Below are 115343 nucleotides of genomic sequence, written 5' to 3' on the forward strand. Positions count from 1 at the left end.
TCACTAAGTTTTAGCTTAAATGAAAACTTAGTAAGGATCTGGAAAATAGAGAATAAAAGTCCTTAAAGCATTTTTGAGTTTTGTTCTGCAATTGCCCAATCAATATGAACTTGCACAATCGCGTCATGTTTTTCGCGAGAATTTTTTAATGATTGAACAATATTTGAACTGTATGGTGCATTGCCTAAGCCTATCGCGATATTTCGCATAAAGCTTTGATAGCCTGTTCGTCGGATAGGACTGCCTTCAGTACAGCTTAAAAAAGTGGCTTCATCCCATTGCCAAAGATCTAATAAACTCACTTGGTCGAGGCCATGACGTGGATAAAAGTCCTCAATTTGAGTTTTATGCGCAAAGCTATTCCATGGACAGATGAGCTGACAGTCATCACAACCAAACACACGGTTGCCAATGCCACGGCGTAATTCTTCAGGAATGATGCCTTTGTATTCGATGGTTAAGTAGGCAATGCATTTACGTGCATCTAACATATAGGGTTCAACGATGGCCTGAGTTGGACAGATATCAATACAGGCTGTGCATGAACCACAATGTTTGGTTGTCGGAGAATCAAAAGGCAAATCGAGTGATGTAAACAGCTCACCTAATACAAAAAATGAGCCTGATTTTTTATGGATCAGTAAGGTGTGTTTGCCTGTCCAGCCCATGCCTGCATTTTCAGCTAAGGATTTTTCAAACACTGGTGCAGAGTCGGTAAAGGGTCTAGATTCAAAATCTCCGATTTTTTCACGGATGATATTCGACAAGGTTTTTAAACGACCACGCATGACTTTGTGGTAGTCACGACCTCGTGCATAGCGTGCAATGATGGCTGCATTTGGCTCATTAGGAACATAACGTGGTTTTGGGGTTTCGACCAAATAATCCATGCGGACACAAATGATACTGCGTGTGCCGGGGACTAAAAGTGCAGGATTGGCACGTTTTTCAAGGTTTTCCTCTAGGAATTTCATATCGCCATGATAACCACGTTCTAAATATTCTTTAAAACGAGGGAGTTCCTCTTGAGCATCTGGCTTTGCGATGACACAATCAGAAAAACCTAAATTTAAGGCTTGCGCTTTAATCCATGCTTTTAGGGTTTCTGGATCATATTGATCGACAGGAATTTTTTGTGCAGGAGTTGAAGCGGCCATAATCATAACAAGGAAAAACAATGCGTCTGCAAGTTTACCATAGCCCTGTTTATCTTAGCCAAAGTATTCAAGCTTGGGAGCAGCGTTGGTTTGCTCAGCACAATAGCAGTTATGGTCTGATGCAGCAGGTCGCATGGTCGATTGCTCAGCAACTTATTCCAATGTTAAAGCAGCAAAATTTAAAAAATATTGCAGTGTGTTGTGGGCAGGGTAACAACGCAGGCGACGGCTATCTTACAGCGCAATATCTACAGCAAGCAGGCTTTCAAGTCGATATCTATGCCGCTGAAATAGGGGCATCGAAAGATTTGCATTCTGCGGTACAGGAAACGATAGATCACAAGCTCAAGATCTATACACATTTTGATTTTCAGCGTGACTATGACGTCTATATCGACGCATTATTTGGTATAGGGCTCAATCGTGAACTTTCTCACGAGTGGCAAGCCATTATTCAACGATTGAATGCATGCACGGGACTCAAAGTTGCGATTGATATTCCAAGCGGTTTACATGCCAATACAGGACAGCCTTTACCCATCGCATTTCAAGCCGATTATACCTTTACGGCATTGGGTTTAAAAGCAGGGTTATTTACAGGCCAAGCGAAGGAATATGCAGGTGAAGTTTCGGTGATAGCATGCATACCGACTGATATTAAGCTTGAGCCACTTGCGTATTTGTCACCGCAGAAAATCACTTTACCTGAGCGACAAGCTTTTGGTCATAAAGGCAGTTATGGACATGTTTTAGTTGTTGGTGGACATGCTGAAATGGGTGGGGCGGTGATTATGGCTGCTGAGGCTGCATTCCATGCAGGTGCAGGTAAGGTCACGGTTGTTTGTGATGCACGACATCACACCGCAATTTTGGCGCGCGCACCGAATATTATGCTACGCGATATCAATGCTTTAAATACAGAAGCGATTCGGCAACTGATCGATCATGTCGATGCGATTAGCTTTGGCATGGGGCTTGGTCGTGACAATTGGGCACAACAGCAGTTTCAGTCATGGTTTCCATTGATTCAGCAGTCAACCTTGGAAATTGTTTTGGATGCAGATGCCTTGTGGTTTCTAGCTGAAACACCTGAAAAATTGAATACACGCACCTATGCAACGCCACATCCGGGTGAGGCTGCAAAATTATTGGGTCTATCTACTGCAGAAGTTGAAGCGGATCGTGTACAAGCAATTCAGTATTTAAAAGAAAAATTTCAAGGTCAATGGGTGCTTAAAGGGGCAGGCAGCTTAATACTTGAAGATCAGCTTTGGATTTGCACCGCAGGTAATGCAGGAATGGGTACAGGCGGTATGGGAGATGTGCTTGCAGGGATGATTGCAAGTTTAAAAGCACAATTCCATCAGCAAATTCATCTGCACGAAATCGTAAGCCTGCATGCTTTAGCAGGTGATGTATTGGCGAAGCCGGGGATGCGTGGTTTGCAAGCGCAGGATATGGCCCAAGCGGTTTATCATGTGGTCAATCATTCAGGAGTTGAAGACTAAAATGCATGCAGTTAAATTGCGAATTCAAGGTAAAGTGCAGGGCGTTGGCTATCGTCGTTGGTTTGAACAGCAAGCGATTGCACTTGGTTTAAATGGCTATGTGAAAAATCTAGCGACGGGCGAAGTTGAAGCACTGATTATTGGAACTGAAGACGCCATTCATAAAATACTGAAACACAGTCTGGTGGGGCCTTTACGAGCAGACGTAACTAAAATCGATCAGCAAGAAATTCCAATGCATGAATTAGACTATAGCAATTTTAAAATGATCCGCTAAATTTGATCACTAGATTGAGTGGGCTTTTGAAAACAATCTGAATTACTGAGCTATATGTTTTGACGATTATTTATCGACGTCGAGTGCTTACACGACTTCGACCACGAGCCATACCACCTAAGGCATTCAGTACAGCCATTTTACTCATACTACCAGACGCATGCGCATGACAAATTGCGGCAGCCAAAGCATCGGCTGCATCCTGCTGTGGTTTGATGCTTAGGTTCAGAATGCGCATAACCATCATTTGGACTTGTTCTTTGTCTGCCGCACCATAGCCGACCACTGATTGTTTGATTTGACGTGCTGTATATTCAGCGACTTGTAAATCTAAATTGGTTAAAGCGGCAATGGCAGCACCGCGTGCTTGACCCAGTTTTAAGGCAGAGTCAGGGTTTTGAGCCATAAAGACTTGCTCAACCGCGGCTTCAGTAGGTCCGTGAAACTTTACGATACGATCAATACCAGCAAAGATACGTTTTAAGCGTTCAGGCATTTCTGTCGTTTCGGTACGAATGGTGCCAGCATCGACAAAACGTAGTTTAGAACCATCCTTTTCGATGATGCCGTAACCAGTTAAGCGCGACCCAGGGTCAATACCGATAATTAATGACATGTTTGCCTATTTGCCCTTTAAAAATAAAAATATGCCCATATTGTTACATAAGCGTGTCAAAAAAGCTTGATAGTGATTGAGCAGTTGAACGCAACACCTTAAATTAATTTACTTAGATTTGTTTAATTTTCATGAAATTATTTCTTCTGATTTTAGCAGGCTTGATCCTGGAAGTGTTTGTCTGGATCGGTGTGGGCGACCTCGTCGGCAGCATGTGGTATGTCTTTTTCTGGTTCGTGGCGGCCTTCTTTATAGGGATGAATATTATCCGTAAATATTCATCAGGTCTGATGCCTCAAATGCAGCAAATGCAAGCAGGTCAAATGAGTAATGATCCAGCTTTAACTGGAAATTTACCAAAAATTTTGGCTGGTTTCTTATTGCTGTTACCGGGTCTAATCTCAGATATTATGGCATTACTTATTTTGATTCCACCTGTACAAAATGCCATGAAAGCAGTCATGATGAAAACAATGATGAAGCGTCAGCAAGCTATGATGGAAAAAATGATGGGTGGCATGATGGGCGATATGGGAGGCATGGGCGGTGCTCAAGGTCAGAACCCATTTGCAGATATGATGCGTCAAATGCAAGATATGCAAAATCAGCAATCAGGTCGTGATTCATCCGTTATTGATGGTGAAGCTCGTGAAGTGACGCCAGAAGCGAAACAAATTGAACTGAAAGATGTCAATAAAAAATAAGTAACTCAGTATGAAAGGCCGAATGTGTATTCGGCTTTTTTTGCGTAAATTTTGATACGGCCTAAAAATAAACCTTGTGTTGCCAACAAAAAAATTGAACAAGCGATATAATCTTCACGTTTTAATTCAAATGAATCAGCTTGCATGTCACTGTTATTCACCATCTGTGCGCTTCATTTTGTTGCGCAGTTGAGTCCCGGTCCAGATGTATTATTAATTGCTAAATGTGCAGTATCAACAACCCGTGCAAATACCTTAAAAATTATTGCGGGGATCTCTGTCGGGATTGTGGTGTGGGTCGTTTTAACCTTATTGGGCTTTACGGTTCTGGTTGAGCAATTTCCATGGATACAACAAGTTTTAATGGCTGTTGGTGGATTTTTCTTGGCGAAAATGGGTTGGGCGATGTTTAGTGGTGGGCTTAAAAGTTTAAATCAAACAGCCAATTTAGAAGATGGGCAGGCCTTAAGTCAGCAGAATACTGAAAATTATTTTTTATTAGGTTTATTTACAAATTTAGCCAATCCGAAAACACTGATCTATTTTAGTAGTGTGTTCTCACTGGCGTTGAGTTCATCAGCCAGTAGTAACCTAAAAGCACAGCTTGCTGTCATCATTCCGATTCAAACTTTTATTGTGTTTAGTCTGTTTATGATGATTATGTCTTTGCCTAAAATTAAAGCACTCTACCAACGTTCGGGTAGTTATATTGATGTGGTTTCAGGGGCGTTATTTTTAATTTTTGCGATTTGGCTGTGGTTCGACGCAATTAGAATGTTCAATCTTCAATAGCTGCAAACATATTGCTGTCAGCAAAGCGAAAGCCAAGTATTAGAACTTGGCTTTTTTTATGTGCCAATTTTATTGCTCTGGATTGGTTTGATCTTGGTCTTTAGATGGTGCTGTATTTGATGGATCTTGTGCAACATCGGTGGTTTCAGCATGATCACGATAACGGTTTGGCTTGAGGGTAGTTTCGGTATTTTCAGAGCCATTGTATGATCGGCTACGATTGGCGCGCTCACGTAAACCGCCTTTTTTGATTAACTGCACCATCGTCTAGAACCTCATTGCTATTGCCATAGTTTAAAGAATTTTCCTTGTGAAGATAAGTAAGCAGGGCAATGCAAGCGCATAAAAAAGCCTGAAATCATTCAGGCTTTCATCATTTTAATTTCTCGCTTTGAATGACTTTAACGCGACCTGATAACGGTGCTTAAATTCACTTGGCTATAATTTTACACATTGCCAGCTTGTTCATAGGGCTATGTTTGGCTGTTGTAAAAAAAGCTTAATTTTTACCATCCTGCTTGAGTACTTCAAAGATGTTGAGTTGGGTTGTCGCTTCAGTATCGTGCTGTTGCAAATACACTTGGACACTCTTAAATAGAATGGCAACAGCCAAACAACTGAGTATGCAAAATATCCAAAAGCCATATGGGCTACGGATATTATGCGAGCCACATTCGGAACATTCTTTATCGCTTGAAGCCAATACTTTATTGCAACAAGCACAGTGATATTGATAGTGCATTGCGTTTCTCCATTTAGTCGAATTTGACCAACATTCTTGTTGTTATTGTCAACCATCAATCCGTGATGATTGTTTTATCTTAATGTGCAAATAAGCTGCTGTACAAGTTTTAAACGGTTTGTTTTGCTCATTATTGTGTAAGTGAAAAGTGTCAGAGAGTTAAATATTTGTTTTATAAGTAATTTATAAATAAAACAAGACATGAATTTTCAGTCATAAAAAAAGCCAGTTCGAAAACTGGCTTTTGCTGTTCTGTCTAAACTGAATTATTGACCAGAACGGATGATGTAATCAAAAGCAGACAATGATGCTTTCGCGCCTTCACCTGTTGCAATGATGATTTGTTTGTACGGTACTGTTGTACAGTCACCGGCAGCAAATACACCTTTCACATTGGTTTCGTTACGCTCGTTAATTACGATCTCACCACGGTTTGAAAGTTCAACTGCTGTTTCTTTTAAGAAATCAGTGTTTGGTAACAAACCGATTTGTACAAAGATACCTGCCAATTCAATCGTTTTGATTTCATCAGTTGCACGGTCTTTGTAGTTTAGTGCAGTCACTTGTGAACCATCACCGACCACTTCTGTAGACAATGCATTCATGATCACAGTGGTATTCGGTAAGCTGTTTAACTTGTCTTGAAGGACTTGGTCAGCACGAAGCTTAGTATCAAACTCAACAAGTGTTACATGTTCTACAATACCAGCTAGGTCAATCGCCGCTTCTACACCTGAGTTACCACCACCAATCACTGCAACACGTTTACCTTTAAACAATGGACCGTCACAGTGTGGGCAGTATGCAACACCACGAGTACGATATTCTTGTTCACCCGGAACGTTCATTTCTCTCCAGCGTGCACCTGTTGAAAGAATCACTGCTTTAGATTCAAGTTTTGCACCATTCTCTAAAGTTACTTCAACTAGACCATTGGCTGTTTGATCTGCACCTTTGATGTTAGATACACGTTGCAAGTTCATGATGTCCACACCGTACTCACGTACATGTGCTTCCATTTCAGCAGCAAACTTAGGACCTTGTGTCTTTTGAATCGACGTGAAGTTTTCAATGTCCATGGTATCCATGACCTGACCGCCCATGCGTTCAGCCACGATACCGGTTTTGATACCTTTACGTGCAGCATAGATTGCAGAAGTATTACCTGCAGGGCCACCACCAATCACAAGGACATCAAATGCTTCTTTGGCATTTAGCTTTTCAGCATCTTTTGCAGCAGAGTTGGTGTCTAATTTAGCAATGATTTCTTCCAAAGTCATACGACCTTGACCGATGTGGTTGCCGTCTTGGAATACCATTGGTACAGCCATGATTTTGCGTTCTTCCACTTCGTCTTGGAAGAATGCACCATCAATCATGGTTGCAGTTGTACCCGGGTTGTAAATTGCGATCAAGTTAAGTGCTTGAACCACGTCAGGACAGTTATGGCAGCTTAAAGATACAAACACATCAAAGTCAGTTTTAAGACCTAGACCTTTAATGGTATTCAGTACTTCGTCAGAGACTTTCGGTGCATAACCAGAGGTTTGTAACAATGCCAAGATCAAAGACGTGAACTCGTGGCCCATCGGTAGACCTGCGAAGAATACGCGTGGAGTTTCACCTGCTTTTGCAATACCAAAGCTTGGCGCGCGGCTGTTGTTACCGTCAAAACGTGCAGTCACTAAATCAGATAAAGCCGCAACTTCAGTTACCAATTCTTTAATTTTGTCTGATTTGTCAGTACCGTTTAAGGTCGCGACGATTTCAATCGGGCCTTCAAGGCGTTCAAGTAAGGTTTTTAATTGAGCAGAAGTATTTTGATCTAACATTGCTAACGTCTCCAGAGGAGTAAATTTATTTGATGAGAGAATGATAGAACAAACCATTAAATAGGTGAAACGGTTTGTTTTTATAAAATTAATCGGTTTTATAAATCAAATGATTAAATTTCTTTCTAAATCATAAGAATATACCGATGTGAATGCAGTCAATATTGGGCCATTATCGAGAAATGCAAGTTAAATAGTGGAAAAATAAATGAATTCATCGCGCTTTAAGCAAGACAATGCTAGAGTCAACCCTATTGTATTGAGAACTTTTTAGGGAAATGGCATGCAGGTCAAGCAAGGGATTTATCAGCATTATAAAGGTCAGTTGTATCAAGTCTTTCATGTTGCAACACATAGTGAAACGCGTGAAAAAGTTGTGATCTATCAGTGCTTGTATGACGACTATTCAATGTGGGTCAGACCCTTAGAGATGTTTATGGAAACCGTTGAAATTGATGGTGAAGTAATTCCACGTTTTAAGCTGATCCAAGAAACCCACTGAGCAGATATTTAGCCCTTCAATTTATAAATATGAATGAAATAGTAAAAGGACAGAATCATGAGCATGGATGCAAATTTTAAAAACTATATGCAACAACTCTATGCAGACTTTAGCGCTCACGATGCTGCGCAAAATCACCGACTTGCGCGTTACCGAAATATTGAGCCTGAGTCTGCACTGTTTTTAGCTATGCAAATTCGCTTAAAACAAGCCAAACAGATCTTGGAAATTGGAACATCTACAGGCTATTCCACGCTGTGGTTAGCAGATGCTGCGCAGTCTACACAAGGGCGGGTCGAAACCATTGAAATTGATGCAGCGCGCATTGAGAAAGCTAAACAGCATGCGGAAAATTTAGCTTTATCCGAATACATCGAATTTCATCATGGCGATGCACTGCATTTTTTACAGCATTCAAATCGTCGTTATGACTTCATTTTATTAGATGCAGAACGTGATGCGTATGTGGCGTATTGGTCATATTTAGCTGAATTGATACAAGTTCAAAATGGCGTGTTGATCGTGGATAATGTGCTATCACATGCCAATGAGGTCGCTGAATTTATCCAACGTGTTGAAGCGGATGATCGTTTTATCAGTACGACCTTAAATGTGGGCGCAGGGCTCTTTATGGTGACTTGGCGCAACTAAAAATCAGGGCATTCAGCCCTGATTTGATCGAATTTTTTTTAATTAGTAAAAATACTGTTGCTATAGCGCTGAGCTTGTAGCGGTTTAACCCTGTAAGCTTACTCGTGAAAAATGTAGATCATATTCTAAATATTTGTGGACAAATGCCGTTTTATCACTACATCGAAGTAAATTATCATAAATAAAAGGTGAAACTGGATAAAAGAGATCCCCAGAACCATTCGCATAAAATATTTTTAAGTAACGTGAAGAAGAACTGTATTTCCAAGAAGTTACAACAGTTGTTGTCATAAGCCACCCCCTTATTGCGTTGTTATAGTCATACTGCAGTTAAAGGTTTATCTCATTTGAAATTAAGACAAATTTAGGGCGTGAAGTATTGCAGAATTGTTAAAAAATAATGTTTTATCTCACATTTTTTTCATTTCTTTATCAACTAATTTGATAAAAATAATGCCAGTTCAAAGAAATGCCATAAGCGTCATTCTCACTTGTTGGTGTCGGGGGAGTTAAAAACTACGGCATTGTTCTGATTTATTGCCTTTGACTTGGTTGTTGCTGCCATTAATTGAAAAAGCATTTTCAAGACAAATCAAATTACCTGCGATTTCATTATTATTTAGAACAATATTGCCGTTATTTTTCTTTAATTTCAGGTCGCCTGAAATTTGGTTATTGAGGAGTTGGATGTTTTTCCCTGTCGTAAAATCGACATTGCCACTGATATTGTTATGATTGGCAATGATCTTGGTAAAATTTTTATTAGACTCAATATTGCCTTTTATATGATTGTCATGCAGTTCAACACTAGCGCCATTTTCTAAAATCACATTGCCATGAACAATTAAACCTTCAAGCTGACAATTTTTTTTGACTTTAATATCTTCACGAATACTTTGGTTTTTAATTTCACCTTCGCAGTTCACGGCAGCAAAAGTCGTAAACGAACATAAAATTAAACTGATCGAGACGAAATATTTTTTCATGGGCTTACATCTTCCTGAAATAAGCAATTGACCTAAAATTCAAGTTAAAAATACTGAAATACCGACAAAGATGTAAGTCTAAACCATCAGGTATGAGGCGCATTTTTATTATATTTGTGTAAGTGCTAAGTTGATGAATATCTATAGATAGATGGAAAGTGCTAGGGCGTTATAGCTGTATGAATAAAGTGTGAACTGCGTAGGGTGTATAGAGGTACATACTCGCCAATAATAGGCATAAAAAAACCACGCTAAAAGCGTGGTTTTTGAATCAGTTCAATCTAATACAGATTAGATTTTACCAACTAGGTCGATTGAAGGAGCAAGAGTTGCGTCGCCTTCTTTCCATTTAGCTGGGCAAACTTCGCCTGGGTGAGCGTGTACGTATTGAGCTGCTTTAACTTTACGAAGAAGTTCTTGAGCATCACGACCGATACCACCAGCGTTGATTTCAACGATTTGGATTTTACCTTCTGGATCGATAACGAAAGTACCACGATCAGCAAGACCGTCAGCTTCGATTAATACGTCAAAGTTTTTAGCAAGAGTCCAGTTCGCATCACCAACCATTACGTATTGGATTTTTTTGATTTCTTCTGAAGAATCGTGCCAAGCTTTGTGAGTGAAATGAGTGTCAGTAGAAACTGAGTAGATTTCAACACCTAGTTTTTGGAATTCTGCATAGTTGTCAGCAAGGTCACCAAGTTCAGTTGGGCAAACGAAAGTGAAGTCAGCTGGGTAGAAGAATACAACAGACCATTTACCTTTAAGATCAGCTTCAGTTACTTCGATGAATTGACCATTTTGGAATGCTTGTGCTTTAAACGGTTTAACTTCAGTATTAATTAAGCTCATCATTGTCTCCATGATTGAGGTTTGTTTTTGATTTCCAATAGGGTACAGAAATTTTTCTTATTGCTGAAATAGTATTTTTACATAACTAATATCGGAAAATCCGAATTAGTACACTCCAGAACTATTTCAGCAATAACGATTATTTATCATTATTTCATTCGATATAAGCCATATCAATGCCATATAAAGTTGAAAGTAAAATGACAAAATCATCTTTTCAAAGTCTGTAACCAACATGATGCTTGTGGCATAAGATTTCAAGGGTGATCTCTAAAAAAGTTATAAAAAATATTTCAAATTATAGAATTTGTTCATATAAGATGGCATGAACATAAAATGATTCCAGATTTGATCAAGTGCTTAGTCAATTTTTTCGTATCATTGCCATTCTCAGTCTTGCACTTGCATCACTATGTATTCTTAAAGTTGAAGATATAGGTACAAATTTATGTATCTATGAATACTTGCAACCTCAAAAAGCGACCTATTTTAATGAACTATTTGGAACTTCGTCAGATGATCCTACGCTATTGAGTACCATGGGAATCGTTGGAATCTTCTTTTTTTTCATACTGTTGTTATCATTTAGACGTGCTTGGTATGTGGTTATATTATGGCTATATGCGATTTTTCAATTCATCATCATTTTAATGATAGAAACTGCTTCAATTTCAAAAATTATCTATGACAGTATTGTTTATTGTCATAATGGTTGGTTGTTCGCATGGGTGATCGGGCAGAGTATATTTATTGTTTTTAGTATCATTTATATTTTCTATGGGACTGAAACCTAATGGATAAAGCATCCAAATGGATAAGCTTGAGTTGCGTATTCTAGTCAGCATGTGGGTTTATTTTTCTGTACTGGATGAATCAAGAATGTGCTTTCAATTCAAGGTGCTAGCCCGAATCAAATTATTTATTAAGCTGAAATGAATGGTTTTTCATCGGATGAACCTCTTTTATTTATTTTTATTGCGTTGATTTGCTTTTTATTCTCAATTCTTTTTGTGCTTAGCAAAATCTGTTCATCATTTTTTGATCATCTCTTTCATTTTATTGATGTTTTTAATTATGCCGTTGAGTATGTCTTATACAGTGCCATTTTATCAGCTATTACATGACAGTATAGAAGCATGTGGCAATTATTGGTTATTGGCCGCAATTTTAGTTTTTTATCATTTTATTCTGTTCGGCTTCATCTATTGGTTTCAGGCACGCAAAAAATAGATTCATCTTTCACTATTTTTACATACAGCGTAAAATATTCGGTTCTATTTTAATTATTAGGATAATGCATCTGTGCCAAGTCAGTTAAATGTCGATCAATTGGTCATGGTTCGTGATCGCCATCGCTTAAGTCGGCTGAAAAAAGGCAAAGAAGCCAATCCTGAAAAATTTCAAGATTTGTTTGAAAAGTCGAATGCGAAAGTGCGCGAACGGATTGCCCGCATTCCCAATATTAAATTAAATCAAGACTTACCTGTTACGCAGTATGCAGACAAACTGATTGACGCGATTCAAAAGCATCAAGTGATTATTGTGGCAGGTGAAACCGGTTCGGGTAAAACCACGCAGTTACCGCAAATTGCCATGCTTGCAGGTCGTGGTTTAACGGGTTTGATTGGACATACGCAACCTCGTCGACTGGCCGCACGTAGCGTTTCGCAGCGTATTGCCGAAGAAGTGGGCGAAAAGCTGGGGGAGTCGATCTCCTTTAAAGTTCGTTTCAATGAACAAGGTTCACAAGATTCAATCGTTCGTTTGATGACCGACGGTATTTTATTGGCTGAACTGGCCAATGACCGATTCTTAAATAAATACGACACGATTATTATCGATGAAGCGCATGAACGTTCGCTAAATATCGACTTCATCATGGGCTATCTCAAACAGCTCTTGCCACTTCGTAAAGATCTCAAAGTCATTATTACTTCAGCAACTTTAGACGTAAATCGATTCTCGAATTACTTTAATGGGGCACCTATTTTTGAGGTGGAAGGTCGAAGCTTTCCGGTAGAACTCCGTTATCGTCCGATTTCAGAGCTGAGCATTGTCGGCAGTGATGATGATGAATTTGACGATTTTGAAGAAAATTTACCCCGTGCCGTGGTTTCGGCCGTAGAAGAATGTTTTCAAGATGCGCAGGAAAAAGGTCATCCTGAACATGCCGACATTTTGATTTTTGCCAGCACTGAACAAGAAATTCGTGAGTTACAGGAAACACTGCAAAAGTTTGGGCCACGTCATACCGAAGTTTTACCTTTATATGCTCGATTGGCTTTGGCAGAACAGCAAAAGATCTTTAATCCATCAGGCGGTGGGCGACGTATTATTATTGCCACCAACGTGGCAGAAACGGCTTTAACCGTACCGAATATTCGCTATGTGATTGATAGTGGCTTTGCACGGATATCCCGTTATAACTATCGCTCACGTGTACAGCGTCTACCGATTGAGGCTGTATCACAGGCGGCAGCAAATCAGCGTAAAGGTCGTTGTGGTCGTATCGCACCGGGTGTGTGTATTCGACTGTATTCAGAAGAAGACTTTATGAGTCGTCCTGAATTTACCGAGCCTGAGATTAAACGAACCAACTTGGCCTCGGTTATTTTGCAAATGCAAAGTTTGGGCTTTGGTGAATTAGAAGACTTTGATTTTATTGAGCCGCCAGATCATCGTTTGGTGAATGATGGTCGTAAGCTATTAATTGAATTAGGTGCTTTAAAAGAAAAATCGGCGTATGCACCGCAAGTTGCTTCGGAAAACCAAGCAAAACAAGGCACAAAACATGCGAATAATAAAAATGGTGCTTTAACCAAAATTGGTCAGCAAATGGCGAAAATGCCAATCGACCCGCGTCTTGCACGGATGATTTTGGGCGGAGCGCATTTTGGCGTATTAAATGAAGTTTTGATTATTGTCGCTGCTTTAGCGGTACAAGATCCACGTGAACGTCCTTCGGATAAACAAATGCAGGCCGATCAGAAACATGCTTTGTTCCGTGAGGCTGACTCAGATTTCTTGTTCTATATCAAGTTATGGGAAGCTTTAGTCGCTAACCGTGACATGAGTGAAAATAAGCGTCGAACCTTTGCACGCAACCATTTCCTTAGTTGGTTACGCCTCCGTGAGTGGAAAAAAACCCATGAGCAATTGGTGGATTTGGCTCAGGGCTTAAAACTGTCCTTTAATGAAAAGAAGGCCAATTATGAAAATCTGCACCGTGCGTTATTAACGGGTTTACTTTCATTTATTGCCAACAAAACCGATGAACGTAATGTGTTCATGGCAGTGCGTCAGCAAAAGGCACGTATTTTCCCTGCATCAACTTTGCATAAAACAAATACACCTTGGGTCATGGCTTTTGAGATGGTGGAAACCTCTCAGGTATATCTTCGTACATTGGCGAAAATTGAACCTGAATGGATTTTATTGGCTGCAGGCGATTTATTGAAGCATCATTATTTTGAGCCGCATTGGTCGAAAAAAGCTGGTGTGGTGAATGCTTATGATCAAATTTCTTTATTTGGTTTGATTATTGAGCCACGTCGTCAGATTAATTATGAAAAAGTGGATCATCCGGCGGCGCATGAAATTTTCCTACGCGATGCGTTGACGACGGGACATTTGGGTATTACGCCGCCGTTCTTAAAACACAATTTATTAAAACTCGAAGAAGTTGAGCGTGTTGAAGATAAACTGCGTCGTCGTGATTTGGTGGTGGATGAAGAAACCATCTACCAATTTTATGCTGCAAAAGTGCCTGAAGAGGTGGCAAGTCGTCGTAGTTTTGAAGACTGGCGTGCAACTGTAGAACCGAAAAATCCACGGCATTTATTTATCGATGATGATGCGCTTTGGATGAATGACCGTCCAACGACCCAGCAATTTCCAGACTACCTACGAAATGGTGAACTGCGTTTGGCTGCAAGTTATCGTTTTGACCCAAGTCATGATGAAGATGGTGCAACGGTCAAAATTCCAGTTCAAGCTTTGCCGCAAGTGGATGAAAATATTTGGTCATGGGGTATACCTGGTTGGCGACAAGACCTGATTGAAGCCTTGCTTAAAGCATTGCCTAAGGATAAACGCCGTCACTTGGTGCCAATCCCAGATACAGCGCGTAAATTGATGGATCGTGTCGATGCCGTGCATTTGCGCGAGCATATTTTTAGTTTCTTGGCGTTCCAACTACGTGGTGAGCAAATCACAGATAAGGACTTTTCTTGGGAGCGCGTTGAGCAATATCTGCTGCCTTTAATCAAAGTCATTGATGAAAAAGGCCGTGTGATTGAGCAAGGTCGTGACCTAGATGAACTCAAAGCACGCTGTCGTACGGAAACTCATAGCCCAGTCAAACAGTTAAAAGGTGAGTTTAAAACCTTCCCTGATAATTTTGTGTTCGAAGCATCACAAAAAGTCACGGGTGTGGTGGTAAAACAATACCAAGCGCTTGTTCCAGTCAAAGGCTTTGCGGAGTTGGATGCCAAAGATGAATCGGGTGTGGTGATTCAGACCTTCAATGACCAATTTGAAGCAGTCAAACAACATCGCGAAGGGATCATTCGTTTGGTTCATATGCAGTTGGGGGATTTAGTTCGTCAGTTGAAAAAACAGATTTCTAAACCCTTGGCATTGGCTTATTCACCGCTAGGTGACAAAGCAAAACTAGAGCAAATGTTAGTTTATGCCACACTTCAGCTTGCAATAAATGAGCTACCTGTCAATATGCAGGAGTACCAAAACCTGATTTTAAATGTAAAGAAATCTTTCTTGACCCATGGGCAACAAGCGTTAGCTGTTTTAACTGAAACCTATATTCAATGGCAGGATATACGTCGGAAATTATTGGTTTTAGATGATTCTGTGTTTGGAAAGAATATTGATGACATTGAAGATCAGCTCGATTTGATGCAACTTTCAGATTTTGTTTATGGCAAAACTTCCGATGTGTGGCTCGAATTTCCAAGATATTTGAAGGCATTAGTCTTGCGTTTAGACCGCTTGCCAAATAACCTACAAAGGGACAATTCTGCCATTGATCAAGTTGACCCATGGATGGAAAAATTATTTAAGTTTAAAAATGACACTCGCCTTAAAGAATTGTATTTCATGGTTGAGGAGTTACGCATCTCTATTTTCTCTCAACCAATGAAGACCAAGATGCCAATTTCTCCATCCCGCTTGCAAAAAGTATGGGATAAGCTCGGAATCAGTTAAGATATAGGTAATTTCTAAAAGGAGTTTTACATGGGCATCCGCATTACGGGTACAGGTCTTTATCATCCAGAAGACGTAATTACTAACGAAGAGTTAGTTGAAGCTTTAAATGCTTATGTGGAACAGTACAACAGCGACAATGCTGAAAAAATTGAAGCCGGTGAGCTAGAAGCGCGCCGTGGTTCAAGTGCAGAATTTATCGAAAAAGCGTCTGGCGTGAAAGCACGTTATGTTGCTGAAAAAAGCGGTATTTTAGATCCAAAACGTTTACGCCCAGTGCTACATGAACGTCCAAATGATGAAATTTCGCTACAAGCGGAATGGGGTGTCGCTGCGGCTAAACAAGCGATGGAAAATGCAGGCGTGACTGCAGAAGACATCGATGTAGTGATTTTGTCTTGTTCAAATATTCAACGTGCTTATCCTGCTGTAGCGATTGAGATCCAAACTGCATTGGGTATTCAGGGCTATGCATATGACATGAACGTTGCATGTTCAGCTGCAACTTTTGGTATCAAGCAAGCCTATGACGCGATCAAATCAGGCGCTCGTCGCGTGTTATTGGTAAACGTTGAGATTACATCTGGGCATACAGATTTCCGTATGCGTGACTGTCACTTCATCTTTGGTGACGTTGCAACGGCTTCGATCATTGAAGAAACTGAAACCAAAGCTGGTTTTGAAGTGTTGGATATTGACCTGTTTACACAGTTCTCAAACAACATTCGTAACAACTTCGGTTACTTAAATATGAGTGAAGTCGATGCTGACATCGACAACAACCGTTTCCGTCAAGACGGTCGTAAAGTATTTAAAGAAGTGTGTCCATTAGTGGCGAAAATGATCACTAAGCAATTGGATGACAATAAAATTGCGGCAACAGATGTAAAACGCTTCTGGTTACACCAAGCGAATGCCAGCATGAATGAATTGATTCTGAAACTGGTTGTGGGTAAAGAACATGCTCAGCCAGACCTTGTGCCAATCATTCTTGATGAATTTGCCAATACTTCATCAGCAGGTGTCATTATTGCATTGCACCGTACAGCAAATGAAGTAAACCATGGCGAATATGGCGTACTTTGCTCATTTGGTGCAGGCTACTCAGTAGGTTCTGTACTTGTTCAAAAACATGATGCTGCCTAAGGTCAGCACATTTGCAGGTTGAACATGATGCAAAATGGATAAAGCGTTTAAGCGCTTTATCCCGCATGTATTTCACGCCGACCTTTTTTGGCGCTGAATATATTGATGCATCAAAACCTGCAATGTATGTGGGGAATCATACAATTTATGGTGTATTCGATTCACCTGTAATTATTGATTATCTCTACAATGAACATAAAGTGGCTGTGGTCAGTATCGCTGATCATAGCCATTTTTATTTGCCCGGTTGGCGTGGCATGGTCAAAAAGTTCGGTGCAGTCCAAGGCATTCAGGACTATGTCAGAACAGTGATGCAACAAGGTTATTCCATTTTAGTTTTTCCCGGTGGTGGTCGAGAGGTTTTGAAGCGAAAAGGCGAAGCCTATCAACTGATTTGGAAGCAACGTTATGGCTTTTTAAAACTGGCGCAAGAATTTAATTATGATATCGTGCCTTTTGCCACTTTAGGTGGAGATGAAGTCTTTGAACTGGGTTTTGATGCCAGTGTGATTGTTGAACATCGTTGGTTTAAACAACTATTAAAAATACAAAAACTCGATAAATTATTACGTCATGGTGATGTGATTCCGTCTTTACCCAAACGGATTATCCCCAAGCGCATTCCATTCTATTTTCAATTTTTACCCCCTCAAAGTTTGAGTCATATTCAGAGTGTGGAAGATTTAAAGCTCTATCGAGAGGCACTACAACAAGATATTTACACTGCGATAGAACAGCTTAAAAAAATCCGTTCAGAACAACATTCTACAGATCAATAATAGTGACTACTCTTCAACTTCATCCATTTTTTATTCGTCACAGCTCAAAATCATGGTGAATTTTGTCACAACAATAGCCTTTAGATTATTTTATTTAACGCCTTCGTATTGACCTTTTGTACAACTATTTGGCCGATTAATGGCAGTAGTCGGAGCATTAAACTTTGACTATAGTGAAGGTTGAAAAATAATCAACGATCGTTAGGGCGGAAGATGGAACAGAACAGCTTGACCCCGCAGCTTGAGCATATTGCTCGGCAACTTATTCGAATATCACCAAGTTTAAAGCAGTTGTATCAAGAGCAAATGGAGTTTGCTACGGCACTCAATTCACAAAATATATTTAAAATTGAACAAGAGCAGCACCGCATTCAACTATGTAATGGACTATGGACCTTACAGCTACAAAGTCGTGAATCAATTGGCTATCAGTTTCCTAGAAATCCGTTTAGACCCATCAAAATTGCTGAATTGCATTGGACAGCGCCTTGTATTGAGGCAATAGAAGATTTCTTATTTCATGAATTGTATTTTTTTACTGGGGACTTAAAGCCGCAACATTCACTCTTGCTCAGAGAAAAAGCACAGCAATTTAGACAATTGATCTTACAGTCGGTTTTTCAACATCTAAATGGGCCAGCGCGTGTTCAACAGTTTTTAGCACAGATGACAGCAGTTGAAGCGCAAATTTTTGATCAGCTGATGCAAGAGCAGCAGATTTATCAGACACCGCTATTACAAACGTATATCGAATGCCAAATCTGTCTACCACATTGGTTGGTGCAAAAGATTGAGCAGATGTTTGCGCTTAATTCACTTACAGAAGCTGAAATATTGCCGATACAGCTCTTGATAGATAGTTTGGACGAGATTTGTTTTGCTACAGCACAATTTTTAGATCCGACAATATACAGGATCATGAGTTTGAGTTATGAAGATCGGTTTAATTTACAAGAATTAAATGAACATATAGAAGATATTATTTTGTTGCTCGAGCATGCATATGAGCGTCCCACTTTGTTGGGTTTTATTCGTTTGATGCATCGGGATGTTTGGGCAGAGCAGGACATATTAAGCCACAGTAATTTTGTGCAAGCCACAGCAATTTGGCAAAAAAAATGTGGAAAACTCCCTTTGCTCGATAACAATCGTGCAGTGCGATGGATGTTCAAGCAGTCAGCCGAAGTATTGGATTGGCTGAGTCGTAATTTTCAACACAGTAATGTACGAGTGGCTGTGACGGCATTAAGTTTTGTCGATACGCAGCATATTCATCCCGCATTGATTCTTGAGACCTTACAACATTTTCAATTTGTTGCAGCGCGCTTATTTATTCAAAATTGCCATACGATTGCGCATGAACATGATTGGTTTAATCATGAAAAAAATCTGCAGTTTGTTTTACAGCGAAAATATCAGCAGCATGATGACCATCGTGTAGTGATCAGCCCATCGATTTTGTATTTAGATGAGTGGTTGATCTTAATGCGACAGGTGTTAGGCGCGGAGGATCAGGCCATAAAAAAAGTCTATCTACCTTTGAGCCGTATTATGCAGGCCTATCTGCAACATTTAGTACGTTGTACGCAGCATTTACCTCAGGCTTTGATGGATTATATCCGTCCAGAAACCCAAGAAAATCGCCAGTTTTTAAGTATGTTACGACAGCATAAAATTCAACTGCACGATTTTCGAAATTTATTTTATTTAAAGCATGCTAATTTAAGAGTATCTGTATTTGATGCATATGTGCGTGACTATGTTAGTACGACTTATTCTACAGGTGATACAGTCCCTAAAAATATTACTTGGAATGGGGTCTTTCATCAGGCGGTGCATTGGCATGCCAAGCAACAAAAGCAAGAAGTGTTAACTCAATTAAAGCGTAAATTTGAGACAACAGTCTGGCAGCCATTTACAACAGAAGACAAAATATATTTTCAAGAGTGGGTCTTTGAAGAATTAAAAACCATCGATCGAATTATTGATGAATCTATTCACTTTAAACATTGTTTGGCATCAAGTTATAGCGCCAGTATCATTGCAAGAGTATATGTAGCTTTTCATATGTACCATCCCATTTTGCATGTATCGATGACTTTGGGCTGTCATGTGCAAAACCACATTTTGGTTTTTGATCAACTTGAGTATTCAAATAATACCCAAGCAGAAATAGAAAAAGTAAATATCGCCAAAGAATTTTTAAATAGGTTCAATAGCTTAAAGTAAGATTGGCGAAATACGGATTTAGGAAACTGTGTTGTGCGCTTAACTTTTGAGTCAAAAATCGTTAGGCTATAGCCGTTCTTTTACGGTATAGGTCTTATGAAACAAGAAACTGCACTCAAGCTGCTCAAAGCAGGCGAAAATGTGTTTTTAACAGGTTCGGCTGGTGCAGGTAAAACTTATACTTTAAATCAATACATCAATTATCTGAAAGCGCGCAAAGTGCCGGTGGCAATTACGGCTTCTACAGGGATTGCTGCAACCCATATGAATGGCATGACAATTCATACATGGGCAGGGATTGGGATTAAAGATGCGATTTCCGAAGATGAGTTAAAGCGCTTAAAAGAACGTAAATATTTAAAAGAGCATTTGGAAAATGCCCAAGTTTTAATCATCGATGAAATTTCGATGTTGCATGCCAAGCAATTAAACTTGGTGAATAAAGTTTTAAAATTTTTTAAAGACAGTGAAGATGCTTTTGGGGGGATTCAAGTCATTGTTGCAGGTGACTTCTTCCAGTTACCCCCTGTGGGACGCAAAGGTGAATTAAACCGTGACAAGTTTTGCTTTATGTCTGAGGCATGGGTAGAAGCGAAGTTTCGCGTGTGTTATTTGACCGAACAACATCGTCAGGGTAATGACTATCTCAATGATATTCTAAATGCGATTCGTGCTCAGCAAATTACGGGCGATCATTTGCATGCTTTAAGGCAGACAAGTTCACAAAATATAGGTGAAACCTTTACGCGCTTGTATACCCATAATATGGATGTAGATAGTATTAACTATAAACATCTAAATGAAATTGAGCAAGAATCTCGCCAGTTTGATGCCCAATGTGATGGTAATGATAAACTGATCGAAACCTTAAAATCTTCAGTGCGTGCGCCGGAAACTTTGACCTTAAAGAAAAATGCCAAAGTGATGTTTGTAAAAAACAACTTTGACGTGGGCTATATCAATGGCAGCCTCGGTGAAGTGATAGGTTTTGAAGAAGATGATGAATATGGTATCTTGCCTAAAGTAAAACTCACTGATGGCACGACCTTAGTGGTCGAACCTGAAACATGGTCTGTCGATAATGATGATGGTAAAACCATTGCCAGTTTCCAACAAATTCCACTGCGTTTGGCTTGGGCGATCACCATTCACAAATCTCAAGGGATGACCCTTGCAGCGGCTGAAATTAACTTGACCCATACTTTTGAGAAAGGTCAGGGTTATGTGGCATTGTCGCGTTTAAAAACATTAGATGGTTTGCGTTTACTTGGTTTTAATGAACAAGCCTTAGAACTCGACAGTTTGGCCATTAAAGCCGATCGACGCTTTCAGGAACTCTCTGATGAAGCGGAAACCAATTTTGCAGAGGCTGATTTAACCGTCCAACATAAAGCCTTTATTCGTCATTGTGGTGGAACGCTGAATGAAGTGGAAATCGAGCGCAATGAAAAGAAAATAGCCAAAACTGGTGCAAAACAAAGCTTTGCCACAGCGACTTTAGATCAAACTCGGGAGTTGTTTGAGGAAGGTTATGAAATTCAGGATATTGCTGTGGAGCGTGGTTTAACACCAGCTACGATTATTAACCATTTGGCTCGTCTGCAAAAAGAGCAAGGTTTAGATATCTCGGTGGCACATCCGGGAGAAGAAGTGGTTGAGCAGGTGCGTAAAATCTATAAACGTTTGGCGAAACGACAAGACCCAGCACATTATAATGATGATGGCACGGTTAAGTTGCGTCCAATTGTGGAGTTAACCAGTCCACGCATGGGATATGACCAAGTTCGTTTGGCTTTATTATTTGTGGAATAATGGATATATGGTGCATACGAAAAATACTGATGAATAAAGTGTGGTTAATATCGTTCAATAGATTTAACAGTAGACTGTCTAAAGGATTCGTATTTTTCCTAAGCGATGGTTTACACTGTAGCAAGTTAATTTGCTAACGATTTGAATTATGACTTTTAGTGCATGGTATTCACTGCGTAAATTTGTCTATAACAATTTACATAATGATGATTATGAAACTAAATTTAGTCATTTTCTCAACTATGCTTTGATATTGCTGATTTTAGGTAATGCTGCTGCGGTTTTACTCGAATCGGTCAATGATATTTATTTGTCTTATCAAGTTTACTTTGATTTTTTTGAAAATTTTTCAATCATTGTATTTAGTGTTGAATACGTATTGAGGCTTTGGTCGATTGCAGATAAAGACCCATTTTACTCCGCTTGGCGTAATCGTTTGAATTGGGTAAAAAGTGGTGGCGCAATTATTGATTTATTGGCAATTTTACCTGCATATCTAAATTTCTTTGTCCATTTTGATTTGCGTTTTTTACGTATTTTACGATTACTGCGTTTATTAAAATTAACTCGATATTTTGTGTCGTTGCAAATTTTGTTACGTGTCATTGAACGTGAAAAAGGTTCATTTCAAGCTGTTGTTTTTATTTTATTTATTATGATTATTATGGCCGCAGCTGGGGTGTATTTAGTTGAGAGTAAAGCACAGCCAGAGGTCTTTAGTTCTATTCCTGCGTCCATGTGGTGGGCTGTTGTTACTTTAACGACGGTCGGTTATGGCGATGTAACACCGATAACCCCTGTTGGGCGGATATTAGGTGCAATGATTACGATATTAGGGGTTGGCTTGGCAGCATTGCCAGCAGGTATTTTAGCCAATGGTTTGGCACATGAATTGGAGCAACGCAAACAACAATTAGAACTCAGTTTTCGTGAGTTGATTCAAAATCGTGAAATTGATTTTGTACTTGAGCCTGAAAAAATCGAAGAAATCCGAAAAACAGTGGGTTTAACCCGTGAGCAAACACAGGATATTATTTGGCAATTGTTACGTGAGCAAAAAGAGGAATCATTAAAGCAGGAGCGTGAGCAGTATGCATATTGCCCGCATTGTGGAAAAAAATTACCTGATTTGTAATGTGAAAAAAACACATTAGCTAAAGATGATTCAGTAAAACTTGATGAAGTATATTCATGTGAATAAAAAATAGTTAAATAAAATTTATGATGAATATGATTCATAAATATCATGATATGATAAATATAATTTAAAAATACTGATTTTCAGCTCATTCAGTATGTCGTTTGTGGAACTCATTATGTTGGAATTACGCCATCTCAAAACATTATTGGCACTCAGAGAACATGGTTCTTTGGTCGCTGCATCTAATGATCTGTGTTTAACGCCTTCTGCGCTTTCACATCAGTTGAAAGAGCTTGATCATTGGTATGGGGTAGAGGTGGTGAACCGACGGACACGTCCTGTGACCTTTTCGAATGTTGGGCAACGTTTACTACGCCTTGCCGATGACATTTTGCCGCAAGTTCAAATTGCGCAATCGGACATTACACGTATTGTGCATGGTCAAACCGGCCGAATTATTTTTTCTTCTGAATGTCATAGTTGCTTTGACTGGCTCATGCCGTTATTGAATGTCTACCGTCAACAATACCCCGATGTAGATTTAGACTTTGCCTCTGGCTTTGAAGCCAATCCGCATGAACTATTACAAACGGGCGAGTTTGATCTTCTGATTACGGCAGATCCGATCAATTTAAAAGGTGTGGAATATTTCCCTATCTTTGAATATGAGTCTCGTTTGGTACTGTCAAATACGCATCCCTTGGTTCGTGCAACAAATGTGACTGTTCAAGAATTAGCAGAAGAAACGCTTATTACCTATCCGGTCGATAAACATCGTTTAGATATCATGGCGAAATTATTTTTACCGGCCAATATTCAGCCTAAACACGTCCGTACCACAGATTTGACCCAGATGCTGATTCAGTTGGTTGCAAGTGGTCGTGGTATCGCGGCATTACCTGATTGGGTGGTAAATGAATATGAACAAAAAGGTTGGGTGACCTCTCGACGCTTAGATTGTGTTTCACCTGAAGGTTTAAGACGGACATTGTACGCCGGTTATCGTACCGAAGAGGCTGAAAAAAGCTATTTTGAAGGCTTCCTAAAACAGTTGGCGAAATTCTCACAAAAGCGCAATCAATATTATGCCAACTAAGGAGGATCTATGACTCAGAGTCTTTTTGTATACGGGACATTACGTCTAGGTCAGCCCAATGCTAATGTGATGGAGCGTATTGGTGGCGAGTGGAAGAAAGGTGTGGTATGGGGTGAGTTAGAACATAAAGGCTGGGGTGGTGGGTAGTCCTGGCATTCGTTTATCAAAGGCAGGTCTAGCGATTGAAGGCTATGTTTTTATCTCTGAAAACTTAGCAGCACATTGGGCAGCTTTAGATGAATTTGAAGGGGCTGAATACCAACGTGTGGCTGTAGATGTGCAATTGGAAGGCGGAGAATGGATGCAGAGTGAAATTTACGCTTTGAAATAATATTGAGGGGAGAGTCGTAAAATACGTGGGTCATCCATACATTACGTGGGTCATCCATACATTATGACTTTCCCCAACCTGCGAAATATGTATCGATGATTCTGCTTGCTCTGTTGTTTCCTTGAGTGCATTTTCTTTCGAAGAGCCGTATCTGAAAGAGTTGTATCTAAAGTGCTTGAATGCACAGAAATCACTTTAAGATTGCTATACAAGTGGATGAATAATTTTTAGAATTGAGCTGTATCTCACATTGAACCCTGTTTGAACTCAATCATGCCCAATTCTATAGAACCCTCACCAACTCAACTCATGTCTGTGATTCAAACGCAGACAGCTATTGCCAAACTGGGTTTAGATCTAAATGCAGTGATGACCGTAGTGGCAGAACAGGCGCAGCAGATTACACATGCTAAAGGTGCAGTTGTAGAGTTGGCTGAAGATGGTGATATGGTCTATCGTGCAGTGTCTGGCGGGGCGAGCCATTTACTGGGTTTAAGACTTCATATTGAAAACAGCTTATCAGGTCTATGTATTGCACAAAAACAAACACTGTATTGCCAAGATTCGGAAACAGATGCACGGGTAGATCGCGTGGCATGTCAACGTGTTGGATTGCGTTCGATGGCAGTAGTGCCATTGATTCATTGTGATGAAGGTGTCGGTGTTTTAAAGATTTACTCTGACCAAGTCGATGCCTTTCAGGAAGCCGATTTACATATATTAAGTTTGATGTCTGAGTTGATCGCTGCGGCGATGTACCATGCGACACGTTTCGGTGCGACAGAGCTATATAAATTGGCGACGCAAGATAGCTTAACCGGCTTAGCTAATCGGGCTTTGTTTGTCGACTTTTTACGCCAAGGTATAGAAAAAGCTCGCGCGCAGAAAAAAGTACTGGGTATCTTGATGATTGATATGGATGGTCTGAAGCCGATTAATGATCAGTTTGGACATCGCATTGGGGATGCTGCACTGAAAGAAATTGCACAGCGCATTTTGCGTGAAACACGTCAAGATGACTTGGTTGCACGCTTGGGCGGTGATGAATTTGCTGTGATTTTAACCAATATTGCCAAATGACTTGGTTGCACGCTTGGGCGGTGATGAATTTGCTGTGATTTTAACCAATATTGCCAACTTAGAGCGTGCGCAAACGGCGATGAATCGAATCGCAGAAAGTTGCGGACTGCCATTTGCATTCGAGCAAATGAGCTTGAAAATTGGTGCCAGTATTGGCATGGCTTTATTTCCAGAGGATGCCGAATCCATCGATCAATTGGTCGAAATGGCAGACTTGAAAATGTACGCCAATAAGCGTGAACGGAAACAAGTAAATATTGAATAACTCACTGCTTAAATAATTCACTAATTGTTATGCAGGTGAATTCCTTCACTACCGCCAAATTATTGAAAGTATCAGAAAAAACATTTTTGATGGGAATACGTGTTGTCTCAAACAATTGCAGATGACATCACGGAATATCATTGTTTAATTTAAATCAAAGTGCGCTTAGCATGTGACGGTGCAAGATGATTAAATAATTGAAAAATCATCTAAGGTCATTTGTTTTTTGACTCAAAATAATATTTTGAATTGTTAAGCTGTGCACTATTGCATGGCGAAAAGAGCATGACAATTCAATGAAAGGGATGTCAAAAGATTTATTCATTATTGCGGCAGGTTTTGTTGCTGCAATGCATATCGGGAAATTACCGCCCGCAATACCTGTATTACAACAGCAACTTGGTATTAGCTTTATTCAGTCTGGTTTATTGCTCTCACTAGTACAGGGTGCAGGAATGTGCTTTGCATTGTTGATTGGTAGTTATATCCAAAAAATTGGATTTAAACTGTGTATCTTATTGGGCTTAAGTCTATTGACGATAGCAAGTGCATGGGGGAGCTTTGCACAAAGCTTTGATGTCTTGTTGCTACTGCGTGTCATAGAAGGATTTGGCTTCTTATTGGTGACACTCACAGGGCCTGCATTTATCCGTCAGCTTGTACCGCTACAGCACATCAGCGCAAAGATGGGACTGTGGAGTGCTTATATGGGCGGAGGTATGGGGATAGCATTATTGGTTGCGCCATTTCTAATTGCTCAATATGGTTGGAGTGTGGTTTGGCTCAGTTTTGCTATGATCACTGCTGCATTACTGCTCTGTATCGCCATGTTTATTCCTCAGCCTAAAGCGGCGCTTAATACAACACCTGTTATTGGTCTCATTCGGGATACTCTTAAACATCCAGCAGCATGGCTTTTGGCGCTCATTTTTGGGACATATGCAGGGCAGTGGTTTGCATTGGTGGGATTCTTACCGATGATTTATGCACAAAACCAAATTTCAGCAGAACTGGCAGGTGCTTTAACAGCCAGCGTTGCCGTTGCCAATGCGGTGGGTACATGGGGGTGTGGACTGTTATTACAGCGTGGTTTTCAAGCTAAAACTTTAGTCCAACTGGGTTTTGCTGTTTTGATCATTTGCTCCTTAGGATTTTATCTCTTTAAAGATGCGTTACCTTTTTTACTGCAATATTTTACGGTGTTCAGTTTTTCGCTATTTGGTGGCTTAGTTGCTGCGACCGTCTTTGCGCAAGCACTACATTTTGCACCTTATCCTGCGGCAATTAGTACGACGATCGGCATGATTTTACAATGTTCTGCCATATCACAATTTGTTCTGCCACCTGTGATTGCCACCGTAGTTTCACAGACTGGAGCGTGGTTCTGGGCAGGTATCTTGATGTCAGCGTTGTCATTCGTTGGAATCATGCTTAGTCGACGTTTATTTCAAATGCAGCATGGCTCAAATTAACATTTTGTTAAACCGCTATGTCAGCAACGGCTTTATTGTTTAATCCCAATCAGTAGCGACAAGATGCCTGCTGCAATGAGTGGGCCGACAGGTACACCGCGCAGCATCGCAACACCTGCGACTGTCCCAATTAATAGTCCGGCAACTACATCTGGCTGATTGGACATCAGTTTGACACCACGTCCGCCTAGCCATGCGACAAAGATGCCAATGGCGATTGCGACGAGGGATTTCCAACTTAAAAAGGATTTTAAAATCGAATCACCAGGAATTTTTCCGCTAGCGATCGGCGTGAGTACGCCAATGGTTAAAATAATAATGCCAATGTTTAAGCCATATTGTTGCAGATAGGGGAAAAATTCACTTAAAGGCGTGATGCGGAAAATAATCAAGACACCTGCTGCTATGGTGATCGCTGTATTGTGGCTAAAGATGCCACAAGCCAATAACACCAATAACACGATCAGATTTAAATCCAACTGAGACATAGGATATTCGTGAGAAACTTCAATAAATAATCAATAGTGTAGCGCAGAAACATTAAAAACTGGCGTTCAAGATTATTTCCGCTATTTTTCCTGCAAGTTGGCTCGTGGTTCAGTATAAAATAGCAATATATGGTGTTTATTAGGTTGTTCTATGTTTTTGGAAAAAATGCTGCAATCACAAGGTTTTGGTTCGCGTAAATATTGCCAACAGTTGATTAAAAATGGTGCGGTCGAAATACACGGTGAGATTGTAGATAATCCAAAGCAAAAGCTGGACTTGAATGATTTAACTTACAGTGTGCATGGACAGGACTATACCTATCGTGAGCATGTTTATATCGCGTTAAATAAACCTCAAGGTTATGAATGTTCGCATCAGGCAACCCATCATTTTAGTGTTTTTGAATTATTTGATGATGTGCTGTTAAATCGTGGTTTGCAATGCGTCGGTCGACTGGATCAAGACACCACTGGACTGTTGCTGCTCACGGATGATGGTCAATATCTGCAAGCGCTGACACACCCTAAAAAGCATGTTGCCAAAGTATATTCGATGCATACCGCAGATCCTGTGACACCTGAGCAAATACAACAATTAGAACAAGGCGTGGAGCTGCGAAACGAAAAAGGCATTTTCGCTGCAACCGATGTGCAGCTATTGGCTTCACAGCAATTACAAATGACTGTTCATCAAGGGGTATATCATCAAGTGAAACGGATGTTGGCGGCTGTGGGCAATAAAGTTGAAACATTACATCGTGCTCAAATAGGACAATTAAAGCTTGAAGATATTGCTGAGGGTGAATGGATCTATTTGAATGCAGAGCAAATTGAACAATCGAAATTTCGTGAAAATCTAAATTCACAGTAATAGGTACAGGGCTTTGATACGTCATCATTTGAAGGATGAATGTGCGGTATTAAAGCCCTTTAATATGTCTGCTGTCTGCTGTCTGCTGTCTGCTGTCTGCTGTCTGCTGTCTGCTGTCTGCTGTCTGCTGATCTAAAGATGCGTTTTTCAACATGCTTTGTTGATGTATTTTAAAGCTGAGCAATGCATTAGCGAATAAAGTAATGATAGGTTTGAAATTCATCATCTTTAATGAAGCCCATCGATTCATAGAGTTGATGTGAGTGATAGTTATTTTTTTGAGTTTCGAGGCTGATTCGAAGCGCGCCTTCATGTTGAGCAAAGAGAACCGCAGTATCGATCAATTGTTTGGCTGAACCTTGACGACGATATATAGGGCTGACATAGACATCATCTAAAATATAGTAGGTTGAACAAGCCACAGATGAAAAGCCCAAATATAGTAAGATAAACCCAGTAATCACATCATCTTTTAAGCAAATAAAAATTACGCTTTCATTATTTTCAAAACGTTGTCTTAGAAATTTATATGAGATATCAAGATTAGAAGAGGTGCCATAAAATTGGCGATATTCATCAAATAAAACAGCAAGTGGATGAAGGTCTGCTTCTGTTGCGCGTCGAACGATCATTTTTTTCTATACTCCATGCTATTTTTTATCAGTCTTGCATGAAGCATATCGAATTTTCGAAATTGGTTGATTTATAAATTGTTTATAAATGCGACAGTGTTAAGTTTTGTCACCTTCACCCAAAATTGCATTGAGCTCTTCAAACAAGTCGAGATGATCATCATCTAATAATGGATCATTATTTAAAATTTCTAATTCCGCAGGGCTAATTTCAGTGGTTGAAATGGCTTGAGCTTCTTGTTGTTTTAATTTACGTAACTTAATCAATTGTTCAATATTGATATTTTGGTTTTCAATAGAGAAGGGGATCGATTTGGTTAAAACAACTTGTTTAAAGAATAGACGTACAGCCTGTGCAGGTGTAATGCCTAATTGCTTAAACACGGCAAAGGCCTGTTTCTTTTCCTGTGAATCGAGGCGGATTTGGTAGACTTCAGTTTTTCTCATATTCTTAGAAAGCTTTAAAATACTTAACTTTTCGCATTTATTCTAATCAAAACTGTTATAAATTCAAGAAAGTTTGGCAGTATTTTATCAATTTAATGTAATGACAATCGATTTACAGTGTCAATTCATAGGCAGAACTGAATTGAAAAGCCTGCTCTGTCACAGGATCGATAAACTCAAGCTGTTTCGCAAGTAGTTGTAAAGGTTGGCTGAAATCGTCATCTGCCTTATGTTGTACTACTGGATAAAAGGGGTCATTTTGAATTGGAATGCCCAAAGCATTTAAATGTACACGAAGTTGGTGTTGCTTGCCGGTATGGGGATTTAATTCATACTTAGCGCGGTTTCCATGCTGCTGGATCAGCTGAATGAAGGTTTCGCTGTTAGGTTCACCATCTACTATTTGCATTGTATAAAAAGGTTGACCTTTTTCCATGCGATAGCGAGTTGTCATTGGGAAATTTAACTCATCTCGATAAGCTGCAATGGCATGATAGGTTTTTTGAACTTGCCGCTTGGCAAACATCTGTTGATATAGCCCACGGCTTTCAACACATTTGGAGAAGAGCACCACGCCGGCAGTTTCACGATCTAAACGATGAATCGGTGTTAGGTGTTCAAGCTGCGTTTGTTTTTTGAGTCGAACCAACAAGGTTTCTTGTACATACTGACCGGTCGGACTCATGGTGAGAAAATGCGGTTTATCGACCACGATGAAATGATCATTTTCAAATAAAATCTGATGCTCAAAGGGAACATGAATTTCATGCGCTAAGAATCGATAATAATAAACATGACGATTTGTTTCAAAAGGACTGTCTATCGTTAAAGCGTCACCATCTGCAGCATAGACCAATCCATCCTTAAATCGTTGTTGCCACTCTGCTGCTTGGATATGAGGAAATTGCTCACACAAATATGCATAGACCGTTGTGGCTTGTGTGTGTTGACCGTCAAGGAAGACTTTACTGGCACTAACACCATTGATCATTGGGGGAGTAAATTCAAAACTGTGCATGAAGAAAGATCTAAAAACTGAGCAAATAAAGCAGAGAACACATCATGAAAAATGCTCAATCTATAGTGTGAACATATCCATTTTAGCCAGTGCGATGCTATCATATTTAATTCTTATGTACATGTTGTGAGTAATATGCAGTATTCATTCAGTCTGGAACTTAATAGTGAAGTCGATACCCAAAACTTAGCTACCGTACTGGCGACGCATTTTACGACGGGTGTAGCGTATTTAATTGGTGACTTGGGTGCAGGAAAGACCACGTTAACACGTTATTTTTTACAACACTTGGGTCATCAAGGTGCGGTAAAAAGTCCAACCTATACATTGGTTGAACCTTACAATATTCAAGGACAAGATATTTTTCATTTTGATTTATATCGTCTGAATGACCCTTATGAGCTTGAACTTATGGGTATCCGTGATTATTTAGAAACGCCGAACGCCCTATTTTTATTTGAATGGCCATCTAAAGGGGGCGACGAAATCCCTGAGGCTGATTTAATTATTAATATTGAAAAGTCTGCGGATGAAACCACCCGTACAGCGACTTTAAGCTCTTCTTCAAAAACTTTGCAAAACGCTTTGGAGCAAAAATTTAACCATGCTGAATGAAATCAGTGCCCGCCGCATTCGAACGCTTGATCCTGCCTTAGCCAACCAAATTGCCGCAGGGGAAGTGATTGAACGTCCTGCTTCTGTGGTCAAAGAATTACTGGAAAATTCCATTGATGCAGGGGCGACTGAGCTGATTGTTCGTATTGAACAAGGCGGCAGTACACTGATTGAAATTATAGACAATGGTCGGGGTATTCACCCTGAAGATTTACCTTTGGCGGTCATGCGCCATGCCACAAGTAAAATCCAAACTGCTGAGGATTTACATGCCATTGTAAGTCTGGGCTTTCGTGGGGAAGCCTTGGCTTCGATCGCTGCGGTGTCTCGTTTGACATTGACCAGTAGCCAAAATGATGACGGTGTAGGCTATCAGGTCGAAGTAAATGGCACTGCATTTGATTCACAAGAAATTCAGCCTGTGGCAGCGACGCAAGGCACCACCATTCGTGTGCAAGATTTATTTTTTAATGTACCTGCACGGCGTAAGTTCCTCAAAAAACCGGGGACTGAGTTTGGACATATCGAAGAAATTGTCCGTCGTTTAGCACTGACCCATTTTGATATACGTTTTGTCCTTGAGCATAACAATAGCATTAAGCTGAACTTGCCTATTGCAGATAGTGGTGCGCTGCGTTTTCAGCGGGTGCAACAATTATTAGGCCGTCAATTTACTGAAAATGCGTACTGGATGGATGCTGATAGCGTCAATATGCGTCTCAGTGGGTGGTTAGGTCATCCTTCAGATGCACGTGCGCAAGCCGATATGCAATATGTCTATGTGAATGGACGTATCGTAAAAGACAAGACAGTTTCACATGCACTTCGCATGGCCTATGACGGTATTTTGCATGGACATCAACATGCGGCTTATTTGTTATTTATGGAAGTTGATCCAGAGAATATCGATGTGAATGTGCATCCAACCAAGCATGAAATACGTTTTCTAAATCAACGTGAAGTACATGAGTTTGTGCGCCATTTTGCCAAATCGACATTAGCGCAATTTCAAACCGCGACAGCCGAATTGTCATCTGCAATGAAACTCGACGGGCAGGCACACGAAAATATTATTCCGCAGCCGCGTCATCAGGAACAATTTTCATTACATCAATCTCAGCCAGTTGCAGAGCAAGGCTCAAATTTTGTCAGTCCAGAGATCTCAGGCGGACTCACTGACTTTAGTTCACCTGCAACAGTGCAATATGCTTCTAATCATGCGCCAACAGGGCAGGAAGCTTATACACAGCAATATTCAAATGCGTCGAACAATAGTGTTGGATATCAGTCAAATTTAGCGGGTTCCAGACAGCTCAATAATGCATTGCAAAGTTATTTGGCGCCTTTACGTCAAACTGAGTCGTTAAATGATCCGGATACCGCATTGGCTGAACATATTCAGCAGAAAGTCGATGAGCATCCTTTGGGGATTGCCATTGCGCAATTGCATGGTATTTATATTTTGGCCCAAAACACCGAAGGTTTAATCATTGTTGATATGCATGCTGCGCATGAGCGCATTGTTTTACAACAAATGAAAACGGCTTGGGATAAACCTGAGTTTTGGACATCACAGCAATTGCTGATTCCTAAAGTCGTCAGTATCAGTCGGATGCAAGCGATGCGCGTCGATGAGCTCAAAGAACAATTGGCACGCCTAGGTTTAGAAATAGACCAATATGGCGATGAGCAAGTCATTGTTCGTGGTGTTCCTGCCATTTTGCATAAAGCAGACTTTGATGCGCTGATTCCAGATTTATTAAATGATTTAGACCCAAGTGATCAGGTTGCAGGGTTGCTACAAAAGCGCGATCAAATATTGGCAGGCATGGCCTGTCACGGCGCTGTACGCGCACACCGTATTTTAAGTCTATCTGAAATGAATGCATTACTGCGTCAGATGGAACAAACTGAATTTGCCAGCCAATGTAACCATGGACGTCCGACGTGGCGTGCGTTTCCATTGGCACAGTTAGATAAACTTTTTGCTCGGGGAGAGTAGTTTTACATGTCAAATCAATTGCCGGTCATCAACTTAATGGGACCAACTGCAAGCGGTAAAACCGCCTTGGCATGTGAGTTATACGAGCAAGGTGGATTCGAATTAATTTCAGTCGATTCTGCTTTGGTTTTTCAGGATATGGATATTGGTACGGCCAAGCCGAGTAAAGCTGAGTTGGAGAAATATCCACATCATTTGATTGATATTATCAGTCCGCTAGAAGTGTATTCGGCAGCGAACTTTGTGGAAGATGCCTGTGTGCTGATTGATGATATGCATGCACGAGGTAAAACACCGATATTAGTCGGTGGTACGATGTTGTATTACAAGGCTTTATTGGAAGGGTTGTCTTCAAATTTACCAAGTGCAGACTATGCTGTACGTGCTGAAATTGAAGCCAAAGCTGAGTCGCAAGGTTGGGATGCTGTATATGCAGAATTGTGCAATGTAGACCCATTGGCAGGTGAAAAATTTAAACCGAGTGATAAGCAACGAATTATCCGTGCGCTCGAAGTTTTTAAGTTAACCGGTAAACCCATTACTCAGTTACAAGCTGAGCAACCTAAAAACGTACCATACCGATACAATTTTCATAATTACGCATTATTGCCCGACCGATTAGAATTACATGAGCGTATAGCTCGACGCCTAAAAATAATGTGGGAAATTGGATTTTTAAATGAAGTGAAAGCTCTCATTGAAAAATACGATTTAGATGAAAATTTACCCTCTATGCGCTCAGTTGGATATCGTCAAGCTTTAGATTTTTTGAAAAATAGTGATCAAAGTAGCGAAAAACAGCGTGAAATGGAGGATAAGGCACTTTTTGCAACACGACAACTTGCAAAACGTCAATATACTTGGTTAAGATCTTTGCAAGAAACGCATAAATTTACTACATATTTAACTGCGCAGCAGGCTCAAGAAGACTTGCGAAAGTGCTACGGATAAAGCAAAATTTACAGACTACCTTTTTGATAATTTTTAATTGAAAAGTAAAGGTAGCTTTTGCGCTGATTTTTATTATTTTTTGGAGTTATAACATGTCTAAAGGTCAAACTTTACAAGATCCGTTCTTAAATTCTCTCCGTAAAGAACGTATTCCAGTGTCGATCTTCCTTGTAAACGGTATTAAATTGCAAGGTCATATTGAATCTTTCGACCAATACGTTGTTTTATTAAAAAATACTGTAAGCCAAATGGTTTACAAACACGCTATTTCAACTGTTGTTCCAGCACGTAACCCACGTCCTGCTGGTGCTCCTGCTGGTGCTCAAGGCGCTGCTGGCTTCGGTGGTCAACAAGGCGGCTTCGGCGGCGGTCAACAAGGTGGCTTCGGTGGTCAAGGTGGCTTCGGTGGTCAAGGTGGCTTCGGTGGTCAAAGTGGCTTTGGTGGTCAAGGTGGCTTCGGTGGTCAAGGTGGCTTCGGTGGTCAAGGTGGCTTTGGTGGTCAAGGTGGCTTCGGCGGTCAAAGTGGCTTCGGCGGTCAAAATGCTGGTTTTGATGGCGAAACTAAATTTGAAGATGCTCAAGACGACGAAAACAACAATCGTTAATTGAGTTAAAAAAACCTCCCAAATGGGAGGTTTTTTTGCCTATAAAAAGAGTAGATGGTTTAAATACTGGTTTTTTAATAATTACTACAACTAATAATTACTACAACGCTGAATAATGATAAGAATCGACATAAAAAACCAGCCGAAGCTGGTTTTTTGTTTATTCACTTATTTCTTTTTACGATCTAGAGCAGGGTCTTTAATTTCAACATAGGCATTGTTGCGTATTTCACGTAACCAGCTGTCCAGTTCAGTGTCAAATTGACGCTCACCTAAAATCTGACGTGCTATACGTTCTTGTACTTCATGTGTCATGTCTTGTTGACGTGTATCTGTTACTTGCAGGATGTGCCAACCAAACTGAGATTGGAAAGGTTTGCTGATTTCACCTTTCGCTGTTGATTTCATCATCGCTTCAAATTCTGGAACCATAACACCTGGGCTAACCCAACCTAAACTACCACCATTGGCAGCAGAACCGGTGTCATTCGAGAATGTTGAAGCCAAGACAGCAAAATCTTCACCTTTTTGCAGGCGGTTATACAAGCTGTCTATCATTTGCTTGGCGTTTTCAGGACTCACCACTTCAGAAGGTTGAATCAAGATATGGCGAGTTTGGTATTGTGGAACAATGGCTTTTTGTTCGCCACCTTTACGGTCAACCAATTTTAAAACATGAACGCCATCACGTACTGAAATCAGTTCAGTGGTTTGACCGACTTGCAAAGGTGCTACACGTGCAGCAAGTTCATCTGGAATATCAGATAAGTTGCGGAAGCCCATATCTGCACCGTCAACTTTAATGTCTTTGGTGCTGTATTTGTTGGTAATCGCTTTAACATCGTTACTTGCTGCCAGTTCTTTGCGAATGTCTTCAGCGATTTTAACGGCATTATCACTGCTAGCAACGCGTACATGTAAGACGTGGACTTGATTACCTAGCGCAGCTTGACCTTGTGGTGAGCTTAAGAAGTTTTTCACATCTTGGTCACTGATTTGAATACGAGAAGTGACCAACTGTTGGCGTAGGCGTTGTAACGCGATGTCTTCAGCGATACGTGCACGTAAACCAGCATAGGTATTTGGCGCAACAGCATCTAATTTTTGCTGAAATGCTTCTAAGCTTGGAGAACCTGCGTCTTTTGCAACTTTAAGTACGGCTTCATTGAGCGATTTTTCATCCGCTTTGACATTATATCGTTTCACTTGTTCAAGCTGTGCTTGGCGCGTAATTAGCTGTTCTAAAGCTTGTTGCTGCAAGTATTCGGTCGGTGGGACGGTTTGTTTTTTTGCTTGAAGTTGGTGAGTGATCTCGGCAATGCTTTGATCAAGATCACTACGAAGAATCACGCTATTGTCAACGACAGCTACAATTTCATCTTTAGGTTGCGCAGCAGCAAATACAGATACAGAAGTCGATAGGCAAAGTGCCAAAGCTGACGCTTTAAAAATTTGTTTTAACTGTTTTGTCTTCATTAACGTTCTGTCCAAGATTGATTAATATTGTTAAAACCCAACACTCGGTTTTCAAGCAAAGAGGTTAATTTATTGTTGAAGCCACCTAAACCTTTTAGGGTGAACTCCGCCATAATGGCACGTTTTGGTTTAACATCTGAAGATGTTACATCATCTAAATCGTTATAGTACGAACGACCATAAACTGAAACACCCCAGCAGCATGACTCGTAGTTCACACCAAGTAAATATTCACGCGCAATACTGTTGTCGAGGTCATATTGTGCATGACCGATAATACGCCAGTTATTGTGAATAGGTTGAATAAACGATGCTACTGCTTGGTCATAGCTGTCTTGGCGGTTCGGAATGTCTTTACGATAGAAATAACCGACATTGTATAAATTGCCTTTATTTCCTGTGTAATACATTTGAATATCGCGCTGAGCATTATCACCATTCGCCATCCATGCAGAATTGGCATTGACACTGATGCTGTCAGATAGCTGGCTAGAAATGCTCACGACAGGGCCAGTATGGCGTTCGGTATCAAATTTATCAGAGACGTTGTTTAGCGTGACGCGACGGTCTTCAAAATAGAAGCTTTGACCAACACTGGCTTTTAAACGCTCAAGACCTACATCATCAAATAAACTATAGCTTAAACCTAGAGATGCGAAGTTGTTGTCTTCTAAACGGTCATTACCGTAGAAGCGACGCGGGCTAAATAATTGGTCATAGTTAATTGACGCTGTGGTTGAGTCAAAGTTCGGGTTGGTGTCTTGGTTTTTGTATGGAGAATACGCATAGAAGAAGCGAGGCGTTAAGGTTTGTAGATAGCGACCTTCGCGCTCCATCACAAGACCCGCATCTAAAGTGAATTGCGGTACAACGACCGATTTACTTTCATTTGATGAACTAATGTTTTGTGCATTAACGGTGTCTTGATCGTAAATCGTGTTGACGTTACGAATAGACACTTCTGGGATTACAAAAGACCATGGGTTACGATAGTTATAACGCACACTAAAGTCGTTATAAATACGTGCACCACTTGGCTCATACATTGTCGCATCACTATTGTTTTGCGGAATATTATCGCCACGCAGATTCTTTTTAAAATAAGCCGTATCGTTGTTAAATTCGTACTGTAAGCCTAGAGGATTACCTGTCTTGTAGTTCAGTAGGAATTGTGGCAAACGCGCATACGGGCGGTCTTCATCACTGACAGTTTTATCTAGTGTTTGGAAGTCTTCAACTTTGAGCTGTGCTTTTAGGCCAGGGATACCATTTTTATAATTGAGTTCCCATGCACGGCGTAAGTTCAGGTCAGTTTTTGAGTTTGGATTATTATTGAGATCTGAGAAATAGTCTTTATCAGATGCATAGTTATATTCTAAATTTGTCGTGAATTGATCGTTAATTTTCCAGTTATGGAGGAAATGTAAGTCTTTACGATCTTGATCGTCATACTTTTGGTCGGATGGTAAATAACCACCCCACACCATCCCTGAACCAAAGTTTTTGGTCAAATAACGGAATTCACCTTCCATCATTGCGCCACGGTCTGCAATATAACGTGGTGTTACCGTAGCATCATAGTTTGGCGCAAGGTTTAAATAAACTGGAACTGCAAGTTCAACACCACCATCATTGGTAAAACCAAAGCTTGGGGTCAAAATACCTGTGGTACGACGGTCATCAATCGGGAAGTTGAAATAGGGCACAGCGATCACAGGTACGTTTTTTACATATAATGTTGTACCTTTGGTTTCACCGCGGCCAGTTTCTTGATTCAGCTTAATTTTGTCTGCTTGAATTTTCCACGTTGGTTTTTCATCGGGTGGACAAGTGGTATAAACCGCATTTTCTAATTCTAGGGTTTCTGTTGAAGTACGTGAAATTTTCTCAGCGCGACCGTGTGCATGCTGCTGTTCAGCAATAAAGAAACTGTTATTTAAATCACCCTGTTGGGTTTTTAAATTGTAATCAATCGAATCACTTTGAGAAATCAGCCCAGACTGTGCCATTTGTACGCGGCCAGAAGCATTGGCGTAGGTTTGGGTTTTATCAATTTTGATTTGATCGGCACGAATTTGACGACCTTCTTGGTCAATCAGAACATTACCTTCAAGAATGGAGTCGCCATTCGGGTCAAAATGACCATAGTCTGCGGTAATGGTAGAGGTTGCATCTTCAGGTGCGACTGCTTTCGTTGTTGGAGCAACTGGGGTAATCCAGGTGCCTGTACAAAACGCAGAACTTAATTGATTGGTGTTGCGAATCTGTGCTTCAGGTGCAGACTTATCGACATAATATTGTTCGAAGAACTGCTGCCCAGGATAAGCTTCTGAAATGCTTTGTTTGAGTTGTTCTGTATCGTCATCCGTGGACGGGTTTGAAACAGGTGCTGCATAGCTTGGTAACGAGCTACCACATAGAAGGGTTAAGATCGCAGTCGCTAAAGGATTAAATTTAAACTGATGCTTCATTTGTCTCATTAACCAGGTATGCTTAATCGCAATTAATTATTGTCGCATCATAGAGAAAAAGTTGATAAGTAGCTACACTTAGCACTTTAAAAACTCAGCCTGTATTAGAATTTATCGCAAATGAATACACAACGTGAACAATTGATACAAACATGGATTTCATCTGTACTCGGTTCAGATCAATTTGAAATTAACTTCTTAGCAGGCGATGCAAGCTTCCGTCGTTATGCACGAATCAAATTGAATAATAAAACATTTATGCTCATGGATGCACCACCAGAAAAAGAAGATTGTGGTCCTTTTGTGTCGATTGATGAATTTTTTGATGCACATGGCGTGCGTGTACCACATATCGTGGCCAAAGACCTCGATCAAGGCTTCTTGTTGTTAGAAGATTTTGGTGATGTTTTGTTGTCTACATTGTTAAATGATCAAACAGTAGACGCACATTATGCTCAAAGTTTTAAACAGTTGATTCAATTACAGTCAATTGATGGTACTGCTCATTTTCCTGCATACGCCTATGAAAAGCTGATTTCTGAAATGGAGCTGTTAACCGATTGGTTGTTGCCATCTTTACAGGTACAACCGACTGCAGAAGAATCAGCACTGATTAAACGTACTTTTGCTATCTTAGCCAATGCTGCATTGGCTCAGCCTCAAGTGATTGTGCATCGTGATTTTCATAGCCGTAATTTGATGGTGCTTGATGGTGAGCAAGATCAGGGCGTGATTGATTTCCAAGATGCTGTGATTGGTGCAGATACTTATGATTTGATTTCTATTACACGTGATGCCTATGTGCAGTGGAATGCAGATCGCGTTTATGCATGGTTTAAGACGTTCTATGATTTGCTACCTGCATCGGCAAAAGAAGGTCGTAGCTTTGAGCAATTCAAACAAGACGCAGACCTCATGGCGATTCAACGGCATATCAAAATTTTAGGTATTTTTGTGCGCTTATTTGAGCGTGATGGTAAGTCAGGTTATCTCAAAGATTTGCCGCGCGTGATGTGGTATTTACTCGAAGAAAGTAAACCGTATGCAGAATTACAACCTTTTATGCAATTTATTCAGGCTAAAGTATTGCCGAAATTTGAAGCCAAATACGGCACTTATGAGGTTGTTGCATAATGAAAGCCATGATTTTAGCGGCGGGTCTCGGAAATCGGATGCGCCCTTTAACATTGTATAAGCCAAAGCCGTTGCTTGAAGTGGGTGGAAAACCACTGATTGTTTGGCATATAGAAAAGCTAAAAAAAATTGGCGTAACTGAAATCATCATCAATTCTGCATGGCTTGCAGATATCCTGATTGGTACTTTGGGTGATGGTTCGCAGTTTGGTGTAGATATTCGCTGGACACGTGAAGCGGAAGGTCTGGAAACAGCCGGTGGCATTATTAATGCTTTACCTTTGCTTGGGACAGAACCGTTTATTTTAGTCAATGGTGACGTTTGGACGACCTACGATTTTTCAGCCTTGCTCAATGTTGAGTTGAAGGGTGATTTAGCGCATTTAGTGTATGTTACCAACCCAACGCAACATCCAAAGGGTGATTTTATCTTGGATGCAGGGCGTAGTTATACCTTTGAGCAAGAACATACAGGCGAGGCACTCACCTATAGCGGGATCGCAGTTATACATCCAAACATGTTTGATGGATTGGAAGCTGGCAAGCGTCCGCTCGCACCATTATTGAAACAAGCCATGTTGGATGGAAAAATTTCTGCAGAGAAAATGCAAACTGCGTGGGTTGATGTTGGCACACCTGAGCGTTTAAGTGATCTAGATCTACAGATTCGCCAAGGCATGTACGATTAAGTGCATATTCGCTAAGCGTTAGCTACTGTTCCACGGCTTAGAAATCGGTATACTTCAGTTAATTTTTATTGAGATGTCTTCTTTATGCATCCTTTTTTTCAAGACTTAAAGCAAGGTAGTCAAAAGCTTGGCTTAGATTTGAGTGAAGAAGCATTAAATCTATTGCTGAAATACCAAGATGCCCTAGTGCTGTGGAACAAAGCGTATAACTTGACCGCTATTCGTGATCCTAAAGAAATGTTGGTTAAGCATTTATTGGATAGCTTAAGTATCCTAAATGATTTGCCTGCAGGTCGTTTATTGGATATCGGTACGGGTGGTGGCATGCCGGGCATGATCATTGCACTGTGTCAGCCTGAACGTGAATGTGTGCTTTTAGATGCCAACGGTAAAAAAATTCGATTCTTAAAACAATTTATTGCTGACTTAAAACTAAAAAATGTCATTGCGGTACAAACACGTGTCGAAAATGAAGACAGCATTAATGAACTGGGGCAGTTTGATGTGATTACCAGTCGTGCTTTTGCATCGTTAACCGATTTTGTGGATGCGTCTAAACCGTATATGCATGAGCAAAGTATTATTGCGTCGATGAAAGGCTTAATTCCTGAAGAAGAAGTTGAAACACTGAAAAGTGATTTCAAGATTGATATCGTTGCATTAAAAGTTCCACGACTTGATGAGCAACGTCATTTAATTTTTCTTAAACGTATTTAAAATTTTCAAAGGACTGGGGTTACCATGGCTCAAATTATTGCGATTGCAAACCAAAAGGGTGGCGTAGGTAAAACCACAACGGCTGTGAACTTGGCTGCATCTTTAGCCATATTAAAAAAACGAGTTTTACTTGTGGACATGGATTCACAAGGCAATGCCACGATGGGTTCGGGCATTCAAAAAAATGATTTGCTGTATTCAGTCACAGATGTCTTACTCGGCGAAGTGCCGATTGAAACCGCCATATATAAAGCGGAAGTGGGCTATAAAGTTTTAGGTGCAAACCGTGACTTGGCCGGTGTTGAACTGGCGATTGCGGATCAAGACGGTCGTGAGTTTATTTTGCGTGAAGCGTTGGCAAGTGTTGAAAAAGACTTCGACTATATTATTGTCGATTGTGCGCCAAGTTTAAGTTTGATCACTGTCAATGCACTTGCAGCGGTACGTGCGGTGCTGATTCCAATGCAGTGTGAATATTATGCATTGGAAGGTTTGGCTGACTTAACCCAAACCATTGACCGTATTCAGCAAGCTTTAAACCCAGATCTAGAGATCGTGGGTGTGCTTCGTACCATGTACGATGCGCGTAATGCCTTAACACGTGATGTGTCTGCTGAGCTTGAACAATACTTCGGTCAGAAACTTTATGACACGGTCATTCCGCGAAATATTCGTTTGGCTGAAGCGCCTGCGCACGGTTTACCAGTAATTTATTTTGAAAAAAGCTCGAAGGGTGCAGTTGCTTATTTGAACTTGGCAGCTGAGATGTTAAAAAAAACCAAAGTAAAAAAAGGAACTAAAGCATGACCGTAAAAAAACGCGGACTGGCTAAAGGTCGTGGTCTGGATGCCTTACTCGGCTCAATCCAAAAAGAAAAACTACAGCTCGAAGCAAAAGCTTTAGATCATGGACAGTTAAAACAAATTGATGTGCATTTATTGAAACGCGGCGAGTATCAACCGCGTCGTTTCATTAAAGAACAAGATTTACAAGAACTTGCTGCATCGATTGAAAAGCATGGTGTCATGCAGCCAATCGTCATTCGTCCTGTCGAAGATGAAAAGCATCCCTACGAAATTATTGCTGGTGAGCGTCGTTGGCGTGCGGCTCAGCTTGCAGGTTTAACCGAAGTTCCTGCCATTGTTCGTGACTTGAGTGATCAAGTGGCAATTGCATTGGCATTGATTGAAAACATTCAACGTCAAGATTTGAACCCAATCGATCAAGCCATGGCTTTACAACGCTTCCATGACGAGTTTGGTTTAAGTCATCAAGAGATTGCCGATACGGTAGGTAAAGCACGTACCACAATTAGTAACTTGCTACGCCTCTTGTCTTTAGCGGATCAAGTCAAAGACTTTATGCAGCAAGGTTTGCTCGATATGGGGCATGCACGTGCGATCTTGACCTTAAAAGCCAAAGATCAGCTTAAAGTTGCCGAAATGGTGATTGAAAAAAGTATGTCTGTACGTCAAACCGAACAATTTGTTCGTGATTTGAATGCACCAAAACAACAAAAAGCTAAACCAAGTGTTTCATCAGACATTCAACAACTGACACAACGTCTCTCTGATCGTTTCAGTGCAGATGTGAAAATTGATCATAATAAACAAGGGAAAGGCAAGCTGGTGATTAGCTACCATACTCTTGAAGAGCTAGATGGCATTTTAAATATTTGTCTAGCTGAATAATTTTTAAATTCGATTTATTGGGGAAAATCAAATGTGGGAATTAGTCAAAGCGGGCGGGTGGTTAATGATCCCGCTCGTCATTTGTTCGATCTTTACGGTAGCCATTACCATTGAGCGCTTTATTCGTTTAAAGAAATCAATGGTGTTACCAAAAGACTTGATGATGAATGTAAACACATCGGTGAAAGATGTGGTGCAGCAGCTAAAGCAAAGTCCAACTTTACAACAAAGTATATTGGGTCGTGTATTGGGCGCAGGTTACGCTAGTAAAGATCAAAACGAGCAATATGCACGTGCGCAAATGGAAGTCACAGCGTCACAAGAAATTGGTTATTTAGAAAAAAATATCAACTTTTTGGGCACTTTAAGCGCTGTTGCACCTTTACTAGGTTTGTTGGGTACGGTGATCGGTATTATTGAAGCATTCTTAATGATTGATATAGGCACCAATAGTGATCCAGTGTTGATGATGCCGGGTATTTCTAAAGCCTTGATTACCACTGCTGCCGGTATGTTAATTGCTGTACCTGCATTATTTGCACATCGCTATTTCCAACGTTTGGTTCAGGAATATGTGGCTGAGTTAGAACAGCAGTCGACGTTATTTCATGCCGCTTTGTTTTATAAAAAAACACCTGAAGTAGAAAGTCAGGACATTCAGAAAGCCAGCTGAGTGGAGACTGCGCATGAAATTTAAACGTCGTCAGGTTGAAGATATTCATATCAACCTCACACCGATGATTGACTGTTTGATGTTCATTTTGGTGTTCTTGTTGCTCTCGACTACCTTTAACCAGATGAGTCGAATGAACCTGACTTTGCCAGATGCACAGGGTGTTCCACCTAAAAACTATGATCAAAAGATTGAAGTTGTGGTGGATTCAACAGGACATTATTCTGTCAATGGTCAGTCATTGGCCAGTAAAGAAGTCTCTGATTTGAATACTGCAATTAAACAGACAGCCAATGATCGTCGTGATTTAATGTTTGTGATTGCCGCAGATGCAAAAGCAACACATCAAGATGTGATTCGGGTGATGGATGTTGCAGGTCAACTTGGATTTGTGAATGTCAACATCAGTACTAAAGTTCCAACTCGAGGTTATTAGTGAAGCACGATTTTAAGGTCTATTTACGCCTATTAAGTTATTTAAAACCTTTTTGGGGAATCGGCCTGCTGGTTTTGCTTGGTTTCGGTATTAATGCTGCGACAGAAGTTTCTGTCGCAAAATTATTGGAACGCATTATTGAAGCCATTCAAAACAAAGATCAAAGCTTTACAACCTTATTTCCACTCTTGGTGGTTTTATTGATGTTCTTCCGTGGACTCGGTTTGTTCATGGGGGGATATTTTACCGCAGTGATTTCTCGAAACTTAATTTTTAATATTCGTCAGCAAGTGTTCGCAAAACTCATGCGTTTGCCTTCGCAATATTATTTAGATAATTCGAGCGGTCATATCACTGCAAAAATTATGTATAACGTTGAACAGTTGACGGCGGCATCGTCTGAGTCACTGAAAACGATTGTACAACAGGGTCTGATTACCATCGCATTATTGGGTTATTTGCTGTATACCAACTGGCGTTTAACTCTATGTATTTTAATTTTTGGCCCAATTATTGGGCTGATCATTCGTAAAGCGTCGAAACGCATGCGTAAATTATCCATGCAAGTACAAAGTACCATGGGTGACGTTAACCATGTGGTGCAAGAGACAGTACAAGGCAACTTGGTAGTGAAGGGCTTTGCAGGGCAAGATTATGAACAAAAACGTTTTTATGAAAGCTCAATGGAGAACTTACGCCGCGGCTTAAAAATGGTTGTGGTGCAGCAACTCAATAGCCCAATTGTTCAGCTGATTATGTCGATCGCGCTCAGTATCGTGATGTATATCGCGCTACGCCCAGAGATTCTACAAGATACAACAGCAGGTGAGTTTGTAGCGTATATCACTGCCGCAGGTATGCTGAGTAAGCCGATTAAAACCTTAACGGATGTCAATGAAAAACTACAACGAGGCATGGCAGCAGCTTATTCAGTTTTTGAATTGCTTGATATGCCTGAAGAAGTAAATAACGGCACGCTGAAGCCTGCTTTGAAAGGCGATGTCGAATTTAAAAATGTTAATTTGATCTATGCCGATGGTCACCATGCGATTCATGACTTCAATTTAAAAGTGAATGCAGGGCAAACTGTTGCATTGGTTGGGCGTTCAGGTGCAGGTAAAACCTCACTGGTCAATCTGTTGGTGCGTTACCAAGAGGTATCCTCAGGCCAATTGTTGCTTGATCAGCATGATATTCACGACATAGAGCTCAATAGCTTGCGTACTCAGATTTCGATGGTCAATCAGCAAGTGGTTTTGTTTAACCGGACAGTGCGTGAAAATATTGCTTATGGTCAGCTCGAGCATGCAACAGATGAACAAGTCATTGCTGCTGCCAAAGCTGCATTTGCACATGATTTTATTATGGACTTACCGCAAGGTTATGACACACCATTGGGTGCCCAAGGTTTAAATCTATCTGGTGGACAACGTCAACGGATTGCGATTGCGCGTGCGATTTTGAAAAATGCACCGATCTTAATTTTAGATGAAGCGACCAGTGCGCTAGATAACGAATCTGAATTTTTCATTCAGCAAGCATTTGACGCTGCGATGCAAGATCGTACCACGATCGTGATTGCACATCGTTTATCGACCATTGAAAATGCAGACTGTATTGTGGTGATGGATAAAGGGCGTATTATTGAACAAGGTTCACATGCGGAACTGATGGCACAACGTGGTGCATATTACCAACTTCATCAGCGTAATTTTGAGGAAAATTAAGTCATGTCTTTTGCACAATTGATTCAGGATGCTTGGAATGAACAGGCAAAGTGGCTCGTTGTGTTTAGACCTTTGTCATGGCTTTATCGTGGCGGCTTTTTACTCAATAAAAAACTCTATCAATCAGGTATTAAGCAAAGTTATAAAGCGCCTATTCCAGTCATGGTCATTGGAAACATCACAGTGGGTGGAAGTGGTAAAACCCCATTGCTCATTCACTTGGTCAGTTATTTAAATAGCTTAAAGCTGCGTGTTGGTGTGATCAGTCGTGGCTATGGTGGTCAAGGACCATTTCCGGCCTATGTGGATTTAGATTCGACGGCTGAAATCGTGGGTGATGAACCGAGCTTAATCGTTCAATCTACTGGCGTGCCGATGGCAGTCGGTCCAAATCGCCAGCAAAGTATTGAGTTACTGCTATCTAAGCATGAATTGGATTTGATCATCTGCGATGATGGGTTGCAGCATTGGGCGCTTCAACGTCAGTTGGAGTGGATCGTACTGGATAATAACCGTGGTTTAGGCAATGAAAAATTATTACCCGAAGGTTATTTGCGTGAACCGAAAAAGCGCCTTGCCACTGGAACGGTCATTGAGCATTCAGCAGATCCAAGTTCTCCACTGAATATGCACTTAGAAGCGGCGCAGCCTTATTTGCTCAATAAAGATCTTGTGACGACATTTGATGCAAGTAAAGATTTTTATGCTGTGGTGGGTATCGGCTTTCCGCAACGCTTTTATAAAACCTTAGAAAATATGGGGATTCATCAATTTCAATGTCATGAATTCCCAGATCATTATGAATATGAACTGAGTGATTTGCAGTTTGAAGATGCGAATCCCATCATTACCACTGAAAAAGATGCAGTAAAAATTTTAGCGATCCTCAAAAATAATCCAGATTTTAAAAGAGAAATATGGGTTGTTCCTGTAGATGCAGTGTTATCACCTGCGTGTTATGAAACTTTGCATGCGCAGTTGAAACAACTGGGTCTGAAACTTCCCGAAGGCATTTAATTTATGAAACATATTGTTATTCCTGCACGTTTTTTAAGTTCACGTTTACCGGGTAAGCCTTTACTTGAAATTCATGGTCGTCCGATGATTTTACGTGTGGTCGATCAAGCCAAAAAAGTTGCAGGATTCGATGATCTTTGTGTCGCTACAGATGATGAGCGTATTGCAGCAGTGTGTCGTGCAGAAGGGGTTGATGTGGTACTGACCTCTGCAGAGCATCCATCTGGGACAGATCGTTTAAGTGAAGTTGCATGCATCAAAGGTTGGGCGAGTGATGACATTATTGTCAATGTGCAAGGTGATGAACCTTTGCTTCCCGCTCAATTGGTAAAACAAGTTGCACAATTACTTGTTGATCAACCGACATGTTCGATGTCGACGCTCTGTGAGCCGATTCATAGTCTAGATGAGTTTCAACGTGACAGTATCGTCAAAGTGGTGATGTCAAAGCACAATCAAGCGCTGTATTTTAGCCGTGCGACTATTCCGTATGACCGTGATGGTGCAAAGCAAGCTGAACAAACCTTGCATGATCAGGCTTATCGTCATTTAGGCCTATATGCATACCGCGTAAAACTCCTACAAGAATATGTCACTTGGGATATGGGTGTGCTGGAAAAATTAGAAAGCCTTGAACAATTACGCGTTTTGGAAAATGGTCACCGTATTGCCATTGCTGTGGCAGAAGCGAACCTTCCACCGGGCGTAGATACTCAAGCTGACCTTGATCGTTTGAACCAAATGGATGTTTCGAACTTCGAATAAGGTTAAACGATTTATGCAAAATGACATTGTGGCGCAAGTGTACCCTTGGCAGCAAAATACATGGAATACATTAACCAGCCGTTTTCCACAACTGGGACATGGCGTGCTTTTGTATGGCAAAAAAGGCTGTGGTAAAGAGGCATTTGCAAAACAATTTCTTGCTTGGGTGCTGTGTCAAAAACGTGATGAGCGAACTGAGCCATGTGGTGAGTGTGGGAGTTGCCAGTGGTTAAAGTCAGATACACATCCAAATTTTGTCCACATCAGTACAGATGAAGACAATAAAAAGCAAAATGCCAAAATTAAAATCGAAAAAATTCGTGATTTGTTGCCTTTTGTACAACAAACCGTGGATGGTTGGCGAGTTGTGTTGATTGAGCCTGCTGAAGCATTAAACATTGCGTCATCGAATGCTTTGTTGAAGACACTGGAAGAGCCGGGCGAGCGGATTGTGATTATGTTATTGGCAGAGCATTATTTGAAATTGCCGGCAACCATTCGCAGTCGAATGCAGCACTATGCATTGGATCGTATTGAACCGGAACAATCACAGCAATATTTACAGCAGCATTTGCCCGATAGTGGTGAAACCCAGCGCAAAGTTCTCATGAACTTAGCCAGTCAAATGCCATTACAAGCGATTTCATTGGCAAGTAGTGAATGGCTAAATATGCGCCAAGAGTTTCTACAAGATTGGCAAAAACTTGTGACACAAAAAAATATGCCGATGGCAATTGCGACCAAGTGGAATAAAGCTCTGAGTTTTAGTGATTTTAGTCAAATGTTTGAATACTTGTTGTCCGATATAATTTGTGTCAAGCTAAATCAATCCATAAAAAATATAGATTTGGATTTTGGGGTGTTGGCAGAGCAATATTCGCTCGAAACACTCTTTGGGATTTATACAGAATTACAGCAGTCTAAGCGGTTCATCGAGCAGAACGTACAGGGGAATCTGGTCGTAGATGAGCTTTGCATCAAACTGATGAATGTTTAATTAAGGGGAAACATCATGCAACCACGTATGGGCGGGATCGTTCACGCTAATATTCCAGATGTGGAAACACTTTTTGCGAGCTACATGCCTTATGTCGTTGGTGGCGGTTTATTTGTACCATCAAAGCAAGCTGTGAAAATGGGTGATGAGGTTTTCTTATTGGCGACTTTGCCTGAACAAAGTATAAAAATTCCTTTGACAGGAAAAGTAATTTGGATTTCGCAAAAGCAAAATGGTATTAAACCACAAGGCTTTGGGATTCAATTAAGCGGCGAAAAAGGCGTTTATTTTAAAACAGAAGCAGAACGTTTACTTGCAGGGCTTAAATCTGAGGGGCGTAGAAGTTACACTATGTAGTTACAACAGTGAAGACTTGTAGGTACATATTGTGTTTGTAGATACCCATTGCCATTTAACCATGCTCGATTTAAGCCCTTATGAGGGTAATTTAGATCTTGCATTGGATCAGGCTCGTCAAGCCGGGGTCTCAAAATTTATGAGTATCTCGGTTGATCTAGATGACCATATCGAACTTTCAAAAATTGCTTCACGTCATGCCGATGTGGGTTATTCCGTTGGGGTACACCCATGTGAAGATCCTGCAACGATGGATCGGGCAACAGAAGAATATCTCATTGAATTAGCACAACCTGAAAAGGTTTGGGCGATTGGTGAAACAGGGCTGGATTATTTTCATAGTACAGACTTTATTGCAGAGCAAAAAGAATGCTTTGCCCGTCATATTCACGCATCGCAAGCCGTAAAAAAACCGGTGGTTGTACATACCCGTTCTGCAAAGCATGATACGGTGGATATTATCCGTGCAGAGAAATCTACTCACGGTATTTTGCATTGTTTTACTGAAGATTGGGAAACGGCAAAAGCTGTCTTAGATTGTGGATATTACGTGTCATTTTCAGGCATTGTTTCTTTTAAAAATGCACAAGATTTGCGTGATGTGGCCAAGCAAGTACCATTGGATCGAGTGCTGATTGAAACTGATAGTCCATACCTTGCACCGATGCCCTATAGAGGAAAGTCTAATGAACCAAAATACGTTCCCTATGTAGCCAAAGCCTTAAGTGATGTATATGATAAGTCAATTGAAGAGATGGCTTTCATTACAATGCAAAACTTTGAAAATCTCCTCAATCTTAAGTAAATAATTTGAATTGATATAAGAGTAAGAGAGTATAGGGTGAAGATGGATCGTCAAGCTCAGTTTAGAGCAAGAGAAGCATTAATTTTCCAAGTGGCAGAGCAACTGCTATTGGAAAATGGCGAAGCAGGGATGACACTAGATGCGCTAGCGGCAGAACTCGACTTGGCAAAAGGGACGTTATATAAACATTTCCAAAGTAAAGATGAACTATATATGTTGCTCATTATTCGTAATGAACGCATGTTATTGGAAATGATTAAAGACACCGATAAAGCTTTTCCTGAACACCTTGCTTTCTTTATGTTGCATCACTTACATCACCCAGAACGTACAGTGTTGTTTCACCAAATTGAAGAGCGTTTATCGACAACGGGTGTGGGTATTCAACACTTGTTTAGTGAACTTTATCAAGTGCGCAAACAGCGTCTAAGATTGATCATTCGTATGACTGAGCGTTATTTGGAGTCGATTCAAAGTAGCATGCCAGTACGTGATTATCTTGCTTCGATTTGGTCACTTACACATGGCGCCGCAGCAATTTTGAACTCTAGTTTTTATCAGCGTTATTTGGGTTCAAGAGACACCTTGCGGGTTGCTTATATTGATCAAGCCTTGGCCTTACCAAAACAAGTGCATGCGGTTGCTCAATTCGCTTAAAGGCTGTTTATGAAAATAGCATCACCATCATCGGTTCGTGGCTTCACCCTCGTTGAATTGATGGTGGTGATTGTGATTATGGGCATCATGGCCTCATTGGTGCTTTTGAATATCGGTGGGACAGATCAACGCAAAGCCATGCAAGCACGCGAAGTGTTTGTAATGGATCTGAAACGAATATTACGTGATGCAAATGATCAAGCTTTGATATTGGCCTTACAGCAAAAAGCTGGAACGGATGTCAACACGCAAAGCTATGCGGTACAAGAATATTTACCAGAACAAAAGCGTGTAGAAAATAGTATTTTAAATCAGAACAATAAATGGCAAAACTATAAAAACTTTGAAACCCGAGTATTACCTGAAAATGTCTCTTTTACGATTCAGCCTTTAGACCAGCAGTATGAAAATGCCAATAATGATGATTTGTTAAATACCAATGCACCCAAGTTGATATGGTTGGGCAACGGTGAGGTAAAGCCTGTGCGTATACAGTTTTATTTTGAAGAACGTGCCATTGGTAATGAAATCGAAATCGATCATTTAGGGAAAGTCAATGCGGGCTAAAGGATTTACGCTACTTGAAGTCATGGTGGCATTAGCGATTTTTGCGACTGCGGCAATGGCTTTGTCTAATGTTGCGATGCAATATACACAGTCGACAGCACACGCAATTTTAAGAAATAAAGCACAATTCGTTGCGTTGAATGAAATCGCTAAGATGGAAATCAATCGTGAATGGATGACAGGTACTGCATCTAAACAAGTCACTGAACAAGGCGAACAATGGCAAATTGACAAAAAAGCCCAAGCCACCATTAGTCCAAATGTACAACGGATTGATATCCAAGTGAGTTTGATGAATGCTGAAACAGGCGATGTGGAAGCAGGAATTAGCAGTTTGGTGTTCTTTAACTATAAGGCTCCGTTGGATGAAAATAATAACTAGAAAAAAACGTACATCTCTAGATATGCCTGTGCTTGTGCAGCAAGGAATGAAGAATCAAGCAGGATTTACCTTAGTTGAACTTTTGGTTGCGATTGCCATTTTTGCAGTACTATCTGCATTGGGCTGGAAGGTTTTTGATTATGTCTCGAAAGTGAAAGAACGAAACGCAACCCATGAGGCACGGCTCAGTCAGTTGCAAGATGCCCATCAGCAGATACTCAGAGACACAGTGCAAGCTGTGCCCTTAACAGCCAATATTAATGGAGACATTCAACCAGCGTTGGTGTTGCAAAATGGCCGATTTAATTTCAGTAAGACTGGTGTCACTGATCCATTAAATCAGGGCATTGCACCTGATGAGCGAGTAGAATATCAATACAAAGCTGATGAAAAAAAACTATATCGGCTAAAATTTAAAAATCTCAACCAAACGGGGCATGATCAGCCAGATTCGAGTGTATTGCTGGATAATGTTGAACAATTTAAAATCACGGTACTCAATCCAAATGAGTTAGAGAATTGGCCAGATGCTGCCGCAGATTTGAATAATGAAAAAACCATACAATTGTTACCGCGGGGCATCAGGATGCAGCTCACAGTTGATGGGACAAACTACGAATGGTTATTCAGTTTGTTAAATACTGATTTTTATTGGATAAAAAATAAGAATGGTTAACGAACAGGTAGTAGGTTCATTTGAAGTTCGGAGTTGCTTATGAAACAGCAACGCGGCATTGCTTTGTTAACTATTCTGATGATGGTAGCTTTGGCAACCATAGTTGCTGCAGGCATCGCAAAACAACAAGCCAATACTTCTGAAAACACCGCCTACGTGATGCGCCAAAATCAATCGATGTTATATGCGAAAAGTGCCGAAGCATTTTTTGCTGAACTTTTGGTAAATGATGCCGAAAATGCAGGGCAGGTGGATCACCTCCAAGAAAATTGGGCTCAGCCTATGCCAGCCTTTCCTGTGGAAGGTGGAACTGTTGCAGGTGTGCTCCAAGACGAATCTGGAAAATTTAACCTCAATAGTTTGGTTTCAGAAGAGGGTGTGGTAAATGACAAAGCAAAGCTATGGTTTGAAAAAATATTGCAGCGTGTTGGTTTACCCGCAGAATTAAGTCAAGCCGTGATTGACTGGCAAGATGAAGATGATGAGACCTCTGGCCCAATGGGAGCAGAGCTGGCGTATTATCGTGGTTTAAATAATGCGGCACTACCGCCAAATGCAAAATTCCATAGTGTGGAAGAGCTGAAATCAGTCCGTGGTTTTGACGGTGCTCAATATAAACTAATTGCGCCTTATGTGAGTAGCTTACCTTCGCATGAAACAACGGTAAACATTAATACCGCTCCTGCATTTTTGTTAGCGACCTTGGATGATCGTTTAGATGTCAATGCAGTTGAACAAGCTTTGCAACAAAAAGCAGCCAAATTTGAACATTTCGAAAATATCAATGATTTATGGGCAATGGAGCCATTTGCACAGGTGAGCACAGAAAATAGGGAAGTTTTAAATTCACAATTGGGTGTGCAGTCGAACTATTTTAAAGCGCAAATTGAAATTATTTTAAATGAAAGAAAGCGTCAATTTACCAGTGAGTTAGTGCGAAAAGATAAAGATGTATATGTGGCTTTTCGCAGTATGGCACCATTTTAGGTCTTAAATATCGCTAAATTTTCATGATACCTTTTCCCAATTGTGCTGAACAGCAAAATTAATGCCTCTTGTTAGACTTTTGCATTATAATCTCTGAGAACCCATAGATTATTTGATTGCATTACGACATATGTTAATTCGTAAGTTATTTAAGTTTGAAAACGCGCATATCGTGCGTAATTGCACGTCAGACCGTTGCAAACGTTCCATTCATGGACACAGTTATAAAGTCGAACTATTACTTAAAGCGTCGAAACTTGACCATGGACAAATGGTTTACGATTTCGGTTTGCTCAAAGGGGTAATTAAAGACTTATTTGACAGTTTTGATCACGCGATTTGTTTTTGGCAACACGATGATGCTGAGTACATTCGTGCCTGCAAACAGTTCAGTGCACGTTGGGTCGAACTACCCGTATCGCCCTCAGCGGAACAATTTTCACGAATCTTCTTTTACTTAGCACAACAAGTTCTAAAATCAACAGAAACTCAAAATGGTGAGGGTGATGTTGAAGTGTATTCTGTGATCGTACATGAGACGGACACAGGCTATGCGCAAAGCTTTTTAGAAGATATCGACAACGCACAAATGGGGCTGTTGCAGTTAGATCAAATCGTCTTTTCCGAACAGGTTCAGTCGGAATGGAACGATTCCCAGATGTATGAAAAATTAAAACAGGGTCAAAAATTTTTAAACCCTGCAGTTGATTTACAAGTTAAAATTTAAGTAAATATTTGGTTTTATTAGGATTGGTTAACAGTGATGTCTTTAACAGAAGAGCAACAAGCAAAACTCGCTAAAGTGCAGCTTGATGCTAGCTGGAAATATGGCCTAAGTGAGTTTTTGCTTAGCCCCCGCATGGATGAGTTAAAAGACTTTCTGCTACAACAAATGAAACAGGATAAAGTGATTTATCCACCGAATCCGCTGATTTTTAATGCCTTAAACACGACGCCTATGGCGAATGTAAAGGTGGTGATTTTAGGCCAAGACCCGTATCATGGGCCAAATCAGGCACATGGCTTGAGTTTTTCGGTACAAAAGGGGGTTGCATTACCACCTTCTTTACGTAATATTTTCCATGAGTTAAATACCGACCTTGGGGTGCCTGTGTCAAAACATGGGGACTTAACACGCTGGGCAGAACAAGGTGTTTTGCTTTTAAATGCGGTACTGACTGTTGAGGCTGGGCAACCAACTTCACATCAAAAACGTGGCTGGGAGGATTTTACAGACCATGTGATTGATGTTTTAAATGAGCAACGTGAGCATATTGTCTTTATTTTATGGGGGGCATATGCACAGCGTAAGGGACAACGCATTGACCAAAATAAGCACTTGGTGCTAAAAGCCGCGCATCCATCTCCTTTGGCTGCAAACCGCGGTGGTTTTTTTGGTTGTAAGGTGTTCTCAAAAAGTAATAATTATCTTAAACAAAATGGCATTGAGCCAATAGACTGGCAGCTGGACGCATGACTTATTCTCCCGTTTCAAAAAATTATCACCCAGATCTGATTGTTGAAGAAGCGAAAAAGGGCTGGCGCATTGTTCGCCTGAATCGCCCAAAATCGCTTCATGCATTAGATGAATCTATCTGTACAGCGTTGCTTGAAGTCTTTCAGGACTTTCAACACGATGATGCAGTAAAAGCGATTTGGTTAGATTCCACTACGCCGAAAGCATTTTGTGCAGGTGGCGATGTACGCAAATTGCGACAATTGGTGGTCAATGATGAAGTTGAAACGGCGAATAAATTCTTTGAACAAGAATATGCCCTAGATTTGCTGCTGCATAACTATGCAAAGCCGATTTTGGTTTGGGGCGAAGGTTATGTCATGGGAGGTGGTTTAGGTCTATTTATGGCTGCACCTTTCCGTTTGGTGACACCTTATTCACGTTTAGCAATGCCTGAGATTAATATCGGTTTGTATCCAGATGTTGGTGCGACGCGTTTCCTCGCTGACCGTGGTGCTATTGGTTTGTTTACGGGATTAACAGGCTCGATTATGACCGCAGCAGGTGCTTATGGTATCGGCTGGGCAACGCATATTTGTGATGCTCAGCGTGATAATGTACTTGAAACTGTCATTAATATTGATTGGGATCATTATCCAGCGGGCGATTTTCGTGCCATTGATGACACTTTAAATAGTATGCATCGTCCTGTGGGGCCGGGGCCATTACAAAACTCGTTAGATGTGATTCAAAGTGTGTGCCGTGGGCATAATTTTGAACATGACTATGAATCAATTATTGGTTTAAGTGATGCGCGCAGTGATTGGTTACGCCAAGCCAGTGAAAATCTACAAAAAGGTTCACCTGCAACCGCCGCATTAACATGGTTGTTGTGGCAGTGGGGCAAGCAAGTGCATTCTTGGAATGAAGTGTTTGAGCTAGAAACCCAAATTTCGGATTGGAAAATTCGTCACGCGGACTTTGTTGAAGGTGTGCGCGCCCGTCTAGTCGATAAAGACCTGTCTCCAGAATGGAAAAAAGGTACAGATCTTTCCCTCAAAGGAATTCTGGCTGATGAGCCTCCTGTAACCAATATTGACAGTTGGAATGCACTGTTAAGACAGTATGGTGTAATTTATTAATTGATGTCTGAACCAAACTTATATAGTGATGAACATTGGATGCAGCTTGCTTTCGAGCAGGCTGCACAAGCTGCCGAATTGCAAGAAATTCCTGTAGGCGCAGTCATTGTGAGTCAAAATCAAGTCATAGGTGCAGGGTTTAATGCGCCGATTTCTCTGAAAGATCCCACCGCACATGCGGAAGTACAAGCTTTGCGTCAAGCTTGTTTAAATATCGATAATTACCGTTTACCCGATGATGCAACCTTATATGTAACATTGGAGCCATGCACAATGTGTGTGGGTGCTTTGGTACATTCGAGAATTAAACGTGTGGTATTTGCGACGACTGAGCCTAAAGCAGGTTCTTTGGTCAGTTCGCGTCAATTATTAAATTCAGGCTACTATAACCATATCTTTGAGTTTGAGCATGGTTGCCTACAAGAGCAATGCTCCCAACAATTAAGTGATTTTTTTAAAATGCGTCGTGAACAAAAACGACTGATGAAGTTACAGGAAAAAGCCACTTTGACTGAACTTAATTTAAAAAATCAAGTAAACTCTACTGACAATTAATATTGTCAAATAAAATAGGGTACACCATGAAATCGATCCAAGTAAAAAAAGAATTTAATGCACCAGTCGAGCAGGTTTTTGACTTACTTTCAAAACATTCGACCTATAACGTGGCTTTTGCACCGATTCAAGTGGTGCGTGTCAAAGATTCAGCAGATCCTGAGCGTCCTGATGGTGTGGGTTCAGTGCGCCGAATGGGCTTTGGGCCAGTGAAGCCGTTACAAGAGCAAATTACCTTACTTGAGCCAAACCAACGCATTGAATATAAGATTATTAAAAACCCATTGGTGAAACATCATTTGGGTGTGATTCAATTCGAAGCGATCGATGCTGCGCGTACTTTAGTCACTTATACGATTGAATTACAGGCGCGTGCGCCATTCGTTAGTCAATTAATCCTTGCGCAACTGAAGTCAGCGATTAAAATTGGTTTTTCAAAACTTGCAAAAACCGTATAAACAAAAATGGAAGAGCAATGACAGTTCAAATCATTACAATTGATGGCCCAAGTGGCTCAGGTAAAGGAACATTGGCAGCAAAAATTGCGGCACATTATCAGTTCCACTTACTCGACTCAGGTGCGTTATATCGTCTGTTGGGATTGTCATTGCATAAGCAAGACTTAATTGATGCATTAGACTCAAAGCTCGATGAATGCGTAAAAATTGCAACAAATTTAGACATACAATTTGTGACAAATGAAGCAGGTGTTTCGGTGCTTTTAGATGGTGAAGATGTCTCAAAAGTTATCCGTACTGAGAGAGTCGGAGAGTTTGCCTCAAAAGTTGCTGCAATTCCTGCACTTAGAACTGCGCTTTTAGAACGTCAGCATGCCTTTGCCCAAGCACCTGGTTTGGTTGCAGATGGCCGTGACATGGCAACTACGATTTTTCCCAATGCTCAAGCCAAGATTTATTTAACGGCTTCTGCTCAGTCCCGTGCAGAGCGCCGTGTAAATCAGTTGCAGGCTATGGGCGTGGATGTTAAAATAAACGACATTTTAGCTAATATCGAAGCGCGTGATAAGCGAGATATGGAACGCACAGTCGCTCCACTCAAGCCTGCGCCAGATGCTTATTTCATTGATAGTTCAACTTTGAGTATTGATGAAGTATTCACGCTGATGACGAATTACATCGATCAGCAATTAGCAAACTAAAGAATTTTCAGCAGAAGCATAGCTTGATCAGTCTTATACGGACTATGTAGACGCTTAATTAAACCGGCCTTGTCTGATCCAAGACCGCTGACTTTACTAGGTATATCATGACCGAATCTTTTGCAGCCCTCTTTGAAGAAAGCGAATTAAACCTCAACGTTGAAAAGGGTGCTGTCATCCAAGGCGTTGTAGTAAATATCGACTCTGACTGGGTAACAGTTGACACTGGCCTTAAATCAGAAGGTATTGTTGACCGCGCTGAATTCTTAAATGAACAACGTGAACTTGAAGTTCAAGTTGGCGACACTGTTGACGTAGTTGTTGAAGCTCTTGACAACGGTATGGGTCAAACAGTTTTATCACGTGAAAAAGCTAAACGTGCTGAAACTTGGACTAAACTTGAAAAAATCTTTGAAGACGGCGAAATCGTTACTGGTGTTATCTCTGGTAAGGTTAAAGGCGGTTTCACTGTTGACATCGGTCCAGTTCGTGCGTTCCTTCCAGGTTCTTTAGTTGATACTCGTCCTATTCGTGATACTACTCACTTAGAAGGTAAAGAGTTAGAATTTAAAGTAATCAAACTTGATGCTAAACGTAACAACGTTGTTGTATCTCGTCGTGCTGTTATGGAAGCTGAATCTTCAGCTGACCGTGAAGCTCTTCTTGCTCAGCTTGAAGAAGGTCAAACAGTTACTGGTACTATTAAAAATCTTACTGACTACGGCGCGTTCGTTGACCTTGGCGGTATTGATGGTCTTCTTCACATCACTGACATGGCTTGGAAACGTATCAAGCACCCTTCAGAAGTTGTTGAAGTTGGTCAAGAAGTTACTGTTAAAGTACTTAAATTCGACCGCGAACGTAACCGCGTATCTTTAGGCCTTAAACAATTAGGCGAAGATCCATGGTTAGCGATCATGAACCGTTACCCTAAAGGTTCTATCGTTAAAGCTCGTGTAACTAACTTAACTGACTACGGTTGCTTCGCTGAAATCGCTGAAGGCGTTGAAGGCTTAGTACACGTTTCAGAAATGGACCACACTAACAAAAACATCCACCCATCTAAAGTTGTTCAGATCGGTGACGAAGTTGACGTTATGGTTCTTGAAGTTGATGAAGAGCGTCGTCGTATTTCTCTTGGTATCAAACAAACTCGTGCTAACCCATGGGAAGAGTTTGCTAAAGAACACGACAAAGGTGAAAAAGTTTCAGGTACTATCAAGTCAATCACTGACTTCGGTATCTTCATCGGTTTACCAGGCGGTATCGATGGTCTAGTTCACTTGTCTGACATTTCTTGGAACGAACAAGGCGAAGAAGCTATCCGTCGTTACAAGAAAGGTGACACAGTTGAAGCGGTTATCCTTTCAGTAGACGCTGAAGGCAACCGTATCAGCCTTGGCATCAAACAAATGAACAGCGATCCGTTCAACGATTTCTTAGCTGCTAACGAACGCGGTGCGCTTGTTAAAGGTACTGTAACTGCAGTTGACGCTAAAGGCGCTACTGTTAAGTTAGCTGACGAAGTTGAAGCGACTCTTAAAGCATCTGAAATCAACCGCGACCGCGTTGAAGATGCAACTAAGTTCCTTGAAGTTGGTCAAGAAGTTGAAGCTAAAATCATCAACGTAGACCGCAAATCACGTTCTATCAACTTGTCTATCAAAGCGAAAGACGAAGCTGAAGAAAAAGAAGCAGTAGCTAACTTGAACAAGACAGCTACAGCAACTTCAGACAATGGTCCTAAGACTATTGGTGATTTGATCAAAGCTCAAATGAACCACTAAGTAAGTGTTTGAATTGTATTGTTAATGTAAATTAATTAATATATTTTACACAATTACTGTAACGGTAGCGTAGTAAGTGATTATTACGCTACCGTTTTGTATTTAAACAGGTTATTATCAGGAAACTGATCCTAGGTAGCTTGATAATTAAAGAGGTCGCAGATGACTACTGAAGCACTTAATAAGTCTGACTTAATAGAGCGTATTTCTCTTAAAAACCCACACTTAGCTGAACCCTTAGTGGAAGAGGCCGTTAAGATAATGATCGATCAAATGATCGAAGCTTTGTCTACAGACAACCGAATTGAAATCCGTGGTTTTGGTAGTTTTGCATTACATCACCGTGAACCACGTGTGGGTCGTAACCCAAAAACAGGTAAATCAGTTGAAGTGGCAGCAAAAGCTGTACCACACTTTAAACCTGGTAAAGCATTACGTGATGCGGTAAACGAATCTGCAAACTAATTCAAAACATTGTTAGGGGTGTTTATGCGTTACGTATTGGTCGTAATTCTACTGGTCCTATTTGGATACTCATTGGCTTTGGTTCTGCAAAACGGAACTGAACTTTCAGTCGATTTGTTGTTTACACAAGTGCCTGCAATGCGTTTAGGGCTTTTATTGCTATTAACCTTGTCATTAGGTTTGGTGTTAGGTCTTTTATTGGCAGTGCAAGTATTTCGAGTATTTCAAAATAACTGGGAAATTAAACGTCTACGTAAAGATATTGACCGCCTACGTAAAGAGCAAATTCAAACTGCTCAACTGGCTGCTGCTGAAGCGGCTGCACATACGCGTCATGAAAAGACAGTTTTAGATATTGATGCGAATGAGCGTCCTTCTAACCCGTTATAATTGGGTTTTAGAAGTAAATTAACTACTTTTATGAGTAGATTTAAATTTTATATTTAACACTCCGGTGGATCATCGGGGTGTTTTTTTATGGGCTGAAAAAATAATACGCTTATCTCAAATAAAATAATGAGATAGCTCAATTCAAATTAATCATTTCAAATAACATGAGTTTTATGACTTTCTGATCAAGTTGAATACATCTATAATGCACTAATTTTGTCAAAATGAAGGGTAAGTCTCTTGAGTATCATCGTTGCACTAGATGCTAAAAGCCAATATGACGCACTTACAATTGCAGAGCAGTTAGATCCTGCATTATGTCGAGTTAAGGTTGGTAAAGAGTTATTTACCCATGAGGGTCCAAGTGTCGTTAAGGCCTTGCATGATAAAGGTTTTGAAGTATTTCTAGATCTAAAATTCCATGATATTCCAAACACCACAGCGCAAGCAGTTTGTGCAGCTGCGGATATGGGTGTGTGGATGGTCAACGTTCATGCATCAGGTGGTCGTAAAATGATGGAAACCTGTGTAGAGCGCCTAAAAGCAGGCAATTACAATACTCAGCTGATTGCTGTTACTGTTTTGACCTCGATGGGTCGTGAAGATCTTGCGGATTTAGGTTTAGATGTTGAACCCTTTGAACATGTGAAACGTCTTGCGACTTTAACGAAAGAAAGTGGTTTAGATGGTGTAGTGTGTTCGGCACAAGAAGCAAAAATGCTGCGTGAGACTTTGGGTGCTGAGTTTGCTTTAGTGACACCGGGTATCCGTCCTGCGGGTTCTGCTGCTGATGATCAAAAACGAATTGTGACACCTAAACAAGCCATGCTCGATGGTTCTACACATTTGGTGATTGGTCGTCCGATTACCAAATCGGAGAATATGCGTCAGACTTTAAAAGATATTTTAGCGACACTTTAATATTTACCTTCTCTCTCTAACTCTCTCCCAGAGGGAGAGAGAAAGTCCTCTGCCTTTGGGAGAGGATTTAGGTGAGGGGTTAGATAGCCGCCAATATACTCACCAATATTGGTGCGAGTACAGAAAGGATAAAGCCACTGACCATGGCATGTGGAATAAAATCATTACCACAGGCTTGTTTGACCATAGGTAGGGTGACATCCATAGCTGTTGCACCCGCAGATGAAATTGCAGAGCGTGGGTAACGCCAGCCAATAATATACATAAACACAATCGCAAAAATTTCTCTGAATAAATCATTCATCAGCGCGATACTGCCGAGATGTGCATTTTTTAATTCTGTCACGACGATGCCTGTCATCGAATAGAAACCGTAGCCTTGTGACAGCATGATCAAATCTTTCAAACTGATTTGTGGCAATAGGTATGCAGCAGCAAAAGCGCCCAAAAGTGAACCGACGATACAACCGAGTGGAACAAGTAGAATTTTCCAATTTAACCAAGAGCGATCCAGTGGTGAGTAGGCGAGATCAAGCCCAATCAGAAACATGAAGACTAAAAGTAGATCCCAAGTACTAATATGTGGCTGAAGACTAAAATGTGCTGCCATTTCAGCAAAAGCATAACCTAAACCTAATGCAATAAAAGCATAGCTAATATTGATGAGTGAGCTTGTTACTAACTGCATGGACACTTTGCCATGACTGGGTTTATAGCCTAAAAGCTTAAATAAAATATAGCAGCAAATAAAAGCACCCATTGAGGTCAATAGTGCAATAAGTACTGATGAAGAGAGGATTTGCAGAGGTGCTGGAATAGTGTGTAATGTTTCAGAAAATTCGATCGCAATTGCAAATAACAAAATATAAGTAAAGTAAGGCAGGAGTTTAAAGGCGATTTTTTCAAGCCAAGTGGGTAGGCGACGTGCAAGAATAAAACCAAGCCCTAAACAGGTCAAGAGCTGGAAAATCAGCCAGAAAGATTGCATACAAAAATAGGCAGATAATGAATACCTGCCTATTATGACCTGTTATTGCTTAAGCTGCATGACTAGATTTTGTTTTACTGAGGAGTCGAAAATCGGCTGGATTTATTTTTCGAGTAGCGAGCCAATATTTCCATGTATAAGTTGGCCACAGTGCAAAATTTTTACCGCCATTTTGCTGATACCAACTCACGCAGCCTGATTGCCAAACTGTTCCATCAAGCATATCTTGTACATGAGTGTTAAATTGGTCTTGCACCTGATCTTTGACAGCGATGGCTTGAACATTAGATTTTGAAACCAATTGCATCATTTGTAAGATGTAATCGACTTGTGCCTCAATCATAAATACCACTGAATTATGCGCAAGTACGGTATTGGGGCCTAATAATTGGAATAGATTTGGAAAGCCTTTGGTGCAAATGCCATAAAAACTTTCTGCGCCAGCTTGCCAAACTTGTTTGAGTTCTTGAGCATTTTCACCAATACATTTAAATGATTTTAAATAAATTCTTGGATCGGTAATAAAGCCTGTGCCATAGATCAGACAATCGATTTCACGGGATTTTCCATCTTTGGTAATAATGGCATTTTCAGTGATTTCTTGTATTGCATCACTGACCAATTCCACATTAGGTCGATTAAACGTTGGAAAGTATTTATTAGAAATTAAAATGCGTTTACAACCCATGATGTAGTTTGGCGTTAGTTTCTTGGCAAGTTCAGCATCTTTGACTTGGTATTTAATATACAGTTCTGCCAGTTTTTGCGCATATTTCATGGTGGTTGGTTTAACAATTGGTACGACACGTGATTCGTTGGTCCAATACAGGCGAGCGCGGTGAATTTTTCGAAACCAATCATATTTTTTAAATAATGATTTTTCTAAACCATGATAACTACGTTCATCTCGTGGAATGACCCAAGCCGCGGTACGCTGAAAAACATACAGTTGCTGTGTTTGTGGTGCGATTTCTGGAATGTATTGGATGGCACTGCCGCCTGTACCAATCGATGCGACTTTTTTACCTTCTAATGGATATTGATGATCCCATTGCGAAGAATGAAACACTTTACCCTTAAATTTTTCAATGCCCGGAATGTGTGGAATTTGCGGGACATGTAGCGGGCCAGATGCAAAAATCACGTATTGAGCGGTAATTTTAACACCATCTTTGAGTTCTAAATGCCAGTCGCAGGTTGATTCATTGTATCGACTTGAAAGCACTTCACTATTAAAGCGACAGAATTGTTTTAAATTATATTCACGGGTGACGTGTTGGATATAATCAAATATTTCAGGTGCTTCGGCATAACGTTTTGACCAATCTGTTTTGGGTGCAAAAGAAAGCGAATACATATGTGATTGCACATCGCAGGCAGCGCCAGGGTAGCGGTTCTCACGCCAAGTTCCACCAAAATCATTGGCTTTTTCGAGAATCAGGAAATCTTGATTGCCTTGTTGGAAAAGCCGTATTGCCATAGCAATACCACCAAAACCACCGCCGATGATGGCGATTTGCGTATGAATTTCCGAATTGGCTTTTGGGGTTTGCACTGTTTTTGTTTGCGCTTCCTGCATCATTTTTTTAATTCCAAGCGAGATTACAAACTAAGCATACTTGAGTTCATGATCAGAACAATATGATTGAGATGACAGAAAAATTGATCGAAACGGCAATGTTCATAATTGCAAATTTGTAGTAAAAAAGAAGAAATTTAATGTCATTTTACGATTTATGAAACGATCCATTCTAAGCCTGATGTATCTTGTACAAGGAATGCGTAAAGCAGGCGTAGATGTCGATCAACGTTTGCAAACTATCGGGCTGCGTGTCGATGCACTCGATCCTACTTCGGTGATTCATCCGAGTTTGGAGTGGGATGTACTGAAAGTCATTGGTAAAGATGTAGAACCTGAGCAAGGGTTATTTATTGGTCAGCATTATACGTTGGCGGGTTATGGTCCGTTGCTGATGTTATTGGTCACCAGTGATACTTTACGCCAAGCTTTAAATCAGGGGATTCGCTTTCAACAGTTGACACATCTAACTGGGCGTTTGAGTTTGCAAATCAGTCAGCATAAAGTGGCCTTATGTTATCAACCCCAAGATGTGTATGCACCACTGGGTGCATTATTGGCACAGTCGGAAATTTCTGGAACGTATAAATTCATCCGCGATCTTTACAAAATGATGGGGTTATCGACACCACAAGTTCAAATTGATTTGCCTTTTGCTGAACCCAAAGATCCTGAAAAATTAAAAATGTTCACCGATTATTATGGTCCACAAGTTCGCTTTGGTGCGCCATTTGCGGCATTTTGGTTCGATGAAGATGTTTTAGATATTCGTATTCCATCCGCAGATATTATTACTTTTCGATTATATGAGTCGAAGTGTATTGCGGAGTTAGAACGTTTAAGCGCCGATGAAGATGCGCCATCATTGGTTCAACGTGTGCAAGATTATTTGGAATTACAAAGTGGTGCGATGCCAAGTATGGCAGCAACTGCTCAAGCGTTGAACTTGCCTGAAAGAACTTTGCGTCATCAACTGCAACAGTTAAATACCAGTTATAAGCAAATTCGTGAAGATATTATTAAAGATAAAGCACTCCGTATGATTGAATATAATGAATATTCAATTGAAATGATTGCAGAATTGCTGGGCTATTCAGAACCTGCGGCGTTTAATCATGCGTTTAAACGTTGGTTTGGGCATAGTCCGAGACAATATAATAAATAGCCAATGCGCTTTACTGCCAAAGTGTTATATCTTCGAGTTTATTCTTCGTTATAATTCATTTAGCCCCAAAAAGTATTTAATGATATGTCAGATTTTCAGTCACCACACAACACCGCATTTACTCCGATTTCACCGGCTGAGCGTTATGCTCAAGCCTTAGCATCTGGTCAGTTTTTACCAGATCAGGAACAGGCGCAAGCAGTGCATGAGTTGGATCGAGTTTGGCAAGAATTAATCCAACGTTTTAAGGCTTCTAAAAAAGCGTTTCGTCGTTTCCGTCGTCAAACTGCACCGAAAGGGGTGTATATGTGGGGCGGTGTAGGACGTGGTAAAACTTGGCTGATGGATCAGTTTTATGATTCTGTGCCATTTCGACGCAAAACTCGTATGCATTTCCATCACTTTATGCAGTACGTACACCGTGAATTAAATAAGCTTTCAGGTCAGCGTAATCCACTCGACCTTGTGGCCGACCAAATTTATAAAGAAGCGGTCGTGATCTGCTTTGATGAATTCTTTGTATCCAATGTCACAGATGCGATGATTTTGAGTGATCTATTCCAAAAATTATTTACGCGTGGGATCACCCTTGTTGCAACATCTAACATCGCACCAGATGGTTTGTATAAAAACGGGATCCACCGTGACCGTTTTATCCCAACCATCGAAATGGTAAAAAAGAACTGTGTGATTTTAAATGTAGACTCAGGCGTAGACTATCGTTTACGTGTATTGAAACAAGCGCAGTTGTTTAAGTCACCTTTAACACATGAACATAAGTTGTGGATGGCACAGCGTTTTACAGCATTAACGCAAACCCAAACAGTTTCACAAGAGCCAATTATTATTAATCAGCGTATTGTGGAAACCATTGGTCATACGGAAGATGTACTGTGGTGTGAATATTCTGAACTTTGCCTAAAACCACGTAGCCCAGCGGACTTTATTGAAATTGCCAATATTTATAATACGGTCTTGGTGAGTAATGTGCCGCACATGACGGATTATTTGTCTGAAGGGACTCGTCGTTTTATCTATCTAGTTGATGAGTTTTATGACCGTGGTGTGAAGTTGTTGCTTACTTCAGAAGATACGATTATTGAATTATATCAAGGTGAAAAATTGGCATTTGAAATTGAGCGTACACGTTCGCGCTTATTGGAAATGCAATCTGATGATTATCTACATACCTCTCACCGTCAAATCAATGCACCAGAATCTACGGCAGAAAATTAAGCGTTTCTGTTGGAATGAAAAAAGAACGTCTTGATGGCGTTCTTTTTTTTTGATTTTTAGTTTTAGAAAACATGTATAAATTAAGAAAAGCTGTGGAACGAACAATAGAAGTTAAAGCAAAGTCTCATGATAAAAGCATCATTAAATAAGAAGTATGGCTGTTTAATAATTCATCGATAAAAGCGTTAAATTTAAACTGATTGGTTGAAGTTGTAGCATCGACATTGGCAGCATTTCATGGCTTAATCGAGTGAGTTTGTTTGACGCTTGGGTCTATTTGTTCAGTTTTAGAACAAAATTCTGCACTTAAGTCTAATTTCGACATTTCAAAAACTTTATACACTGTAAAAAGGTATTCAGGCTGATGATGACGTCGTATTTCTGATCTTTATTATGTTGAATGATGAGGGTATTTCATTACATAGAAAATGATCATTATTTAGGAATGTGATAGTACTATTCAGCAAAGTATAAATGGGTATACTAGAATCTCTTGTTATAAAAAATAGCAATATCAGGAAAGACAATGACTGCACGTATTCAAAAAGGCAAGTTAGCGATTGCTAAAGAACTTTACGATTTCATCGAAAATGAAGCACTACCGGGTTCAGGTTTAGACAGTGAAACTTACTGGAAAAACTTTGAACAAGTCGTTGTCGATCTTAGCCCAAAGAACAAAGCACTATTGGCTAAGCGTGACGACATTCAAGCTAAAATTGATGAATGGCACCGCAACAACAAATTTGAACTCGAAGCTTACAAAGCTTTCCTTACTGAAATTGGCTACTTATTACCAGAAGTAGAAGATTTCCAAATCAGCACAGAAAATGTAGACGAAGAAATCGCATTATTGGCTGGTGCGCAATTAGTAGTGCCTGTACGTAATGCACGTTACTGCTTAAACGCTGCGAACGCACGTTGGGGTTCACTCTACGATGCTCTTTACGGTTTTGACGTGATTTCTGAAGAAGACGGCGCGGAAAAAGGTAAGGGCTATAACCCAGCTCGTGGTGCAAAAGTTATCGAATTTGCTAAAAACTTCTTAAATGAAACTTTCCCGCTAGCTAATGGTTCGCATGCAGATGCAACTAAATATGCGGTAGAAGGCAAAAAGTTAGTTGTAAGCCTAAAAGATGGCTCAACTGCAACTTTAGCGAAAGAAGCTCAGTTTGTTGGTTTTAATGGTGACGAAGCTGCGCCAACTGAAATCGTACTTTTAAACAATGGTTTGCATGTAATCATTGAAATTGATGCGACGAGCCCAATTGGTTCAACTGATGCTGCGGGCGTTAAAGACTTAGTTCTTGAAGCTGCAGTAACCACAATTCAAGACTTAGAAGACTCAATTGCAGCAGTTGATGCTGAAGAGAAAGTTGAAGGCTACCGTAACTGGTTAGGCTTAATGAAAGGTACACTTTCTGAGTCAATCGAGAAAAATGGTAAGACCATCACGCGTACATTAAATAAAGATCGTACGCACAAAAACTTAATCGGTGGTGAAACTACGCTTCACGGTCGTTCATTGATGTTGCTTCGTAATGTAGGTCATTTGATGACAAACCCTGCGATCCTTGTAGATGGTGCTGAAATCTACGAAGGCATCATGGATGCATTGATCACACCGTTATTGACGTTTGCAGACATTAAAGGCGAAAACGAAAACAAGAATTCTCGTAAAGGTTCTATGTACATCGTTAAACCAAAAATGCATGGTCCAGAAGAAGTTGCATTTGCAGTTGAATTATTTGAGCGTGCTGAACAAGCGCTTGGTCTACCTGCGAAGACTTTGAAAATCGGTATCATGGACGAAGAACGTCGTACTTCTGTGAACTTGAAAAACTGTATCGCGCAAGCGAAAGATCGTACGATCTTTATTAATACAGGTTTCATGGACCGTACGGGTGATGAAATCCATACTTTCATGGAAGCAGGTCCATTCGTTCGTAAAGGCGAAGTGAAGTCTCAAATCTGGTTCCCTGCATATGAAAACCGTAACGTGATGATCGGTCTTCAAGCCGGCTTACGTGGTAAAGCGCAAATCGGTAAAGGCATGTGGCCAAAACCAGATATGTTGCTTGATATGTACAAAACGAAGATTGAGCATCCAGAAGCTGGCGCAAGTTGTGCATGGGTTCCGTCTCCATCTGGTGCTGTAATTCACGCGATTCACTACCATCAGTGCAATGTTTCTGAGCGTCAAAAAGAGTTGTTGAATACTCAGCCGCTATCTTTAGATGACTTGTTAACGCCGCCTTTAGCGACAGATACAAACTGGTCTGAAGAAGAGAAAACTAAAGAACTCGAAAATAACCTTCAAGGTATCTTAGGTTATGTCGTTCGTTGGGTTGATTTGGGTGTAGGTTGTTCAAAAGTACTAGACATCAACAACGTTGGTTTGATGGAAGACCGTGCAACTTTACGTATTTCTTCTCAACACGTTGCAAACTGGTTACGTCACGGTATCGTAACTGCTGAGCAAGTTGAAGAAGTGTTTAAACGTATGGCGAAAATTGTGGATGAGCAAAATGCCAACGATCCACTTTACACGCCAATGGCACCAAGCTTTGATGGTTATGCATACAAAGCTGCTTATGACTTAGTATTCAAAGGTGGCGAGCAGCCTTCTGGTTATACAGAGCCGCTTCTTCATGCTTACCGTTTAAAATTAAAAGGTTATACAGGTGACTAATCTGTAAATCAAAAAAAGCCTCTTCGGAGGCTTTTTTTATTGCTTGAGAAAGTTAGAATGTCGACATAAAAAATGAAAAGGAAACTCCATGTATTTATGGAATGTAAATCGGTTGGTGGATGATATAAGACTGAATAAAGTCTCTGAAACCCATTATAAAAACTACTATATTGCCAGCTCAATATTGATTTTCTTTAGCTACTTAGCACTGACGTTAACCCCAGAATCCAAACCTACAGAAGCTTGGGCTTCGTTTGTTTTACAAGTTGGTCTGCTGATTAGCTGGGTGAATGCCATATTTAAAGCCAATGGCGGCGAGCAAGGCCGAGATTTTTTAAAGCGCTTTATTGCATTGTATCTGCCGGTGACGATTCAGAGTTTAGTCCTCTTTATTGCCATCGGCATTGTCATCGAAGGGCTGTTACCCATGTTGACCGTTAACATGGAGGAGGCTGCGCTTGAGCAACTCACCACAGTTAAAGATCTAAGTTTTGAAGTCATCATTAGCTGTTATATTTATTGGCGAATCTATAAAGCGATGCGGCAGATTCATCATCCTGTTTAGGTTATAGCGCTGTACAATAAATTATGGAATAAGCTTCATCCTGTTTTTCTCATAGCTTTTCGATGCTGAAGCCTTTACATTGGAATGAATGATAAAAATGGGATGGAAACGATGTCAGCTTATACCGCATTAGATTTGCAATATATTGGTGGGCAGTGGCGAGCAGGGACTTCAACACGTCACATCAAGAATATCAATCCCTTTAGCCAAGCAGAGATTTTTGAATTGCAGGCAGCCAGCAGTGTCGATGTAGACAGTGCTTATAGTGCGGCAGAAGCTGCCTTTAAATCAGAAGTGACCAAGCCCATTGAAGTACGTCAGCAAGTCATCACTAAATTAACTCAAACCATTCAGCAGCGCAGAGAAGAAATTATTCAATGGCTGATAGATGAATCTGGTAGTACACGTTTAAAAGCCAATATTGAAGTTGATGCAGCGCTCGGCATTATCCAAGAATCGTTGCGTTTTCCTGAAAAAATGCAAACTACGCAGCTAGAGAGTAAAGACCCGAGTCGAAAGAGTTTTGTATTGCGCAAACCTTTGGGTGTCATTGCGGTGATTAGCCCGTGGAATTTTCCATTTCATTTATCGATGCGTTCTGTGGTGACTGCGATTGCCTGCGGTAATAGTGTGGTGTTGAAGCCTGCAAGTGACACGCCAGTGACAGGTGGAACGTTGCTCGGAAAATTATTTGAAGAAGCGGGCTTGCCGCATGGCGTGTTAAATGTCGTTGCAGGCAGTGGCAGTGAAATTGGCGACTATTTTGTAGAGCATCCTGTGCCTAAAATGATTTCATTTACAGGTTCAACTGAAGTGGGTCAACAGGTGGGGGTGAAAGCGCTAGGAAGTTCACGGATTAAGCGTTTAGCGCTGGAACTTGGCGGCAATGCGCCTTTGGTGATTTTAGATGATGCAGATTTAAATTTAGCCGTTGAACTGACCGTGATGGGGCGTTTTTTGCATCAAGGACAAATCTGCATGAGTACCAATCGAGTGATTGTGGATGAATCCTTGCACGATGCTTATGTTGAAAAATTAATTAAACGGGTAAAAAGCATTGTGGTCGGTGATCCGAATGATGTCGAAACTCTGATAGGCCCTATCATCAATAAGTCGCAAATCGATAAATTAAAAACCATTATTCAAAATGCCATTCAGCAAGATGCGATTTTAGCCTATGCAGGCGGTATAGAAGGTCAATTGGTTGCACCGCATATTTTCACCCATGTGGATGCACATGCTGATATTGCATTAGAAGAAAGCTTTGGGCCAATCTTGCCGATTTTAAAAGCGCGAGATGAAGCGCACGCACTTGAATTGGCGAATTCAACCCGATTTGGTTTATCGAGTGCGGTATGTACCTCAAATTTAGCACGCGGCGGAGAGTTTGCGGCCAAACTCGATATAGGCATGACGCATATCAATGGCATCAGTGTGGCGGATCATTCTAATGCACCCTTTGGTGGTGAACGTAATTCAGGCCTTGGTCGTTTTAACGGTGAGTGGATATTTGAGGAATTTACCCGCACCCATTGGCAGACTTTCCCCGCTTAAAATACACAAAATGAAGTCTATTTTATCTTGTGCAATAGACTTCACAACAGGTTCTGTTGCGCAGGAGCAGGACCTCTCTAGTTTATTTCCATGAAATATCAGGAAGTATATAGTCCCAAAAACGACTCCAACGTGTTTTGTAATACAGAAAAGCGCCAATATCCTGACTTGAACAATTATTCTGATAGTACATTTGCTGATTCATCAACAGCATAGGTTTACGCTGCAAAGCCGTCATATATAGCTTGACCTGAACCTTGTAATTGTAGATTGAATAATTAGAAGAAATAGTCTCGGTTTTCATTTTTTGGATATTGTTAATATACACATCAAACTTCAAGCCATTTTTGTAATCCGTTGCCTCATGAATTGTTCGATCTTCGATTGGAATAAGCGGATTGTTATCACTAAACGCTAAATATGCATTATGTTTTTGTTTTCCTTGTTGATAATTAAACTGAATAGCTGAATTTGCAGTGGTGAAATAGGGGAGCGCATCCAGAGGATTGATCTTAAAAGTGCCTGTACAATCTGTCCTGACACGGCCTTCATCTGCGTTCACTGTAAACCAGTCAAATTGATCTTCTAATTCTGTCGTGTGGGCTTCATCTGCGTCAGGAAGAATCACGCCAAATTGATCTCGTTGTCTTTGCTGATTTTGCATCAAGCGATAACTATTTTGAGCATGTTTTGCAAAACGGATTTCAGGAAACATTTCTGGAGATGTAATTTTAAAGTCAGAGACATTGATCATTTCACCATAGGGCAGGATGACTAATGAGAACTGCTGCTCTTGGGTGTTGGGAAGATTTTTGACCGTGACCCAATGATGTGTACTGATCATTTGCTGATTGCGAAAATGCTTATATTGAATGCGGTACTTGCCTGCAGGAATCTCAGTCTCATTGATTAGGTCTTGTTTAAATGGATATTCGTTGAGATAGAGCGCGTCGAGACTAAAAGGTAGAAATGAAACGGTATGTACAGAGACTTTTGCGGCATGTGCGGTTGGATACAGGTACATACTTAGAATTAAGACGATAAAGCGACTTCGGTCTAGATTTTTCATTTATTATAAAGATTGAATTTTTGCGGATTATGGTAAATATGTGTGCTAATTTCAAACCGATTACCTTATCGCAATTAAAGTCTCAAAACTTGCCTGAAATCAGCTTTGAATATCCTGAGGAAGTCTATCCAAATTATGATTTGCCGCTACTCTTTAAGTCTGAACAAGGGCTAGAGTGGCGAAAAGTGAATTTTGGCATGGTGCCTAAATGGGCCGAAGACAAATCAATTGCACTTAAAACCTATAATGCCCGAAATGAAACTTTGTATCAAAAGCCTACGTTTATTAATGCGATTTCAAAATGTAAGTTTGGCGTAATACCCGTGTCTGAATTTTATGAGTCAATGTATATCGATAATAAGCCGCAGCGTTGGAGTGTTAAGCGCAAAGATGGAGAAGCGTTTTATATAGCTGCCTTATATGACATTTGTAGACAAGGTGACGAGATTGTACGTTCAAGTACCATGATTACGATGGATGCTATTCAGCATGAGATGATGAAACACTTTCATGAGCCGGGCAATGTAAAGCGCTCGGTCATTGTGATTCCGCATGCGCGATTAGAGGAATGGCTAAGTTGGAAATCACCCAACATCCAAAGTTTTGTACAAGGTTTTCCTGTTGATGAGTTTGCATGTGCGCACGCACCCAAAATAAAAATCGAAAAAATCAGTCCCCAACTGAACTTTTTCGATTGATATTTCGGTGATGCAAATGCTTATCGAGCTAAGTTTTTAAAGATATGCTTTAAGCTTTCCATGGTTTTTTCAATTTGTAGCGGTGTTAAGCCTTCAAAAGATTGCTCGAGAACGACATTCGTTAGATCGTTAATCTTCTGCGTCATTGCAGTGCCTTTATCGGTTAACACGACGCGGGTAATACGCGCATCATCTTCACAAGAATAGGTATCTACTAAGCCTTCATCTTTTAAGCGATAAACAATTTTGGTTGTCGTCGACATTTTAGACACGACCATTTCAGATAAATCCGAAACGCTCGCATGTGGCTTAGACTTGAGTGCGAGAAGGATACGGCGACGTGAATTATCAACACCATATTTTTTCAACGCATGGTCAACGTTTAAAACGTATTGAGCATGAACCTGAGTGACCCAGTAGAAAGGAAAATTTTCTAAGCTAAAGTCATCGGTGGATGGTAAAAATTTTGAATACTTTTTTGTCATGAAGAAGTCCCCTGAATATTTGTTTTAATTTTATTTAATGTTTTAACATTCTATTGAAAAATAGAGGGTAATAGCAAGAGTTCACAATAAAAAAATAGAAAGTAGAAGATATCTCATTTTTAGATTATCTTAATAGATTATATTGATATTCTGTCCAAGCGATTAAAAAAGAATAAAAGTAATTTTTGCTATAGAGAGATAGTGTAGTGAAAATAAATAAGTTTTTAATTCAAATTGAATATTAATATATTTTACCAAAAGGTTGAAATAAATAATTCATTAGATTTGTCATACAATCTTATACAACGCATTTAATAATATTTAATTAAAAAGTTAGATGAAATCAATCTTTTTAACAGCGTTGGCATGTATCTATAAAAGTCAGTATTACGATCTAGATTTATATTTGATGTAGCCCATTCAATCGGCAACGCATTAAGCGCTTTTAACATTTTGTCATATTGTTGATGCGAAAAAATATGCTTGAATACATTACAAATGCGCAAGATTGTGCATAATGGAATGGTCTATAGTTACACAGGTTAAATTTATGGATCCGTCGCCGTGCGTTGGTCTGATTGAAGATATTCTTACAATCCAGAATGAGGAAGAGAGCTAATGGAATTTTTGTTAGATCCCGGAATCTGGGTTGGTTTACTTACATTAATTATTTTAGAAATTGTACTAGGGATTGATAACCTAGTCTTTATTGCCATTTTGGCAGAAAAACTCCCTCCAGAACAACGTGATAAAGCCCGTGTACTTGGTCTTTCACTCGCATTATTTATGCGATTAGGATTGTTATTTGCAATCTCTTGGTTGGTCACGTTAACAAAGCCCCTGATTACCGTTTTTGATTGGACATTCTCTGGTCGAGATCTCATATTATTGTTCGGTGGATTGTTCTTAGTCTATAAGGCGGTCACAGAGCTGCATGAGAAATTAGAAGGTAAACCGGAAGTTCAAGTGACAACAAAAGTGGCATATGCCAGCTTTACAGCAGTAGTTGCGCAAATTGTTGTCTTAGATGCGGTTTTCTCTTTAGACTCTGTCATTACAGCGATCGGTATGGTCGACAACATTTATGTCATGATGGCAGCAATGATTGTGGCAATGGCAGTGATGTTACTTGCATCTAAACCGCTAACGGCTTTTGTAAACCGACATCCGACCGTCGTGATCCTATGTTTAAGCTTCTTATTACTGATCGGTATTAGTTTGATAGCAGAAGGTTTTGGTTTCCATATTCCGAAAGGCTATATCTACTCAGGTATTGGTGTTGCGATTGTCATCGAAGCCTTTAACCAGTTTAGTCAACGCAATGCTCAAAAACACGAAGCGAAAATTCCATTACGCCATCGTACTGCAGACAGTATTTTAAAACTGATGGGTGGGCGCTTAGAAGCTGATCAAGTCGGTAATCAGGCGCAAGAAACCTTTGCAGACGAAGAGCGTTACATGATTGGGGGGGTGTTGACGCTTGCAGAGCGTTCAGTTGCGTCGATCATGACTCCCCGTAATCAAATTTCTTGGGTGGATTTAAATGACACACCTGAGCAAATTCGTGAGCAAGTCCTTTCTGTGCCGCACAGTTTATTCCCTGTGTGTCGTGGTAGCTTGGATAAAGTGATTAGTATTGTCCGCGCGAAAGAACTTATTGATGTTCTAGACAGTGAAGATGATCTAAAAGCATTGATTAAACGTCATCGTCCAATCTTTATTTTCCAAAAGATGAAGGTGATTGATGCGATTAATACCTTGCGTACCTCTAAAGGCTCTTTGGTATTGGTTACGGATGAGTTTGGTGCGGTACAAGGTCTGATTTCACCACTCGATGTGTTTGAAGCGATTGCTGGTGAATTCCCTGATGCTGATGAACAACTAGATTTGATTAAAATCGATGATGCATATTGGAAAGCTTCAGGCATGCTCGATCTGTATCAGTTAGAACTTGAATTGGAAATGCTGGATTTGATCGAAGAAGATGATGGTTATATCAGTGTTTCAGGTCTTATTTTAGATCAGACCCACGGCAATGTTGAAGTCGGGACTGTAGTTGATTTTAAAGGCATCCAATTTAAAGTTACGGCAATGGATGAAAACCGCATTAAAACGGTTGATATCTATTACCAAGCTTAATGCTTAAATTTTAAAATAACTCAAAGACAGCTTTTCGAAGCTGTCTATTTTGTATGACTAGAAAGTATAAGAAATCCTATCCAAGGGGGCTGTAATTCACGATGTTAAAACGTATTATATTTACATGATGTAACAGTCAAAAAACGCTGCATCTTTTGAGCTTTTAGAGGGCTAAAACGGTTCAAAAGTAAAAAATATTGATATGGTTGGTTTTAAAAAAGCATGAGGTTAAATAGTGATTCAATTTAACTCGGGGTTTTAATCATCATAGATGATCTATTAATAATTTTATTTCATTTTAAATATCGTTTTTGAAAAATTTATAACTAGGTACTTTGAAGAAATTCAAAGTTAATCCATTAAAAAATGGGTGTTGGTATGGCGATCACTGAGAATATCATTGATTTTAGTAAACTCACGACTGAAGAAAAACATGAGTTGTTTCAACGGCTCTGGGAGTTTGATCAACGTATTTTCCCGACATCGAAAATTGAGCAACTTTATCAATACATGCATGACCCCGATATTGTAGCATTACCAATTATTCAGTATTTTGAGCAAGATAAACTGATCGGGCAAAACATTGTGCGTATATTAAAAATTATGCATAACAATCGGCCGATTTTTATTTTTAATTCACGGGCAGGGGTATTGGTAGATTACCGGCGGAAAAACCTGACCTTAAATTCGGCGATTAAAGTGGCGATGCAGCATCAGATTCGATTTCCAGTGATTCCGATGTGGTTTGTGGCTACATTGGCACAACCAAAGGTATATACATTATTTGCCTCGCGCTCTGTTAAGTTTTATCCAAGGCATGGTGTCCCGATGCCCACTGAGTATGCGGATGTTTTAAACAGTTATAAAATCCGTCAGCATGATGTGCAGCATCGCGCTGAGGATATTTTTGTTCATCGTTGTGATTTACCGAAGGTGACGCCTGAGCAGTTGGTTCGGCTACGGAACAAATCTGATGAACATGTTCAATTTTTTATGCAGCACGTGCCAGATTATTTTGATGGCATGGGTTTAATGTGTATTTGTAAATTAAATGTTTCAACTATTTTTGAAGCAAGTATGAATCTGGCAGTTGGGCGGGCAGTTTAATGATGGACATGGATGTGTTATGCGACAAATGACGATATATCGATTATTCGGTTTCGGCGCGGCGATCTTTTTAACGGCTTGTCAGCCAGCAGAGCAAAAAGTACAAGAGCAATCGCAGAAATGTGTTGCCCCCGAAAAACTGGTCAAACAAATTTATGATCAAGAGTTGAAATTGCATGCTTTGAGTAAAGATCAACTTACTGCCTATTTTGAGCCATCGTTAGCGGAACGTATGCAAGCAGAAATTAACTGTAAGCAGTCGCAACAAGCGTGTAATGTGGATTTTGATATTTTCACGGATAGCCAAGATCCGCAGCAAGATTCGAAAAAAGGTGTTCAGCCTAAACTGAGTTTTGATGAAAATAAAAACGTCGTTCGTGCTGAGTTTAAAATTGGTGATGAAGCCAAAGTCTTAAATTATGAAATGAGTGATGGCGACTGTTCAAAAATCAAAAATATTGTTTATGCGGGGGACTATGACCTCGACATGATTTTGAGTAATCCAACAGAAACGATCGAAGATTCAGAAATGTTTGATGCCAATGCTGCAAGTGACAGTACGGCACATTAAACTTTTTGACGCGTTCTAATTATTCAAAAACAGCATGAAACCCTGAACAGCTTGAGTGCTTTACTCAAGCTGTTTTGTTTTCCTCAAGTTATCATAGCTTCATAGTGCATAAATTTGCATGTTGGCAAGTTGATTGAAATCGTCTTCATTGAGATTATAAATTTCATCTAAAAATGCAACATTAAAACTGCCGACACTTGAGCTAAGTTCATAGGCTTTTTGACCCGCAATCGCAAAGTGCAAATGCGCTGCGACTGTACCGGCAGTTAGTGTTTCACTCACGGCGCAATACGCTGCTGTTAACGCACCTAAAGCGCAGCCAGAAGCCGTTACTTTGGGTTGTAAGTAAGATCCACCATTAATTTGTATCACCGCATTCATTTCTTTCGACAAGATGAAATCTGATTCGCCTGAAATTGCCACACATTCACAGTGTTCTAATAAGGGTACGGCATTTAAATAAATCTCGGCACTATTTAGCGTGCTATCGACACCGCGTGATTCACCTTGATTCCCTGCAAGACCACTGATTTCTGATGCATTGCCACGGATTATGCTTGGCTTGTACTGGAGTAATTGGTCAACCATTTCAGATCGCCACGGCAAAACGGGGCCATAACCGACAGGGTCAAGCACCCAAGGTTTATTTAAATTTTGTGCTGTTTGTGCAGCAATTTGCATGGCTTGCATTTGTTCAGACGTTGGCGTGCCTAAATTGATATTCAAGGCACTGGCAATTGAGGCAAAGCTTTCGGCTTCAAAGGGATTGTCAATCATTGCAGGAGAAGCACCCGCAGCCAAAAGGACATTGGCGACGTAATTGCTCGCAACTGCATTGGTGATGATGTGCACCAAAGGTTGTTTGGATTGAAGTTCAATCCACGCATTAATGACGCTTTGCAAAAGCGGGCTATTTAAGTCAGTCAATTCACTGTTCATGGTCGTTTCAAAATTTTCAGATTGATTCATCGGTTTCTCCCTTAGCGGGTGAAGTAATGGTCTTGATGTTTACAATTACGGCAGAACAGGGTCACATAATCTGCGGCATCATAATCGACAGAGAGCTCTTGTGAACCACAGTACATGCAGCGCTTTGTGGAATAAAAATTTAAGCGAGGTTCGATTTTTTTCCAAGCATGGCGTATCGGTTGCACAAAGATACTTTCATCGAGTCCTAAAAAGTTAAAGAGTAAAATTTCACTCATTTTACTAAAGGGGAGTTGTGGCGGACGAGGGAGGGTAAAGGTTTCCCATTTTTCCTGTAAGCCACGTTCACGGTATTGCTGTAAGGTCTTTTTTAACAGATTGGTATTAATGAAATTTTCATTACGCACTTGCAGGGCTTTTTGTTTATGTAGGTATTCGAGTGCTGACTGAATCATATAATAAATCTGCCCAACCGCTAGATGGTCGAGTAGGCGATAACAGAACACTTGAAAGCTTTTATTCCCTGCAATTTGAATACCCCATGTCTTACAGTAAAACTGCATGAATTGCACAATTTCTTGAAAAAGTAGGAGATACAAGCATTCTTTCACTTCGTCAGCACTTTTAAAGGGAACACCCAAGGCTAAATTTTCATAAAACCAATGACGGAGTTGCTGCGCTACGCTAAAAAGACTGGGCTCCGAATAGCCATCCAGACGGACATTGATATAATACTGTTCAGCTTGTAGTGCATCATCTTTCACAATCAAAATTTGCTCATGCACGAGATGCTTTTTGAGTGATTGTTGGAAGAAATAATTCGGGCTGATGTTATGATACTTAATAGCGTCCCAGTCGATAAATTCTTGATGCGCCGTATGTTCTTGGACATGATTATCCAATAAAGCCAGCAAAAAGAGTTTCTGTAAAAAACTCAGTTCACTTAATTCACGTTCAACGATATCTTTATTTTTGAGTTTACGCTGTTCTTGTAAACGGGTTTCTTTCAGTAGTTTTTTTCGCGCAGCCTGACAGTTTTCACAATGACAGTTGTATTGCTGTTCTGGAAATATTTGATGATGACAGTGGCTACACTGATAAAAATTAAATTCTTGCTCATCTAATTTTTCAGCATCTACCCAATACATAGATGCACGACACAACGGGCATTGCGTACTTTCATCCATTTGTTTGCGTAGAATATTGAACATGTTGCCAGCGTTTCTTGAAAGGTTAAATTGATTATACACATCTCTGTTTAAAGACGGGTTTGCAATTTCAGTTGCAGCAGCTCAGGCGAGAAGTCGACAAATAAAAAAAGCTGCATAGTGATGATGCAGCTTTTAGTTAGAATGGATTATTAATAGGCGGCTGGGCATGGGATCGATTCGTCCTCCTCTCCAACTTGTTTGGCTTGTATTAAGGCTTGCACTTTTTTAGACGCGACTTTTTTAGTGCCTAATGCACTATATGAGTTAAGTAATGAACTGACCTCAAAGGCTTTGAGTGGAATCCCTTCGCAAGTCATAAACATTGCAATCACTTGATGGTCGATATTTGCAGCATCAAGCGCTTGCAGAGTCTTCATATTTTCAATACGGATGATGTGTTCTTTAATAAACATAATGCACCTCTTTTTGTTTTAGCCTGAATATATTGCTTTTGGCAAGTAAGTAGATGCAAAACGCATGCTCAAATGTTTTGAGTAGAGATTTTAAAGCAGCTAAAATGTATGTTTTTTTAGTAAGAAATTGAAAATAAATTATTAATTTAAAAGTAACAAAATAATATTGATGAGTATTGCTATCTCAGAAGAGTTTTTAAAATGCTTGAACTGTTGAAAGAGAAATATCTTGGTGCAAGGTTTAAACAGAAGTTTTCAATCAAAACCAAATTAGAAGATTGATATGGTTTGCGATTTAATGTGCTTTTTGGAAGGAATCACCTAAGCGATTAGATTTGAAAAGTATATTTGTATATATTGAGCTTTTAATTTTTAATGATTTAGGCTTTTAGAATTGAAACGAAGCGGAATTACTGTAGTTGATACACAGCATGATTCAGCTTGATTTCTAAAGGTTTTGATCTTTTTTATCCTTTCTTTGTATGGAATACACATGTCAGACGCACTTAAAAACAGCAATATCACTCGCATGCAATTATATAAGCAGCCACAGGGTACGGTTGGCGCGCTGATTATTGGGCATGATCAAACTTTAGAAAAGACGATCGAGTTACTTGGCCTGGCGCAGCAGCATCAAGTATCTAAAATTTATGTGGCGGGTGCAACGTCAGAAATTCAGCAATTCCTCACCTCAAAAGTCACGGCATTTCAATTTTACTTTGCTGCAGACTATGACAGCGCGCTCGATTTAATTTTCGCAAATTAATAATCCTCTAAGTCTTAAGCAGGAAAGGTTGAGCGCAATAATTTGAAGTTACAGATAGAAATAAAGAACCTGTGCTTTATTTTTCTAGTATCTAGGTGCTTTATTTATTTGAGGTAAATAAATAATTTGCATATTGCAGTAGCTGTACTCAACTCAGGCATTTATTTTGCTTAAACATGGCGAAAATATGTGCCAGCCTTTAAATTATTCAATAAAGATGATTGAAAACAACATGCGCTGAGCCCATATATAAATCATTGTAAATGCGAAGACAGCTTATGCATCTTGTCGTATGATCAAGTCATTCACAATGTGTTCAAAAAGCTGATGAAGCAATAACTAAGGAATAGGACGAGATATGAACATTGCGGCAAATCCAGTGGTCGAAGCAGACCAAACTGTTTATTTAAAAGATTATCAAAAACCATCATTTGTCGTAGATAGTATCGATCTAGATATTCAAGTCTTTGATGAGCATACCAATGTAAATGCAAAATTAGTGATGCAGCGTCAAACAGCAGGGGATTTGGTGTTATTGGGTCGTGATTTGGAACTCAAATCAATTCGCTTAAATGGTCAAGTCTTGCCGGCAGATGCCTATGTTGTAGATGCAGAACAACTGGTGATTTCAAATGCACCTGACCAAGCTGTCATTGAAACCGAAGTCGTGATTCATCCTGAAAGCAATACTCAGCTCGAAGGTTTATACCAAGCGGCAGGCGATCTATTCGTCACCCAAAACGAGCCTGAAGGCTTCCGTAAAATTACCTATTATCCTGACCGTCCTGATGTGCTATCGGTATTTACCACACGTGTCGAAGCGGATAAAAAATTCCCTGTATTACTTGCCAATGGTAATTTGATTGAAGCGGGTGAAACCGGTGAAGGTCGTCATTATACCGTTTGGCAAGATCCAACCAAAAAACCATCGTATCTATTTGCTTGTGTGATTGGTGATTTGGCAGTACTTAAAGACACTTATGTGACGTCTGAAGGTCGTAATGTTGCTTTAGAAATCTATGCAGAAGAAAAAGACATTCCAAAATGTCATATTGCCATGGAAGCTTTAAAACATTCGATGCGTTGGGACGAAGAACATTATGGTCGTCCTTATGATTTAGACAATTATATGATCGTGGCAACCAGTGCATTTAACATGGGTGCAATGGAAAACAAAGGTTTGAATATTTTCAACACCTCTTGTGTGCTTGCTGATGAAGAATACACCACAGATGCAGCGATCATGCGTGTTCAGTCTGTGATTGCACATGAATACTTCCATAACTGGACAGGTAACCGTATTACATGTCGTGATTGGTTCCAACTTTGTTTAAAAGAAGGTTTGACGGTATTCCGTGATCAGTCGTTCTCAGAAGATTTACAATCTGCTGCGGTACAACGGATCGATGACGTTGCTGTGTTAAAAGCTCATCAGTTCCCAGAAGATTCAGGCCCGCTTTCACATCCACCGCGTCCAGATCATTTTGTTGAAATTAATAACTTTTATACCGCAACTGTGTATGAAAAAGGTGCGGAAATTAACCGCATGATGGCGACACTCCTGGGCAAAGAAAAATTCCGTGCAGGTACTGACGAATATTTCAAACGCCACGATGGTCAAGCCGTGACTGTTGAAGATTGGGTGGCAGCACTGACAGCAGGTTCAGGTGTAGATTTATCGAGTTTCTTGATTTGGTATAACCAACCGGGCACACCAAAACTTGAAGCAAAAGGTGAGTACGATGCTGCAAATCGAACCTATACTTTAAGCTTGAAACAAAGCTTAAAAGCGCATCCGAAATATCCAAATTTAAAAGCTGTGCCTATTCCTGTGGCTTTGGCATTGTTTGATGCCACGAGTGGTGAACAGTTACTTCTCAGCTCAGATGCATTGGTTGAAAATGGCATCAAAGATGGCGTGTATTTATTTGATACCGATACTGCAACAATTACATTTAGCGGTGTAAAAAACCAGCCTGTTGTGTCTTTACTGCGTAACTTGTCTGCACCTGTTAATCTTGAATTTAACTATTCAGATGAAGAGCTTGCATTCCTTATGCAGTACGAGCCGAATGGTTTTAACCAATGGCAAGCAAGCCAAACCTTGTTAGAACGTATTTTGTTAAATGGCCATGATGCCGACATCTATGTTCAAGCCATTCAAAATACATTACCGGCATTGGTTGAGCGTGATCCATTACTTGCTTCACGTTTATTCGATGTACCGACAGAGGGTTATTTAGGTAGCCGTATTGATACCGACTACAGTCCTGCCAAAGTGCAGGAACAGCGTGAAGCACTTTTAAGTCGTGTGGCACGTGAGTTAGGTGCTTTCTTTAAAGAGACTTATGCAACTTTAGACCCAGATGCGCAGAAAGAGTTTTCACAAGCTATGGGCGTTCGTGCATTGAAAAACATCATGTTGAGCATGATGGCACGTCAAGGCGATGCATCTGTATTTGAATTGGCTTATGAACAATTCAGCTCAACAGGCAATATGTCTGAACGTCTTGGTGCTTTAAAAGTATTGGTTTGGAATGATGCACCACAAGCACAGCAAGCTTTAGAAACCTTTTATACACGCTTTAAAAATGAAGCTTTGTCGATGGACCAATGGTTTATGTTGCAAGCGGCACATCCGAAAGCAACTGCGGAAACCATTAAGGCACTGACTGCTCATCCTGATTATGACTTGAAAGTACCGAACCGTATTCGTGCGGTTACTGGTGGCTTGAATAGCAATCCTGTCAACACATGGAGCTTTGGTGTGCAGCATATTGTTGAATTAGCTAAATTCCTTGATGAGAAAAATCCAATTGTCGGTTCACGTTTACTGCAAATTTTGTCCCGTTGGTACACTTTGGCAGAGCCGCAGCGTAGTGAAGTCAAAGCCAAACTTGAAGCGCTTAAACCTGTTGTGAAATCGAAGAATGTGTCAGAAACCTTAAACAGTATGTTAAGTGTTTAATCGTTCAGCCACTCTGTACGATTGATTTGAGTTAAATCAGTCGTACTGAAATGAGCCTGTTGCCATGGCTATGGCAGCAGGCTTTTTTTGTATCCAGTCTTTTTATCCAATCTTTAGCTAGAATTGAAAATCAATCATGTTTAGATGGCTGAAACTCAAAAATTTTCTCTGAGAATTTATTTAAATTACATAATAATTGCAATATAAATCACATAATGGCGCTACAATAAAATAGGTCTAACATATGAATGACTGTATGCGGTAAGGCATCCAAGTTCATGAATGTTTAGATTTTTTATCTATTTCATTGTGCAAGATTTTGAGGCGGGTCATGTTAGTTAAGGTTGATGAAGGTTTTTATTTAAACTCACATCATATTATTGCAATTCGAATTAATAGAGATTTGCTTGATACCTTTGTTGTTTCGGTAGAATACACACCCAATAGTGTGCAAAACACAGGTGTATTTGAAAAGAAATTCAATGCGCGCCGCGATGCAGAACAATACCTACAGACTCTGAATCAAATCATTGGTAAATCGTAAAAGCTAAAGCGCATATCGTGGATTTTGTCTAGATTGAAATGGGCAAGATATGAATCAGACTCAGATTGACGTCTAGCTAAAGGGATGGAGCGCATCCCTTTTTTGTCTTATCTGAGCGAAGCTGATGTGAAGAATTGAAAATAAATCATTCTATCGATATGACTCGATTTGCACGTCGGATATTTTCCTGACATGCTGTAGCCATCCAAAATGAGTTAGAACTATATGCGAATCAGTATTGTGGGTGCAGGTCGTGTTGCACATCATTTGCTCAATGTGCTTCATCCACAACATCACATTGTGCAAGTTTATGCGCGAAATCTTGATAAGGCAGAAAAACTTGCAGCAAGAGTAGGTGCAGAAGCTATTCATATCCCAACTGAGTTGAATGCTGAGATTGATCTTTTGATCATTGCGGTGAGCGACCAATCGATTGCAACCGTTATTCAGCAAGTCAAAGCCTATCTGCCACAAGTTTTGATTGTGCATACGTCAGGTAGCACCAATATCACGGTACTGACCCAACAGCATTCGCGAGCAGGGGTGTTTTATCCTTTACAAACCTTTAGTTTAGATCGAGATGTGGACTGGATGTCGACACCGATCTTTGTAGAAGCGGCCGACTCTGCAGATTTGACGACACTTACAGATTTAGCAAACAGCATTAGCCAAAGGGTTTATCGATATGATTCGGCACAGCGCTTGAGTCTGCATCTTGCTGCGGTGTTTGCCTGTAATTTTAGTAATTATTGTTATGACATGGCAAAGCAGATTGTTGATGCAAAACAAGTCGAATTTAGCTTACTTTATCCTTTGATTTTAGAGACAGCCAATAAAGCTACTCAGGCTGAACCACGTAACATGCAAACAGGTCCTGCAATGCGTGGGGATCAAAATATCATGTTGATGCATGCCAATATGCTTGAGCAAGCTGATCAAGTCGATCTGAAAGCGGTCTATGAAATGCTGAGTCAGCAGATTCTTGGGCATCATCAGAAATAAATAATCCATATAGAACAATGAATATTTATTAGCTTAGAAATACATGTCAAACAGGATGTTACATGGCAAAAGATTTTAATAGTCCGCAAGTGGTCGAAAGTTATGATGCACATATACGAAAATTAATTCCCGGCTATGAACTTGTCCATCAACAGATTCAGGCGGTGTTGAATTGCCATGTCGCTGAAGATGCCCATGTACTGATCATTGGGTGTGGGACGGGCTATGAATTGGGTTATCTCATGGCCTTGAATCCAACATGGTCATTTACCGTTACAGAATTGTCTGAAAATATGCTGAATCAGACACGGCAAGGCGTTGAAGCCGCTGGACAGTTGCATCGCGTCAATTTTGTTTTGGGCAGTCATACTGCTTTTGAGCAGGCAAGTTGTTTTAATGTGGTGCTGAGTATCTTGGTGACGCATTTCATACCATTGTCCGAAAAAAATGAATTTTTAACTAAAGCTTTTGAATTACTTAAACCGCAGGGCATTTTTTTAAGTTTTGACTTGATGCAAACTCATTCGAATTTTGAGCAGCGTGTCCTACCTGAATTTTGCCAAATGCAAGGTTTATCTGCTGTACAAGCGACAAAAATGATGCAGCGTTTAGAGGATGATTTTGAACTGATTAGCCAGCAGCACTATCAAAATTTACTAACGGAAATAGGCTTTGATCAAATCCATTGTTTCAGCCAAATCTTTAGCTATGCAGCTTACAGTGCTTTTAAAACGTCTATGGATTAAAAGAATAAAGACCAAGTTTTGAGTGTATTAAATCCATCGATCATTGAATACCAAGGTACATTTGGCGTGTCTTTACCCGGCTCAATTGATATGTTCAAGCAGATCAGTCGCTATCGTAAGGAACGACGAGGCATGATTGCTTCAAATTTTGCAGAATGTGGCGGTTTTCTAAAGTCTTCGCCCGATTTGGCAATACCAAATTTGCAATTACACTTTGTCGTGGCGTTAGTAGATGACCATGCACGGAAATTTCATACAAGACATGGTTTATCTGTCATGTGTGTCTGCTCAATCCAAGAAGTCGCGGCACGATCAAACTAAGTGGTTCCAGTGTCAATGATCCATTATTGATTGATCCAAACTTTTTAGGGGATGAACAGGATTTAGAAGATTTGGTACAAGGCTTTAAGTTGACGCAGCAGTTAATGATGTCGCCGTCTTTATCGAGTCATTATCAGTAAGATTTATTTACCTCACTGGTCAAAACGGATGATATACGTGCAATCTTACGTCAGCGTGTGGATACGGTTTATCACCCTGTCGGTAGTTGTAAGATGGGCGTAGATGAGATGTCTGTGGTTGACCCTGAATTGAAAGTCTACGGGATTCAAAACCTTCGTGTCGTCGATGCATCTATCATGCCTTCTGTGGTAAATGGCAATACCAATGCACCGACAGTGATGATTGCTGAAAAAGCCGTGGATATGATTCGACAAAGTCAGCTCCAAGCGCAAGTAGCTTAGTGGTTATTCATTTTATATGATTTGATACAACACAGATAAATCTTAGATCAAAAACAGCAATAAAAAACCACCGCTAACGGTGGTTTTTTGCTTTATTCCAAAGTTAGTTTACTTTTTTGAAGATGAAGTCATTAATTTTATGGCCTGCTTCAATTCCGCGACGTTCAAACTTAGTTTGCGGACGCCAGTCTGGACGAGGGTAGCTATTGCCTTTACCTGCAAGGTTTTCAAGACGTGGACGTTCTTCAAGAACTTCGATCATCCATTCAGCATACGGTTCCCAGTCAGTCGCTGAGTGGAATGTGCCGCCGATTTCTAATTTTTCTTCAACCAATGGCATACGGTCATGAGATACAAAACGACGTTTGAAATGACGTTTCTTCTGCCATGGATCTGGGAAGTATAATTGCACAGTGTTAATACTGTTGTCTGGCATTTCACGTAGCACTTGGATGGCATCAGCATCCAATACTCGAAGGTTAGTTAACCCTGCAAGACCTGCTTCATACACACATTGAGCGATACCCGGAACATGTACTTCAATGCCGACAAAGTTACGTTCTGGGTTTGCTTTTGCCATCAGTACCAAAGAGCGACCCATACCAAAACCGATCTCAACAGTTAATGGGCGTTCAGGGTGTTCAAAATGCTGACGCAAATCACCAACGGGGTATTCCAAAATTAGATGACCATATTGTTCCAGCGCAGTACGTTGCGAAGTATTAAGTGGCGCAGAGCGGCGCATAAACGTCACGATTTCACGGTGTTCGTTTAGGTTATCCAGATCTACAGCGTGCTGGTCTAATTGATCGTTCGACATAACTTTGGCAAATGTAAAAAATTCGAATGCGGTATTTTAAGTCCTGAGATGCACAAGTCAAATTTTTTACCGTGAATATATCCTCTTTTTGCTCAATCTCACCGACGGAAGCCGTGCCGAGGATTTGCCATGTACAGTGAATTACTCAGCTCAAAAGCGATGAAATAACATTAAGCTAGGCGATTTTATCGCCAATATCTTCACGATCAGCACCATCAAGCTTAAACGGCAAAATGGCCTCAAGCACGGTACAACCCGGCTGTGACTGTATTTTAAATTCGCCACCGATACGATGGATTCGCGTTTGCATACTGTGTAGGCCGACATGTAGTCCTTGTTCAACTTCGTCAGGGTTAAAGCCGATACCGTTATCTTCAATACGTAAGATCAGTTGAGTCTCTGTTTCGCACAAACTGAATTGAACTTTGCTTGCCTGACTGTGCTTTAAAATATTGGTTAGGGTTTCTTCAGCGACACGAGTCAAATTGAGACATTGGGTCGCAGAGGGCGAGTGAATCCATTCGGTAGCAAATTTCCAGCTTGAGCTCATGTCTAATTCTTCAAAGAGCTGTACAAAGCGATGGCGAATCGGCGCCGCCCATTCGATCGGGGTGTCTGGGACTTTCGTCCCTATACTTGAACCCGAATCGATAACTTGTCTTAAATCATTTCGGAACAATTTAAGCATCGACATGATTTGTGGTTTTTCAATTTTATCATTTTGTTCTAACAGTAAAATTGAACGGACAATTGATCCGCCTAAACCATCATGTAAGTCATGAGATAAATGAATTCGTTCTTGAAGTCGTGCATTTTCAAGCGCGAGTTGATGTTGTTGACCGAGTGAAGTAGCGAGTTTCAGTTCAGCTCGTTGAACATTTTCAGTTAAGGTCTTATTAAAACGCTCAATTTGACGCGTGTGTCGAGCTAAACGTAGAGCCAGTACGCCGCCCAAGATGAGGGTTGTCACTGGCCCGGTATAGGGCGAGAGCGCATGACCTTCCATGGTCATCATAAAGTGAGCATCATGTACCGCAATCGGTAAATAAATCAGATACAGCGTTGCAAGCAAATAGGTTTCAGCCATTTTGGCTTTATAGGCTAAATAGGGGTAGCTAATACATTTGGCCACAAAGACCAAAACAAAGAAGCTAAAACAAATTTGGATGACGGTCTTTAAATAAGCCTCTGGCGCAAAACCTATACAGAGAGCGGCGATGGTGGCAAGACTTAATAATAGTTTCTGAATTTTTGGAAATGGGTGGTTTGCAAAATACCATGCACCAATACAGCCAAAAACCGTATAAAAGCAGAAAATGATATTTTGCATACGGTCGATCTGTACGGTGGTTAGAAATGCAATTGGCCCATTAAAAATAATACACAGGCTATAAAACACCCAACACATACCAGTGATGGTTAACCATAAGTAAGCTCTTTCATTACGATTGGCGAGCCATGCTAAAAAAAAGAACACAGCCACGACGAAATTAATCATCGTATTGAGTTCGACTAATTGTCGTTGTTCGAGTAACCAAATTTTAAAGGTGTCATAGACTTGCGGGTATTCCCCAATTTGAACTGAACTGAGTCCTGATTTTTGGGTCACCGAACCATACACTTGCACCCAAATGGTATTTACACCTTGCTTTAAACTTGAGCTAGGTAAGTTCAACAGTCTAGGTTGATGTTGGCTTCGCGAAAAATGTTCTGCTGAAATATAATCTTGCCAAAGTAGGGCATCGTTTATATAAACCCGTCCACTTTGGGTGATGCCTTGTATAGCGATAGCAATGGGTTGATTTAACTGATGGAGGTCACAGTTCAACTTAAATTGGATTTTGTACCAAGCGATACCATGATAATCCGGCCAACGTTTATTCCAAGTGTCTGGAAGCTTTTGCAGATTTTGCCAACCTGTACGTGGGCGCTCTTGCTCGACAGCGCTTTTAGCTGTGGCAATATGGGTAATTTCAACAGGACAATGACTGCTTGAGATCTGTGGGGTGGCATTGGCAAAACTGGGTATAGCGATACAACATAGCAGGCAAAATAGACTCGCTAAGACCAGCAGCCGATTTGCTTGAATGCAGTGTCGTGACCAAAACCAAACCATCAAAATTCCCCCAATTTTGTGTATCCACAATTTAAAAAAATATATAGAAAGTCACATCAAATCTTTGTTTTATTTTTAATAGTTATAATTTTATGAGATGAATTATACAGTTAAATCGAATGAATGGTGAATTTTTCTCTTTTTTATAGGCTTAGTATTATATGTAATGTCATTACACATCAGAGCTTCGATCTTTGAAACCCTTTGCTATATACATCCTGCATAGGGTTTCAATAGGTCACACTTTATTGAAAATTGATTTGATTCAAAGTGAATATTTCAAAAATCCATTAGTCACTGACACGGTCAAGTAAAGTGCTACTTGCTTCATTTAAGCCAAAAACCTCTACTTGAATCTGTCTTGACTCAAATTTTTGCACGACATTTTTTAAAATATTGACTGAGGTAATATCCCAAATATGGGCATGACTCAGATCAATTCGCACATGACTAACCCTCTCCTGAAAATCAAAAAATTGATAAAAACTCTCAGAGCTACTAAAGAAAATTTGTCCATAGACCGTGTAACTACGGACGTTGTCTTTAAGTTCTGATATGACTTTTACCGAACTTTCTAATTGATTGATAATAAACAACGCAGAGAGGAGCACACCAACCAATACGCCAAGCGCCAAGTTATGTGTTGCAAGCACCACGATCACCACAGTAATCATCACGACATTAAAAGACATTGGATGCTTTGAAAATTGCTTGACTGAATTCCATTGGAAAGTGGTAAACGACACCATGACCATAATCGCGACTAAGGCAGCCATTGGGACATAAGCCAGCCAGTCTTTTAAGAACACCACCAAACACAACAAAAATATACCTGCAACCAAAGTGGAGAGGCGAGTTCGCGCACCTGAGCTGACATTAATAATCGACTGACCAATCATGGCGCAACCTGCCATGCCGCCCATAAAGCCACTGACAATATTAGCAATCCCTTGACCACAACATTCCTGATGACGATCACCTTCAGTTCCAGTGACTTCATTGATCACTGTCGTGGTCATCATGGTTTCTAATAGGCCAACTGTTGCTAGGGTAATGGAATAGGGAAAAATAATCGTGAGGGTTTCAAGATTGAAAGGAATTTCAGGAATCAAGAAAATAGGTAAAGTCTCTGGAAACTTACCCAAATCACTCACAGTACGCAGGTCAGCACCTAAAAATAATGCCAAGCCACTGAGGACAATAATGCAAATCAGCGGTGATGGAATGGCTTTGCCAATTTTAGGTAGATATGGAAAAAGATAAATAATCGCAAGCCCTAAAAGCATAAAGACATAGCCCCAACTATCCATCTTTGACATTTCAGGTAGCTGTGCGACAAAAATCAAAATCGCGAGTGCATTTAAAAAACCATACACCACTGACTGCGAGACGAAGCGCATAAGTTTTGCGACTTTAAAATAGCCAGCAATGATCTGAATCACACCAGTCAAAACCGTGGCAGCCAAAAGGTATTGCAAACCATGATCTTTGACCAAAGTGATCATAAGTAAGGCCATCGCACCCGTAGCAGCTGAAATCATTGCTGTACGACCACCAAAAAAGGCAATGGTGACGGCGATACAAAACGAAGCGTACAAACCAACCTGAGGGTCAACCCCAGCAATGGCTGAAAAGGCGATCGATTCTGGAATTAGCGCCAGTCCAACTACTAAGCCAGCGAGCACATCGGTACGAATATTGGAAAACCATTGTTCTTTTTTAAGTTGTAACACGGTAACTTTTCATCAAATCTTAAACGCGGCTATGTTAAAACAACTGAGTATAAAAATGCATAACAGATTGACTTGAAATCTTCTTGATAATGGACAATAGTCAATGAGTATATATGTTTCAGCATTTACGCTTTTTTGCAATTTACAGGTTTGATCACTTGAAAGTTTGACAGAAGAGATTTAAAACATTGAATAGTACATAACAAGGATCAGATATGAAGCTTTATTATTCTCCAGGTGCATGTTCATTAGCATCACATATAATTTTAAATGAAATTAATGTCGATTTTGATTTGGTCCGTGTTGACCTAAAAAACCATAAAACAGAAAAAGGGGTGGATTATTACGAGATCAACCCAAAAGGTTATGTACCTGCATTAGAAATTAACCCAGGTTTGATCCTGACCGAGAACGTGGCCATTTTACCGTTCCTTGCACAGCATGATCCAAAACAAGATTTAATTCCGCCATCAGGTTTAGGTCGTGCCAAAGTTTTAGAATGGCTTGGCTATTTGAACTCAGAATTACATGATGCTTATGCCGTATTCTTTGGTGCTCCACTAGATGCAGACGCTAAAGAAAAAGCTTATGCAGAAATTGATCGTTTATTGACATATATCGATAAAGCAATTGGTGAATCGGATAACGACTATTTGGTCGATGATAACTTTGGCCCTGCAGATGCCTATCTCTTTGTACTGACAAATTGGTCAAATGGCATCGGTCATGATTTAACGCCATATAAAAATATCATTGCATTGCGTAACAAAGTTGCAGAGCGTCAATCAGTTCAAATTGCGATGCGTGATGAAGGATTGATTCCTTAAGTTGTGTATTCAAATTGAATTAAAAAAGACCGCCGAAATTGGCGGTTTTTTTATTGCTAGATTTTTATTGCTCAGGTTTAGCTTAATACTCGAACTGTGTATAGAAATCATCAAAGTTAATATTTTTAAGCGTCAGTTGCTTCGGTGCTTTGAAGGTTGACCATTTGGTCTGAGTTTTGGCATCTTCAAACATATTACCGCCTACAATTTCCTTACGTTTTAAGGTCGAAAAATTATAGCTTTTCGATGTTTCTTCACCAGAAGCTCGGTGAAAGCTATTGTAGTCAAAACCAATCAGATCAAAGTGTTGATTTTGCCAACGGAAGGTATAACTATGTCGGGGCCATTCCCAGCCACCACAAGCCATAAAATAACTAAAATGAACGAGTAAATTGCCTTTACTGATTTGGATGTCTTCTGCTTCAGCAAGTGGGTCAAGTAAGCATGAATTGGGTTGCTGAGCGACAGGGATGCTATTGTTTTCAACGATACGTTGATATCCCTTTGCGGTTTTAAAAAACACGATGAGTTTTCGTGGATGGTTATGAACGACTTTGCCATCGTCATCATAGGTCGCCACATCGACTTTTTGTTTTTCCACGATCATCGCAATATCTGGCTTTTGATCTTTGTTTAGGTCGCCAGTCGTAGCCATCAAAATGTTCCAACCTTGCGGTGCAAGTGATTTGGCTGTGCTGGGCACTTGGGCTGACAGCCAACTAGATGCGGCACAAAGACTCAAAGTACAAAATATATGGGATATTTTCATTATTATCAGGTTTGCAAAATCAAAAAAAGGACTCAATAGAGTCCTCTTTTATACCGTGAATGAGTTCTTATTTAAAGAAGTATCCGGTTTCAGGTGAACTGGCATTTGCCATGCGTTTACGAGGCATACGTCCTGCTAGGAAAGCTTCACGACCAGCTTCAACTGCTTTTTTCATCGCTGAAGCCATCATAACAGGGTGTTGTGCAGCTGCAATTGCTGTATTCATTAATACGCCATCACAGCCCAATTCCATCGCTATCGCTGCATCACTTGCTGTACCGACACCAGCATCGACCAAAACAGGTACTTTGGCATTGTCTTTAATGATCGAAATGGTGTGTGGGTTGAGAATACCTAAACCTGAGCCAATAAGACTACCTAAAGGCATAATCGCTACACAGCCCATGCTTTCCAGTTCTTGTGCCACAATTGGGTCATCTGAGGTATAAACCATGATTTCAAAGCCATCGTCAACCAATGTACGTGCAGCTTTTAAAGTCTCAGTAATATTTGGATATAGGGTTTTCTCATCGCCTAAAACCTCAAGTTTAACCAAATTGTGACCATCTAAGAGTTCACGGGCCAACATACAAGTACGAACCGCGCTGTTCGCATCGAAACAACCGGCTGTATTTGGCAAAATCGTATATTTCTCAGGTGGAACTACAGAAAGCAAGTTTGGCTGGTCTGGATGTTGACCAATATTCACACGGCGAATGGCAACGGTCACAATTTCAGCACCACTGGCTTGAATGGCCTGGTCAGTTTCCGTTAAGTCCTTGTACTTACCTGTACCAACTAAAAGTCGTGAATTAAATGTACGTGAACCAATGATTAGGGGTGTATCTTCCATGGGAGCTCCATTTTAGCCGCCACCTACGGCATGAATAATTTCAATATGATCTTGCTCTGCAATTGGGGTTTGTTCCAATTTACTTTTCGAGATGATCATTTCATTTTTTTCAACAGCGAAGCGTTTGCCTTCCAGTTGTAATTGTTGAACCAATTGCAAGAGGTTGACACATTCGGTTTGTGTAGCTTCGCCATTTAAATAGATTTGCATTTGTGGATTCCGATCTTGCTGCCTTACCTATTGAGTAAGGTCAATTCTGCTGCTGATTATTTTGCGTATTTCAACGCATTCCATGCCAATATGAGCCATCCAGCAATCATCAGCGCTCCACCAATCGGGGTAATTGCACCGAGACCACGTGGTAAGCCTAGAGCCATCACATATAAAGAACCACAGAAGAAGAAAATACCAACTTGTATAAGGAGGAAACTAGCTTTAATTGGAAGTTGGGGAATGACTTTGGATAAGCTCGCGAGGGCAAGTAAGCCTAGTGCATGATAAAAGAAATAGTCCGTTGCAGTTTGCCACCAAGCCAATTGGGCTTCAGTCGCGCGCGCTTTTAATCCGTGTGCACCAAAGGCACCAAGCATTACAGCAAAAGCTAAGTTAAGTGCGGAAATGGCAATCCACATGTGCATTCACCTTAACAAAATTTGCGCATAACCATAGCATATTTAGCACGCAGGATTAAAGCAAAAATGACTAAAGTTTTTGTGTTACAGCCTGTCATTCAATAATATACAAAAACAAAAAAAAGAGCATCGAAATGCTCTTTTTAAGAATGACTGGAAAAGCCTTCAACTTAGTTTGAGGACATTGCGACTTTGATTTTCTCCATCGCATTTTTTTCTAACTGACGAATACGTTCAGCAGATACATTATATTCTGCCGCCAATTCATGCAGCGTCGACTTTTCGTCATCTAACCAGCGACGTTGTAAGATGTTACGTGAACGGTCATCCAACTGATCCATGGCTTCATGTAAAGCTGAAGTGCTTTGTTCTTCGTAATCTTCATCTTCCGCTAAACGCGCAGGGTCGTAACGGTTATCTTCGAGATAAAGGGCAGGAGCGACATGAGTCGAACCTTCATCGTCGTCATCACCTTGAGCTTCAAATGCAGCATCATAAGCGGTTAAACGGCCTTCCATTTCTAAGACTTGTTCGGGTGTCACATTTAAGTCATTGGCAATCGACTGTGCTTCAGCCAAAGTTAATTTTTTAGATGACTTTTTTAAGCTACGTAAATTAAAGAATAATTTACGCTGCGCTTTAGTGGTCGCAATTTTGACAATACGCCAGTTACGAATCACATATTCATGAATTTCTGCTTTAATCCAATGCACAGCAAAAGATACGAGACGTACGCCCATATTTGGGTCAAAACGTTTTACCGCTTTCATTAAGCCCAAGTTACCTTCTTGAATCAGGTCACCTTGTGGCAAGCCGTAGCCTGCATAGCTACGTGCGATATGCACAACAAAACGAAGATGCGACATCACCAGCATTTTAGCTGCGTCTAAATCTTGGTCATAATAATAACGCTCGGCCAGCTCTTTTTCTTGTTCGGCCGATAAAATTGGAATCTGATTAACAGTACTAATATAAGCACCAAGATTCACCCCAGGTGCCGATAATGACAGGGGCATCAATTGATTGCTGCTGTCACTCATGTTTTCTCCTTGAGAACTAAAAATGGGTAAGCCCAATAACTAAGATTCATCTTAATCCAATATTTCCGTAAATTATGGAAAATTGGGTATAGAAATGTAAACTTTTATTCAATTATGAAGCAATTTAGTTTAACTGAATCTTTTTAAGATTCAATTAAGTAATGAAACTCAGAATCTGAAATTTTGCGCATTTCACAGTTTAACTGATGTATTTGACAGTATCGTGATACATCTTGTTGGCTGTGCGGATCGGATGACTTTAACAATAAAGATTGGTCTGGACTTTTCTTTAAAGCTTTTTTCAGCATCAATAGCGGCATCGGGCAGGGTTTACCCATGGCATCTACAGTTAAAAGCGAATTTTGGCTGTCACTCACGAAGCAGATCCAACATGTTTACATTTCAATGGAAATATTAGCAAATACAGTGCCAAATCCCAACCTAAAATAGGCAAAAATCCTTTGTGATTTATAACTCAAACGATGTGAAAAAATAAGAATATTCAAAAGGAAAATAGATCAAAAAAATCTATTATTTGCAGTAAACCCGTGTTAAGCTCGTTGCGTTGTTAAGATTTTTGTTGGCTGTGAAGCCTCTTAACTCTTGATATATTTGGATGTAACCGGGATTTTGTTGATAGTTTTACAGAATGATTACAAGCTTAGAAATAAAAATATTTTTTAACCTTGTTTGGTCTGCTGTTTGCAACACCGGGTGGTCCTTCTTTTTTAAATACGATAAGGATTAACTTATGACAGCTCGTGAACAAGGCGTTGTTAAATGGTTCAACGACACTAAAGGCTTTGGCTTTATTCAACGTAACGGCGGCGACGACGTATTCGTTCATTTCCGCGCAATTATGGGCGAAGGCCACCGTTCACTTCGTGACGGCCAACGCGTAGAATTCAGCGTTGTTAAAGGTCAAAAAGGCTTCCAAGCTGAAGAAGTACAACCTTTAGACTAATCGTCTAAATGTACTCAGAAACGCTCCAATGTAAATTGGGGCGTTTTTTGTTTATAATGCTTCGATAATTTTGTGATTATTCATTTAGGGCACATCTATATGTCATCAGGTTTTGAAACCTTAAATTTACATCCGAACCTTAAAAAAGCCATTGATGCTTTGGGTTTTAAGGATATGACGCCTATTCAGCAAAAGGTTTTAAAATTTACATTGGCTGGACATGACGCTATTGGTCGTGCTCAAACTGGTACAGGGAAGACAGCTGCTTTCTTGGTCAGTGTGATTAATGATCTGTTGAATAATCCAATTAAAGAACAACGCTTCCGCGGTGAACCGCGTGCATTGATTCTTGCACCAACCCGTGAGCTTGCATTGCAAATTGAAAGTGATGCCAAAGAATTAGTGAAATATACTGATCTTAATGTCATGACTTTATTGGGTGGAGTAGATTTCGATAAACAAAAAAATCTATTAAACCGTAATTTTGTCGACATTATGGTTGCAACTCCAGGTCGCTTAATTGACTTTGTGGAACAAAAAGAAGTTTGGCTCGATCAAATTGAATTCTTAGTGATTGATGAAGCTGACCGTCTTTTAGATATGGGCTTTATTCCTTCAGTTAAACGTATCGTACGTTTCTCACCACGTAAAGAACAACGACAAACTTTGATGTTCTCTGCAACATTTAGTTATGACGTTTTAAATTTGGCACAGCAATGGTTGTTTGAACCAGTAACTGTTGAAATTGAACCTGAGAAAAAAACCAATGCAGACGTTGAGCAACGTGTCTACATGGTGGCGAAGTCTGATAAATATAAATTATTGGAAGACATCTTACGAGATGAACCAATTGAAAAGGTCATGATCTTTGCCAACCGTCGTGATCAAGTGCGTAAACTTTATGATCATCTCAAAAAAGACGGTTATAAAGTGGTGATGTTGTCAGGTGAAATCGCTCAAGATAAACGTTTGAAAATGCTTGATCAGTTCAAAAATGGTCAACATAACATCATGATTGCAACAGACGTTGCGGGTCGTGGTATCCATGTTGATGGCGTTTCGCATGTGGTGAACTTTACACTTCCTGAACAGTCGGATGATTATGTACACCGTATCGGTCGTACAGGTCGTGCGGGTACTCGTGGTGTGAGTATCAGTTTCTTGTCTGAAGATGATGCTTTTTCATTACCTGAAATTGAAAAAGCCATTGGTCAAAAATTACCTTTAACCCGTTTAGACGGTTATTGCTAATTTTTGCTTCTAAAAAAGCCTGCAGATTTGCAGGCTTTTTTTATTTCATCTCGACTATTTCATAACAATTATTTCATGACGATAATTTCATTTTGCGTTAATGACAAAACGAAATCACAAACTAACGGTTTAGTTTGCACGGCAACTAAAGGTTAGTACAGTTTGGTAATCATCATCTTTGCTGATGCTGCCGCTATTTCCTGTAATGGTGCCAAGTACGCCAGCCGCCGCTTGAATCATTTGACCTGTCTTTTCATCGACCACGCCTTTTAAAACACCGTTGTATTCTTGCTTTTCATCTACGACGACAGGGGTCGCATTTTTACCACAGGTACTATTTGCTGCTGCGATCGCATTATTTTTTGCCGCTAAACTGGTTTTACCTACGGCAGTGACTTCATATTGATTATTTGGTTTTTGAATTGCTAATGATTTTGTTGGTGTAGATGTACATGCAGCTAAAAGCACAGTTGCGCTTAGCGTGCTAACCATGGCAACAGTTTTGTTGAATTTTTTCATGCGGTGCCCCGAGTTAGAAACAATTTGATTTATTTGAACATAAAATTTCTTATAGAACAGGGAGCTGCTGTACAAGTTATGCGGTTTTTTATAGTAAATCTGTGAATAAAGCTGACTTAACAAATAAGCACCGAGTCTGATGCAAACATTCTAGAGTAAGTTATTGAGAATATGCTAATCTTGAGCAAACGTTTTAAAGTACAGTGTATAGATGTCAATTCTAAAATCAGCAGTTGATACAGTTCATCAAAATATTCATCAGCGTCAGTCGATTGGTCATTTAATTGAACCTGCGCCGAATGCTGAGCAATTGGAAAATGCGTTTCAAGCCGCCTTAACGGCGCCAGATCATCATCGTCTTAAGCCTACGCGTTTTGTGATTATTCCTGAAACTGAACGTGAAGCATTTGGTGAGTTGCTTTCACATGCCTTAGCCGATACTGGACAAACTGAAGAAGCACAGTTGGAACGTGTGAAACACCATCCATTTCGTGCGCCACTATTGGTTTTGGCCTTAACTCAATTACAAGATCATCCCAAAGTTCCGCATTTCGAACAAATTTTAAGTTCAGGCGCAGCAGTACAAAACTTTTTGCTCTCTTTACAAGCACAGGGCTTTTCAACCATGTGGCGTAGTGGGGCGGTGGTTGAATCTAAATTGTTTAAACAAGCCTTGGGTTTAACGGAAAACGATTTGATTTCAGGCATTATTTATATCGGTACAGCTGTGAAAGCAATTCCACCGCGTGCTGAAATACAGTCTGCTGATTTTGTAAGCCATTGGCATAAAGCAAACCAATAAAAGTGAAAAATAGGTCGATTGAACAAGACCGATCAGTAAAGAAATTAGGATAAAAGAACAATGTCAGAACTTGATTTTGCAAGTCTTGTTAGCCCTGTGTCAGTAGACCAAAAAACGGCACTGCGTGTTACGGTGTTGGGTGGTGGGAGTTTTGGTACTGCGATGGCCAATACTGCAGTACGTAATGGCTGTGACACCATGATATGGATTCGTGATGAGGCGGTGGCTGCGGATATCAATGCAACACATATCAATAAACGTTACTTGCCAGATTTTCAATTAGAAGCCGGTTTGCTCGCTGTTTCAGATTTAGAAAAAGCAGTATGTAATCGTGACATTATTTTAGTGGCTATTCCGAGCCATTCTTTCCGTAGTGTTTTACAGCAGATCAAACCTTTTATAACCTCACAAGCAGTGGTGTCTTTAACCAAAGGTATTGAAGCCAATACCTTTAGCTTTATGAGCGATATTATTCGTGAAGAACTTCCTGAAGTCCCTTATGGTGTGCTTTCAGGGCCAAACTTGGCGAAGGAAATTGTTGCAGGACAACCTGCGGGGACTGTGATTGCAAGCCAATCTGAACTGGTTCGTTATGCAGTTCAACAAGCGCTACACAGTGCGTTGTTCCGTGTATTTGCAAGTGATGATGTGCATGGCGTGGAATTGGGCGGTGCTCTGAAAAATATCTATGCAGTCGCGATGGGTCTAGCTGCGGCTTATGGTGTCGGTGAAAATACCAAGAGTATGATTTTGACACGTGCTTTGGCAGAAATGAGCCGCTTTGCAGTGAAATTAGGCGCAAACCCATTAACATTCCTAGGTTTATCTGGTGTCGGTGATTTATTTGCAACTTGCAGTAGTCCGCTCAGCCGTAATTACCAAGTCGGCTTTGCACTCGGTAGTGGTAAAAGCTTAGAACAAGCCACCAAAGAACTGGGACAAACTGCGGAAGGGATTAATACTATTGTGCAAGTACGCGCACGCTCTGAAGAGCTCGATGTGTATATGCCAATTACCAGTGCCTTGTACGAAGTGATTTTTGAAGGTGCGCCGGCACTGAACATTGCATTGTCATTGATGAAAAATGGCCATCGTAGTGATGTTGAATTTGTCTTGCCACATCAGCAAGTTTAAGTTTGCTGATTCATATGCAATACACATAGCTTTGTCATACTGGCTGTATATAATGTGCGGAATAGAATAAGGAAATTTTATGCAACTGACATTGGTTAGGCATGGCGAAGCTGCTCCGCCAGTAATGGGGAATGATGAAAAGCGTCCTTTAACAGCGCGCGGACAAACTCAAGCGGCAGAAACTGCAGCATATTTGAAAGATATAATTCAACCAGACGTTTTTGTGGTGAGTCCGCTACTGCGGGCGCAGCAAACACTTTCATCTTTGCAAAAACATTTTCCACATGTGCCTGTGGTTATTTGTAATGCCATCAAACCGGAAGATGATGCCAAAGTTGCAGTGGAATGGTTGTCACATTTACCGTATGAGTCTATTGTGGTGGTGTGCCATATGAACGTTGTGGCACATATGGCCAGTGTTTTGGTCTCAGAATATTTTAATCCCTATGCTTTGGCAGAAGCGCGTATTTATGAACAAGCGGTCATTGCTCCAGGATTGTCGACACAAATTAAAACGTTTATACCATCAACATAAAAACCAATTAAAACGGCAGAAAAATTAATGTTGTATTTATGGATGCCCGAAGCCAATGGGGTTTGGCAATGGTCAGAAGGGGATTTCTGGAAGCAGTCATCGACACTTGAACAGTTGATTCAGGAAATTCAGCCACATGCGGGAAAGGAAGCGGTTGTTTTCTTTCCGAGTCGTGATGTACAAATCATTCAGCAAAATTTTCCAAAAAACCAATATAAAAAACTTGGCCCAGACGGCGTAAAATATTTACTTGAGGAATATGTCATTTTGCCTTTGGATGCAATGAAAGTATTGCATCATTTTCAAAGTCCAGATGAATTAACGGTCATGGGGATTGCGCATAGTACAGTTGAAACGATGCAGCATGCTTTGACGCTAATTCCTGTAAAAGTCATTTCGTTATTACCTGACTTTTTGGTCTTGCCAAGTCCAGAAGCAGGGCAACATGTTTTGGCAAATGTCAGCGGTCATTTATTGGTCCGAAATAGTGAATATGTCGGTCAGTCTGTTGATGATTTGGCATTGTATTTAGATTATCAAATTGGTCAGCCGAACTATAAGATTTCAAATCTAAGTTCAGATCAGACGCATAGTCTTGAAGCCGCTGTAACGCATGATCACATTGAATCTTTTCATTATGAACTACCCAATATAAAAAAACCGAAACAACATCCACTCAATGTTTTGCCGAAAGCCAAAGCCAATAGTGGTGTGGGTGGCTATTGGAAAGCATGTGCAGCAGTTTTGGTCGCGGCTTTAATTACACAGTTTAGCTATGATGCAGTTCGTTGGTATCAATACAAAAAAGTGGCCAATATCACTGCGGCACAAGCGATTGATCAGTTTAAATATTGGTTTGGGCAAAGCTATCCTGTCACTGAACAAACGCTGAAAAGCCAGTTCGAGTCACAATTGCGTCAGAGTCAAACAGGCAATGCGCAGGCGCTGTCCTTACTGAGCCGTGTTGGTCCTGTTCTAATGCAAAACCAAATTTCTGCAAATCGTGTGAGCTATGAAGCCTCGATGATAAATATGGAGCTAAAAGCCAATTCGGCAGAAGTACTGCAAACCCTAACCAATCAATTAAAACAACAAGGTTTTAAAGTCGAATTAGGGAATATTCAACCAAGTGCCAACGGCGCGATTGGATTGGTGAAAATACAATAATGACAAAAATGGAAAACCTACAGCAACGTATAGATGGGCAAATTGAGCGCATCACTGATTATTTAGACCAACTGTCTACTCGTGAACGAGTTATGGTGATCTTTACCACGATTTTTGTTGTAGTGGCAGCGATTGGTTCGGCACTGTTTTATATGAACAAAGCTGCAAATTTTCAACAAAAGCGCGTGAATGAACTCAAAGATACTGTTGTTTGGATGCAAAGTAATGCCGTCACGATGAAACCAGCAGGTGATACACAACTGAGCGCGTTGGAAAAAGTTCAGCGTGTATCGCAACAACAGGGTTTATCCGTGGCATCTCAACAAGTCGGTGAGCAAATACAGATTGCAGTGATGCATGAAAATTATGCAATTCTGGCCAATTTTTTGACTCAATTGGTTCAAATGGGCTTAAGTATTGAAAAGATGGAGTTAAGTTCTGAAGCGGGACAGGTCAAATTAACAGCGAGTGTACAATAATCGGTAAAAATAAAGATCTGCTAAGCATGGTGTTTTATTTGTGCTGTGCCTATAATATGCCGACTTAAAAAGCAGTAGACTTTTATAGATATGTTGTATTCTCTAGCCCGCCCTTTGTTGTTTACTTTAGCACCAGAGCGTGCACATGAGCTGACATTATCGCTGTTGAAATCTTCCCACAAGATGGGAATGATGCGTCAAAACGTGGCGTCTAAACCAGTGACATGTATGGGAATCGAATTTCCGAATCCAGTTGGTTTAGCAGCCGGTCTTGATAAAAACGGTGCTTATATCGATGCGCTGGCGAGCCAGGGCTTCGGCTTTATTGAAATTGGTACAATTACACCACTTCCACAATCAGGAAACCCTGAACCTCGTTTATTTCGTTTACCGAAAGCAAAAGCCATTATTAACCGTATGGGTTTTAACAACGATGGCGTGGATCAATTGATCGAAAATGTCAAAGCTGCAAAATTTAAGGGTGTACTTGGGATCAATATCGGTAAAAATGCAGTCACACCTGTTGAAAAAGCAGTTGACGATTATCTGATTTGTCTAGAAAAAGTTTATAACTACGCTTCTTATATTACCGTTAATATTTCATCTCCTAACACAAAAAATCTTCGCAGCTTACAAAGCGGTGATGCTTTGACTGAACTGTTAGAGACGCTCAAGAAACGTCAACTCGAGTTGGCGGATGAAAATCAACATTATGTACCCTTAGTACTTAAAGTTGCACCAGATCTAGAACCAGAAGACATTAATTTTATTGCACAACAATTGTTAAAATTTAAAATTGATGGTCTGATTGTCACCAATACGACTTTGTCACGTGAAGGTGTTGAAGGCCTTCCATTTGGTGATGAAGCTGGAGGTCTATCCGGCGCGCCAGTCTTTGAGAAAAGTACGGCATGTTTGGCGGCTTTTGCTAAAGTATTAAACGGTCAAATTTCATTGATCGGTGTGGGTGGTATTTTGTCGGGCGCGGATGCTGTTGCGAAACAAAAAGCAGGAGCAAGCCTTGTACAAGTGTATAGTGGCCTCATATATACAGGTCCGACACTTGTAAAAGACTGCGTAGACGCATTGTAAATATCATGAATACCATTGATATCTTTATACTGATTATTTTGCTCATTGGAGGGCTTAACGGTTTGCGTCAAGGATTTGTAAAAGCCTTTGCGAACTTCATTGGATGGATTCTTGCACTTGTCATTGCGGCAAAGTATGCAACCGTCCTTGCACCTTCGATGACATCTTTAAGTACAGATCCAGTGGTACAAAAGATTGCCGCGTTCGCATTTATTGTATTGTTGATTGTAGTCATGACTTGGGTCGCTACATGGTTATTGAACAGTATTTTGAAAACATTAAAGCTTGGTCCTTTAAATCGACTGGCGGGTGGTGTTTTTGGAAGCTTAAAAGGATTGTTGGTGGTGCTGATCACTATGCAGGGGCTAGGTCCTTGGGTAGAAAGTTCACCACATTGGAAACAATCTAAAATGGTTCAGTCATTATTGCCATATGCGCCTTGGGCAACCGAATTGTCCAAAGATGCTGCAAATCAAGCACTTCATCATATTCAGTCTGAAGATGCTCAGAAATCTTCAGACCTACCATCTGAGTCGCAGAACAAGCACGGACGTTCTGGATCGGGTGAGTCAACAAATAATCCTTTTTATTAACCCTAGCTTGTCTGCGAGGTTGCTATGTGTGGAGTAGTTGGTATAGCTGGTAAATCACCTGTTAACCAAATGTTGTTTGATGCGTTAACGATGTTACAACATCGTGGACAGGATGCAGCCGGGATCGTAACTTGTCAGGATGGTCGTTTATTCCTGCGTAAAGATACGGGTATGGTGCGTGATGTGTTCCACACACGTCATATGCGTGCATTACAGGGTAATTATGGTATTGGCCATGTTCGTTACCCAACTGCTGGTTCTTCAAGCAGTGCTGAAGCTCAGCCATTCTATGTAAACTCACCTTATGGCATTACGCTTGCACATAATGGTAACTTAACTAATGCTGCTGAAATTCATGATGACTTGTTCAAGACTGACTTACGTCATATGAACACCGATTCAGACTCAGAAGTATTATTAAACGTATTTGCTCACGAATTGCAAAAACGCGCAAAACTTACACCAAGTGCTGAAGATGTATTCCACGTGGTTTCACGTGTGCATGAACGTTGCAAAGGTGGTTATGCGGTTGTTGCTATGATCACAGGTCAAGGCCTTGTGGGTTTTCGTGATCCAAATGGTATTCGTCCATTAATTTACGGTTCTCGTGAAACTGAAAATGGTATGGAATATATCATTGCGTCTGAATCTGTCGCAATTACAGCGCTTGGCTTTAAAGTTGAGCGCGATATTGCACCGGGTGAAGCAATTTATATTACTGCTGATGGCGTGATGTCGACCAAGCAGTGTGCAGTAGCCCCTGAATATCGTCCTTGTATCTTTGAATACGTATATTTTGCGCGTCCAGATGCAACCATTGACGGTATTTCAGTTTACAAAGCACGTTTGAAAATGGGCGAAAAACTTGCTCAGAAAATTCTACGTGAATGGGGCGATGAGCACGATATCGATGTCGTGATCCCAATTCCTGATACTTCACGTACTTCGGCGCTAGAACTTGCAAATACCTTAGGTGTGAAATTCCGTGAAGGCTTCATGAAGAACCGTTATATCGGTCGTACCTTCATTATGCCGGGTCAGCAACTTCGTAAGAAATCTGTGCGTCAAAAGCTTAACCCTGTAGAGCTAGAGTTCCAAGGCAAAAACGTACTTTTGGTCGATGACTCGATTGTACGTGGTACGACTTGTAATGAAATCATTCAAATGGCGCGTGATGCGGGTGCGAAAAAAGTATTCTTTGCGTCTGCTGCACCGATGGTGAAATATCCAAACGTGTACGGTATCGATATGCCAGCCAAATCTGAACTGATTGCGTCAGAACGTAGCGTTGAAGAAATCCGTGAAATTATTGGTGCTGATCGCCTAATTTTCCAAGATTTGGAAGATTTGAAATCTGCAGTACGCACCAAGAAAGTCCCTGAGTTACAGGACTTTGATTGCTCGGTATTTGATGGTAAATATGTGGCAGGCGGTATTGATGCTGAATATTTAGCAGCATTAGAGCGTAAGCGTAATGACTCTGCAAAAAATGAAAAGCCAGCTTATATCGATGTTAACATTGATGCAGCTTCTGTGGATTTAACAGGTGTTCGTGAAGAATAATCTGCTGAAAACATACTGAAAAAGCGGGAATTTCCCGCTTTTTTCATTTATGATGAGCAAACAAAAGACAATGTAGCTTAAGGGTATTACATTGAGACGTGTGGGTTATGATTTTATAAAAAACAAAAATATGTTTTGGCCTGTCACCATGTGTATGGCGGCAGTGTTTTTGACCGTCGCAATTATTAATGTAATTGTCGGTTTAATTGTGGATTATTATGATTCCACTCAGTCTATCTATTGGCATGTGCTTAGCCCATTTTTAGTGGCTGCTGTACTGCTGATTATGTTGGTTTCAGTTCTCTATGATTTTTACACCTTTCGCTTAGGTGGTTATTCACTTGCCAAACAGTTAGGTGCGCGTCGTCTGAGTCTGATAGAAAGTATTCCAGAAGAAAGTGTTGCACTGCGTATGACTGAGCAGCTGGCAGATACCTTTCTAATCGATACTCCCGCACTTTATGTCCTACCTGATGAAGTGGGCGTGAATGCGCTCACCGCTGGTTTTAGCCCTCGAGATACATCGATCATTTTAACTTGGGGTGCCTTACAAACCTTAGATGAGATGGAAATGTATGGTTTGCTGAGCCATGAATTTAATAAAATCTTGTCGGGCGAAGCTGCAGAAAATACCCGTTTGAAAATCTTATATAGCGGGTTGACGACCTTTAGTCAGTGGGGCAGTAAAATTGCAAAACGTGGCTTCTATAAAAATGGACAAGCACGGGACAATAAGTTTGAAACCCTCTTTGTAGCGATTGGCGCGGTCATTTGGTTGATCGGAAGCTTAGGTGTTTTGATTTCCCGCTTTATTAAATATATCTCTTTGGGTTCTCGAACCTATCGTAATGACCAGAAAACTAAACGTCTGATTCAAAATGATGCTAATATTCAAACCTTATTAAGGATTTATGTGCATCATTCAGGTTCGCAAATTCATAGTGAATATGCGGAATCGATTTCTCATATGTGTTTTGCAAACTCACTCAGTCCGCAAAACTGGATGAATATTCACCCAAGTATTGAACAGCGTATTTTTGAATTAAATCCGGCGCTCATTCATGACCTGCAACTAGAAAATTTAAAAAAACTGCGAAACCAGCCGCTATTTTATTTATTCCGTTCACTAGAAGAAGCTAGTCCAGATGTTGCAACACCATGGAACTCGCCACAACCATTACCTTTACTGCGCTTGTCACCGATTAGTTTTGCGATACGAGATGCAATTAAACCGTTGAACCCCGAGATTCGTGAAAATTGGCAGCGGCCTGAATTGATCCAACGTGCCTTGCAAACAGCAACGGGTTCGCGTGAGGTGATGGTTGCGATTTTAATGATTCGTCAGTATCGAGAGTTTATTCCGACTGAAGCTGAAGTCAGTCGTGCGATTGTGGATGCCTTATTGAATCTTGATGGTCGTGTGCATATCTCAATTTTTCATGAGGCATGTAAAAATATTGGTACCATGCCAGCAACAATTTCACGGCAGTTCTTAACCAAGCTGGCCAAAATTATTCAAGAAGATGGTGAAATTGGTTTGCTCGATGCCTTACTACTTGAAACAGTGAAATATGAGTTAAATCTGTTGCCTGCACATACACCTACATCTTTAGAAGATGTAAAACCGAGTATTGTGCGTTTGATTGATGCCTTGTTGCATGTGCAACAAATTAACAGTGATAACCAACTCGAAGTGCGTGAAAAAATCCTCAATCGAATCTTAACGAAAGAAGAACTAGAGTTTTATCGCGATATTTCTGATGAGCCAATAGACTTGGCTGAAATCCTAAATGATATTTCTGGGCTGCTGCTGCGTGAGCGGTTAAGCATTCTTGGGGTTGCTGAAATATGTTTATGGAATGATCGAATTATCACGCAAGATGAGTTGGATGTTTTGCAGCTACTATATTGGCGTATTGGATTTGAATCAGCTGAGATAGTTGAACTAATGCAAAAGAAAAATAGTTTAATGATTGTATAATTGTTTATAGCGGCTTGATTTATGAATAAATTGTTTAATTTTAAGTCAAAAGTAGTCTGAGCAATTCTAAAGAATCTTTAAAGAAATAGTATGATCTAATTGATTTATAAAAGTTCAGCAAAAACCAATGAATCCCGTTAGAATATCAAGCCTTGAATCGGTGAAAATGAAAGCATGATTGGGCATCAGCGAAGCATAATGGCGGCAATGGGAATTGATATATGGATTCCTCAGGCGGCTCCGTGTCAGCAATTTAGCTCAAATATTTGGCGAGATCAGGCGGCTCCTGAAATAGTCTCTGAAATTCTACTCAAAAATGAGCCTCAGCCAACGCCTGTTTCATCACAGACTGAGCTTAAAAACAACGTTGATGTTGTTGTAAATCAACCTGTAGAAGCACCTAAAGATGAACTAAAGGTTGTTGAGCCTGTTGAAGTTCGTCCAATTGTTCAAATACCTTCGTTTAACTTAGAAGCCATCTGTTTAATGCACTGTGTTATTGTCATTGATGCCACAGAATTAACGGCAGAGCAGCAAGTTTTGTGGAGCAATATTCAGCGCGCAGTCAGTGCCGATTTCTTTGCTTTACAGTGGCCTTTTGGCTGGGTGAATTTGCAAGATGGTCGTGGTGCAGCATCTTATGTACAGGGTTTTATCGATGCGATGAGCTTGGATAAAAATGTCATTTGTCTAGGCGATATTCCGCATTTAGAGCATGCGAAGGTGTATCCATTGGCATCTTTACAGCAAATGATTGAACAGCCTTTATTGAAAAAACGCCTATGGCAATTTATGCAAAATAAGGCAGGACAAAATACTTAAATTACGTAAATGGAAAATTTATGCAAAAAAAAGTAGTGGTTTTTAGTCAAATAGATCAAGAAATAATCCAACGTTTAGAACAGCAATTTAAAGTTTTCCAAATTAGTCCTAAATTGGGCGATGTGAATCAGCAAATTCTTGAGCATTCAAAAGATGCTGACGCCATGATTGGTGCGGGACGTTTGTTGAATGCCTCAAATTTAGCGCATGCATCACAATTAAAAGTCATCTCAAGTGTAAGTGTCGGTTATGACAACTATGATTTAGCATTTTTAAATCAAAAAAATATCTGGTTGTGCCATACTCCGCATGTATTGACGGAAACTACAGCAGATTTAGCATTTACCTTATTGATGAGTGCAGCACGTAAAGTGCCTGTATTGGATCAATGGACCAAACAAGGGCAGTGGAAGCGTACAGTTGGTCCTGAGCAATTTGGCATGGATGTCTTTGCTAAAACTATTGGTATTATTGGCTTAGGACATATTGGCGCAGCGATTGGGCGTCGTGCTCGCTACGGCTTTAATATGAATGTACTCTATCATAATCGCCGAGAAAAAATTGAATTGGCTGAATCGTTATCAGCGCAATATTGTGATTTGGATGATTTGTTGCAACGTGCTGACTTTGTGGTCGTTGCAGTGGATTTAAATGCAGAATCGAAAGCTTTAATTGGTGAACGTGAGTTGGCCTTGATGCAATCGCATGCGGTATTGGTCAATATTTCACGCGGTTCAGTGATTGATGAAGCCGCTTTAATCGATGCATTAAGTCGTGGTCAAATTTTTGCAGCAGGCTTAGATGTTTATGAGCAAGAGCCACTTCAAGAATCGCCATTATTTACATTAGCCAATGTCGTGACATTACCCCATGTGGGTTCAGCAACAGCGGCAACTCGTAAACGTATGGCGGAATTGGCTTATCAAAATCTAGTGGATGTTTTGGTACATGAGCGCGCGCCACGCTATGTGGTCAATCCAAAATTTGAATAAACAATCACAACAGTTCTCTCCATAATTCACCAAAATTCAATGCTATATTCGATGAAGTACGAATATGAAATTTAGAGAATAGACTTTGAAAAAGATTTTACTGGCATGTGGTCTCGGGCTTTGTTCGACATTGGCGCAGACGCAGTCCGTAGATTTTAGTTCATCCCCACAATTTTCTGTGCCTGAAATAGGTAGTGGCGTCGGCTTGTTGGATCAACAAAAAGAACGTGCCATTGGTGAGAAAGTGTATCGTGAGGTGCATCGTCAACTTCCTGTGACTGAAAATCCGTGGATGGAAGATCGTCTTTTATCTGTCTTTACGCATATTTTAAGCCAAACCCAACTCAACCAACCGGTCGGATTGTTATTAATTAATGATCCACAAATTAATGCTTTTGCTGTGCCGGGAGGTTTATTTGCATTAAATGCGGGATTAATTAATTCAGCACGCAACATGGATGAAGTGGCAGGGGTGATGGCGCATGAAATTGCACATGTATCACAACGTCATTACAGTCGTTCACAAGAAGCCTTTAAAGGGCAAGGTTTATTGTCACTAGCTGGTATTTTGGTCGGAGCCTTAGTGGCCTCACAGGCAGATGGTGATGTCGGTGCGGCTGTAATGATGGGCTCACAAGCCGCTTTGATGGATAAACAGCTAACCTATAGCCGCAATCAAGAACGTGAAGCAGACCGCATCGGGATGCAGTATATGTACCGTGCAGGATACAATCCGCAAAGCATGGCTGACTTTTTTGAAGTGATGCATCGCTCTACGAGTCGAGTGAGCTTTCTGCCTGATTTTTGGTTGACACATCCTTTAACCACGGAACGTATGAGCGAGGCGCGCTTACGTGCCAATCAGTTGCCTCAAGTTAAAACCAGTTTGGTTGATCAAGATTTTGAAATTCTGCGTTGGTATAGTCGAGTACTGTCGGGTCAGGCAACCGAATTGCAATTAAATGCGATGGTGGCGCAAAAGAATTATGCAGCTGAGTTGGCTTTGGTGAGCTTGCATATTAAACAAGGTGACTTTAGTGCTGCCCAAAAGTTATTAAATGAAGCAGCAAAACAAAATGCATCGCATGCACTTTTTACTATTTTACAGACCGATGTGCTGTTGGGTCAAAACAAAACAGCCGATGCTGTGAACGCTGTGAAAAGTTCGGCAATCATCATGCCTGAAAATCGGGCATTAAATTATAAATATGCAGAGGCTTTGATTCGAAACAAAGAATATGCCCAGGCACAACTGATTCTACAGCGATTTTTACAAGCAAATCCACGTGACTTGAGTGGTTGGCGACTGATGTTGCAAATGGCTGATGCAGACAAAGATGCAAGCTTCCGTTCGGTCAATGTGCTGCGATATCGAGCTGAAGTAGAGTATTGGGGTGGGGATGAAGAACGCGCGATTAAATCTTTGCTACAGGCGCAGCGCATCGCCAAAGACTCGAAAAGTCTTTCTGCGAAAATCAAGCAGCGTGTGGACGAAATGCAAAATGAACGGAAATTAAAAATATAAAGATTTCAAATGTGATGTACTTATCTATGTCGATTATAAAGTGCAAATTGTAGTTTTAGTGGTTTAGATTAATCAGTGTAAACTAGCTGGATGTAAAATGTTTATGATTAAGAACTTACAAATGAAAAATATAATTTTAGCGGCCTGTCTGTTGGGCTTAGCAACGAATATTGCAGCAGCGAGCGCAGAGCAATATGTGATCGCTGTGAATGATATTAACGAAAAATATAAAACCGATGTACGCCAATTTTTTAGTCAGTTAGACCCGCAGCAACAGGGATTTAAAGCAGACCAGCAAGTGAAATACTGCGGTATTGTTCAGACTTATGTGAATGATCTTTATCGTGCTGCAGACGAAAATCGCGCATTTTTAGATCGTGAGTACCGTAATATGAATAAGCAGGATGTGATTCAGCAGGTGATCGCATCAAAAGAGATGCAATTATTAAAAAAATATAATGTGCAATGTGCCCTAAATTAAAAGCAAATTTATAAGCATTTTAAATCATTACGAGAAACTGAATAAAAATGAAACTCGATGATTTTGATATGCGTCATGGCAGAATTACGCTTCAGTTGATTCAGCGTCACGATGCAAAAGCACTTTATGAGGCGATCTGTCAAAGTATAGAAACCTTACGAATGTTTCCTGCAAGTTTGGCTTGGTCTTTACAAGAACCTAATTTAGATGCTTCATTGGCATTTTGTGATTCGAGAGTGTTGGCTGCGTTAAATCAGGAAAATTTTGTTTATGTGATTCGTGAGCAACAGTCGCATAACTTTTTAGGTGTCATGGATATTCATCAAATCAATTGGTTGGAAAACCAAGCTGCTGTTGGATTTTGGGGAAATGTTGAATTTAAAGGGCAGGGTTTGATGACTGAAGCCTTGCAGTTATTTGTGGATCAATTATTGAATGATCTGGGATTTCAGCAATTAAATGCTTTTGTAGATGCAGAAAACAAGCAAGCACGACGTCTATGTGAACGAGCAAATTTTAGATTGATTGAAATCGAACAAGCTGCAATTCAAAATCCAGTAGATGGAAGTTGGCGAGATATTTGTAAGTATGAAATCGTTAGATGATAAAGAAAAATAAATGATGTATGGATTTGAATTTTTTTTGAATTTGGATAATTTGGCTATTTAAGTCATCAGCGTACTTAAATAGACCAAATCAAACAATATAGATGAAAGATTAAGAGAGTTTCGCTTTAATTTTAGCTGAAACTTGTGCAGGATCGGCACGTCCGGCTATGAGCGGACGTAGAGAGTTCATCACCTTACCCATATCTTTCATGCTAGTAGCTTCTTGCGCAGTAATCGTTTGCGCAATGATGGAATCAAGTTCTTCCTCAGTCATAGCTTCTGGTAGAAATTGAGATAACACCTCAATCTCGGCTTGTTCCTTACTAGCTAAATCATCTCGGTTTGCACCTAAAAAGGCTTTAACCGATTCTTTGCGTTGTTTGATTTGCTTTTCAATGACCGCAAGAACTTGCTTATCGTCAAGCTCTATGCGCTCATCGACTTCGATTTGCTTGATTGCTGCCTGAAGACTACGTATTACCGTTAACTTGTCCATTTCTTTAGCACGCATAGCGGCTTTTAAAACTTCAGTTATTTGGTTTTTTAAAGTAGTCATTTATCTTATCCAGGTTAGTCAATCAATCACAAATTAATCTTAGTAAAGGCGAGTAGTACGTACTGATTCGCGAGCCAATTTCTTTTGGTAGCGTTTAACAGCAGCAGCTTTTTTACGTTTACGTTCTTGAGTTGGTTTTTCGTAGAATTCACGTTTACGAACGTCAGCAAGAACACCCGCTTTTTCGCATGAACGTTTGAAACGACGGATAGCTACGTCTACTGGTTCGCCTTCTTTCAATTTAACTTGTGGCATGAAGAATCCTCATTAAGTTATGGATAAGATCTCGGGTCGAATTACCCTTGATCACAAGTGAAGGTCAGTATTTTACTCATTTACATCTCATATCACAAGTCTATAATAGGTTTCGCAATATTTTGAAATGGGCAAAAGGCAGTTTAATGATCGTTTTAGGCTTGGAAACTTCGTGTGATGAAACAGGACTCGCACTCTACGATAGTGAGCAAGGATTACGCGGACAAGTATTGTATAGCCAAATCAAACTGCATGCAGAATATGGTGGTGTGGTACCTGAATTAGCTTCACGTGACCATGTGCGTAAGTTAATTCCGTTATTAAAACAACTGTTTGAAGAAAGTAAAGTTGATAAATCAGAAATTGATGCCATTGCATATACTCGCGGGCCGGGCTTGATGGGTGCATTAATGACAGGCGCATTGTTTGGTCGTACGTTGGCATTTGCACTGAATAAACCTGCAATTGGTGTACATCATATGGAAGGTCATATGTTGGCGCCGCTGTTGTCTAAAACTCCACCAGAATTTCCATTTGTGGCACTTTTAGTCTCTGGGGGACATACTCAATTGATGGCTGCTTATGGAATTGGTCAATATGAATTATTGGGTGAGTCGATTGATGATGCAGCAGGTGAGGCATTCGATAAAGTCGCTAAAATGATGGGTCTACCATACCCAGGTGGTCCAAATATTTCGAAATTGGCGATCAATGGCGACATCAATGCCTTTGAATTTCCACGTCCAATGCTACACCAAGGTTTAGATTTTTCATTTAGTGGTTTAAAAACTGCCGTTTCAGTTCAATTGAAAAAAGTTGAAGGCGAAGGTCGTGAGGCGGATATCGCTGCATCATTCCAAGAAGCGTTGGTTGATACATTGGTGAAAAAATCAGTGAAAGCTTTAAAACAAACGGGTTTAAAACGTTTAGTTATTGCCGGTGGTGTAAGTGCAAACAAGCGTTTACGTGAGCGCTTAGAAGCTGACTTGGCAAAAATCCGTGCAAATGTGTTTTATGCAGAACCTGCACTGTGTACAGATAATGGTGCAATGATTGCGTTTGCAGGTTATCAGCGTCTTAAAGCGGGTCAGCATGATGGTTTGTCTGTTACAACTACACCGCGTTGGCCGATGACTGAGTTGACTAATCCAAACGAAGCGTAAAAATCGTTTAAAAAGGAGGCTAAATTAGCCTCTTTTTTATTGTGTGTTTCAAAAAAGAGATTGTGGTTTTAGATCATTATTGAGGATATGATGGCTCAATAAATAATTAGAGCCATGTGAAATAATGACAAAAAATAATGAAGCTTTGGATCAATCAAAACCAAATCAAAGTCATATTGACCTAAAGAAATTTTATAAAGGTGTTTCTTTACCCTATGAAACTTTGGATATCCACAATATTCCAGATGGGGCAAAACAAGACCATTTTATTGAAATTCATTGTGGAGGTTTTGGGTCGGAAATTTCCCCACATCCCACTCAAAAATATCAATTTTATGCTCTTACGGATCGAGGTCCGAATACAACCTATGATGTGAATGGAGATAAAGGCAAGATATTCTTAGATCCAAGCTATATGCCAAAAATCAGACTTTTTGAATTGTAGCTCGATGGATCGATTAAAAAATTGAAAGAAATATTACTCAAAGATCCAACTGGGAGACCTATAACAGGTTTGCCAAATCGGCATTTTGGTGCAACAAAAGAAGTGGCTTATGATCAAAATGATGTGGTTTTAGCAATTGGCACAGATGAATATGGCTTAGATTCTGAGGGTTTGGTTGCATTAAAAGATGGCACATTTTGGGTGAGTGATGAATATGGGCCTCATCTCGTTCATTTTAATAGCGAAGGCGTGGAAATAGACCGTATTAATGCATACAAACAAGATGAGCGTTGCAAGTCGGGTTATTTTCTTCCAAATGCATTTGCCAACCGTAAGCAAAATCGAGGGATGGAAGGTCTGACGATTACACCAGATCAAAAAAAATTGGTCGGCATCATGCAGTCGACGATGAGTAATCCAGATTCATCAGTCACAACGTCGGACTTGGTTCGTATTGTGGTGGTCAATTTAGACGATGGCTCAACTGAACAATATCTATATCGGCAAGAACTTAAGTCAAACTCAAATACAGCCATTGTCGCGCTGAGTGAAACATGTTTTTTAGTGGCTGAACGTGATGATGATTTTTATAAAGATAATCCAAACGCTTTTAAACGAATCTATAAAATATATCTCGATGCGGCGACAAACCTAGAAAAAGTTCAACTAAGTGATCATTTTCAGCAAAATGAATCTTTAGGATTGCTCATTGATGGGCAAACACCTGAACAATATGTGCTTAATGAGGGGTGGGAGGCGCTAAAAAAATTAAATATTTTGCCTGTGGCAAAGAGCTTAGTTGTCGATTTAGTCGAAACTTTACATTATCCACACGATAAAGTTGAAGGCTTGTGGGTGATTGATGAACAGCATTTGGCAATTATAAATGATGATGATTATGGTTTTACAGAAACGGATGGGATCTTGGAGCAAAAATACCTTGATGCGGAGAAAAGTGTGATTGATTGCAATACCTTATATGTGATTGGTCAACTCAATTTAGCGCCATAAGTGGTGTGTTCTTAATGATTTTCAAGAAATTGGTTCAATTAAGAGTTTATTAGCATTTAAAAGCAGCCAACGAGGATGTGGCTGCTTTTAGCTGAAATTGTCTGACTGGCTTTGCAGAACTTATATTTTCAGATCATAAAAATATTGTAGACGTTATTTTTCCAAAGCCTTTAGATTTTCAGACCCAATCCAATGCTTTGAAAATTGATAAGCAGCACGCCCTGAACGTTGCCCACGACCTTGACACCAACGCAGTGCTTCAGCACGAGCTTCATCTGTCCATGGCATTGCAGCTTTAGCCAAATAATGTTCAACAATTTCTAAATATAAATTTTGATCCATTGGATAAAAAGACAGCCACATCCCAAAGCGGTCAGAAAGAGATATTTTTTCTTCAATCGCTTCTTGTGGATGGAGCTCAGTATATTGAGGCACATCTACCTTGGTTACAGGTGTGTTTTCATGCATGAATTCAGGCAATAAATGACGACGGTTACTGGTAGCATAAATAATAAAATTACTTGAA

115 protein-coding genes and 3 pseudogenes (1 of these 118 only partly in view) are annotated in these 115343 nt (G+C 40.3%); 84 read left to right on the forward strand and 34 right to left on the reverse strand.

All coding sequences use genetic code 11. From position 1 onward, the window contains the following. Window positions 1-62: 62 nt before the first annotated feature. Window positions 63-1157 carry a tRNA epoxyqueuosine(34) reductase QueG gene (gene queG, locus FTU36_RS00240; RefSeq protein WP_180116587.1) on the reverse strand — a complete coding sequence of 365 codons (1095 nt, stop codon included), beginning with the start codon at window positions 1155-1157 and terminating at the stop codon, window positions 63-65. Window positions 1158-1177: 20 nt separating this feature from the next. On the opposite strand from queG, the gene FTU36_RS00245 reads away from it, so the two are divergent. Further along, window positions 1178-2665, forward strand: a complete 1488-nt coding sequence (locus FTU36_RS00245; RefSeq protein ID WP_180027228.1) for an NAD(P)H-hydrate dehydratase — start codon at window positions 1178-1180, stop codon at window positions 2663-2665. A 1-nt stretch (window position 2666) separates the two neighbouring features. Continuing rightward, window positions 2667-2942 carry an acylphosphatase gene (locus tag FTU36_RS00250; protein WP_180012138.1) on the forward strand — a complete coding sequence of 92 codons (276 nt, stop codon included), beginning with the start codon at window positions 2667-2669 and terminating at the stop codon, window positions 2940-2942. Between the two features lie 70 nt (window positions 2943-3012). Here FTU36_RS00250 and ruvC read toward each other — a convergent pair whose 3' ends face one another. Then, a complete protein-coding gene (ruvC, locus tag FTU36_RS00255; protein WP_078189034.1) occupies window positions 3013-3558 on the reverse strand; it encodes a crossover junction endodeoxyribonuclease RuvC in 546 nt (181 codons plus the stop codon). A 131-nt stretch (window positions 3559-3689) separates the two neighbouring features. Between ruvC and FTU36_RS00260 the strand changes: the two genes are divergently transcribed. Continuing rightward, complete coding sequence (locus FTU36_RS00260) at window positions 3690-4262, forward strand: FxsA family protein (protein WP_078189033.1); 573 nt, start codon at window positions 3690-3692, stop codon at window positions 4260-4262. 144 nt (window positions 4263-4406) lie between these two features. Next, a complete protein-coding gene (locus FTU36_RS00265) occupies window positions 4407-5054 on the forward strand; it encodes a LysE family transporter (protein ID WP_180116588.1) in 648 nt (215 codons plus the stop codon). Between the two features lie 69 nt (window positions 5055-5123). Here FTU36_RS00265 and FTU36_RS00270 read toward each other — a convergent pair whose 3' ends face one another. The 3 genes from FTU36_RS00270 to ahpF form a co-directional block, all read right to left on the reverse strand. Then, window positions 5124-5318, reverse strand: coding sequence for a hypothetical protein (locus tag FTU36_RS00270; RefSeq protein ID WP_180116589.1), 195 nt, complete (start codon window positions 5316-5318; stop codon window positions 5124-5126). A 235-nt stretch (window positions 5319-5553) separates the two neighbouring features. Next, window positions 5554-5796 carry a hypothetical protein gene (locus FTU36_RS00275; RefSeq protein ID WP_078192893.1) on the reverse strand — a complete coding sequence of 81 codons (243 nt, stop codon included), beginning with the start codon at window positions 5794-5796 and terminating at the stop codon, window positions 5554-5556. Between the two features lie 266 nt (window positions 5797-6062). After that, window positions 6063-7628: an alkyl hydroperoxide reductase subunit F gene (gene ahpF / locus FTU36_RS00280; protein WP_180116590.1), complete on the reverse strand. Its 1566-nt coding sequence runs from the start codon at window positions 7626-7628 to the stop codon at window positions 6063-6065. A gap of 283 nt (window positions 7629-7911) precedes the next feature. Between ahpF and FTU36_RS00285 the strand changes: the two genes are divergently transcribed. Continuing rightward, window positions 7912-8130, forward strand: coding sequence for a DUF1653 domain-containing protein (locus tag FTU36_RS00285; protein WP_180116591.1), 219 nt, complete (start codon window positions 7912-7914; stop codon window positions 8128-8130). A 57-nt stretch (window positions 8131-8187) separates the two neighbouring features. After that, window positions 8188-8781 (forward strand): O-methyltransferase, encoded by a 594-nt coding sequence (locus FTU36_RS00290; protein ID WP_180007359.1) that lies wholly within the window; start codon window positions 8188-8190, stop codon window positions 8779-8781. An 84-nt stretch (window positions 8782-8865) separates the two neighbouring features. Here FTU36_RS00290 and FTU36_RS00295 read toward each other — a convergent pair whose 3' ends face one another. The 3 genes from FTU36_RS00295 to ahpC form a co-directional block, all read right to left on the reverse strand. Then, window positions 8866-9072, reverse strand: a complete 207-nt coding sequence (locus FTU36_RS00295; protein WP_078189026.1) for a KTSC domain-containing protein — start codon at window positions 9070-9072, stop codon at window positions 8866-8868. Between the two features lie 218 nt (window positions 9073-9290). Further along, window positions 9291-9767 carry a hypothetical protein gene (locus tag FTU36_RS00300; RefSeq protein ID WP_180034674.1) on the reverse strand — a complete coding sequence of 159 codons (477 nt, stop codon included), beginning with the start codon at window positions 9765-9767 and terminating at the stop codon, window positions 9291-9293. Between the two features lie 291 nt (window positions 9768-10058). After that, on the reverse strand, window positions 10059-10622 hold the full coding sequence (ahpC, locus tag FTU36_RS00305; protein WP_078193727.1) for an alkyl hydroperoxide reductase subunit C: 564 nt from the start codon (window positions 10620-10622) through the stop codon (window positions 10059-10061). Between the two features lie 1335 nt (window positions 10623-11957). Here ahpC and hrpA point away from each other — a divergent pair. From hrpA to FTU36_RS00355, 10 genes and pseudogenes are all read left to right on the forward strand, one after another. Next, complete coding sequence (hrpA, locus tag FTU36_RS00310) at window positions 11958-15845, forward strand: ATP-dependent RNA helicase HrpA (protein ID WP_218954362.1); 3888 nt, start codon at window positions 11958-11960, stop codon at window positions 15843-15845. A gap of 30 nt (window positions 15846-15875) precedes the next feature. Next, a complete protein-coding gene (locus FTU36_RS00315; RefSeq protein WP_078189024.1) occupies window positions 15876-16991 on the forward strand; it encodes a beta-ketoacyl-ACP synthase III in 1116 nt (371 codons plus the stop codon). A gap of 11 nt (window positions 16992-17002) precedes the next feature. After that, entirely contained in the window at window positions 17003-17770 is a 768-nt protein-coding gene (locus FTU36_RS00320) for a 1-acyl-sn-glycerol-3-phosphate acyltransferase (RefSeq protein WP_180116593.1), read from the forward strand. Window positions 17771-17983: 213 nt separating this feature from the next. Beyond that, window positions 17984-19999: a hypothetical protein gene (locus FTU36_RS00325; RefSeq protein ID WP_180116594.1), complete on the forward strand. Its 2016-nt coding sequence runs from the start codon at window positions 17984-17986 to the stop codon at window positions 19997-19999. A 96-nt stretch (window positions 20000-20095) separates the two neighbouring features. Next, complete coding sequence (locus tag FTU36_RS00330) at window positions 20096-21811, forward strand: AAA family ATPase (protein ID WP_180116595.1); 1716 nt, start codon at window positions 20096-20098, stop codon at window positions 21809-21811. Window positions 21812-21959: 148 nt separating this feature from the next. Beyond that, window positions 21960-22946, forward strand: a complete 987-nt coding sequence (locus FTU36_RS00335) for an ion transporter (protein WP_180007353.1) — start codon at window positions 21960-21962, stop codon at window positions 22944-22946. Window positions 22947-23127: 181 nt separating this feature from the next. Then, window positions 23128-24048: a LysR family transcriptional regulator gene (locus FTU36_RS00340; protein ID WP_180116596.1), complete on the forward strand. Its 921-nt coding sequence runs from the start codon at window positions 23128-23130 to the stop codon at window positions 24046-24048. Window positions 24049-24057: 9 nt separating this feature from the next. Continuing rightward, window positions 24058-24379, forward strand: a pseudogene (locus FTU36_RS00345) (gamma-glutamylcyclotransferase family protein). Window positions 24380-24652: 273 nt separating this feature from the next. Beyond that, a pseudogene (locus tag FTU36_RS00350) lies at window positions 24653-25724 on the forward strand (diguanylate cyclase domain-containing protein). Window positions 25725-26029: 305 nt separating this feature from the next. Next, window positions 26030-27196, forward strand: a complete 1167-nt coding sequence (locus tag FTU36_RS00355) for a CynX/NimT family MFS transporter (protein ID WP_257224773.1) — start codon at window positions 26030-26032, stop codon at window positions 27194-27196. A gap of 32 nt (window positions 27197-27228) precedes the next feature. Here FTU36_RS00355 and FTU36_RS00360 read toward each other — a convergent pair whose 3' ends face one another. After that, on the reverse strand, window positions 27229-27684 hold the full coding sequence (locus tag FTU36_RS00360) for a DUF441 domain-containing protein (RefSeq protein ID WP_180003104.1): 456 nt from the start codon (window positions 27682-27684) through the stop codon (window positions 27229-27231). A 151-nt stretch (window positions 27685-27835) separates the two neighbouring features. On the opposite strand from FTU36_RS00360, the gene FTU36_RS00365 reads away from it, so the two are divergent. Then, complete coding sequence (locus tag FTU36_RS00365) at window positions 27836-28555, forward strand: pseudouridine synthase (RefSeq protein ID WP_180088540.1); 720 nt, start codon at window positions 27836-27838, stop codon at window positions 28553-28555. A gap of 188 nt (window positions 28556-28743) precedes the next feature. Here FTU36_RS00365 and FTU36_RS00370 read toward each other — a convergent pair whose 3' ends face one another. From FTU36_RS00370 to FTU36_RS00380, 3 genes are all read right to left on the reverse strand, one after another. After that, window positions 28744-29187: a GNAT family N-acetyltransferase gene (locus tag FTU36_RS00370; RefSeq protein WP_180063143.1), complete on the reverse strand. Its 444-nt coding sequence runs from the start codon at window positions 29185-29187 to the stop codon at window positions 28744-28746. 99 nt (window positions 29188-29286) lie between these two features. After that, a complete protein-coding gene (locus FTU36_RS00375; RefSeq protein WP_078189014.1) occupies window positions 29287-29634 on the reverse strand; it encodes a type II toxin-antitoxin system RelB/DinJ family antitoxin in 348 nt (115 codons plus the stop codon). 112 nt (window positions 29635-29746) lie between these two features. Beyond that, complete coding sequence (locus FTU36_RS00380; RefSeq protein WP_180116598.1) at window positions 29747-30652, reverse strand: pseudouridine synthase; 906 nt, start codon at window positions 30650-30652, stop codon at window positions 29747-29749. A 135-nt stretch (window positions 30653-30787) separates the two neighbouring features. Here FTU36_RS00380 and tsaE point away from each other — a divergent pair, with 135 nt between their 5' ends. From tsaE to hfq, 4 genes are all read left to right on the forward strand, one after another. Then, window positions 30788-31267, forward strand: a complete 480-nt coding sequence (gene tsaE / locus FTU36_RS00385) for a tRNA (adenosine(37)-N6)-threonylcarbamoyltransferase complex ATPase subunit type 1 TsaE (protein ID WP_180003097.1) — start codon at window positions 30788-30790, stop codon at window positions 31265-31267. Then, a complete protein-coding gene (gene mutL / locus FTU36_RS00390; RefSeq protein ID WP_180116599.1) occupies window positions 31257-33269 on the forward strand; it encodes a DNA mismatch repair endonuclease MutL in 2013 nt (670 codons plus the stop codon). Before tsaE ends, mutL begins: the two co-directional genes overlap by 11 nt. A 6-nt stretch (window positions 33270-33275) precedes the next feature. Beyond that, window positions 33276-34220 carry a tRNA (adenosine(37)-N6)-dimethylallyltransferase MiaA gene (gene miaA / locus FTU36_RS00395; RefSeq protein WP_180007346.1) on the forward strand — a complete coding sequence of 315 codons (945 nt, stop codon included), beginning with the start codon at window positions 33276-33278 and terminating at the stop codon, window positions 34218-34220. 92 nt (window positions 34221-34312) lie between these two features. Next, complete coding sequence (gene hfq, locus FTU36_RS00400; protein ID WP_180007345.1) at window positions 34313-34825, forward strand: RNA chaperone Hfq; 513 nt, start codon at window positions 34313-34315, stop codon at window positions 34823-34825. A gap of 168 nt (window positions 34826-34993) precedes the next feature. Here the strand turns inward: hfq and FTU36_RS00405 are convergent, their stop codons facing one another. Both FTU36_RS00405 and FTU36_RS00410 read right to left on the reverse strand, forming a co-directional pair. Next, window positions 34994-36301, reverse strand: a complete 1308-nt coding sequence (locus FTU36_RS00405) for a peptidylprolyl isomerase (RefSeq protein WP_180116600.1) — start codon at window positions 36299-36301, stop codon at window positions 34994-34996. Beyond that, the gene (locus FTU36_RS00410) at window positions 36301-38772 is read right to left on the reverse strand and encodes an LPS-assembly protein LptD (protein ID WP_180116601.1); all 2472 of its coding nucleotides are present in this window, start codon (window positions 38770-38772) and stop codon (window positions 36301-36303) included. The genes FTU36_RS00405 and FTU36_RS00410 overlap by 1 nt, the downstream gene beginning before the upstream one ends. Window positions 38773-38892: 120 nt before the next feature. Between FTU36_RS00410 and FTU36_RS00415 the strand changes: the two genes are divergently transcribed. The 28 genes from FTU36_RS00415 to pyrF all read left to right on the forward strand — a co-directional run bounded on the left by FTU36_RS00415 (window position 38893) and on the right by pyrF (window position 60924). Continuing rightward, window positions 38893-39906: an aminoglycoside phosphotransferase family protein gene (locus tag FTU36_RS00415; RefSeq protein WP_180116602.1), complete on the forward strand. Its 1014-nt coding sequence runs from the start codon at window positions 38893-38895 to the stop codon at window positions 39904-39906. Next, a complete protein-coding gene (murU, locus tag FTU36_RS00420; protein WP_180116603.1) occupies window positions 39906-40595 on the forward strand; it encodes an N-acetylmuramate alpha-1-phosphate uridylyltransferase MurU in 690 nt (229 codons plus the stop codon). The genes FTU36_RS00415 and murU overlap by 1 nt, the downstream gene beginning before the upstream one ends. A gap of 84 nt (window positions 40596-40679) precedes the next feature. Then, window positions 40680-41312, forward strand: a complete 633-nt coding sequence (gene rsmG, locus FTU36_RS00425; protein WP_168378887.1) for a 16S rRNA (guanine(527)-N(7))-methyltransferase RsmG — start codon at window positions 40680-40682, stop codon at window positions 41310-41312. A gap of 24 nt (window positions 41313-41336) precedes the next feature. Then, window positions 41337-42119, forward strand: coding sequence for a ParA family protein (locus FTU36_RS00430; protein ID WP_078188958.1), 783 nt, complete (start codon window positions 41337-41339; stop codon window positions 42117-42119). Further along, the gene (locus tag FTU36_RS00435) at window positions 42116-43003 is read left to right on the forward strand and encodes a ParB/RepB/Spo0J family partition protein (protein WP_168378888.1); all 888 of its coding nucleotides are present in this window, start codon (window positions 42116-42118) and stop codon (window positions 43001-43003) included. The genes FTU36_RS00430 and FTU36_RS00435 overlap by 4 nt, the downstream gene beginning before the upstream one ends. Before the next feature lie 31 nt (window positions 43004-43034). Continuing rightward, window positions 43035-43676 carry a MotA/TolQ/ExbB proton channel family protein gene (locus FTU36_RS00440; RefSeq protein ID WP_180116604.1) on the forward strand — a complete coding sequence of 214 codons (642 nt, stop codon included), beginning with the start codon at window positions 43035-43037 and terminating at the stop codon, window positions 43674-43676. Between the two features lie 13 nt (window positions 43677-43689). Next, window positions 43690-44112: a biopolymer transporter ExbD gene (locus FTU36_RS00445; protein ID WP_168378890.1), complete on the forward strand. Its 423-nt coding sequence runs from the start codon at window positions 43690-43692 to the stop codon at window positions 44110-44112. Beyond that, on the forward strand, window positions 44112-45839 hold the full coding sequence (gene msbA / locus FTU36_RS00450; RefSeq protein ID WP_180110649.1) for a lipid A export permease/ATP-binding protein MsbA: 1728 nt from the start codon (window positions 44112-44114) through the stop codon (window positions 45837-45839). The genes FTU36_RS00445 and msbA overlap by 1 nt, the downstream gene beginning before the upstream one ends. Before the next feature lie 3 nt (window positions 45840-45842). Beyond that, entirely contained in the window at window positions 45843-46856 is a 1014-nt protein-coding gene (lpxK, locus tag FTU36_RS00455; protein WP_180116605.1) for a tetraacyldisaccharide 4'-kinase, read from the forward strand. Window positions 46857-46859: 3 nt separating this feature from the next. Continuing rightward, the gene (kdsB, locus tag FTU36_RS00460) at window positions 46860-47621 is read left to right on the forward strand and encodes a 3-deoxy-manno-octulosonate cytidylyltransferase (RefSeq protein ID WP_180116606.1); all 762 of its coding nucleotides are present in this window, start codon (window positions 46860-46862) and stop codon (window positions 47619-47621) included. A 13-nt stretch (window positions 47622-47634) separates the two neighbouring features. Beyond that, entirely contained in the window at window positions 47635-48618 is a 984-nt protein-coding gene (locus FTU36_RS00465) for a DNA polymerase III subunit delta' (RefSeq protein WP_078193725.1), read from the forward strand. A 15-nt stretch (window positions 48619-48633) separates the two neighbouring features. Then, window positions 48634-48975, forward strand: a complete 342-nt coding sequence (locus tag FTU36_RS00470; protein WP_111885061.1) for a PilZ domain-containing protein — start codon at window positions 48634-48636, stop codon at window positions 48973-48975. Window positions 48976-49006: 31 nt separating this feature from the next. Then, complete coding sequence (locus FTU36_RS00475) at window positions 49007-49780, forward strand: TatD family hydrolase (RefSeq protein WP_180116607.1); 774 nt, start codon at window positions 49007-49009, stop codon at window positions 49778-49780. Between the two features lie 42 nt (window positions 49781-49822). Beyond that, complete coding sequence (locus tag FTU36_RS00480) at window positions 49823-50437, forward strand: TetR/AcrR family transcriptional regulator (RefSeq protein ID WP_168378896.1); 615 nt, start codon at window positions 49823-49825, stop codon at window positions 50435-50437. 9 nt (window positions 50438-50446) lie between these two features. After that, entirely contained in the window at window positions 50447-51004 is a 558-nt protein-coding gene (locus FTU36_RS00485; RefSeq protein WP_180116608.1) for a type II secretion system protein, read from the forward strand. Then, window positions 50994-51386 carry a type II secretion system minor pseudopilin GspI gene (gspI, locus tag FTU36_RS00490; protein WP_078188947.1) on the forward strand — a complete coding sequence of 131 codons (393 nt, stop codon included), beginning with the start codon at window positions 50994-50996 and terminating at the stop codon, window positions 51384-51386. Before FTU36_RS00485 ends, gspI begins: the two co-directional genes overlap by 11 nt. Before the next feature lie 46 nt (window positions 51387-51432). Continuing rightward, window positions 51433-52062 carry a type II secretion system minor pseudopilin GspJ gene (gene gspJ / locus FTU36_RS00495; protein ID WP_180116649.1) on the forward strand — a complete coding sequence of 210 codons (630 nt, stop codon included), beginning with the start codon at window positions 51433-51435 and terminating at the stop codon, window positions 52060-52062. A gap of 39 nt (window positions 52063-52101) precedes the next feature. After that, entirely contained in the window at window positions 52102-53049 is a 948-nt protein-coding gene (gene gspK / locus FTU36_RS00500; protein WP_180116609.1) for a type II secretion system minor pseudopilin GspK, read from the forward strand. A 130-nt stretch (window positions 53050-53179) separates the two neighbouring features. Beyond that, window positions 53180-53776, forward strand: a complete 597-nt coding sequence (locus FTU36_RS00505; protein ID WP_168378899.1) for a 6-carboxytetrahydropterin synthase — start codon at window positions 53180-53182, stop codon at window positions 53774-53776. 36 nt (window positions 53777-53812) lie between these two features. Then, window positions 53813-54526, forward strand: a complete 714-nt coding sequence (gene ung / locus FTU36_RS00510; protein WP_168378900.1) for a uracil-DNA glycosylase — start codon at window positions 53813-53815, stop codon at window positions 54524-54526. Then, window positions 54523-55647, forward strand: a complete 1125-nt coding sequence (locus FTU36_RS00515; protein WP_180116610.1) for an enoyl-CoA hydratase/isomerase family protein — start codon at window positions 54523-54525, stop codon at window positions 55645-55647. Before ung ends, FTU36_RS00515 begins: the two co-directional genes overlap by 4 nt. 3 nt (window positions 55648-55650) lie before the next feature. Next, window positions 55651-56202: a tRNA adenosine(34) deaminase TadA gene (gene tadA, locus FTU36_RS00520; protein ID WP_078188939.1), complete on the forward strand. Its 552-nt coding sequence runs from the start codon at window positions 55651-55653 to the stop codon at window positions 56200-56202. Window positions 56203-56228: 26 nt separating this feature from the next. After that, entirely contained in the window at window positions 56229-56660 is a 432-nt protein-coding gene (locus tag FTU36_RS00525; RefSeq protein WP_078188937.1) for an SRPBCC family protein, read from the forward strand. 17 nt (window positions 56661-56677) lie between these two features. After that, a complete protein-coding gene (cmk, locus tag FTU36_RS00530; RefSeq protein WP_168378902.1) occupies window positions 56678-57361 on the forward strand; it encodes a (d)CMP kinase in 684 nt (227 codons plus the stop codon). A gap of 107 nt (window positions 57362-57468) precedes the next feature. Beyond that, the gene (rpsA, locus tag FTU36_RS00535; protein ID WP_078188933.1) at window positions 57469-59148 is read left to right on the forward strand and encodes a 30S ribosomal protein S1; all 1680 of its coding nucleotides are present in this window, start codon (window positions 57469-57471) and stop codon (window positions 59146-59148) included. Between the two features lie 162 nt (window positions 59149-59310). Next, window positions 59311-59613, forward strand: a complete 303-nt coding sequence (locus FTU36_RS00540; protein ID WP_067767464.1) for an integration host factor subunit beta — start codon at window positions 59311-59313, stop codon at window positions 59611-59613. Between the two features lie 24 nt (window positions 59614-59637). Beyond that, the gene (locus tag FTU36_RS00545) at window positions 59638-60003 is read left to right on the forward strand and encodes a lipopolysaccharide assembly protein LapA domain-containing protein (protein WP_078188931.1); all 366 of its coding nucleotides are present in this window, start codon (window positions 59638-59640) and stop codon (window positions 60001-60003) included. A gap of 240 nt (window positions 60004-60243) precedes the next feature. Next, window positions 60244-60924 carry an orotidine-5'-phosphate decarboxylase gene (pyrF, locus tag FTU36_RS00550; protein WP_180010309.1) on the forward strand — a complete coding sequence of 227 codons (681 nt, stop codon included), beginning with the start codon at window positions 60244-60246 and terminating at the stop codon, window positions 60922-60924. A 79-nt stretch (window positions 60925-61003) separates the two neighbouring features. On the opposite strand, the gene FTU36_RS00555 is transcribed toward pyrF, so the two are convergent. Next, window positions 61004-61912 carry a lysine exporter LysO family protein gene (locus tag FTU36_RS00555; RefSeq protein ID WP_180116611.1) on the reverse strand — a complete coding sequence of 303 codons (909 nt, stop codon included), beginning with the start codon at window positions 61910-61912 and terminating at the stop codon, window positions 61004-61006. Between the two features lie 49 nt (window positions 61913-61961). After that, complete coding sequence (locus FTU36_RS00560) at window positions 61962-63491, reverse strand: NAD(P)/FAD-dependent oxidoreductase (RefSeq protein WP_180116650.1); 1530 nt, start codon at window positions 63489-63491, stop codon at window positions 61962-61964. Between the two features lie 157 nt (window positions 63492-63648). Between FTU36_RS00560 and FTU36_RS00565 the strand changes: the two genes are divergently transcribed. The 5 genes from FTU36_RS00565 (at window position 63649) to FTU36_RS00585 (ending at window position 70700) form a co-directional block, all read left to right on the forward strand. Next, the gene (locus FTU36_RS00565) at window positions 63649-64656 is read left to right on the forward strand and encodes an AraC family transcriptional regulator (RefSeq protein ID WP_180003059.1); all 1008 of its coding nucleotides are present in this window, start codon (window positions 63649-63651) and stop codon (window positions 64654-64656) included. Between the two features lie 84 nt (window positions 64657-64740). Continuing rightward, entirely contained in the window at window positions 64741-65892 is a 1152-nt protein-coding gene (gene zapE / locus FTU36_RS00570; RefSeq protein ID WP_111885050.1) for a cell division protein ZapE, read from the forward strand. 526 nt (window positions 65893-66418) lie between these two features. After that, complete coding sequence (locus FTU36_RS00575; protein WP_180040248.1) at window positions 66419-68581, forward strand: malate synthase G; 2163 nt, start codon at window positions 66419-66421, stop codon at window positions 68579-68581. Window positions 68582-68669: 88 nt separating this feature from the next. Continuing rightward, window positions 68670-69146, forward strand: a complete 477-nt coding sequence (locus FTU36_RS00580) for a hypothetical protein (protein ID WP_180022538.1) — start codon at window positions 68670-68672, stop codon at window positions 69144-69146. Window positions 69147-69257: 111 nt separating this feature from the next. Then, on the forward strand, window positions 69258-70700 hold the full coding sequence (locus tag FTU36_RS00585) for an aldehyde dehydrogenase family protein (RefSeq protein ID WP_180003053.1): 1443 nt from the start codon (window positions 69258-69260) through the stop codon (window positions 70698-70700). Between the two features lie 82 nt (window positions 70701-70782). On the opposite strand, the gene FTU36_RS00590 is transcribed toward FTU36_RS00585, so the two are convergent. After that, window positions 70783-71769: a hypothetical protein gene (locus FTU36_RS00590; protein WP_180116612.1), complete on the reverse strand. Its 987-nt coding sequence runs from the start codon at window positions 71767-71769 to the stop codon at window positions 70783-70785. A gap of 38 nt (window positions 71770-71807) precedes the next feature. Here FTU36_RS00590 and FTU36_RS00595 point away from each other — a divergent pair, with 38 nt between their 5' ends. Continuing rightward, complete coding sequence (locus FTU36_RS00595; RefSeq protein ID WP_180116613.1) at window positions 71808-72467, forward strand: SOS response-associated peptidase family protein; 660 nt, start codon at window positions 71808-71810, stop codon at window positions 72465-72467. Between the two features lie 20 nt (window positions 72468-72487). Here the strand turns inward: FTU36_RS00595 and FTU36_RS00600 are convergent, their stop codons facing one another. Beyond that, a complete protein-coding gene (locus FTU36_RS00600; protein WP_180003047.1) occupies window positions 72488-72952 on the reverse strand; it encodes a MarR family winged helix-turn-helix transcriptional regulator in 465 nt (154 codons plus the stop codon). 618 nt (window positions 72953-73570) lie between these two features. Here FTU36_RS00600 and FTU36_RS00605 point away from each other — a divergent pair. The 3 genes from FTU36_RS00605 (at window position 73571) to FTU36_RS00615 (ending at window position 76769) form a co-directional block, all read left to right on the forward strand. Further along, complete coding sequence (locus FTU36_RS00605; RefSeq protein WP_180003045.1) at window positions 73571-75091, forward strand: transporter associated domain-containing protein; 1521 nt, start codon at window positions 73571-73573, stop codon at window positions 75089-75091. Window positions 75092-75469: 378 nt separating this feature from the next. Further along, entirely contained in the window at window positions 75470-76198 is a 729-nt protein-coding gene (locus FTU36_RS00610) for a hypothetical protein (RefSeq protein WP_180116614.1), read from the forward strand. A gap of 19 nt (window positions 76199-76217) precedes the next feature. Then, window positions 76218-76769, forward strand: a complete 552-nt coding sequence (locus tag FTU36_RS00615; RefSeq protein WP_180007324.1) for a hypothetical protein — start codon at window positions 76218-76220, stop codon at window positions 76767-76769. Between the two features lie 99 nt (window positions 76770-76868). Here the strand turns inward: FTU36_RS00615 and thiM are convergent, their stop codons facing one another. From thiM to FTU36_RS00630, 3 genes are all read right to left on the reverse strand, one after another. Further along, on the reverse strand, window positions 76869-77738 hold the full coding sequence (thiM, locus tag FTU36_RS00620; protein ID WP_180007323.1) for a hydroxyethylthiazole kinase: 870 nt from the start codon (window positions 77736-77738) through the stop codon (window positions 76869-76871). 11 nt (window positions 77739-77749) lie between these two features. After that, complete coding sequence (locus tag FTU36_RS00625) at window positions 77750-78907, reverse strand: hypothetical protein (RefSeq protein WP_111885041.1); 1158 nt, start codon at window positions 78905-78907, stop codon at window positions 77750-77752. Between the two features lie 149 nt (window positions 78908-79056). Next, entirely contained in the window at window positions 79057-79320 is a 264-nt protein-coding gene (locus tag FTU36_RS00630) for a hypothetical protein (protein ID WP_111885040.1), read from the reverse strand. Between the two features lie 493 nt (window positions 79321-79813). Between FTU36_RS00630 and FTU36_RS00635 the strand changes: the two genes are divergently transcribed. The 6 genes and pseudogenes from FTU36_RS00635 to FTU36_RS00660 all read left to right on the forward strand — a co-directional run. Next, complete coding sequence (locus FTU36_RS00635; RefSeq protein WP_180105846.1) at window positions 79814-80086, forward strand: hypothetical protein; 273 nt, start codon at window positions 79814-79816, stop codon at window positions 80084-80086. A 358-nt stretch (window positions 80087-80444) separates the two neighbouring features. Beyond that, the gene (pepN, locus tag FTU36_RS00640; protein ID WP_180116615.1) at window positions 80445-83054 is read left to right on the forward strand and encodes an aminopeptidase N; all 2610 of its coding nucleotides are present in this window, start codon (window positions 80445-80447) and stop codon (window positions 83052-83054) included. 331 nt (window positions 83055-83385) lie between these two features. Then, the gene (locus tag FTU36_RS00645) at window positions 83386-83598 is read left to right on the forward strand and encodes a hypothetical protein (protein WP_078193638.1); all 213 of its coding nucleotides are present in this window, start codon (window positions 83386-83388) and stop codon (window positions 83596-83598) included. Window positions 83599-83823: 225 nt separating this feature from the next. Next, the gene (locus FTU36_RS00650) at window positions 83824-84600 is read left to right on the forward strand and encodes a Rossmann-like and DUF2520 domain-containing protein (RefSeq protein ID WP_180116616.1); all 777 of its coding nucleotides are present in this window, start codon (window positions 83824-83826) and stop codon (window positions 84598-84600) included. 62 nt (window positions 84601-84662) lie between these two features. After that, a complete protein-coding gene (locus FTU36_RS00655; RefSeq protein ID WP_180116617.1) occupies window positions 84663-85346 on the forward strand; it encodes a class I SAM-dependent methyltransferase in 684 nt (227 codons plus the stop codon). Between the two features lie 45 nt (window positions 85347-85391). After that, window positions 85392-86089, forward strand: a pseudogene (locus FTU36_RS00660) (GMC family oxidoreductase); the annotation flags it as partial. A 103-nt stretch (window positions 86090-86192) separates the two neighbouring features. On the opposite strand, the gene trmB reads toward FTU36_RS00660, so the two are convergent. From trmB to FTU36_RS00675, 3 genes are all read right to left on the reverse strand, one after another. Next, window positions 86193-86909 carry a tRNA (guanosine(46)-N7)-methyltransferase TrmB gene (gene trmB, locus FTU36_RS00665; protein WP_078188891.1) on the reverse strand — a complete coding sequence of 239 codons (717 nt, stop codon included), beginning with the start codon at window positions 86907-86909 and terminating at the stop codon, window positions 86193-86195. A gap of 175 nt (window positions 86910-87084) precedes the next feature. Next, window positions 87085-89025, reverse strand: a complete 1941-nt coding sequence (locus FTU36_RS00670; RefSeq protein WP_180116618.1) for an ATP-binding protein — start codon at window positions 89023-89025, stop codon at window positions 87085-87087. Between the two features lie 290 nt (window positions 89026-89315). Then, on the reverse strand, window positions 89316-90758 hold the full coding sequence (locus FTU36_RS00675; RefSeq protein WP_180003024.1) for a SulP family inorganic anion transporter: 1443 nt from the start codon (window positions 90756-90758) through the stop codon (window positions 89316-89318). A gap of 215 nt (window positions 90759-90973) precedes the next feature. Here FTU36_RS00675 and FTU36_RS00680 point away from each other — a divergent pair, with 215 nt between their 5' ends. Then, window positions 90974-91585, forward strand: coding sequence for a glutathione binding-like protein (locus tag FTU36_RS00680; RefSeq protein WP_078188886.1), 612 nt, complete (start codon window positions 90974-90976; stop codon window positions 91583-91585). An 82-nt stretch (window positions 91586-91667) separates the two neighbouring features. On the opposite strand, the gene FTU36_RS00685 is transcribed toward FTU36_RS00680, so the two are convergent. From FTU36_RS00685 to FTU36_RS00710, 6 genes are all read right to left on the reverse strand, one after another. Next, entirely contained in the window at window positions 91668-92240 is a 573-nt protein-coding gene (locus tag FTU36_RS00685; RefSeq protein WP_180026856.1) for a hypothetical protein, read from the reverse strand. 181 nt (window positions 92241-92421) lie between these two features. Beyond that, the gene (locus tag FTU36_RS00690) at window positions 92422-93207 is read right to left on the reverse strand and encodes a thiazole synthase (RefSeq protein WP_180116619.1); all 786 of its coding nucleotides are present in this window, start codon (window positions 93205-93207) and stop codon (window positions 92422-92424) included. Window positions 93208-93219: 12 nt separating this feature from the next. Beyond that, on the reverse strand, window positions 93220-93417 hold the full coding sequence (gene thiS, locus FTU36_RS00695) for a sulfur carrier protein ThiS (RefSeq protein WP_111885686.1): 198 nt from the start codon (window positions 93415-93417) through the stop codon (window positions 93220-93222). A 56-nt stretch (window positions 93418-93473) separates the two neighbouring features. Then, window positions 93474-93839 carry a DUF423 domain-containing protein gene (locus FTU36_RS00700; RefSeq protein ID WP_180116620.1) on the reverse strand — a complete coding sequence of 122 codons (366 nt, stop codon included), beginning with the start codon at window positions 93837-93839 and terminating at the stop codon, window positions 93474-93476. A 170-nt stretch (window positions 93840-94009) separates the two neighbouring features. Continuing rightward, complete coding sequence (gene rpoH / locus FTU36_RS00705; protein WP_078188879.1) at window positions 94010-94879, reverse strand: RNA polymerase sigma factor RpoH; 870 nt, start codon at window positions 94877-94879, stop codon at window positions 94010-94012. A 143-nt stretch (window positions 94880-95022) separates the two neighbouring features. Further along, window positions 95023-95217: a sulfurtransferase TusA family protein gene (locus FTU36_RS00710; protein ID WP_078189214.1), complete on the reverse strand. Its 195-nt coding sequence runs from the start codon at window positions 95215-95217 to the stop codon at window positions 95023-95025. 413 nt (window positions 95218-95630) lie between these two features. On the opposite strand from FTU36_RS00710, the gene FTU36_RS00715 reads away from it, so the two are divergent. Together FTU36_RS00715 and rhlB are read left to right on the forward strand one after the other, a co-directional pair. Beyond that, complete coding sequence (locus FTU36_RS00715; RefSeq protein ID WP_005014923.1) at window positions 95631-95843, forward strand: cold-shock protein; 213 nt, start codon at window positions 95631-95633, stop codon at window positions 95841-95843. A 99-nt stretch (window positions 95844-95942) separates the two neighbouring features. Further along, window positions 95943-97094, forward strand: coding sequence for an ATP-dependent RNA helicase RhlB (gene rhlB / locus FTU36_RS00720; protein WP_078188878.1), 1152 nt, complete (start codon window positions 95943-95945; stop codon window positions 97092-97094). Window positions 97095-97223: 129 nt separating this feature from the next. Here rhlB and FTU36_RS00725 read toward each other — a convergent pair whose 3' ends face one another. Continuing rightward, on the reverse strand, window positions 97224-97613 hold the full coding sequence (locus FTU36_RS00725) for a hypothetical protein (RefSeq protein WP_180063112.1): 390 nt from the start codon (window positions 97611-97613) through the stop codon (window positions 97224-97226). Between the two features lie 211 nt (window positions 97614-97824). Here FTU36_RS00725 and FTU36_RS00730 point away from each other — a divergent pair, with 211 nt between their 5' ends. From FTU36_RS00730 to FTU36_RS00795, 14 genes are all read left to right on the forward strand, one after another. Beyond that, window positions 97825-98415 carry a nitroreductase family protein gene (locus FTU36_RS00730; RefSeq protein WP_171525909.1) on the forward strand — a complete coding sequence of 197 codons (591 nt, stop codon included), beginning with the start codon at window positions 97825-97827 and terminating at the stop codon, window positions 98413-98415. A gap of 60 nt (window positions 98416-98475) precedes the next feature. Continuing rightward, window positions 98476-99549 (forward strand): NAD(P)H-dependent glycerol-3-phosphate dehydrogenase, encoded by a 1074-nt coding sequence (locus FTU36_RS00735; RefSeq protein ID WP_180116621.1) that lies wholly within the window; start codon window positions 98476-98478, stop codon window positions 99547-99549. Window positions 99550-99628: 79 nt separating this feature from the next. Beyond that, window positions 99629-100084: a histidine phosphatase family protein gene (locus tag FTU36_RS00740; protein ID WP_078193626.1), complete on the forward strand. Its 456-nt coding sequence runs from the start codon at window positions 99629-99631 to the stop codon at window positions 100082-100084. Between the two features lie 27 nt (window positions 100085-100111). Then, complete coding sequence (gspL, locus tag FTU36_RS00745; RefSeq protein WP_180116622.1) at window positions 100112-101251, forward strand: type II secretion system protein GspL; 1140 nt, start codon at window positions 100112-100114, stop codon at window positions 101249-101251. Further along, on the forward strand, window positions 101251-101730 hold the full coding sequence (gene gspM / locus FTU36_RS00750) for a type II secretion system protein GspM (RefSeq protein WP_078188869.1): 480 nt from the start codon (window positions 101251-101253) through the stop codon (window positions 101728-101730). Before gspL ends, gspM begins: the two co-directional genes overlap by 1 nt. Before the next feature lie 90 nt (window positions 101731-101820). Further along, entirely contained in the window at window positions 101821-102822 is a 1002-nt protein-coding gene (locus FTU36_RS00755; RefSeq protein WP_180116623.1) for a quinone-dependent dihydroorotate dehydrogenase, read from the forward strand. 5 nt (window positions 102823-102827) lie between these two features. Continuing rightward, entirely contained in the window at window positions 102828-103415 is a 588-nt protein-coding gene (locus FTU36_RS00760; RefSeq protein WP_078188866.1) for a CvpA family protein, read from the forward strand. A 24-nt stretch (window positions 103416-103439) separates the two neighbouring features. Further along, a complete protein-coding gene (gene purF, locus FTU36_RS00765; RefSeq protein WP_078193623.1) occupies window positions 103440-104978 on the forward strand; it encodes an amidophosphoribosyltransferase in 1539 nt (512 codons plus the stop codon). Between the two features lie 91 nt (window positions 104979-105069). Beyond that, window positions 105070-106959, forward strand: a complete 1890-nt coding sequence (locus tag FTU36_RS00770) for a M48 family metalloprotease (RefSeq protein ID WP_180007308.1) — start codon at window positions 105070-105072, stop codon at window positions 106957-106959. A 174-nt stretch (window positions 106960-107133) separates the two neighbouring features. Further along, a complete protein-coding gene (locus tag FTU36_RS00775; RefSeq protein WP_180022456.1) occupies window positions 107134-107781 on the forward strand; it encodes a hypothetical protein in 648 nt (215 codons plus the stop codon). A 20-nt stretch (window positions 107782-107801) separates the two neighbouring features. Next, the gene (locus FTU36_RS00780; protein WP_180022455.1) at window positions 107802-108773 is read left to right on the forward strand and encodes a D-glycerate dehydrogenase; all 972 of its coding nucleotides are present in this window, start codon (window positions 107802-107804) and stop codon (window positions 108771-108773) included. An 85-nt stretch (window positions 108774-108858) separates the two neighbouring features. Further along, window positions 108859-110298, forward strand: coding sequence for a M48 family metalloprotease (locus FTU36_RS00785; protein WP_078188859.1), 1440 nt, complete (start codon window positions 108859-108861; stop codon window positions 110296-110298). 121 nt (window positions 110299-110419) lie between these two features. Next, window positions 110420-110779, forward strand: coding sequence for a hypothetical protein (locus tag FTU36_RS00790; protein WP_168378953.1), 360 nt, complete (start codon window positions 110420-110422; stop codon window positions 110777-110779). Window positions 110780-110826: 47 nt separating this feature from the next. Beyond that, on the forward strand, window positions 110827-111384 hold the full coding sequence (locus FTU36_RS00795; protein WP_180116624.1) for a GNAT family N-acetyltransferase: 558 nt from the start codon (window positions 110827-110829) through the stop codon (window positions 111382-111384). Window positions 111385-111496: 112 nt separating this feature from the next. Here FTU36_RS00795 and FTU36_RS00800 read toward each other — a convergent pair whose 3' ends face one another. Both FTU36_RS00800 and rpsU read right to left on the reverse strand, forming a co-directional pair. After that, window positions 111497-111943 (reverse strand): GatB/YqeY domain-containing protein, encoded by a 447-nt coding sequence (locus FTU36_RS00800; protein ID WP_078193617.1) that lies wholly within the window; start codon window positions 111941-111943, stop codon window positions 111497-111499. Window positions 111944-111982: 39 nt separating this feature from the next. Further along, on the reverse strand, window positions 111983-112198 hold the full coding sequence (gene rpsU, locus FTU36_RS00805; RefSeq protein ID WP_001136722.1) for a 30S ribosomal protein S21: 216 nt from the start codon (window positions 112196-112198) through the stop codon (window positions 111983-111985). Between the two features lie 146 nt (window positions 112199-112344). On the opposite strand from rpsU, the gene tsaD reads away from it, so the two are divergent. The 3 genes from tsaD to FTU36_RS00815 all read left to right on the forward strand — a co-directional run bounded on the left by tsaD (window position 112345) and on the right by FTU36_RS00815 (window position 114817). Further along, window positions 112345-113361, forward strand: a complete 1017-nt coding sequence (tsaD, locus tag FTU36_RS00810) for a tRNA (adenosine(37)-N6)-threonylcarbamoyltransferase complex transferase subunit TsaD (protein ID WP_180116625.1) — start codon at window positions 112345-112347, stop codon at window positions 113359-113361. A gap of 124 nt (window positions 113362-113485) precedes the next feature. Continuing rightward, window positions 113486-113806, forward strand: coding sequence for a hypothetical protein (locus tag FTU36_RS16655; RefSeq protein WP_257224774.1), 321 nt, complete (start codon window positions 113486-113488; stop codon window positions 113804-113806). 21 nt (window positions 113807-113827) lie between these two features. Further along, on the forward strand, window positions 113828-114817 hold the full coding sequence (locus FTU36_RS00815; protein ID WP_257224775.1) for an esterase-like activity of phytase family protein: 990 nt from the start codon (window positions 113828-113830) through the stop codon (window positions 114815-114817). 153 nt (window positions 114818-114970) lie between these two features. Here FTU36_RS00815 and FTU36_RS00820 read toward each other — a convergent pair whose 3' ends face one another. Further along, a protein-coding gene (locus tag FTU36_RS00820; protein WP_180116626.1) for an ATP-binding protein crosses the window boundary here: on the reverse strand, window positions 114971-115343 show its 3' portion. 506 nt of this gene lie beyond the right edge of the window; 373 of the gene's 879 nt are visible here — the last part of the coding sequence; its start codon lies off the right edge, out of view; the stop codon is at window positions 114971-114973.

The organism is Acinetobacter sp. YH12096, assembly GCF_013419215.1.
GTDB classification, from domain to species: domain Bacteria; phylum Pseudomonadota; class Gammaproteobacteria; order Pseudomonadales; family Moraxellaceae; genus Acinetobacter; species Acinetobacter amyesii.

Coding starts and splice junctions, on each gene's coding strand:
- queG (WP_180116587.1), bottom strand. CDS start 1,157: ATGGCCGCTTCAACTCCTGCACAAAAAATTCCTGTCGATCAATATGAT.
- FTU36_RS00245 (WP_180027228.1), top strand. CDS start 1,178: ATGCGTCTGCAAGTTTACCATAGCCCTGTTTATCTTAGCCAAAGTATT.
- FTU36_RS00250 (WP_180012138.1), top strand. CDS start 2,667: ATGCATGCAGTTAAATTGCGAATTCAAGGTAAAGTGCAGGGCGTTGGC.
- ruvC (WP_078189034.1), bottom strand. CDS start 3,558: ATGTCATTAATTATCGGTATTGACCCTGGGTCGCGCTTAACTGGTTAC.
- FTU36_RS00260 (WP_078189033.1), top strand. CDS start 3,690: ATGAAATTATTTCTTCTGATTTTAGCAGGCTTGATCCTGGAAGTGTTT.
- FTU36_RS00265 (WP_180116588.1), top strand. CDS start 4,407: ATGTCACTGTTATTCACCATCTGTGCGCTTCATTTTGTTGCGCAGTTG.
- FTU36_RS00270 (WP_180116589.1), bottom strand. CDS start 5,318: ATGGTGCAGTTAATCAAAAAAGGCGGTTTACGTGAGCGCGCCAATCGT.
- FTU36_RS00275 (WP_078192893.1), bottom strand. CDS start 5,796: ATGCACTATCAATATCACTGTGCTTGTTGCAATAAAGTATTGGCTTCA.
- ahpF (WP_180116590.1), bottom strand. CDS start 7,628: ATGTTAGATCAAAATACTTCTGCTCAATTAAAAACCTTACTTGAACGC.
- FTU36_RS00285 (WP_180116591.1), top strand. CDS start 7,912: ATGCAGGTCAAGCAAGGGATTTATCAGCATTATAAAGGTCAGTTGTAT.
- FTU36_RS00290 (WP_180007359.1), top strand. CDS start 8,188: ATGAGCATGGATGCAAATTTTAAAAACTATATGCAACAACTCTATGCA.
- FTU36_RS00295 (WP_078189026.1), bottom strand. CDS start 9,072: ATGACAACAACTGTTGTAACTTCTTGGAAATACAGTTCTTCTTCACGT.
- FTU36_RS00300 (WP_180034674.1), bottom strand. CDS start 9,767: ATGAAAAAATATTTCGTCTCGATCAGTTTAATTTTATGTTCGTTTACG.
- ahpC (WP_078193727.1), bottom strand. CDS start 10,622: ATGAGCTTAATTAATACTGAAGTTAAACCGTTTAAAGCACAAGCATTC.
- hrpA (WP_218954362.1), top strand. CDS start 11,958: ATGGTTCGTGATCGCCATCGCTTAAGTCGGCTGAAAAAAGGCAAAGAA.
- FTU36_RS00315 (WP_078189024.1), top strand. CDS start 15,876: ATGGGCATCCGCATTACGGGTACAGGTCTTTATCATCCAGAAGACGTA.
- FTU36_RS00325 (WP_180116594.1), top strand. CDS start 17,984: ATGGAACAGAACAGCTTGACCCCGCAGCTTGAGCATATTGCTCGGCAA.
- FTU36_RS00330 (WP_180116595.1), top strand. CDS start 20,096: ATGAAACAAGAAACTGCACTCAAGCTGCTCAAAGCAGGCGAAAATGTG.
- FTU36_RS00335 (WP_180007353.1), top strand. CDS start 21,960: ATGACTTTTAGTGCATGGTATTCACTGCGTAAATTTGTCTATAACAAT.
- FTU36_RS00340 (WP_180116596.1), top strand. CDS start 23,128: ATGTTGGAATTACGCCATCTCAAAACATTATTGGCACTCAGAGAACAT.
- FTU36_RS00355 (WP_257224773.1), top strand. CDS start 26,030: ATGTCAAAAGATTTATTCATTATTGCGGCAGGTTTTGTTGCTGCAATG.
- FTU36_RS00360 (WP_180003104.1), bottom strand. CDS start 27,684: ATGTCTCAGTTGGATTTAAATCTGATCGTGTTATTGGTGTTATTGGCT.
- FTU36_RS00365 (WP_180088540.1), top strand. CDS start 27,836: ATGTTTTTGGAAAAAATGCTGCAATCACAAGGTTTTGGTTCGCGTAAA.
- FTU36_RS00370 (WP_180063143.1), bottom strand. CDS start 29,187: ATGATCGTTCGACGCGCAACAGAAGCAGACCTTCATCCACTTGCTGTT.
- FTU36_RS00375 (WP_078189014.1), bottom strand. CDS start 29,634: ATGAGAAAAACTGAAGTCTACCAAATCCGCCTCGATTCACAGGAAAAG.
- FTU36_RS00380 (WP_180116598.1), bottom strand. CDS start 30,652: ATGCACAGTTTTGAATTTACTCCCCCAATGATCAATGGTGTTAGTGCC.
- tsaE (WP_180003097.1), top strand. CDS start 30,788: ATGCAGTATTCATTCAGTCTGGAACTTAATAGTGAAGTCGATACCCAA.
- mutL (WP_180116599.1), top strand. CDS start 31,257: ATGCTGAATGAAATCAGTGCCCGCCGCATTCGAACGCTTGATCCTGCC.
- miaA (WP_180007346.1), top strand. CDS start 33,276: ATGTCAAATCAATTGCCGGTCATCAACTTAATGGGACCAACTGCAAGC.
- hfq (WP_180007345.1), top strand. CDS start 34,313: ATGTCTAAAGGTCAAACTTTACAAGATCCGTTCTTAAATTCTCTCCGT.
- FTU36_RS00405 (WP_180116600.1), bottom strand. CDS start 36,301: ATGAAGACAAAACAGTTAAAACAAATTTTTAAAGCGTCAGCTTTGGCA.
- FTU36_RS00410 (WP_180116601.1), bottom strand. CDS start 38,772: ATGAAGCATCAGTTTAAATTTAATCCTTTAGCGACTGCGATCTTAACC.
- FTU36_RS00415 (WP_180116602.1), top strand. CDS start 38,893: ATGAATACACAACGTGAACAATTGATACAAACATGGATTTCATCTGTA.
- murU (WP_180116603.1), top strand. CDS start 39,906: ATGAAAGCCATGATTTTAGCGGCGGGTCTCGGAAATCGGATGCGCCCT.
- rsmG (WP_168378887.1), top strand. CDS start 40,680: ATGCATCCTTTTTTTCAAGACTTAAAGCAAGGTAGTCAAAAGCTTGGC.
- FTU36_RS00430 (WP_078188958.1), top strand. CDS start 41,337: ATGGCTCAAATTATTGCGATTGCAAACCAAAAGGGTGGCGTAGGTAAA.
- FTU36_RS00435 (WP_168378888.1), top strand. CDS start 42,116: ATGACCGTAAAAAAACGCGGACTGGCTAAAGGTCGTGGTCTGGATGCC.
- FTU36_RS00440 (WP_180116604.1), top strand. CDS start 43,035: ATGTGGGAATTAGTCAAAGCGGGCGGGTGGTTAATGATCCCGCTCGTC.
- FTU36_RS00445 (WP_168378890.1), top strand. CDS start 43,690: ATGAAATTTAAACGTCGTCAGGTTGAAGATATTCATATCAACCTCACA.
- lpxK (WP_180116605.1), top strand. CDS start 45,843: ATGTCTTTTGCACAATTGATTCAGGATGCTTGGAATGAACAGGCAAAG.
- kdsB (WP_180116606.1), top strand. CDS start 46,860: ATGAAACATATTGTTATTCCTGCACGTTTTTTAAGTTCACGTTTACCG.
- FTU36_RS00465 (WP_078193725.1), top strand. CDS start 47,635: ATGCAAAATGACATTGTGGCGCAAGTGTACCCTTGGCAGCAAAATACA.
- FTU36_RS00470 (WP_111885061.1), top strand. CDS start 48,634: ATGCAACCACGTATGGGCGGGATCGTTCACGCTAATATTCCAGATGTG.
- FTU36_RS00480 (WP_168378896.1), top strand. CDS start 49,823: ATGGATCGTCAAGCTCAGTTTAGAGCAAGAGAAGCATTAATTTTCCAA.
- FTU36_RS00485 (WP_180116608.1), top strand. CDS start 50,447: ATGAAAATAGCATCACCATCATCGGTTCGTGGCTTCACCCTCGTTGAA.
- gspI (WP_078188947.1), top strand. CDS start 50,994: ATGCGGGCTAAAGGATTTACGCTACTTGAAGTCATGGTGGCATTAGCG.
- gspJ (WP_180116649.1), top strand. CDS start 51,433: ATGAAGAATCAAGCAGGATTTACCTTAGTTGAACTTTTGGTTGCGATT.
- gspK (WP_180116609.1), top strand. CDS start 52,102: ATGAAACAGCAACGCGGCATTGCTTTGTTAACTATTCTGATGATGGTA.
- FTU36_RS00505 (WP_168378899.1), top strand. CDS start 53,180: ATGTTAATTCGTAAGTTATTTAAGTTTGAAAACGCGCATATCGTGCGT.
- ung (WP_168378900.1), top strand. CDS start 53,813: ATGTCTTTAACAGAAGAGCAACAAGCAAAACTCGCTAAAGTGCAGCTT.
- FTU36_RS00515 (WP_180116610.1), top strand. CDS start 54,523: ATGACTTATTCTCCCGTTTCAAAAAATTATCACCCAGATCTGATTGTT.
- tadA (WP_078188939.1), top strand. CDS start 55,651: ATGTCTGAACCAAACTTATATAGTGATGAACATTGGATGCAGCTTGCT.
- FTU36_RS00525 (WP_078188937.1), top strand. CDS start 56,229: ATGAAATCGATCCAAGTAAAAAAAGAATTTAATGCACCAGTCGAGCAG.
- cmk (WP_168378902.1), top strand. CDS start 56,678: ATGACAGTTCAAATCATTACAATTGATGGCCCAAGTGGCTCAGGTAAA.
- rpsA (WP_078188933.1), top strand. CDS start 57,469: ATGACCGAATCTTTTGCAGCCCTCTTTGAAGAAAGCGAATTAAACCTC.
- FTU36_RS00540 (WP_067767464.1), top strand. CDS start 59,311: ATGACTACTGAAGCACTTAATAAGTCTGACTTAATAGAGCGTATTTCT.
- FTU36_RS00545 (WP_078188931.1), top strand. CDS start 59,638: ATGCGTTACGTATTGGTCGTAATTCTACTGGTCCTATTTGGATACTCA.
- FTU36_RS00555 (WP_180116611.1), bottom strand. CDS start 61,912: ATGCAATCTTTCTGGCTGATTTTCCAGCTCTTGACCTGTTTAGGGCTT.
- FTU36_RS00560 (WP_180116650.1), bottom strand. CDS start 63,491: ATGCAGGAAGCGCAAACAAAAACAGTGCAAACCCCAAAAGCCAATTCG.
- FTU36_RS00565 (WP_180003059.1), top strand. CDS start 63,649: ATGAAACGATCCATTCTAAGCCTGATGTATCTTGTACAAGGAATGCGT.
- zapE (WP_111885050.1), top strand. CDS start 64,741: ATGTCAGATTTTCAGTCACCACACAACACCGCATTTACTCCGATTTCA.
- FTU36_RS00575 (WP_180040248.1), top strand. CDS start 66,419: ATGACTGCACGTATTCAAAAAGGCAAGTTAGCGATTGCTAAAGAACTT.
- FTU36_RS00580 (WP_180022538.1), top strand. CDS start 68,670: ATGTATTTATGGAATGTAAATCGGTTGGTGGATGATATAAGACTGAAT.
- FTU36_RS00585 (WP_180003053.1), top strand. CDS start 69,258: ATGTCAGCTTATACCGCATTAGATTTGCAATATATTGGTGGGCAGTGG.
- FTU36_RS00590 (WP_180116612.1), bottom strand. CDS start 71,769: ATGAAAAATCTAGACCGAAGTCGCTTTATCGTCTTAATTCTAAGTATG.
- FTU36_RS00595 (WP_180116613.1), top strand. CDS start 71,808: ATGTGTGCTAATTTCAAACCGATTACCTTATCGCAATTAAAGTCTCAA.
- FTU36_RS00600 (WP_180003047.1), bottom strand. CDS start 72,952: ATGACAAAAAAGTATTCAAAATTTTTACCATCCACCGATGACTTTAGC.
- FTU36_RS00605 (WP_180003045.1), top strand. CDS start 73,571: ATGGAATTTTTGTTAGATCCCGGAATCTGGGTTGGTTTACTTACATTA.
- FTU36_RS00610 (WP_180116614.1), top strand. CDS start 75,470: ATGGCGATCACTGAGAATATCATTGATTTTAGTAAACTCACGACTGAA.
- FTU36_RS00615 (WP_180007324.1), top strand. CDS start 76,218: ATGCGACAAATGACGATATATCGATTATTCGGTTTCGGCGCGGCGATC.
- thiM (WP_180007323.1), bottom strand. CDS start 77,738: ATGAATCAATCTGAAAATTTTGAAACGACCATGAACAGTGAATTGACT.
- FTU36_RS00625 (WP_111885041.1), bottom strand. CDS start 78,907: ATGTTCAATATTCTACGCAAACAAATGGATGAAAGTACGCAATGCCCG.
- FTU36_RS00630 (WP_111885040.1), bottom strand. CDS start 79,320: ATGTTTATTAAAGAACACATCATCCGTATTGAAAATATGAAGACTCTG.
- FTU36_RS00635 (WP_180105846.1), top strand. CDS start 79,814: ATGTCAGACGCACTTAAAAACAGCAATATCACTCGCATGCAATTATAT.
- pepN (WP_180116615.1), top strand. CDS start 80,445: ATGAACATTGCGGCAAATCCAGTGGTCGAAGCAGACCAAACTGTTTAT.
- FTU36_RS00645 (WP_078193638.1), top strand. CDS start 83,386: ATGTTAGTTAAGGTTGATGAAGGTTTTTATTTAAACTCACATCATATT.
- FTU36_RS00650 (WP_180116616.1), top strand. CDS start 83,824: ATGCGAATCAGTATTGTGGGTGCAGGTCGTGTTGCACATCATTTGCTC.
- FTU36_RS00655 (WP_180116617.1), top strand. CDS start 84,663: ATGGCAAAAGATTTTAATAGTCCGCAAGTGGTCGAAAGTTATGATGCA.
- trmB (WP_078188891.1), bottom strand. CDS start 86,909: ATGTCGAACGATCAATTAGACCAGCACGCTGTAGATCTGGATAACCTA.
- FTU36_RS00670 (WP_180116618.1), bottom strand. CDS start 89,025: ATGGTTTGGTTTTGGTCACGACACTGCATTCAAGCAAATCGGCTGCTG.
- FTU36_RS00680 (WP_078188886.1), top strand. CDS start 90,974: ATGAAGCTTTATTATTCTCCAGGTGCATGTTCATTAGCATCACATATA.
- FTU36_RS00685 (WP_180026856.1), bottom strand. CDS start 92,240: ATGGCTACGACTGGCGACCTAAACAAAGATCAAAAGCCAGATATTGCG.
- FTU36_RS00690 (WP_180116619.1), bottom strand. CDS start 93,207: ATGGAAGATACACCCCTAATCATTGGTTCACGTACATTTAATTCACGA.
- thiS (WP_111885686.1), bottom strand. CDS start 93,417: ATGCAAATCTATTTAAATGGCGAAGCTACACAAACCGAATGTGTCAAC.
- FTU36_RS00700 (WP_180116620.1), bottom strand. CDS start 93,839: ATGTGGATTGCCATTTCCGCACTTAACTTAGCTTTTGCTGTAATGCTT.
- rpoH (WP_078188879.1), bottom strand. CDS start 94,879: ATGAGTGACAGCAGCAATCAATTGATGCCCCTGTCATTATCGGCACCT.
- FTU36_RS00710 (WP_078189214.1), bottom strand. CDS start 95,217: ATGGGTAAACCCTGCCCGATGCCGCTATTGATGCTGAAAAAAGCTTTA.
- FTU36_RS00715 (WP_005014923.1), top strand. CDS start 95,631: ATGACAGCTCGTGAACAAGGCGTTGTTAAATGGTTCAACGACACTAAA.
- rhlB (WP_078188878.1), top strand. CDS start 95,943: ATGTCATCAGGTTTTGAAACCTTAAATTTACATCCGAACCTTAAAAAA.
- FTU36_RS00725 (WP_180063112.1), bottom strand. CDS start 97,613: ATGAAAAAATTCAACAAAACTGTTGCCATGGTTAGCACGCTAAGCGCA.
- FTU36_RS00730 (WP_171525909.1), top strand. CDS start 97,825: ATGTCAATTCTAAAATCAGCAGTTGATACAGTTCATCAAAATATTCAT.
- FTU36_RS00735 (WP_180116621.1), top strand. CDS start 98,476: ATGTCAGAACTTGATTTTGCAAGTCTTGTTAGCCCTGTGTCAGTAGAC.
- FTU36_RS00740 (WP_078193626.1), top strand. CDS start 99,629: ATGCAACTGACATTGGTTAGGCATGGCGAAGCTGCTCCGCCAGTAATG.
- gspL (WP_180116622.1), top strand. CDS start 100,112: ATGTTGTATTTATGGATGCCCGAAGCCAATGGGGTTTGGCAATGGTCA.
- gspM (WP_078188869.1), top strand. CDS start 101,251: ATGACAAAAATGGAAAACCTACAGCAACGTATAGATGGGCAAATTGAG.
- FTU36_RS00755 (WP_180116623.1), top strand. CDS start 101,821: ATGTTGTATTCTCTAGCCCGCCCTTTGTTGTTTACTTTAGCACCAGAG.
- FTU36_RS00760 (WP_078188866.1), top strand. CDS start 102,828: ATGAATACCATTGATATCTTTATACTGATTATTTTGCTCATTGGAGGG.
- purF (WP_078193623.1), top strand. CDS start 103,440: ATGTGTGGAGTAGTTGGTATAGCTGGTAAATCACCTGTTAACCAAATG.
- FTU36_RS00775 (WP_180022456.1), top strand. CDS start 107,134: ATGATTGGGCATCAGCGAAGCATAATGGCGGCAATGGGAATTGATATA.
- FTU36_RS00780 (WP_180022455.1), top strand. CDS start 107,802: ATGCAAAAAAAAGTAGTGGTTTTTAGTCAAATAGATCAAGAAATAATC.
- FTU36_RS00790 (WP_168378953.1), top strand. CDS start 110,420: ATGAAAAATATAATTTTAGCGGCCTGTCTGTTGGGCTTAGCAACGAAT.
- FTU36_RS00795 (WP_180116624.1), top strand. CDS start 110,827: ATGAAACTCGATGATTTTGATATGCGTCATGGCAGAATTACGCTTCAG.
- FTU36_RS00800 (WP_078193617.1), bottom strand. CDS start 111,943: ATGACTACTTTAAAAAACCAAATAACTGAAGTTTTAAAAGCCGCTATG.
- rpsU (WP_001136722.1), bottom strand. CDS start 112,198: ATGCCACAAGTTAAATTGAAAGAAGGCGAACCAGTAGACGTAGCTATC.
- tsaD (WP_180116625.1), top strand. CDS start 112,345: ATGATCGTTTTAGGCTTGGAAACTTCGTGTGATGAAACAGGACTCGCA.
- FTU36_RS16655 (WP_257224774.1), top strand. CDS start 113,486: ATGACAAAAAATAATGAAGCTTTGGATCAATCAAAACCAAATCAAAGT.